General features: G+C 61.0%; 104 protein-coding genes (2 of these 104 running past the window's edge). 48 read left to right on the top strand and 56 right to left on the bottom strand.

The genetic code is table 11. The annotated features are described in order from the left end of the window. On the top strand, positions 1–365 hold the 3' portion of the coding sequence (gene bkdR, locus J3P75_RS16905; protein ID WP_016985245.1) for a Bkd operon transcriptional regulator BkdR. 124 nt of this gene lie to the left of the window's left edge; 365 of the gene's 489 nt are visible here — the last part of the coding sequence; the start codon falls outside the window, past its left edge; its stop codon occupies positions 363–365. A gap of 13 nt (positions 366–378) precedes the next feature. Here the strand turns inward: bkdR and J3P75_RS16900 are convergent, their stop codons facing one another. Next, positions 379–1,236: a tyrosinase family protein gene (locus J3P75_RS16900; protein ID WP_434707525.1), complete on the bottom strand. Its 858-nt coding sequence runs from the start codon at positions 1,234–1,236 to the stop codon at positions 379–381. A 125-nt stretch (positions 1,237–1,361) separates the two neighbouring features. After that, positions 1,362–2,225, bottom strand: coding sequence for an MBL fold metallo-hydrolase (locus J3P75_RS16895; protein WP_434707524.1), 864 nt, complete (start codon positions 2,223–2,225; stop codon positions 1,362–1,364). A gap of 91 nt (positions 2,226–2,316) precedes the next feature. On the opposite strand from J3P75_RS16895, the gene J3P75_RS16890 reads away from it, so the two are divergent. The 3 genes from J3P75_RS16890 (at position 2,317) to J3P75_RS16880 (ending at position 4,877) form a co-directional block, all read left to right on the top strand. Next, positions 2,317–2,658, top strand: a complete 342-nt coding sequence (locus tag J3P75_RS16890; protein ID WP_093102455.1) for an ArsR/SmtB family transcription factor — start codon at positions 2,317–2,319, stop codon at positions 2,656–2,658. A 164-nt stretch (positions 2,659–2,822) separates the two neighbouring features. After that, positions 2,823–4,067, top strand: a complete 1,245-nt coding sequence (locus J3P75_RS16885; RefSeq protein WP_434707523.1) for an FAD-dependent oxidoreductase — start codon at positions 2,823–2,825, stop codon at positions 4,065–4,067. A 9-nt stretch (positions 4,068–4,076) separates the two neighbouring features. Beyond that, complete coding sequence (locus tag J3P75_RS16880; RefSeq protein ID WP_434707522.1) at positions 4,077–4,877, top strand: sulfite exporter TauE/SafE family protein; 801 nt, start codon at positions 4,077–4,079, stop codon at positions 4,875–4,877. A 45-nt stretch (positions 4,878–4,922) separates the two neighbouring features. Here the strand turns inward: J3P75_RS16880 and J3P75_RS16875 are convergent, their stop codons facing one another. The 6 genes from J3P75_RS16875 to J3P75_RS16850 form a co-directional block, all read right to left on the bottom strand. Continuing rightward, complete coding sequence (locus tag J3P75_RS16875) at positions 4,923–6,203, bottom strand: TRAP transporter large permease (RefSeq protein ID WP_434589710.1); 1,281 nt, start codon at positions 6,201–6,203, stop codon at positions 4,923–4,925. Further along, positions 6,203–6,730, bottom strand: coding sequence for a TRAP transporter small permease (locus tag J3P75_RS16870; protein ID WP_203421659.1), 528 nt, complete (start codon positions 6,728–6,730; stop codon positions 6,203–6,205). Before J3P75_RS16870 ends, J3P75_RS16875 begins: the two co-directional genes overlap by 1 nt. Before the next feature lie 76 nt (positions 6,731–6,806). Beyond that, positions 6,807–7,781, bottom strand: coding sequence for a TRAP transporter substrate-binding protein (locus J3P75_RS16865; RefSeq protein ID WP_203421660.1), 975 nt, complete (start codon positions 7,779–7,781; stop codon positions 6,807–6,809). A gap of 60 nt (positions 7,782–7,841) precedes the next feature. Then, a complete protein-coding gene (locus J3P75_RS16860; protein WP_434707521.1) occupies positions 7,842–8,735 on the bottom strand; it encodes an SMP-30/gluconolactonase/LRE family protein in 894 nt (297 codons plus the stop codon). 30 nt (positions 8,736–8,765) lie between these two features. Then, on the bottom strand, positions 8,766–9,590 hold the full coding sequence (locus J3P75_RS16855; RefSeq protein WP_434707520.1) for an NAD-dependent epimerase/dehydratase family protein: 825 nt from the start codon (positions 9,588–9,590) through the stop codon (positions 8,766–8,768). Positions 9,591–10,001: 411 nt separating this feature from the next. Beyond that, positions 10,002–11,297 carry an OprD family porin gene (locus J3P75_RS16850; protein WP_434707519.1) on the bottom strand — a complete coding sequence of 432 codons (1,296 nt, stop codon included), beginning with the start codon at positions 11,295–11,297 and terminating at the stop codon, positions 10,002–10,004. A gap of 308 nt (positions 11,298–11,605) precedes the next feature. Between J3P75_RS16850 and J3P75_RS16845 the strand changes: the two genes are divergently transcribed. From J3P75_RS16845 to J3P75_RS16835, 3 genes are all read left to right on the top strand, one after another. Continuing rightward, positions 11,606–13,261: an MFS transporter gene (locus tag J3P75_RS16845; protein WP_434707518.1), complete on the top strand. Its 1,656-nt coding sequence runs from the start codon at positions 11,606–11,608 to the stop codon at positions 13,259–13,261. Beyond that, a complete protein-coding gene (locus J3P75_RS16840; RefSeq protein WP_434707517.1) occupies positions 13,258–14,400 on the top strand; it encodes an HlyD family secretion protein in 1,143 nt (380 codons plus the stop codon). The genes J3P75_RS16845 and J3P75_RS16840 overlap by 4 nt, the downstream gene beginning before the upstream one ends. Before the next feature lie 172 nt (positions 14,401–14,572). Then, a complete protein-coding gene (locus tag J3P75_RS16835) occupies positions 14,573–15,193 on the top strand; it encodes a TetR/AcrR family transcriptional regulator (protein ID WP_090282838.1) in 621 nt (206 codons plus the stop codon). Positions 15,194–15,425: 232 nt separating this feature from the next. Here the strand turns inward: J3P75_RS16835 and preA are convergent, their stop codons facing one another. The 3 genes from preA to hydA all read right to left on the bottom strand — a co-directional run bounded on the left by preA (position 15,426) and on the right by hydA (position 19,694). After that, positions 15,426–16,700, bottom strand: coding sequence for an NAD-dependent dihydropyrimidine dehydrogenase subunit PreA (gene preA, locus J3P75_RS16830; protein ID WP_434707516.1), 1,275 nt, complete (start codon positions 16,698–16,700; stop codon positions 15,426–15,428). Then, on the bottom strand, positions 16,701–18,068 hold the full coding sequence (locus J3P75_RS16825) for an NAD(P)-dependent oxidoreductase (RefSeq protein WP_434707515.1): 1,368 nt from the start codon (positions 18,066–18,068) through the stop codon (positions 16,701–16,703). 186 nt (positions 18,069–18,254) lie between these two features. Next, positions 18,255–19,694 (bottom strand): dihydropyrimidinase, encoded by a 1,440-nt coding sequence (hydA, locus tag J3P75_RS16820; protein ID WP_434707514.1) that lies wholly within the window; start codon positions 19,692–19,694, stop codon positions 18,255–18,257. A 623-nt stretch (positions 19,695–20,317) separates the two neighbouring features. Between hydA and J3P75_RS16815 the strand changes: the two genes are divergently transcribed. Both J3P75_RS16815 and J3P75_RS16810 read left to right on the top strand, forming a co-directional pair. Next, positions 20,318–21,802: an NCS1 family nucleobase:cation symporter-1 gene (locus tag J3P75_RS16815; protein ID WP_434707513.1), complete on the top strand. Its 1,485-nt coding sequence runs from the start codon at positions 20,318–20,320 to the stop codon at positions 21,800–21,802. A 207-nt stretch (positions 21,803–22,009) separates the two neighbouring features. Next, on the top strand, positions 22,010–23,293 hold the full coding sequence (locus tag J3P75_RS16810; protein WP_434707512.1) for a Zn-dependent hydrolase: 1,284 nt from the start codon (positions 22,010–22,012) through the stop codon (positions 23,291–23,293). 1,278 nt (positions 23,294–24,571) lie between these two features. Here the strand turns inward: J3P75_RS16810 and J3P75_RS16805 are convergent. Together J3P75_RS16805 and J3P75_RS16800 are read right to left on the bottom strand one after the other, a co-directional pair. Then, positions 24,572–25,438, bottom strand: a complete 867-nt coding sequence (locus J3P75_RS16805) for a CAP domain-containing protein (protein WP_434707511.1) — start codon at positions 25,436–25,438, stop codon at positions 24,572–24,574. Between the two features lie 259 nt (positions 25,439–25,697). After that, positions 25,698–26,468: an alpha/beta hydrolase gene (locus J3P75_RS16800; protein WP_434707510.1), complete on the bottom strand. Its 771-nt coding sequence runs from the start codon at positions 26,466–26,468 to the stop codon at positions 25,698–25,700. A 110-nt stretch (positions 26,469–26,578) separates the two neighbouring features. Between J3P75_RS16800 and J3P75_RS16795 the strand changes: the two genes are divergently transcribed. Beyond that, a complete protein-coding gene (locus J3P75_RS16795; RefSeq protein WP_434707509.1) occupies positions 26,579–27,523 on the top strand; it encodes an aldo/keto reductase in 945 nt (314 codons plus the stop codon). Between the two features lie 221 nt (positions 27,524–27,744). On the opposite strand, the gene paoC is transcribed toward J3P75_RS16795, so the two are convergent. From paoC to J3P75_RS16775, 4 genes are all read right to left on the bottom strand, one after another. Continuing rightward, on the bottom strand, positions 27,745–29,943 hold the full coding sequence (gene paoC, locus J3P75_RS16790) for an aldehyde oxidoreductase molybdenum-binding subunit PaoC (RefSeq protein WP_434707508.1): 2,199 nt from the start codon (positions 29,941–29,943) through the stop codon (positions 27,745–27,747). Next, positions 29,940–30,896 (bottom strand): FAD binding domain-containing protein, encoded by a 957-nt coding sequence (locus J3P75_RS16785; protein ID WP_434707507.1) that lies wholly within the window; start codon positions 30,894–30,896, stop codon positions 29,940–29,942. Before J3P75_RS16785 ends, paoC begins: the two co-directional genes overlap by 4 nt. After that, positions 30,893–31,516 carry an aldehyde dehydrogenase iron-sulfur subunit PaoA gene (paoA, locus tag J3P75_RS16780; RefSeq protein ID WP_434707506.1) on the bottom strand — a complete coding sequence of 208 codons (624 nt, stop codon included), beginning with the start codon at positions 31,514–31,516 and terminating at the stop codon, positions 30,893–30,895. Before paoA ends, J3P75_RS16785 begins: the two co-directional genes overlap by 4 nt. 288 nt (positions 31,517–31,804) lie before the next feature. Then, positions 31,805–33,559, bottom strand: a complete 1,755-nt coding sequence (locus tag J3P75_RS16775) for an L-lactate permease (RefSeq protein WP_434707505.1) — start codon at positions 33,557–33,559, stop codon at positions 31,805–31,807. Positions 33,560–33,802: 243 nt separating this feature from the next. On the opposite strand from J3P75_RS16775, the gene J3P75_RS16770 reads away from it, so the two are divergent. Beyond that, positions 33,803–34,009 carry a hypothetical protein gene (locus J3P75_RS16770; protein WP_093102387.1) on the top strand — a complete coding sequence of 69 codons (207 nt, stop codon included), beginning with the start codon at positions 33,803–33,805 and terminating at the stop codon, positions 34,007–34,009. A gap of 107 nt (positions 34,010–34,116) precedes the next feature. Further along, positions 34,117–35,181, top strand: a complete 1,065-nt coding sequence (locus tag J3P75_RS16765; RefSeq protein ID WP_434707504.1) for a hypothetical protein — start codon at positions 34,117–34,119, stop codon at positions 35,179–35,181. 96 nt (positions 35,182–35,277) lie between these two features. On the opposite strand, the gene J3P75_RS16760 is transcribed toward J3P75_RS16765, so the two are convergent. Beyond that, positions 35,278–35,553: a hypothetical protein gene (locus J3P75_RS16760; RefSeq protein ID WP_434707503.1), complete on the bottom strand. Its 276-nt coding sequence runs from the start codon at positions 35,551–35,553 to the stop codon at positions 35,278–35,280. Positions 35,554–35,925: 372 nt separating this feature from the next. Here J3P75_RS16760 and J3P75_RS16755 point away from each other — a divergent pair, with 372 nt between their 5' ends. Continuing rightward, a complete protein-coding gene (locus J3P75_RS16755; protein WP_434707502.1) occupies positions 35,926–37,008 on the top strand; it encodes a hypothetical protein in 1,083 nt (360 codons plus the stop codon). A gap of 2 nt (positions 37,009–37,010) precedes the next feature. Beyond that, on the top strand, positions 37,011–37,364 hold the full coding sequence (locus tag J3P75_RS16750; RefSeq protein WP_434707501.1) for a DUF1428 domain-containing protein: 354 nt from the start codon (positions 37,011–37,013) through the stop codon (positions 37,362–37,364). 250 nt (positions 37,365–37,614) lie between these two features. Here J3P75_RS16750 and J3P75_RS16745 read toward each other — a convergent pair whose 3' ends face one another. Next, positions 37,615–37,809 (bottom strand): hypothetical protein, encoded by a 195-nt coding sequence (locus J3P75_RS16745; RefSeq protein WP_434707500.1) that lies wholly within the window; start codon positions 37,807–37,809, stop codon positions 37,615–37,617. Positions 37,810–37,914: 105 nt separating this feature from the next. On the opposite strand from J3P75_RS16745, the gene thpR reads away from it, so the two are divergent. After that, entirely contained in the window at positions 37,915–38,454 is a 540-nt protein-coding gene (gene thpR, locus J3P75_RS16740) for an RNA 2',3'-cyclic phosphodiesterase (protein WP_434707498.1), read from the top strand. Positions 38,455–38,729: 275 nt separating this feature from the next. On the opposite strand, the gene J3P75_RS16735 is transcribed toward thpR, so the two are convergent. From J3P75_RS16735 to J3P75_RS16715, 5 genes are all read right to left on the bottom strand, one after another. Continuing rightward, positions 38,730–39,827, bottom strand: a complete 1,098-nt coding sequence (locus J3P75_RS16735) for a polyamine ABC transporter substrate-binding protein (protein WP_434707497.1) — start codon at positions 39,825–39,827, stop codon at positions 38,730–38,732. Between the two features lie 123 nt (positions 39,828–39,950). Further along, the gene (locus tag J3P75_RS16730) at positions 39,951–40,823 is read right to left on the bottom strand and encodes an ABC transporter permease subunit (protein ID WP_434707496.1); all 873 of its coding nucleotides are present in this window, start codon (positions 40,821–40,823) and stop codon (positions 39,951–39,953) included. Further along, a complete protein-coding gene (locus J3P75_RS16725) occupies positions 40,820–41,701 on the bottom strand; it encodes an ABC transporter permease subunit (protein ID WP_425516445.1) in 882 nt (293 codons plus the stop codon). Before J3P75_RS16725 ends, J3P75_RS16730 begins: the two co-directional genes overlap by 4 nt. A gap of 29 nt (positions 41,702–41,730) precedes the next feature. Beyond that, positions 41,731–42,873 carry a polyamine ABC transporter ATP-binding protein gene (gene potA, locus J3P75_RS16720; RefSeq protein ID WP_434707495.1) on the bottom strand — a complete coding sequence of 381 codons (1,143 nt, stop codon included), beginning with the start codon at positions 42,871–42,873 and terminating at the stop codon, positions 41,731–41,733. Between the two features lie 368 nt (positions 42,874–43,241). Further along, positions 43,242–44,003 carry a gamma-glutamyl-gamma-aminobutyrate hydrolase family protein gene (locus J3P75_RS16715; protein WP_434707494.1) on the bottom strand — a complete coding sequence of 254 codons (762 nt, stop codon included), beginning with the start codon at positions 44,001–44,003 and terminating at the stop codon, positions 43,242–43,244. 282 nt (positions 44,004–44,285) lie between these two features. On the opposite strand from J3P75_RS16715, the gene J3P75_RS16710 reads away from it, so the two are divergent. The 6 genes from J3P75_RS16710 to J3P75_RS16685 all read left to right on the top strand — a co-directional run bounded on the left by J3P75_RS16710 (position 44,286) and on the right by J3P75_RS16685 (position 50,488). Then, positions 44,286–45,662 carry a glutamine synthetase family protein gene (locus tag J3P75_RS16710; protein ID WP_039763287.1) on the top strand — a complete coding sequence of 459 codons (1,377 nt, stop codon included), beginning with the start codon at positions 44,286–44,288 and terminating at the stop codon, positions 45,660–45,662. 252 nt (positions 45,663–45,914) lie between these two features. Then, entirely contained in the window at positions 45,915–47,405 is a 1,491-nt protein-coding gene (locus J3P75_RS16705) for an aldehyde dehydrogenase (RefSeq protein ID WP_434707493.1), read from the top strand. 49 nt (positions 47,406–47,454) lie between these two features. Continuing rightward, positions 47,455–48,738, top strand: coding sequence for an NAD(P)/FAD-dependent oxidoreductase (locus J3P75_RS16700; protein ID WP_434707492.1), 1,284 nt, complete (start codon positions 47,455–47,457; stop codon positions 48,736–48,738). A 350-nt stretch (positions 48,739–49,088) separates the two neighbouring features. Continuing rightward, positions 49,089–49,637: a cupin domain-containing protein gene (locus J3P75_RS16695; RefSeq protein ID WP_093102357.1), complete on the top strand. Its 549-nt coding sequence runs from the start codon at positions 49,089–49,091 to the stop codon at positions 49,635–49,637. A gap of 109 nt (positions 49,638–49,746) precedes the next feature. Continuing rightward, entirely contained in the window at positions 49,747–50,031 is a 285-nt protein-coding gene (locus tag J3P75_RS16690; RefSeq protein ID WP_434707490.1) for a hypothetical protein, read from the top strand. A gap of 172 nt (positions 50,032–50,203) precedes the next feature. Beyond that, positions 50,204–50,488, top strand: a complete 285-nt coding sequence (locus J3P75_RS16685; RefSeq protein WP_206415979.1) for a hypothetical protein — start codon at positions 50,204–50,206, stop codon at positions 50,486–50,488. Between the two features lie 71 nt (positions 50,489–50,559). Here the strand turns inward: J3P75_RS16685 and J3P75_RS16680 are convergent, their stop codons facing one another. Then, on the bottom strand, positions 50,560–50,991 hold the full coding sequence (locus J3P75_RS16680; protein WP_434707489.1) for a hypothetical protein: 432 nt from the start codon (positions 50,989–50,991) through the stop codon (positions 50,560–50,562). 165 nt (positions 50,992–51,156) lie between these two features. Here J3P75_RS16680 and J3P75_RS16675 point away from each other — a divergent pair, with 165 nt between their 5' ends. From J3P75_RS16675 to J3P75_RS16665, 3 genes are all read left to right on the top strand, one after another. Next, a complete protein-coding gene (locus tag J3P75_RS16675) occupies positions 51,157–51,546 on the top strand; it encodes a hypothetical protein (protein ID WP_434707488.1) in 390 nt (129 codons plus the stop codon). A gap of 15 nt (positions 51,547–51,561) precedes the next feature. Then, positions 51,562–51,984, top strand: coding sequence for an HD domain-containing protein (locus tag J3P75_RS16670; RefSeq protein ID WP_434707487.1), 423 nt, complete (start codon positions 51,562–51,564; stop codon positions 51,982–51,984). Between the two features lie 145 nt (positions 51,985–52,129). Further along, positions 52,130–53,149, top strand: coding sequence for an AbrB family transcriptional regulator (locus J3P75_RS16665; RefSeq protein WP_434707486.1), 1,020 nt, complete (start codon positions 52,130–52,132; stop codon positions 53,147–53,149). A 328-nt stretch (positions 53,150–53,477) separates the two neighbouring features. Here the strand turns inward: J3P75_RS16665 and J3P75_RS16660 are convergent, their stop codons facing one another. After that, positions 53,478–54,254 carry an NAD(P)H-dependent oxidoreductase gene (locus tag J3P75_RS16660; RefSeq protein WP_434707485.1) on the bottom strand — a complete coding sequence of 259 codons (777 nt, stop codon included), beginning with the start codon at positions 54,252–54,254 and terminating at the stop codon, positions 53,478–53,480. A gap of 87 nt (positions 54,255–54,341) precedes the next feature. Between J3P75_RS16660 and J3P75_RS16655 the strand changes: the two genes are divergently transcribed. Both J3P75_RS16655 and J3P75_RS16650 read left to right on the top strand, forming a co-directional pair. After that, positions 54,342–55,235 carry a LysR family transcriptional regulator gene (locus tag J3P75_RS16655; RefSeq protein WP_434707484.1) on the top strand — a complete coding sequence of 298 codons (894 nt, stop codon included), beginning with the start codon at positions 54,342–54,344 and terminating at the stop codon, positions 55,233–55,235. 256 nt (positions 55,236–55,491) lie between these two features. Then, the gene (locus J3P75_RS16650; RefSeq protein ID WP_434707483.1) at positions 55,492–56,277 is read left to right on the top strand and encodes a DeoR/GlpR family DNA-binding transcription regulator; all 786 of its coding nucleotides are present in this window, start codon (positions 55,492–55,494) and stop codon (positions 56,275–56,277) included. 104 nt (positions 56,278–56,381) lie between these two features. On the opposite strand, the gene J3P75_RS16645 is transcribed toward J3P75_RS16650, so the two are convergent. The 5 genes from J3P75_RS16645 to J3P75_RS16625 all read right to left on the bottom strand — a co-directional run bounded on the left by J3P75_RS16645 (position 56,382) and on the right by J3P75_RS16625 (position 63,304). Next, a complete protein-coding gene (locus J3P75_RS16645; protein WP_434707482.1) occupies positions 56,382–57,665 on the bottom strand; it encodes an NAD(P)/FAD-dependent oxidoreductase in 1,284 nt (427 codons plus the stop codon). Between the two features lie 148 nt (positions 57,666–57,813). Next, positions 57,814–59,178 (bottom strand): glutamine synthetase family protein, encoded by a 1,365-nt coding sequence (locus tag J3P75_RS16640; RefSeq protein ID WP_434707480.1) that lies wholly within the window; start codon positions 59,176–59,178, stop codon positions 57,814–57,816. 403 nt (positions 59,179–59,581) lie between these two features. After that, on the bottom strand, positions 59,582–60,925 hold the full coding sequence (gene chrA / locus J3P75_RS16635) for a chromate efflux transporter (protein WP_434707479.1): 1,344 nt from the start codon (positions 60,923–60,925) through the stop codon (positions 59,582–59,584). 409 nt (positions 60,926–61,334) lie between these two features. Continuing rightward, the gene (gene moaA, locus J3P75_RS16630; protein WP_434707478.1) at positions 61,335–62,333 is read right to left on the bottom strand and encodes a GTP 3',8-cyclase MoaA; all 999 of its coding nucleotides are present in this window, start codon (positions 62,331–62,333) and stop codon (positions 61,335–61,337) included. Positions 62,334–62,452: 119 nt separating this feature from the next. Further along, positions 62,453–63,304: a CAP domain-containing protein gene (locus J3P75_RS16625; RefSeq protein ID WP_434707477.1), complete on the bottom strand. Its 852-nt coding sequence runs from the start codon at positions 63,302–63,304 to the stop codon at positions 62,453–62,455. A gap of 201 nt (positions 63,305–63,505) precedes the next feature. On the opposite strand from J3P75_RS16625, the gene J3P75_RS16620 reads away from it, so the two are divergent. Beyond that, positions 63,506–64,126, top strand: a complete 621-nt coding sequence (locus tag J3P75_RS16620) for a cell wall hydrolase (RefSeq protein WP_332768568.1) — start codon at positions 63,506–63,508, stop codon at positions 64,124–64,126. 140 nt (positions 64,127–64,266) lie between these two features. Here the strand turns inward: J3P75_RS16620 and J3P75_RS16615 are convergent, their stop codons facing one another. From J3P75_RS16615 to J3P75_RS16600, 4 genes are all read right to left on the bottom strand, one after another. After that, positions 64,267–65,673 (bottom strand): heavy metal sensor histidine kinase, encoded by a 1,407-nt coding sequence (locus J3P75_RS16615; RefSeq protein ID WP_434707476.1) that lies wholly within the window; start codon positions 65,671–65,673, stop codon positions 64,267–64,269. Further along, entirely contained in the window at positions 65,670–66,341 is a 672-nt protein-coding gene (locus J3P75_RS16610) for a heavy metal response regulator transcription factor (protein ID WP_434707475.1), read from the bottom strand. The genes J3P75_RS16615 and J3P75_RS16610 overlap by 4 nt, the downstream gene beginning before the upstream one ends. Positions 66,342–66,350: 9 nt before the next feature. Next, entirely contained in the window at positions 66,351–66,608 is a 258-nt protein-coding gene (locus J3P75_RS16605; protein WP_090282880.1) for a DUF2790 domain-containing protein, read from the bottom strand. Positions 66,609–66,853: 245 nt separating this feature from the next. Next, on the bottom strand, positions 66,854–67,567 hold the full coding sequence (locus J3P75_RS16600; RefSeq protein WP_203421707.1) for a murein L,D-transpeptidase catalytic domain family protein: 714 nt from the start codon (positions 67,565–67,567) through the stop codon (positions 66,854–66,856). 150 nt (positions 67,568–67,717) lie between these two features. On the opposite strand from J3P75_RS16600, the gene J3P75_RS16595 reads away from it, so the two are divergent. Next, positions 67,718–69,334 carry a L,D-transpeptidase family protein gene (locus J3P75_RS16595; RefSeq protein ID WP_434707474.1) on the top strand — a complete coding sequence of 539 codons (1,617 nt, stop codon included), beginning with the start codon at positions 67,718–67,720 and terminating at the stop codon, positions 69,332–69,334. A 3-nt stretch (positions 69,335–69,337) separates the two neighbouring features. Here J3P75_RS16595 and J3P75_RS16590 read toward each other — a convergent pair whose 3' ends face one another. The 3 genes from J3P75_RS16590 to J3P75_RS16580 all read right to left on the bottom strand — a co-directional run bounded on the left by J3P75_RS16590 (position 69,338) and on the right by J3P75_RS16580 (position 72,021). Beyond that, complete coding sequence (locus J3P75_RS16590; protein WP_434707473.1) at positions 69,338–69,853, bottom strand: HvfX family Cu-binding RiPP maturation protein; 516 nt, start codon at positions 69,851–69,853, stop codon at positions 69,338–69,340. 382 nt (positions 69,854–70,235) lie between these two features. Then, positions 70,236–70,865 (bottom strand): DNA-3-methyladenine glycosylase family protein, encoded by a 630-nt coding sequence (locus J3P75_RS16585; protein ID WP_434707472.1) that lies wholly within the window; start codon positions 70,863–70,865, stop codon positions 70,236–70,238. Between the two features lie 73 nt (positions 70,866–70,938). Further along, on the bottom strand, positions 70,939–72,021 hold the full coding sequence (locus tag J3P75_RS16580; RefSeq protein WP_434707471.1) for a bifunctional transcriptional activator/DNA repair enzyme AdaA: 1,083 nt from the start codon (positions 72,019–72,021) through the stop codon (positions 70,939–70,941). 109 nt (positions 72,022–72,130) lie between these two features. On the opposite strand from J3P75_RS16580, the gene J3P75_RS16575 reads away from it, so the two are divergent. The 6 genes from J3P75_RS16575 (at position 72,131) to J3P75_RS16550 (ending at position 79,379) form a co-directional block, all read left to right on the top strand. Then, a complete protein-coding gene (locus J3P75_RS16575) occupies positions 72,131–72,544 on the top strand; it encodes a VOC family protein (RefSeq protein WP_434589556.1) in 414 nt (137 codons plus the stop codon). Positions 72,545–72,648: 104 nt separating this feature from the next. Continuing rightward, positions 72,649–72,927 carry a hypothetical protein gene (locus J3P75_RS16570; protein ID WP_336354572.1) on the top strand — a complete coding sequence of 93 codons (279 nt, stop codon included), beginning with the start codon at positions 72,649–72,651 and terminating at the stop codon, positions 72,925–72,927. 47 nt (positions 72,928–72,974) lie between these two features. Continuing rightward, on the top strand, positions 72,975–74,612 hold the full coding sequence (mqo, locus tag J3P75_RS16565; protein ID WP_434711323.1) for a malate dehydrogenase (quinone): 1,638 nt from the start codon (positions 72,975–72,977) through the stop codon (positions 74,610–74,612). Positions 74,613–74,795: 183 nt separating this feature from the next. Continuing rightward, positions 74,796–75,410, top strand: coding sequence for a biliverdin-producing heme oxygenase (locus J3P75_RS16560; protein WP_206415988.1), 615 nt, complete (start codon positions 74,796–74,798; stop codon positions 75,408–75,410). Further along, positions 75,407–77,644, top strand: coding sequence for an ATP-binding protein (locus tag J3P75_RS16555; RefSeq protein WP_434707469.1), 2,238 nt, complete (start codon positions 75,407–75,409; stop codon positions 77,642–77,644). Before J3P75_RS16560 ends, J3P75_RS16555 begins: the two co-directional genes overlap by 4 nt. Positions 77,645–78,791: 1,147 nt before the next feature. Further along, on the top strand, positions 78,792–79,379 hold the full coding sequence (locus tag J3P75_RS16550) for a LysE family translocator (protein WP_434707468.1): 588 nt from the start codon (positions 78,792–78,794) through the stop codon (positions 79,377–79,379). 110 nt (positions 79,380–79,489) lie between these two features. Here the strand turns inward: J3P75_RS16550 and J3P75_RS16545 are convergent, their stop codons facing one another. The 4 genes from J3P75_RS16545 to J3P75_RS16530 all read right to left on the bottom strand — a co-directional run bounded on the left by J3P75_RS16545 (position 79,490) and on the right by J3P75_RS16530 (position 82,062). Then, entirely contained in the window at positions 79,490–79,798 is a 309-nt protein-coding gene (locus J3P75_RS16545) for an antibiotic biosynthesis monooxygenase family protein (RefSeq protein ID WP_434707467.1), read from the bottom strand. Positions 79,799–79,808: 10 nt separating this feature from the next. Next, positions 79,809–80,813, bottom strand: coding sequence for a zinc-dependent alcohol dehydrogenase family protein (locus tag J3P75_RS16540; protein WP_434707466.1), 1,005 nt, complete (start codon positions 80,811–80,813; stop codon positions 79,809–79,811). 61 nt (positions 80,814–80,874) lie between these two features. Continuing rightward, positions 80,875–81,177, bottom strand: a complete 303-nt coding sequence (locus J3P75_RS16535) for an ArsR/SmtB family transcription factor (RefSeq protein WP_090282894.1) — start codon at positions 81,175–81,177, stop codon at positions 80,875–80,877. 54 nt (positions 81,178–81,231) lie between these two features. Next, positions 81,232–82,062 carry a helix-turn-helix domain-containing protein gene (locus J3P75_RS16530; RefSeq protein WP_434707465.1) on the bottom strand — a complete coding sequence of 277 codons (831 nt, stop codon included), beginning with the start codon at positions 82,060–82,062 and terminating at the stop codon, positions 81,232–81,234. 238 nt (positions 82,063–82,300) lie between these two features. Here J3P75_RS16530 and J3P75_RS16525 point away from each other — a divergent pair, with 238 nt between their 5' ends. The 4 genes from J3P75_RS16525 to J3P75_RS16510 all read left to right on the top strand — a co-directional run bounded on the left by J3P75_RS16525 (position 82,301) and on the right by J3P75_RS16510 (position 84,962). After that, the gene (locus J3P75_RS16525; protein WP_434707464.1) at positions 82,301–82,951 is read left to right on the top strand and encodes a hypothetical protein; all 651 of its coding nucleotides are present in this window, start codon (positions 82,301–82,303) and stop codon (positions 82,949–82,951) included. Beyond that, on the top strand, positions 82,948–83,376 hold the full coding sequence (locus J3P75_RS16520; protein WP_093102271.1) for a phage holin family protein: 429 nt from the start codon (positions 82,948–82,950) through the stop codon (positions 83,374–83,376). Before J3P75_RS16525 ends, J3P75_RS16520 begins: the two co-directional genes overlap by 4 nt. Continuing rightward, positions 83,373–84,194, top strand: a complete 822-nt coding sequence (locus tag J3P75_RS16515) for a DUF3618 domain-containing protein (RefSeq protein ID WP_434707463.1) — start codon at positions 83,373–83,375, stop codon at positions 84,192–84,194. The genes J3P75_RS16520 and J3P75_RS16515 overlap by 4 nt, the downstream gene beginning before the upstream one ends. Before the next feature lie 375 nt (positions 84,195–84,569). Further along, positions 84,570–84,962: a GFA family protein gene (locus J3P75_RS16510; protein ID WP_434707462.1), complete on the top strand. Its 393-nt coding sequence runs from the start codon at positions 84,570–84,572 to the stop codon at positions 84,960–84,962. A gap of 27 nt (positions 84,963–84,989) precedes the next feature. Here the strand turns inward: J3P75_RS16510 and J3P75_RS16505 are convergent, their stop codons facing one another. Further along, on the bottom strand, positions 84,990–85,820 hold the full coding sequence (locus J3P75_RS16505; RefSeq protein ID WP_434707461.1) for an alpha/beta fold hydrolase: 831 nt from the start codon (positions 85,818–85,820) through the stop codon (positions 84,990–84,992). Between the two features lie 335 nt (positions 85,821–86,155). Here J3P75_RS16505 and J3P75_RS16500 point away from each other — a divergent pair, with 335 nt between their 5' ends. After that, positions 86,156–87,121, top strand: a complete 966-nt coding sequence (locus J3P75_RS16500; protein ID WP_434707460.1) for a GGDEF domain-containing protein — start codon at positions 86,156–86,158, stop codon at positions 87,119–87,121. Positions 87,122–87,415: 294 nt separating this feature from the next. On the opposite strand, the gene J3P75_RS16495 is transcribed toward J3P75_RS16500, so the two are convergent. Continuing rightward, entirely contained in the window at positions 87,416–90,538 is a 3,123-nt protein-coding gene (locus J3P75_RS16495; RefSeq protein WP_434707459.1) for a hypothetical protein, read from the bottom strand. Positions 90,539–90,669: 131 nt separating this feature from the next. After that, positions 90,670–91,611 (bottom strand): hypothetical protein, encoded by a 942-nt coding sequence (locus J3P75_RS16490; protein ID WP_434707458.1) that lies wholly within the window; start codon positions 91,609–91,611, stop codon positions 90,670–90,672. 429 nt (positions 91,612–92,040) lie between these two features. Here J3P75_RS16490 and J3P75_RS16485 point away from each other — a divergent pair, with 429 nt between their 5' ends. Further along, complete coding sequence (locus J3P75_RS16485; RefSeq protein WP_434707456.1) at positions 92,041–93,189, top strand: hypothetical protein; 1,149 nt, start codon at positions 92,041–92,043, stop codon at positions 93,187–93,189. Positions 93,190–93,244: 55 nt separating this feature from the next. Here the strand turns inward: J3P75_RS16485 and fabI are convergent, their stop codons facing one another. The 8 genes from fabI to gloB form a co-directional block, all read right to left on the bottom strand. Then, positions 93,245–94,039, bottom strand: coding sequence for an enoyl-ACP reductase FabI (fabI, locus tag J3P75_RS16480; protein ID WP_007906751.1), 795 nt, complete (start codon positions 94,037–94,039; stop codon positions 93,245–93,247). A 19-nt stretch (positions 94,040–94,058) separates the two neighbouring features. Further along, positions 94,059–95,669 carry an ABC transporter ATP-binding protein gene (locus tag J3P75_RS16475; protein ID WP_434707455.1) on the bottom strand — a complete coding sequence of 537 codons (1,611 nt, stop codon included), beginning with the start codon at positions 95,667–95,669 and terminating at the stop codon, positions 94,059–94,061. A gap of 1 nt (position 95,670) precedes the next feature. Continuing rightward, complete coding sequence (locus tag J3P75_RS16470; RefSeq protein ID WP_064587187.1) at positions 95,671–96,690, bottom strand: ABC transporter permease; 1,020 nt, start codon at positions 96,688–96,690, stop codon at positions 95,671–95,673. Position 96,691: 1 nt separating this feature from the next. After that, positions 96,692–97,765 (bottom strand): microcin C ABC transporter permease YejB, encoded by a 1,074-nt coding sequence (locus J3P75_RS16465; RefSeq protein WP_203421728.1) that lies wholly within the window; start codon positions 97,763–97,765, stop codon positions 96,692–96,694. A gap of 4 nt (positions 97,766–97,769) precedes the next feature. Next, on the bottom strand, positions 97,770–99,611 hold the full coding sequence (locus J3P75_RS16460; protein ID WP_434707454.1) for an extracellular solute-binding protein: 1,842 nt from the start codon (positions 99,609–99,611) through the stop codon (positions 97,770–97,772). Beyond that, a complete protein-coding gene (locus J3P75_RS16455; protein ID WP_434707453.1) occupies positions 99,608–101,440 on the bottom strand; it encodes an extracellular solute-binding protein in 1,833 nt (610 codons plus the stop codon). Before J3P75_RS16455 ends, J3P75_RS16460 begins: the two co-directional genes overlap by 4 nt. 430 nt (positions 101,441–101,870) lie before the next feature. Continuing rightward, positions 101,871–103,334 (bottom strand): transglycosylase SLT domain-containing protein, encoded by a 1,464-nt coding sequence (locus J3P75_RS16450; protein WP_434707452.1) that lies wholly within the window; start codon positions 103,332–103,334, stop codon positions 101,871–101,873. A 99-nt stretch (positions 103,335–103,433) separates the two neighbouring features. Next, entirely contained in the window at positions 103,434–104,201 is a 768-nt protein-coding gene (gloB, locus tag J3P75_RS16445; protein ID WP_434707451.1) for a hydroxyacylglutathione hydrolase, read from the bottom strand. Between the two features lie 65 nt (positions 104,202–104,266). Between gloB and J3P75_RS16440 the strand changes: the two genes are divergently transcribed. The 4 genes from J3P75_RS16440 to J3P75_RS16425 all read left to right on the top strand — a co-directional run bounded on the left by J3P75_RS16440 (position 104,267) and on the right by J3P75_RS16425 (position 107,258). Then, positions 104,267–105,025 (top strand): class I SAM-dependent methyltransferase, encoded by a 759-nt coding sequence (locus J3P75_RS16440; protein WP_434707450.1) that lies wholly within the window; start codon positions 104,267–104,269, stop codon positions 105,023–105,025. Between the two features lie 92 nt (positions 105,026–105,117). Then, entirely contained in the window at positions 105,118–105,588 is a 471-nt protein-coding gene (rnhA, locus tag J3P75_RS16435) for a ribonuclease HI (RefSeq protein ID WP_093102256.1), read from the top strand. A gap of 191 nt (positions 105,589–105,779) precedes the next feature. Further along, on the top strand, positions 105,780–106,538 hold the full coding sequence (dnaQ, locus tag J3P75_RS16430) for a DNA polymerase III subunit epsilon (protein WP_336354586.1): 759 nt from the start codon (positions 105,780–105,782) through the stop codon (positions 106,536–106,538). A 105-nt stretch (positions 106,539–106,643) separates the two neighbouring features. Then, the gene (locus J3P75_RS16425; protein WP_434707449.1) at positions 106,644–107,258 is read left to right on the top strand and encodes a GNAT family N-acetyltransferase; all 615 of its coding nucleotides are present in this window, start codon (positions 106,644–106,646) and stop codon (positions 107,256–107,258) included. On the opposite strand, the gene J3P75_RS16420 is transcribed toward J3P75_RS16425, so the two are convergent. Continuing rightward, on the bottom strand, positions 107,224–108,117 hold the full coding sequence (locus J3P75_RS16420) for a LysR substrate-binding domain-containing protein (protein ID WP_434707448.1): 894 nt from the start codon (positions 108,115–108,117) through the stop codon (positions 107,224–107,226). The two genes, J3P75_RS16425 and J3P75_RS16420, sit on opposite strands and share 35 nt — an antisense overlap. A gap of 83 nt (positions 108,118–108,200) precedes the next feature. Next, positions 108,201–108,437: a hypothetical protein gene (locus tag J3P75_RS16415; RefSeq protein ID WP_203421736.1), complete on the bottom strand. Its 237-nt coding sequence runs from the start codon at positions 108,435–108,437 to the stop codon at positions 108,201–108,203. Between the two features lie 183 nt (positions 108,438–108,620). Here J3P75_RS16415 and J3P75_RS16410 point away from each other — a divergent pair, with 183 nt between their 5' ends. Both J3P75_RS16410 and J3P75_RS16405 read left to right on the top strand, forming a co-directional pair. Further along, a complete protein-coding gene (locus J3P75_RS16410) occupies positions 108,621–109,178 on the top strand; it encodes an NADPH-dependent FMN reductase (protein ID WP_434707447.1) in 558 nt (185 codons plus the stop codon). A 145-nt stretch (positions 109,179–109,323) separates the two neighbouring features. Then, positions 109,324–110,607 (top strand): arsenic transporter, encoded by a 1,284-nt coding sequence (locus J3P75_RS16405; RefSeq protein ID WP_434707446.1) that lies wholly within the window; start codon positions 109,324–109,326, stop codon positions 110,605–110,607. A gap of 112 nt (positions 110,608–110,719) precedes the next feature. Here the strand turns inward: J3P75_RS16405 and J3P75_RS16400 are convergent, their stop codons facing one another. Continuing rightward, positions 110,720–111,670: a DUF1853 family protein gene (locus tag J3P75_RS16400; protein ID WP_434707444.1), complete on the bottom strand. Its 951-nt coding sequence runs from the start codon at positions 111,668–111,670 to the stop codon at positions 110,720–110,722. Between the two features lie 112 nt (positions 111,671–111,782). On the opposite strand from J3P75_RS16400, the gene J3P75_RS16395 reads away from it, so the two are divergent. Further along, the gene (locus tag J3P75_RS16395) at positions 111,783–112,673 is read left to right on the top strand and encodes an NAD(+) kinase (RefSeq protein WP_047528343.1); all 891 of its coding nucleotides are present in this window, start codon (positions 111,783–111,785) and stop codon (positions 112,671–112,673) included. Continuing rightward, positions 112,670–112,905, top strand: partial view of a metallophosphoesterase gene (locus J3P75_RS16390; protein WP_203422064.1) — the 5' end (the start) only. Its footprint extends 739 nt past the window's final position; the window shows 236 of its 975 coding nt (coding positions 1–236); it begins with the start codon at positions 112,670–112,672; its stop codon lies beyond the right edge, outside the window. Before J3P75_RS16395 ends, J3P75_RS16390 begins: the two co-directional genes overlap by 4 nt.

Genomic DNA, 112,905 nt, shown 5'->3' with positions numbered 1-112,905 from the left:
AGGCCATGGAAGAGCTGGGGCTGATACGCGAGCAGGTGACGCTGCTGGATGCCGACCTGCTGGGGCTGCACGTGAACGTGTTCATTCACGTCAGCCTGGAAAAGCAGGTCGAAGAAGCGCTACAGCATTTCGAGGAGGCCATCTCCGACCGACCCGAAGTCATGGAGTGCTATCTGATGGCCGGCGACCCGGACTATCTGATCCGGGTGCTGGTGCCGACGATCCAGTCGCTGGAGCGCTTCATGATGGATTTTCTGACCAAGGTGCCGGGGGTGGCGAACATCCGCTCGAGTTTCGCGCTCAAGCAGGTGCGCTACAAGACGGCGCTGCCGTTACCCGCTAACGGCCTGACCCTGGGCAGTTGATGCTCAGAAAACGTCAGATGTATTCATATCGATAGTCGAGGTCTTCGGTATCGAGGGTTTGCTGGACGGTGAAGGTTTGCGACCAGGGAGCCGGTTCATTGGCAGGATGGAAAACCAGAACGGTATCGTTCATCTCCGCCGAGCCTGCCTCGTTGGTATAAGCCGGAATATCGCGATGCTGGTGTTTCCAGCGCTCCCACAGCAAGTCGAGATGACAATGGTGCAGAAAGAATATCGGATCATTGGGAGAGGTGGCCTGGCCCATGCTGCCCCCTATCCAGGTATGTACTGCGTTATGCAGTTCGACCTCCGAAACATTTTCCCAGCCGCTTTGCTCCGTCCAGTAGGGCGTTCGATTCAGCGCCGAGATAACCATTTCGGCCGTTGGCAGTGTGCCGTTTGCACCGAGATTACGGCGAATGCCTGGGTTGTCGGGCGCATCATCCCAGACCTTTACCTCAAATCGGGTCTGCTCCATGGAAAAGAATCCGCTGGTCACCCGTTGCGCTCGTAGATTGTCGCCGTTTGCACCCATGAAGTCCGACGTGAACGGGTTGTCCGCGCCATTCAGTTGCCAGTTCCAGTACGGCAGGGTGATGGTCGAGTCGTTTGCAGCGGCCTGCAGGGCCAGTTCGAATTGCCGTATCAGGATCCGATGCCAGGGATAAAACAAGGGGCTACGATGCGGATTGGGCGTTAGCGGATTACCCCGTCCCATCGAATTCTTGTGAATCTGCACAAAGTCATCGTAGCGGCCTTGCTCTCCGGGCCGGAGTACGCTGTCGACATTGCTTTTAAGTAGCAGGATGGCATCGATCAATGCCGATTTTTGTTGCGCGGTCATGTCACGGTGATTACGACGAATATCCATATTGCGAAAACTCCAATGAATGTTTGCCCAATGGAGTTTGCTCGCTTAGCGGATTTTCACCAGTTCATGGGCATCGACAGCGTTCGTAGGAAAAATAATCCGGTAAGAAATCGAACACATTTTTCCTATAGGGAATTGAGCGGAATCTTCAGGTACACCACGCCATTGTCTTCCGCTGCCGGCAAATCCCCCGCCCGCACATTCACCTGAATCGCCGGCAGCAACAACGTCGGCATGCCCAGCCCGGCATCGCGGCGGGTGCGCATGTCGACGAACGCTGCCTCATCAATCCCGTCATGAACATGAATATTGTTTTTGCGTTGCTCGCCGACTGTGGTCTGGCACTGCGAGGCGCGGCCTTCGGGCGGGTAGTCGTGGCAAACATAGAGTTTCACGCTGGCGGGGAAGGCCAGCAGTTTCTGGATCGAAGCGAACAGCTGATGGGCATTGCCGCCGGGGAAGTCGCAGCGCGCCGTGCCGACATCCGGCATGAACAGTGTGTCGCCGACCAGAATCTGCTCGCCGTCGATCAGATAGGCCATGTCGGCCGGGGTGTGGCCGGGCACGTGCAGGGCGGTGGCTTTGAGATCGCCGATGCGAAATGACTCGTTCGGCGCGAACAGATGATCGAACTGCGAACCGTCGACCGAGAACTCCGGCTCCAGATTGAACAACGTTTTGAACACGTTCTGCACTTGGCTGATCGCGGCGCCGATAGCGATCTTCCCACCCAGCTTCTGCCGTAGATACGGCGCGGCGGAGAGGTGATCGGCGTGGGCGTGGGTTTCCAGCAGCCATTGCACTTGCAATCGACGCGCCTCGACAAAGGCAATGATCCTGTCTGCCTGCACGGTGCCGGTGCGTCCGGCGGCGCCGTCATAATCGAGCACCGGGTCGACGATCGCGCATTCGCCGCCGTCCGTTTCGTAGACCACATAGCTGTAGGTCGAGGAGGCGGGGTCGAGGAAAGCTTCAATCTGCGCGGGCATGGTCATCAACCTGAATCGGGGAAATGGGTTGCAACACTTTATCTAAAAACATAATGTTCGCAGCTTAAGTGACCTTGAAGGCCTCGTGCAAATGCAATCCAGTCTGACCGAATGTGAAGTCGCCCAACTGCGCGCCTCGGCCTCCAAGGCCTGCGCGCTGCTCAAGGCCCTCGCCAATGAGGATCGCCTGCTGATCCTGTGTCAACTCACCCAGGGCGAACGCAACGTCGGCGAACTGGAAACCATGACCGGCGTGCGCCAGCCGACGCTGTCCCAGCAATTGGGCATCCTGCGTGACGAAGGGCTCGTCGCGACCCGCCGTGAAGGCAAGTACATTTTTTACGGCCTCGCCAGCCACGAAGTGATTCAGGTGATGAAGACCCTGTCCGGGCTTTATTGCGGGGCGGTGCTCAAAACTCTGGGCCATCAATAAATGCCTGCCATGACACGCCCCCTGTAGGAGTGAGCCTGCTCGCGATAGCGGTGTATCAGTCAATGAATGTGTTGGCTGACCAACCGCTATCGCGAGCAGGCTCACTCCTACAAGGGATTTGTGTGAAAGCCAGAAATCCTTGCGTGCAGCAAAAGGAACAAGCAATGAACGATCAACACTGGGGCCCATCCATCAGTGCCGATATCGTGGTCATCGGCGGCGGTTCGGCCGGTATTGCGGTTGTCGCCAGCCTGCTCAAGCGCGATCCGGCGCTGAACATCACCGTGATCGAGCCGAGCACCCATCACTATTACCAGCCGGCGTGGACGCTGGTCGGCGGCGGCGCCTTTGATGTCAAGGACAGCGCCCGGCCGATGTCCAAAGTCATGCCCCGGCAAGCCCATTGGGTGCAGGCGGCAGTCACAGCAATCGATCCGGCGCAACGTCAACTCACGCTCAACGATCAGCGCACCGTCAGCTATCAGAACCTGATCGTTTGCCCCGGCCTGCGTCTGGCCTGGGAGAAAATCGAAGGCTTGCAGGACAGCCTCGGCCAGCACGGCGTGACGTCCAACTACAGCTATCAGCACGCGCAATATACTTGGGATCAGGTGCAAAAACTGCGTGGCGGCAAGGCGCTGTTCACCCAGCCGGCGATGCCGATCAAGTGCGCCGGCGCGCCGCAAAAGGCCTTGTACCTGTCCTGCGATCACTGGCGCAAACACGCGGTCCTGAACAACATCGAGGTGGAATTCAACCTCGCCGGCGCGGCGCTGTTCGGTGTGGCGACGTTCGTCCCGCCGTTGATGAAATACATCGAAAAGTACAACGCGCAACTGGCCTTCAACTCCAATCTGGTGAAAGTCGACGGCCCGGCGCAGACCGCCTGGTTCGAAATCAAGGATGCCGAGGGCAACGTCAGCCGCGTGGCGAAAACCTTCGATTTGCTGCACGTCGTGCCGCCGCAGGTTTCGCCGGATTTCATCGCGCACAGTGCGTTGGCCGACGCGGCTGGCTGGTGCGAAGTCGACCCGCATAGCCTGCAACACCCGCGCTTTGCCGAGGTGTTCGCCTTGGGTGACATTTGCGGCACCAGCAACGCGAAAACCGCCGCGGCGGTGCGCAAGCAAGTCGTGGTGGTCGCGCAGAATCTGTTGGCCGCACGCCAGCAGCAACCGCTACCGCTGAAATACGACGGCTACGGTTCCTGCCCGCTTACGGTGGAGAAGGGCAAGGTGATTCTGGCCGAGTTCGGCTATGGCGGAAAACTGCTGCCGACCTTTGCCCTGGACCCGACCGTTGCGCGCCGTTCGGCGTGGTTGCTGAAGGCGACGCTGCTGCCGTGGTTCTACTGGAACGGCATGCTCAAGGGCCGCGAATGGCTGACCAGCCTGTCCAGGGTCGACTGAGAAATCCTTATGTGGCTGGCAAGTGTGTTTGGCGTGGTAATGGGCCTGGTGCTCGGTTTGACTGGCGCTGGCGGCGGGATCCTCGCGGTGCCGGCGCTGGTTTTGGGACTTGGCTGGAGCATGACGCAAGCGGCGCCGGTGGCGTTGTTTGCGGTGGGCAGCGCGGCGGCGGTCGGCGCTGTCGACGGTTTGCGCCATGGCCTGGTGCGCTATCGCGCAGCGTTGCTGATCGCGGCATTGGGCGCGGTGTTTTCGCCGCTGGGGATCTACTTCGCGCATCAGTTGCCGGAAAAGGTGCTGATGATCCTGTTCAGCCTGCTGATGGTCATGGTCGCCTGGCGCATGTTCAGAAAAGACCGTCAGCAAGCCGGGCCGAGTGATCACGGTCACGCCAGTTGGGGCCAGAAAAGCTGCATGCTCAACGAGCAGACCGGGCGCTTCGACTGGACCGCCAGATGCACTGCGACGCTGGCAGCGTTGGGCGCCGTCACGGGGGTGGTTTCGGGCTTGCTCGGGGTCGGTGGCGGCTTTCTGATCGTGCCGGCGTTCAAGCAACTGACCGATGTGCAGATGCGCGGCATCGTTGCTACGTCGTTGATGGTGATCAGCCTGATTTCGGCGATCGGTGTGATCGGCGCGTTCCACGCCGGTGTGCGTATCGACAGCCAGGGCGCAGCGTTCATTGTCGCCAGCGTGGTCGGCATGATCATTGGCCGCAAACTTTGTGCGCGGGTGCCGGCGCGGGCCTTGCAGGTCGGGTTTGCGAGTGTTTGCGTGGTGGTGGCGGGGTACATGTTGCTGCGGGCCTGAGGTGAAACCATCGCAGCCCGGCCCGGGCTGCGATGACTCAGCGGTTTACAACACCAGATGCGGCAGCCACAGGGAGATGGCCGGCACGTAGGTCACCAGCAGCAGGACAAGGAACAGCACGCCGTAGAACGGCAGCAGCGCTTTCACGGTGCTTTCGATGCTGACTTTGCCGATCGCCGAACCGACGAACAGCACGGCTCCCACCGGCGGTGTTATCAGTCCGATCCCCAGGTTGACCAGCATGATCATGCCGAACTGCACCGGGTCGACCCCGATCCCGAGAATCACCGGCATCAGGATCGGCGTGAGGATCAGGATCAGCGGCGCCATGTCCATCACCGTGCCGAGCAACAGCAGCATGACGTTGATGCACATCAGGATCACGTAGCGGTTGTCCGACAGGGTCAGGAACATCGTGGTGATCTTCGCCGGGATCTGCATCAGGGTCATGATGTAGCCGAAGCTGGCGGCGAAACCGATCAGGATCATCACGATCGAAATCGTCCGCACGGTGCGGTGCATTAGTTTCGGCAGCTCGCTCCATTTGTAGTCGCGGTAGATGAACATGGTCACGAAGAACGACCACAGCACGGCGATGGCCGCCGATTCGGTGGCGGTGAAAATGCCCGAGAGGATGCCGCCAAGGATGATCACCATGGCCATCATGCCCCACATTGCTTCGCCGACGATTTTCAACGCCTGGCGCATCGGGATCACTTCACCCTTGGGGTAGTTGCGCTTTTTCGCGAAGATCAGGCACAGCACCATCAGGCACGCGCTCATCATCAGACCCGGGACGATGCCGGCCATGAACAGCGAGGCAATCGACACCGTACCGCCGGCGGCCAGCGAGTAGAGCACCGAGTTATGGCTTGGCGGGGTCAGCAGGGCTTGCACCGAACCGCTGACGGTTACAGCGGTGGAGAAGTCGCGCGGATAGCCCTTGCGTTCCATTTCCGGAATCAGCACCGAACCCACCGAGGCGGTATCCGCTACCGAGGAGCCGGAGATCGCGCCGAAGAACGTCGAAGCGACGATGTTGACCAGCGACAGGCCTCCGCGCACGAAACCCACCAGCACCCCGGCACACGCCACCAGGCGCCGCGACATGCCGCCCTCGGCCATGATCGCCCCGGCCAGGACGAAGAACGGAATCGCCAGCAGGGAGAATTTGTTCACCCCCGAGGCGACCTGGATCATCACCGCCTGGAAGGGGATGTCGATCCACCATGCACCGATCAGCGCCGCAGCGCCCAACGCATAGGCGACCGGCATGCCGATCAGGATCAATACGATAAAACTGCCCAGCAGAATCAGAGCGTCCATTAAGCGGTACCTTCACTTTCTTCAACCAGGTCGAACTGCACGACCCGACGTTTGCTCTGGTCACCGAGCAAGAGTTTTTCCAGCACGAAAATCAGCGTCAGCAAGCCGCCCACGGGAATCGGCAGGTAGGTCACGCCAACCCGCAGATCAGGCAGGGCGGCCATGAACTGGTTCCAGGTGGACATGCACAGCTTGGCGCCCCAAATGGTCATGAAGATGCAGATCGCTGCCATCAGCAGTTGGGAGAAAATCGCCGCTGCGGATTTCATCTGCGGCGGCATGCGGTCGGTGAGCATGGCCACGGCCATGTGCGCACCGGCGCGGTAACTGGCGGCGGCGCCGATGAAGGTGAACACCATCATCAGCAGAATCGCCGTGGGCTCCGGCCAGCTCGAGCCGGTACCGAGCACATAGCGGGCGAACACGCCCCAAGGGATCATCAGGGAGATTGCCAGGACAGACAGGCCGGCGACCCAGATGCACGTCATGTAGATCTTGTCGTTGATACGCAGCAGCAGATTCTTCATCGGGTTCCACCGTAACCGGGCGCGCCTTGAACAGCAGGCGCGCCGGGCCTTTTTTCAGGAGTACATAGCGGGGGCGTTACTGAACGGCTTCGATTTTCTTGATCAGGTCAGCGTATTTCGCGCCGTACTTCTCGCGTACCGGAGCGGTGGCGTCGTAGAAGGGTTTCTTGTCGACGGTGATGAACTCGACGCCGGCGGCCTTGAGTTTTTCTTCGCTGGCAGCGGACTTCTTGTCCCACAACACGCGTTCTTCAGCCTGGGCAGCCTTGGCGGCTTTCTTGACCAGGGTCTGCTGATCCGGGGTGAGTTTCTCCCAGGTGATTTTCGACATCACGATCGGCTCTGGCAGGATCAGGTGACCGGTCAGGCTGTAGAACTTGGCGTTCTGGAAGTGGTTGTGTTCGAGCAGGGTCGGCGGGTTGTTTTCCGCGCCGTCGATCACGCCGGTCTGCAGGGCGCTGAAGATTTCGCCGGTGTCCATGGCAATGCCGTTGCCACCCATGGCGTTCATCATGTCGATGAACATCGGGTTGCCCTGTACGCGGATTTTCATGCCCTTGAGGTCTTCGAGCTTGCGCACCGGTTTTTTCGTGTAGATGTTGCGCGTGCCGCCGTCCATCCAGGCCAGAGCCACCAGGCCGAATTCGGAGTTGGTGATCTTGTCGAGGATCTCGTCGCCCACCGGACCGTCGATGACGTTACGCATGTGTTGATGGTCGCGGAAGATGAACGGCATGTTGAACACGTTCACGTCCGGCACCACCGGGCCGACGATCCCCAGGCTGACGCGCGACAGCTGGACCGCGCCGACCTGCATCTGCTCGATGACTTCCTTTTCCGAACCCAGCACACCGCCCGGGAAGTACTGGAAGGTCAGCTCGCCGTTGGTTTCCTTTTCAAGTGTTTTGCCCATGCTCTTTTCGGCCGCCACGGTTGGGTAGCCGTCGGGGTGGATGTCAGCGAATTTCAGTTTCATGTCCGCCTGAGCGGCACCGGCGAAGGTGAACATCAGCGGGAGTGCAGCGGCGAGCAAGGTGCGTTTGAAGTTCATGGGGGTGAGTCTCCAGTCTTGTTATTTTTGTGTTCAAGGCGCAGCGGTGCAGCAGAGGGTTTAAAGCAAATCGTTGAACAGCGGTTCGGCGAGGCCTTTGACGCCGGGCTTCAGGGCGAACACGCCACCGGCCAGGGATTGCGGATCGTGGTCGTCGCCAGGGCGAATCGAAGCGACAAACAGGGTGCTCATGTCGCTGCCGCCGAAGGCACACATGGTCGGTTTCTTCACTGGCACTTGCAGCGAAAAATCCAGACGACCGTCTGGGGCGAAGCGGTGAATCAGTCCGGCGTCGTTGGCGCAAATCCAGTAGCACCCTTCGGCATCCACGGCGGCGCCATCGGGGCGGCCGGGGAAGTGGTTCATGTCCACGAATATCCGCCGGTTCGACGGTGTGCCGGTCTCGATGTCGTAATCGAACGCCCAGATCAGTTGCACGTCGGGATGCGAATCCGACAGGTACATGATCTTGCCGTCCGGGCTGAAGCCGAGGCCGTTGGGCACAATGAAGCCGTCGAGTTGCGCTTCGATCACACCGGACTGCCCGGCGCCGTAGCGATAGAGCCGGCCTTCAGGCGCGTTGAGGCCCATGTTCAGCACCATGCTGCCGGCCCAGAAACGCCCCTGACGGTCGCAGCGACCATCGTTGAGGCGCATGTCCGCGCGGCTGTGCTCGACGCTGGCGAGCAATTCGCTGTCGAGGCTGCCGTCGCTGTGCGGGTGCAGGCGAAAGAAACCGCTTTCCATGCCGGCCACCCAGCCACCACTGCGGTGGCGGCTGATGCAGGCGAGCATTTCTGGCGCTTTCCACGACGCTACGTGACCGCTGTCAGCGCTCCAGCGTTGCAGCCCGCCATTGGGAATGTCCACCCAGTACAGGGCGTTTTCCTCCGCGACCCAGACCGGGCTTTCGCCCACCGCGTTGCGCGCATCGACGATCAATTCGGCTTGCATACTGATTACCTCGTGTCGTGGTCGCAGGGATCAGTCGCCGAACGGGCCGGCCGCCACAAAGGCGCCGCCCTGATAGATTCGCGCCGGGTCATCGGCGGCCGGCATCGGCTGTGCTTCGACCTTGTCGCGGAACACTTCCGAGCTGTCCTTGGCCTCAAAGCCGAGGTGGCTGGCGTAGCGGTTGTCCCACCACACGTCCTTGTTGGCGGACATGCCGTAGACCACGGTGTGGCCAACGTTCGGCGTATACAGCGAACGTTCGAGCAGTTGCGTGAGGTCGTCGAAGCTCAGCCAGGTGTGCATCATCCGGCGGTTCTGCGGTTCCGGGAACGAAGAACCGATGCGGATGCTGACGGTTTCGATGCCGTAGCGATCGAAGTAGAAACTGGCCATGTCTTCGCCGTAGGACTTGGACAGACCGTAGTAGCCATCAGGGCGGCGCGGGGAGCTGGCGTCGAGCTTTTCGTCCTGCTTGTAGAAGCCGATGACATGGTTGGAGCTGGCGAAGATCACCCGCTTCACACCATGCTTGCGGGCGGCCTCGTAGATATGAAACACGCCGCTGATGTTGGCGCCGAGGATTTCTTCGAACGGGCGCTCGACCGAGACACCGCCGAAATGCAGGATCGCGTCGACCCCATCGACCAGTTGATGCACGGCCTGTTTGTCGGCCAGATCGCAGAGTATGACTTCTTCGTGATCATCGACTGCCGGGGCGAGGGCGGCGATATCGGACAAACGCAGCACATTGGCGTAAGGACGCAGGCGTTCGCGCAGGACTTTGCCCAGGCCACCGGCAGCGCCGGTGAGCAGCAGGCGATTGAATGGAGCGCGCGGAGTAGAGGTAGACGTCATGGCAATCCCTGAACACATTGTTATTAGGTTTGTTGTAGGTTGTCGTATGACTGCGCTGAAGTATCGGTAGGGTTCCGGGAACTTGTCAACGCGACTTTTGGTGTAGATGACGGAAGGGCCGAATCATTTTTCTGAACCCCTCACACTCGCCTTGCAATGCAATCCCGTTGTGGGAGCGAGCCTGCTCGCGAAGGCGGTGTGTCAGAGTTCATTTCTGCCGAATCTGCCGTCGCCATCGCTGGCAAGCCAGCTCCCACAATAATCCGAGCCGGCTCCAACCTTTCTATTCGCCACAAGACCCTGTGGGAGCTGGCTTGCCAGCGATGGGGCCTGCTCGAGCAATAAAAATCGCTCCCGCTTACCTCATGCTTTCGCGAGCAGGCTCGCTCCCACAGGGCTAACCGCCAACCGTTACAACAACGAAATCGGATAGCTGATGAAAATCCGGTTCTCGTCAAATTCGTTGGTGCTGAAGTCGCGGCGGATGGTCGAGTTGCGCCATTTCACGTTGAGGCTTTTCAGCGGGCCGCTCTGCACGGTGTAGGCCAGTTCCGATTCGCGGCCCCATTCCTTGCCGTCATTGGTGCTGGCGGTGTGCACGTTGTCACCGCTGATGTAGCGGTTCATCAGGGTCAGACCGGGGATGCCGAGGGCGACGAAGTTGTAGTCATGACGCAGCTGCCAGGAGCGTTCCTTGGCGTTGTCATAACTGGCGTTGTAACTGTCGTTGGCCAGGGTCCCGCCGCTGGTGCCGTTGACCCGCATCCAGGCGTCGTCACCGGTGAGTTTCTGCAGGCCGACGTAGAAGGTGTTGCCGCCGTATTTGGCCGAGAGCATGGCAAACGCGGTCTTGTTGTCGAGGTCGCCGGCCTGAGCGCTGCCGTCTTCCTTGCCGGTGAAGAAACCGAGGTTGGCGCCCAGGGTCCAGTCGCCGAGCGGCTGGCTGTGGCTGAGGTTGAAATACTGTTGTTGGTAGATGTCGGTCAGCTCGGCGTACCACACGCCGACCATGGTGCGCTTGTCGTTGAATGTGTACTCGCCGCCGCCGAAGTTGAAGCGATCGGAAGTGAACGCGCCGCGGCCGTTCATCGACATGTCTTCCATGCTGGCATCGTTGCGCGGGCTGTTGCCGCGGAACTGGCCGCCGTAGACGGTCAGACCGTTGATCTCGGTGGAGGTGATCTGGCCGCCGCGGAAGGTTTGCGGCAGCGAACGACCATCGTCGGAACGCAGGATCGGCAGTACCGGCATCCATTCGCCGACTTTCAATTCAGTCTTGGATACTTTGGCTTTCAGCGCCACGCCGAGGCGGCCGAAGTTGTCCGCCGGGCGCCCGTCATCGTGGATCGGCAACAGTTGCGTGCCGCCGGTGCCTTTGCCGCCATCGAGCTTTTGCGAATACAGCCCGAGCACATCGAGACCGAAGCCGACGGTGCCCTGGGTGAAACCGGATTTGGCATCGAGGATGAAGCTCTGCGTCCACTCTTCAGCCTTGCCCTGCGGGTTGGCCGGGTTGACGAAGTTGCGGTTGAAGTAGGCATTGCGCAGGTTCAGCGTGGCTTTGCTGTCCTCGAGAAAGCCTTCGGCATCGGCGCTCATCGGCAGGGCGAGGGCCAGACTGCTGCAGCCAATCAGGCTCAGGGTCGAACGCGGTTTGAAATTGGAAACAGGTGAAGGGCGGACGGAATTGCGGGCGAGTGTGCTCACTGTGACGCTCCCAGATTCGCTTGTTGTTTTTATTATTTGTCATACGTCGTCGTACAACATCGATGCGGATATTTCCCATATTTTCGGGGATTGTCAACAGCAAGTTATACGATGACTTCTCTTGGTACGCATTGGCCCTTGTAGGAGTGAGCCTGCTCGCGATAGCGGTTTGTCAGTGAGGAAATCGATGACTGACACGCCGCCATCGCGAGCAGGCTCACTCCTACAGGGCTTTGTGTTGTCCATCGAAAGTGTTTTGCCGAGCGAATTGCGGCAAACTTGCCCCATCCTCCGCACAAGGCCCTTCGATGGATAAATACGCCCCGCGCCAATGGCAGCCGCACGAGAAACCCAGTCTGCCCGGTTCACCCTCGACGCCATTGCATTCCAACCGCAAGCGCCTGGCCTATGCGCTGGTCGGTGTGCTGGTGGCGGTGACCGGCGGTTTGGGTAATTCGCTGGTGGTGGCCAACCTGATTTATCTGCAAGGCTCGCTTGGCGCGACCACGGCGGAAATGGCCTGGTTGCCAGCCGCCTTCGTGATGACCAACGTGTCGATGAACTTGCTGTTGGTGAAGTTTCGTCAGCAGTTCGGCTTGCGTGCGTTCACTGAGGTGTTTCTGGTGCTGTATGCACTGGTGACCTTTGGGCATCTGTTCGTCAACGACCTGAATTCGGCGATAGCGGTGCGGGCGGCACACGGCATGGTCGGCGCGGCGCTGAGTTCGCTGGGCCTGTATTACATGGTTCAGGCGTTCCCGGCGAAGTGGCGGCTGAAGGCGCTGGTGCTCGGCCTCGGCACCTCGCAACTGGCGCTGCCACTGGCGCGGCTGTTCTCCGAAGACCTGTTGCAGATTGCCGAGTGGCGCGGTTTGTACCTGTTCGAATTGGGCATGGCGCTGCTGTCGCTGGGCTGTGTATTGCTGCTCAAGTTGCCGCCGGGCGACCGCTTCAAGACCTTCGAAAAACTCGACTTCCTGACCTTCGCCATTCTCGCCACGGGCGTCGGTCTGCTCTGTGCGGTGCTGTCGCTGGGGCGCATCGACTGGTGGCTGGAAGCCGACTGGATCGGCATCGCCCTGGCGGCGTCGATCGCGCTGATCATCATGGGCCTGGCCATCGAGCACAACCGCAGCAACCCGCTGCTGATGACGCGCTGGCTGGGCAGCGGAACGATGATCCGGCTGGCGCTGGCGGTGACCCTGATTCGCATGGTCACCTCGGAACAATCCACCGGCGCAGTCGGGTTCATGCAGAACCTCAACATGGGTTATGAGCAACTGCACAGTCTGTACGTGGTGATGCTGATCGGCAGTATTGCCGGGCTGGCGACCAGCGCATTGACCATCGACCCGAAGCACTTGCTCATGCCGCTGATCATTTCGCTGGCGCTGATGGCGACAGGCTCGGTGATGGACAGTTTTTCCAGCAACATCACGCGCCCGCAAAACATGTATTTCAGCCAGTTCCTGCTGGCATTCGGCAGTACGTTCTTTCTCGGCCCGACCATGGTCTTCGGCACGCGCAACGTGTTGACCAACCCGCGCAATCTGGTGAGTTTTTCCGTGCTGTTCGGGATCTGCAACAACCTTGGCGGGCTTCTCGGCGCGGCGTTGCTGGGGACCTTTCAGATCGTGCGCGAGAAGTACCATTCCAGCCACATTGTTGAGCAACTGGTGATGTCCGATCCGCTGGTGGCGGCGCGCGTGCAGAGCGGCGGTGCGGCCTACGGCGGGTTTTTCGCCGACCCCGGCCTGCGCAATCTGGTCGGCATCCGCAGCCTCGCCAATGCGGCAACACGCGAAGCGAACGTGCTGGCCTATAACGATGTCTTCATGCTGATCGCGGTCATTGCGGTATTGACCATGATCTGGCTTTCGATTCGCGCGTTGTGGCTGATGAGCACCACCAAAGCCATCGAACCGACGCCTTCCGTACCAACAAGCGGTGCCACTTCTTCATGACCGAACCGACCACCACAACTACCAACGCCATTGCCGCCACGCCTGAAGGGCAGACGCCGCCGTCATCGCCAAACACCGCGCCGCGCTCGCTGCGCGTACGCATCATTTCGTCACTGGGCTTTGCCGCGATTGCCATCGTCGGCGTGCTGATCGTGCTGTACGCCTGGCAATTGCCGCCGTTCAGCAGCGCCGTCGAAACTACCGAGAACGCCTTGATTCGCGGGCAGGTGACGATCATCGGGCCACAGCTCAGCGGCTATGTGTTTGAAGTGCCGGTGCAGGATTTTCAATACGTGAAGGCCGGCGACCTGCTGGTGCGTCTGGATGACCGGATCTACCAGCAGCGCCTCGATCAGGCGCTGGCGCAACTGGCGGTGCAGCGCGCGGCACTGGCCAACGTGGTGCAGCAACGCAACAGCGCCGAGGCGACGATCAAGCTGCGCCAGGCGGTGCTCGCCGACAGTGAAGCGCAACTGCGCAAAAGCGAGGCGGATCTGCGTCGCAACAAGGATCTGGTCAGCGACGGCTCGGTGTCCAAACGCGAGTTCGACGTGACCCTCGCCGCCAATGCGCAAAGCACCGCCGCCGTGGCGCAAGCCAAAGCGAATCTGGAAATTGCCCGCCAGGACCTGCAAACCGTGATCGTCAATCGCGGCTCACTGGAGGCCGCCGTTGCCAGCGCGGAAGCAGCAGTGCAACTGGCGCGGATCGACCTGTCGAACACGCGCATCGTCGCCCCGCGCGACGGCCAGCTCGGGCAGATCGGCGTGCGCCTCGGCGCTTACGTCAACTCCGGGGCACAGTTGATGGCGCTGGTGCCGGAGCAGAAATGGGTGATCGCCAACATGAAGGAAACCCAGATGGACAACGTTCGCGTCGGGCAACCGGTGCGCTTCACTGTCGATGCGTTGAACCACCGTAAATTCACCGGGCATGTGCAGCATATTTCGCCGGGCACCGGTTCCGAATTCGCCTTGCTGCAGGCCGACAACGCCACCGGCAACTTCGTCAAGATCGCCCAGCGCGTGCCGGTGCGGATCACCATCGATCCGGATCAGCAGGAAGAGGAGCGGTTGCGGCCGGGGATGTCGGTGGTGGTCAGCATTGATACCGCGGCGGGCGACACCCAACCGCACTGACCCTGTGGGAGCCAGCCTGCTGGCGATTGCGGTCTGACATTCATCTGGTTGGTGTCTGACCCACCGCTATCGCCAGCAGGGCTGGCTCCCACAGGGATGGTGTCGGGCTCGGGTTTTCCATCCGTTGCACGCGAATGCTAGTCTTGGCCAACGCTGTCGTCAGGGAGCCCACATGGGCAATCACAAGATCGAGATTCGCCGCAGCAACGTCGAGAAAATCCTGCTGGCGGCGGAAAAAGTCTTCGCCGAAAAAGGCTTCGGCAGCACCGCCATGGCTGACATCGCCGCCGAGGTGCAACTGCCGCGTTCCAATCTGCATTACTACTTTTCGACCAAAAGCGAGCTGTACAGCGCGGTGCTGTTCGACCTGCTCGAAGTGTGGAAGCAGGACGCGCTGTGCTTCGAAATGTTCGATGATCCGCGCGTTGTGCTCAGCAGTTACATCCGCGCCAAGATGAACCACTCGCGCAGCCGCCCGTACGGCTCGAAAGTCTGGGCCAACGAAATCATCCATGGCGCGCCGACGCTGGGCGAGGCGCTGGATGCCAGCCTGTATGACTGGGCGAAAATGAAGGAAGCGAAGATTCGCCAGTGGGTCGAAGACAAGCGGATTCTGCCGGTGGAACCGTCGAGCCTGCTGTACATGATCTGGGCCTCGACCCAGCACTATGCCGACTTCGATCATCAGGTGAATATCCTGAACGAGCATCAGCCGCTGTCGGACATGCAGTTCGAGCGGGCGGTGCAGACGGTGACGAGTGTGATCTTGCGCGGGATCGGGCTGGAGCCTTGAGGCCTTCGGTGAAGCCACCGACGTCATCGCTAGCAGGCTAGCTCCCACAGGGGATCGTATTTCAACTGTGGGAGCTAGCCCTGCTAGCGATTGCGGTGGTTGCGTGATCGTTCCCACGCAGAGCGTGGGAACGATCGGTAACAGGTCGGCGCAATTTTGCAGCTTCCCCCAATCAGTCCCCTCTCCCTCTGGGAGAGGGCTAGGGTGAGGGGCTTTGAGGATCAGCCCCGATTCAGACAGCCACACAATAGGGATTCCTCGGATCATGATTCCAGTCGAGAAAGGGCTTGCCCGTTTCCATCGGCACCATCTCGATGCAGTCCGTCACCGGGCAGGTGATCTGGCACAGGTTGCAGCCGACACATTCGTCGTCGATCACCTCATATTTATGCGTGCCGTCCGCCTGCTTCAAGCTGCCGATCGCCTGGTGTGAGGTGTCTTCGCAAGCGATATGACACCGCCCGCAACCGATGCACGCCTCCTGATCAATCTTCGCAATCACCTGGTAGTTGATATCGAGGTATTTCCAGTCGGTGGTATTGCCCACCGCGCGCCCGGAAAACTCACTGATGTTGGCGTAACCCTGACTGTCCATCCAGCGCGACAAGCCGTCCTTCATCTCCTCGACAATGCGGAAACCGTGAAGCATCGCCGCCGTGCACACCTGCACCGCGCCACTGCCCAGCGCCATGAATTCTGCGGCATCGCGCCAGCTGCCGATGCCGCCAATGCCGCAGATCGGCAAGCCTTGAGTCTGCGGATCGCGGGCGATTTCGGCGACCATGTTCAGTGCAATGGGTTTGACCGCCGAGCCGCAATAGCCGCCGTGGGTGCTTTTGCTGCCAACCGTGGGCAGGGCGACCATGTGTTCGAGGTCGACGCTGGTGATCGAGTTGATCGTGTTGATCAACGACACCGCATCGGCGCCACCGCGATGTGCGGCGCGGGCGGCGACGCGGATATCGGTGATGTTCGGCGTCAGTTTGACGATCACTGGCAGCGAGCAATAGGTTTTACACCAGCGCGTCACTTGCTCGACGTACTCCGGCACCTGACCGACCGCCGCGCCCATGCCACGCTCGGGCATGCCATGCGGACAGCCGAAGTTCAGCTCGATGCCGTCAGCGCCGGTGGCCTCGACCAGCGGCAAGATGTGTTTCCATGATTCCTCCACGCACGGCACCATCAGCGAGACGATCAGCGCACGGTCGGGCCAGTCCTTTTTCACCTGGGTGATTTCGCGCAGGTTGATCTCCAGCGAGCGGTCGGTGATCAGCTCGATGTTGTTGATACCCAGCACTTCCCGGTTATTGCCGTAATGCGCGGAATAACGTGAGGAGACGTTGACCGCCGCCGGGTCTTCACCAAGGGTTTTCCAGACCACGCCACCCCAGCCGGCTTCGAAGGCGCGGACCACGTTGTAAGCCTTGTCGGTGGGCGGCGCGGAGGCCAGCCAGAACGGATTGGGGGCTTTGATGCCGGCGAAGACTATCGAGAGATCGGCCATTTACGCAGCCTCCACGTTGAGCATCAGTTGCGCGTTGATTGCCTCGGCGGCAAGTTTGCCGTGTTGTACGGCTTGCACGGTGAGGTCCTGATCGAGGCTGGTGCAGTCACCGCCGGCATACACACCGGGGATGCTGGTGCGCAGGTTTTCATCCACTTGAATACGCTCGCCCTGGCGTTTGAGCTCGCGCGCCAGCGGGTCGGCGAGGGCGCTGGTGTCGAAGCTCTGACCGATGGCTTTGAAGATCGCGTCAGCGGCCAGCTCGAAGGTTTCGCCGGTGCTTTGCAGGCGTCCGTCGACCAGGTCGGTGCGGGCGAAACGCATGCCGCGCACATGGCCCTGAGCGTCGAGCAGCACTTCTTCTGGTTGCGCCCAGGTCAGCAAACGCACCTGATTGGCCTTGGCGATGTCCTGTTCGTGCAGGGTCGCGCCCATGTCTGCGGCGCCACGCCGATACACCAGATTCACATCCCGCGCACCGAGGCGGGCCATTTGCACGGCCATGTCGATTGCCGTGTTGCCGGCACCGAGGACGATGCAGCGCTCGGCCAGCGGCAGTTGCGTGAGGTCATCGGTTTGGCGCAGTTCGCGAATGTAATCGGTGGCGGCGAGCAGGCCGGGCGCGTCTTCGTGGGCCAGACCGAGTTGCTTGCTGGCGTTGAGGCCGAGGCCGAGGAACACCGCGTCGAATTGTTGATGCAGTTCGCTGAGGGTCAGGTTGTCGCCGAGTTTCTGCCCGTGGCGGATTTCGATGCCGCCGATCTGCAGGAGGAAATCCAGTTCCTTCTGCGCGTAATCGTCGACCAGTTTGTATTTGGCGATGCCGTATTCGTTGAGGCCGCCAGCCTTGTCCCGCGCCTCAAAAATCACCACGTCATGCCCGTGCATGGCACTGCGATGCGCACAGGACAAACCGGCCGGCCCGGCACCGACCACGGCGATGCGTTTGCCGCTGGCGGCGGCGCGCTGGAACGGGTGCTCGGTGAAGTGTGCGTTGTCGACGGCGTAGCGTTGCAGCAGGCCGATCAGCACTGGCGCGCATTCCTGGGCGTTGTTGCGCACGCAGGCTTGCTGGCAAAGAATCTCGGTCGGACAGACCCGCGCGCAACTGCCGCCAAGAATGTTCGCCGAAAGGATTTTCTGCGCCGCGCCGGGCACGTTGTCCTGATGGATATTGCGGATGAACGAGGGAATATCGATCTCGCTCGGGCACGCATTGACGCACGGCGCGTCGTAGCAATAAAGGCAGCGCGAAGCTTCCAGATGCGCCTGCCGGGCATTGAGCGGCGGCGCCAGATCGGTGAAATGCCCGGCGAGGGCGGCCGCGCTTTCGTGCGGGTGGGGGAGGTGGTTCAGGGAGTCGATCACGGTGGTGTGCCTCACGGTTATTTGAGGTTCTCTGCCTCTGTCGGGCAGTGGGTTTCATGTCGTCTGGACTGGCCTCATCGCCAGCAGGCTGGCTCCCACATTGGAGCGCATTCATCCTGAGCACCTGTGTTGGAATGCATTCCTGTGGGAGCTAGCCCTGCTAGCGATGAGGCCGAAGGCCTCGCTTCAGCGCTTGACCGCAGTCGGGCGCTGTTGCTCAGCCCGCTTGCTCAACAAATCAAACACCGCCGGATACGCCGGCCGTTCGATATAGCGCCCGGCGCCGCGTTCGGCGCGCAGGTCGCCGTCGGCCCAGACCAGCCGGCCCTGGCTGACGGTATGGCTGGGCACGCCGCGCACGGTCTTGCCTTCGAAGATGTTGAAGTCCACCTGCTGATGGTGGGTCTTGGCGGAAATCGTCCGCGTACCGTGCGGGTCCCAAAGCACCAGATCGGCATCGGCGCCGACACGGATTGCGCCTTTGCGCGGGTAGAGGTTGAAGATCTTCGCGGTGTTGGTGGAGGTGAGGGCGACGAAATCCTGCATCGACAAGCGCCCACTGTTCACGCCTTCCTCCCAGAGCACCGCCATGCGGTCTTCGATGCCAGCCGTGCCGTTGGGAATCTTGCTGAAGTCATCGCGCCCGGCAGCTTTTTGCTCAGCGCAGAAACAGCAGTGATCGGTGGCGGTGGTGTGCAGGTTGCCGGCCTGCAAGCCATGCCACAGCGCCTCTTGATGCCCGCGCGGGCGGAACGGCGGACTCATCACGTAGCCGGCAGCGGTCTGCCAGTCGGGGTGTTGGTAAACGCTGTCATCGAGCAGCAGATGTCCGGCCAGCACTTCACCGTAAACCGGTTGGCCCTTGCTGCGCGCATAGGTGATTTCGTCGAGGGCTTCCTTGGTCGAGACGTGCACCAGGTACAGCGGCGTACCGAGGGTTTCTGCGATACGAATCGCCCGGCTCGCCGCTTCGCCTTCGACTTGCGACGGCCGCGACAACGGATGCGCTTCCGGCCCGGTGATGCCCTGGGCCATCAACTTGCGTTGCAGGTGATAGACCAGTTCGCCGTTTTCCGCATGCACGGTCGGCACCGCGCCGAGTTCCAGGCAGCGCTCGAAACTCGCCACCAGTGTGTCGTCGGCGGCCATGATTGCGTTCTTGTAGGCCATGAAATGCTTGAAGCTGTTGATCCCGTGGTGGCTGACCAGCTCGGCCATTTCTTCGCGGACCTGCTCGCTCCACCAGGTGATCGCCACATGAAAGCCGTAGTCGGAGGCGGACTTCTGCGCCCAGCCGCGCCACTGATGAAACGCCTCCATCAATGACTGCTGCGGGTTGGGAATCACGAAGTCGATGATCGACGTGGTGCCGCCGGCCAGACCCGCCGCCGTGCCGCTGTAGAAGTCTTCACTGGCCACGGTGCCCATGAACGGTAGTTGCATGTGCGTGTGCGGATCGATGCCGCCGGGCATCAGGTATTGGCCGCTGCCGTCGAGCACTTCAGCGCCGGCCGGAATATCCAGGTTGGCACCGATGGCTTTGATCACGCCGTCAGCGCAATAGACGTCGGCGCGATAACTTTCATCATGGGTAACAACGGTGGCGCCACGGATCAACAGAGACATTCCGAGTTCCTCGCAGGCATGACCGACTGGTGTCGGCTCTAGATGTTTTATAGGTCTTCAGCACAGCAGGGTTTGTTCCTGTCACGGCTGTCAGGAATAGAAACTAGTCGCGATTTTATAATTGAGCAAGATTATTTTTTATAAGCTTAGAGTTGTTTTAAGTTACTGAAAACTAACGATAAAAAACGTAATTCACCAAAATGGTGAGGCCGTTCACCATTTTGACGCACTTGACAGGATGGAAATATGAGCAAGATTTCCTATGTGAAATCAGCCGCTTGAAGTTGAGCTGCAGCGCTTCGCTCACAAGGAAAAAAAGTGCAGTGCACCAGATTGAGTCCTGACAGTTCGAGCAACTTGCCAAGCGTTTAGCCTGAGCGTTCAGACAAGTTTCCGCGGGCCGTCTGGATAAATAATTAAAACTGATGAATATCAGAAAGTTGCAAAGCGTTTAAAGCTCGGCCCTGTCGCCAAGCGGGATACCCGGCACGTTTATTGATGCCGCCGCTGACACCGTGGCCGGTGCACGAAAGTTGTCAGTTCCTCCGGCCATCGACCGGCTCGCACCTGCGTGTGCCAGCCGCCTGATGAGCAAAAATAATCAGAAGAACAGTGGAGCGGCCATGCAACAGATCAGATCGCAAGTGAGCGAGCGCGACGGCTTGTTCGAGCTCGAAGCCGGCAGCGACGTCCTCGACAGTCCCCGTTATAACCACGACATGGCACCGACCAAGGTGCACGAACGCAGCTGGAACAAATGGCACATCACCGCGCTGTGGGTCGGCATGTCGATCTGCGTGCCGACCTATACGCTGGGCGGCGTGCTCACTGCCTATTTCGGGCTGACCGTGGGTGAAGCGCTGCTGGCGATTCTGTTCGCCAACATCATCGTGCTGATTCCGTTGACGCTGAACGCCTTCCCCGGCACCAAGTACGGCATCCCGTTTCCGGTGTTGCTGCGCTCGTCGTTCGGCATTCTCGGCTCCAACGTGCCGTGCCTGATTCGCGCGCTGGTCGCGTGTGGCTGGTTCGGCATTCAGACCATGTTCGGTGGCCTGGCGATTCACCTGTTTCTCGGCTCGGTGTTCGAGGGCTGGAAATCCCTCGGCGGCACCGGCGAAGTGATCGGCTTCATGGTGTTCTGGGCGCTGAACCTGTGGGTGGTGATTCGCGGCGCCGAGTCGATCAAATGGCTGGAAACCCTGTCTGCGCCGCTGCTGGTGGCGGTCGGCATCGGTCTGTTGGTGTGGGCGATGCCCAATGTGTCGATGAGCGAGCTGATGGCGATCCCGGCCAAGCGTCCGGAAGGCGCCAGCGTGGTCGGTTACTTCGCCGCCGGGCTGACGGCGATGGTCGGTTTCTGGGCCACGCTGTCGCTGAACATTCCTGATTTCAGTCGCTACGCCAAGAGTCAGAAAGACCAGATCCTTGGGCAGATCATCGGCCTGCCATTGACCATGTTTCTGTTCGCCGCGCTCGGCGTGGTGATGACCGCTGCGTCGGTGAAACTGGTCGGCGTGACTGTGTCGGACCCGGTCACCCTGATCGGTCACATCCAGAGCCCGGTATGGGTGGCGGTGGCGATGGCGCTGATCATCATCGCCACGCTGTCGACCAACACCGCGGCCAATATCGTCTCGCCCACCAACGATTTTCAGAACATCGCGCCCAAGGTGATCAACCGCACCAAAGCGGTGTTGCTGACCGGGCTGGTGGGGCTTGCGCTGATGGCCCATGAGCTGCTGAAAAAACTCGGTCTGATCGTGTCCGATGTCAGCCTGGAAAGCGTGTATTCCAACTGGCTGCTGGGCTATTCGAGCCTGCTCGGGCCGATCGCCGGGATCATGGTGGTGGACTATTTCCTGATCAAGAAACAGCAACTGGACCTTGCCGGCCTGTATCGCGACGATGTCTATCCGGCCTGGAATGGCGCCGGTTTCATCGCCTTCGGCGTGCCGGTGCTGCTGACTTTGCTGTCGCTGGGCAGCGATGTGTTCAGCTGGTTCTACAGCTACGGCTGGTTCACCGGCTCGGCGCTGGGCGGTTTGATTTATTACGGGTTGTGCGTGTTGCGCGCGCAGCCTTCGGTCGTTAAATCAGCGGTGTAAGTGAGGGCCCCATCGCTGGCAAGCCAGCTCCCACAAGGATTGAGTCGTACACAGATTGTGTGTTCAACCACAAAACCTGTGGGAGCTGGCTTGCCAGCGATGGCGGCCTGAAAGACACCAAAGAAATAGATCGTTCCCACGCTCTGCGTGGGAATGCAGCCCGGGACGCTCTGCGTTCCTATCGGTATCAACACTGAGGAGATCCCCATGAACGCAGCCGTCGACGTTCTGCAATCGACCCATCAGCACATCAACCGCGATCGCCTGTGGGCCTCGCTCATGGAGCTGGCCAGACTCGGCGCCACGGTCAAGGGCGGCGTCTGTCGGCTGGCCCTGACCGACCTCGATCGCCAGGCCCGCGACCTGTTCGTGCAATGGTGCAAGGAGGCCGGATGCAGCGTCACGGTGGATGCTGTTGGCAACATTTTCGCTCGCCGTCCGGGCCGTAATCCCGAGCTGCCACCGGTAATGACCGGCAGCCACATCGACACGCAACCCACCGGCGGCAAGTTCGACGGCTGCTTTGGCGTGCTCGCAGGCGTCGAAGTCCTGCGCACCTTGAACGACCTCAAAGTGGAGACCGAAGCGCCGCTGGAAGTGGTGGTCTGGACCAACGAAGAAGGCTCGCGCTTTGCCCCGTGCATGATGGGCTCGGGGGTGTTCGCGGAAAAATTCACCCTCGCCGAAACCCTGGCCAAAGTCGACGCCGACGGTGTCACGGTCGGTGAAGCGCTCAACGCCATCGGCTACGCCGGTTCGCGCAAAGTCAGCGGACACCCGGTCGGCGCGTATTTCGAAGCGCACATCGAGCAAGGCCCGATTCTCGAGGACGAAAAGAAAACCATCGGCGTGGTCCTCGGCGCGCTCGGGCAGAAATGGTTCGACCTCAAACTGCGCGGCGTCGAGGCGCACGCCGGCCCGACACCCATGCACCTGCGCAAAGACGCCCTGGTCGGCGCCGCAGTGATCGTCGGCGCCGTCAACCGCGCCGCCCTCGGCCACCAGCCGCACGCCTGTGGCACGGTCGGTTGCCTGCAAGCCTATCCCGGCTCACGCAACGTGATTCCCGGCGAAGTGCGCATGACCCTGGATTTCCGTCATCTCGAGCCGGCGCGCCTGGATTCGATGATCGCTGAGGTAAAACAAATCATCGAATCCACCTGCCAGGCCCACGGCCTCACTTATGAGCTCACACCAACCGCGGACTTCCCGCCGCTGTACTTCGAAAAGGGCTGCGTCGAAGCGGTACGTGGCGCGGCACAAGGGCTGGGCCTGTCACACATGGACATTGTCAGCGGCGCCGGCCACGACGCGATTTTCCTCGCCGAACTCGGCCCGGCCGGGATGATCTTCGTCCCGTGCGAAGGCGGCATCAGCCACAACGAAATCGAAAACGCCGCCCCGGATGATCTGGCGGCCGGATGTGCGGTGCTGCTGCGGGCAATGCTGGCGGCTTCGGCGATGGTTGCCGCCGGACAGCGCGCGGCCTGACAAGATTCGATGGCACACACTAACCCCTGTAGGAGTGAGCCTGCTCGCGATAGCGGTGTGTCAGCCACAGATGATCTGGCTGACCTGACGCCATCGCCAGCAGGCTGGCTCCCACAGGGATCTTTGGCGTGCCTGAGCCAGGTGGCCCCCCACAAATCCTGTAGGAGTGAGCCTGCTCGCGATAGCGGTGTGTCAGCCACAGATGATCTGGCTGACCTGACGCCATCGCCAGCAGGCTGGCTCCCACAGGGATCTTTGGCGTGCCTGAGCCAGGTGGCCCCCCACAAATCCTGTAGGAGTGAGCCTGCTCGCGATAGCGGTGTGTCAGCCACAGATGATCTGGCTGACCTGACGCCATCGCCAGCAGGCTGGCTCACCACAGGGATCTTTGGCGTGCCTGAGCCAGGTGGCCCCCACAAATCCTGTAGGAGTGAGCCTGCTCGCGATAGCGGAGTGTCAGCCACAGATGATTTGGCTGATCTGACGCCATCGCCAGCAGGCTGGCTCCCACAGGGATCTTTGGCGTGCCTGAGTCAGGTGGCCCCCCACAAATCCTGTAGGAGTGAGCCTGCTCGCGATAGCGGTGTGTCAGCCACAGATGATCTGGCTGACCTGACGCCATCGCCAGCAGGCTGGCTCACCACAGGGATCTTTGGCGTGCCTGAGCCAGGTGGCCCCCCACAAATCCTGTAGGAGTGAGCCTGCTCGCGATAGCGGTGTGTCAGCCACAGATGATTTGGCTGACCTGACGCCATCGCCAGCAGGCTGGCTCCCACAGGGATCTTTGGCGTGCCTGAGCCAGGTGGCCCCCCACAAATCCTGTAGGAGTGAGCCTGCTCGCGATAGCGGTGTGTCAGCCACAGATGATCTGGCTGACCTGACGCCATCGCCAGCAGGCTGGCTCCCACAGGGATCTTTGGCGTGCCTGAGCCAGGTGGCCCCCCACAAATCCTGTAGGAGTGAGCCTGCTCGCGATAGCGGAGTGTCAGCCACAGATGATTTGGCTGACCTGACGCCATCGCCAGCAGGCTGGCTCCCACAGGGATCTTTGGCGTGCCTGAGTAGGTGGCCCACCACAAATCCTGTAGGAGTGAGCCTGCTCGCGATAGCGGAGTGTCAGCCACAGATGATTTGGCTGATCTGACGCCATCGCCAGCAGGCTGGCTCCCACAGGGATCTTTGGCGTGCCTGAGCCAGGTGGCCCCCCACAAATCCTGTGGGAGCGAGCCTGCTCGCGATGAGGCCAGTCAGTTCAGCGCGAACTCTCAACCGCAGCCATCAAGGCGCACCAAACATCATCGTCCAGTACACCCCTTCAGCGCTGCGTGCTTCGCTGGCGAAGCCGGCGCCGACCTGGGTGAACATCGGGTTCATCAGGTTGGCGCAATGCCCGGGGCTGGCCAGCCAGCCGGCCATGGCCTTGCCCGGTGAACTCTGGCCGGCGGCGATGTTTTCGCCGATTTGCCGGCCGCGATAACCGGCGGCGCGGGCACGGTCGGCGGGTTGGTCGCCGTCTGGGTCGCGGTGGGCGAAATAGTTGCCGTAGGCCATGGCTTTGCTGTGGCCCTGCGCGGCGGCGCCCAATGCCGCGTTCCAGCTCAGGGGCCGTGCGGCGGCGAAGCGCTGGCGGCCACACATCCGTGGACGGGCGCGGGCGGCGTTGACTTCAGCAAGCAAGGCCTTGCCGACGCTGCGGTTGTCACCGACGCGGCTGTCGAGCACCGGTCGCGCCAGCACCACTTGCCATTGATTGCGCGAGCGGCTGACGCCGATGTCGGCATATGTCGCATCGAGCAGCGCGGCGCAGTGCTCGTCGAGCAACTGGTCGAAAGCTTCTTCGGCGTCCTCGGCACCAACCACGCGAATACTGCGCACCGCCGTGGCGGCGTAGCCCGAGGATTTCAGCGCCTCGCGCATGCCGCCGGCGTAGCCATAGCCGATCGGCAGGGCCAGGTTCGCGTTCAGTCGCAACGGTGCCAGACGTTGCGCCGGGCGCCGCTCGCAGCGTTGCGGATGGGCACGATAGTCATTGATCGCGGCCACCAGTTGCCGTTCCGCGCCGGCCTGGGCGGATTGGACAAACAGCGGAGAAAGGATCAGCAGGCACAGCGAAACGAAGCGAGACGAACGAACGGCGTGGCGCATGGGGCGGGCGGCTCTGAAGGGGGGACGGCGCAAAAAGTCGAGTGAACCGCGGAATGCGGCGCGGGTAGGACTGGTGATTCGGACTTGGTTCAAGCGATGGGTGGCGGTTTTGGAGCGGGGCGATAAAGGGCGTGATCAGACAAGATGCGATGTTGCGCTGGATGACGCCATCGCGAGCAGGCTCACTCCTACATTTGAAATGCATTCCCCTGTAGGAGTGAGCCTGCTCGCGAAGGGGCCTTTGAGAACGACTCGACGATCACTGATTCAACACTTCCTGCATCCACTGCAAATACTCGTCCCGCGCGGAAATCGAGTTATGCCCCGACTCCGGCACCACCCGAAGCACCGCCACGCCGGCAGGAAAATTATCCAGCAGACGCTGAGTGCTGGCGCGCGGAATCACCTCATCGTCACTGGCCGCGAGCAGCAACGTCGGCACGCGGATATGTGCGGCATATTTGCCCGACTCGAAGCGATCCTTCAGCAACCACTTCACCGGCACCCACGGGTACTGGCGCACGGCGATTTCTTCGAGGCTGTTGTAAGGCGTCACCAGAATCAGCTGCTGCACCGGCCGCTGGCTGGCCAGGCGCACGGCGACACCCGAGCCGAGACTGCGTCCGACCACGACGATCTGCGGATGATTGGCGTAAACCTGATCGAACAGCGCCAGCGCATCCTCAGCAATCGCCGCTTCTGACGGCGAGCCGTCGCTGTCACCGAAGCCACGGTAATTGAGCAGGTACAACGCATAGTCAGGAAAAGCCTCGGCAAACTCCGGCAGACTGCGCGAGACGTCCTCGGCATTGCCGCCAAAATACAGCAGCGCTCGCGGGCCGTTATGGGCGCGGGTGAGCACCGAAACCTTTGCGTCGGGCATCGACAAGGTCATCCGCGAGTCAGCGCTGGCGACGGCATTGGGCTGCGGGAAGTAGATCAGCGAGCGCTGAAACACGAACAGCGCCGCGCACAACACCAGGTACACAGCGACGAGCAATGCGACGAGTGACATCAAGATTCGGGACATTCGGCTATTTTTAACCGTAAGTGAAGGTAGGCCGTCGCAGTGTAGTCGAGCACGGCACCTGGCCGCTCGCCACACAACCGGCAACAGATCCATGCAGCAGGGGAGCCAGCATGAGCCACACTGAGGGGTATTCCCGCCGCCGCCTGCTCACGCTGGCGGCCGGAGTTTCGGCGGTCTTCAGCCTTGATCGGGCCTTGGCCAGCCGCACGACATCCGCGACGACCGGAGGCCAGACCATGCAGACCCGCGCCATCCCATCCAGCTCCGAGGCGCTGCCGATTGTCGGCCTGGGCACCTATCGCGGTTTCGACGTGGGCCCCGGCGATGCGGTTTACCGGCAGTTGCCGGCGGTGCTCGATGAACTGTTCGGCAAGGGCGGCACGTTGATCGACAGCTCACCGATGTATGGCCGCGCCGAACAGACCACCGGTGAACTGCTGTCGATCCACCAGCCACGTTCGCCAGCGTTTCTCGCCACCAAAGTGTGGACGCGAGGGCGTGAGGAAGGCATCGCGCAGATGGAGCAGTCGTTCAGCCTGCTGCAAACCAAACGCATCGACCTGATGCAGATCCACAACCTGCTCGACTGGCAGACCCACCTGCCGACCTTGCGTGAATGGAAGGAGCAGGGGCGCATCCGCTACATCGGCATCACCCATTACACGCCGTCGGCCTACGATGAAGTTGAAGCGGTGCTGAAGACCGAATCTCTGGATTTTCTACAAATCAACTACGCCCTCGACGATCGCGGCGTCGAGAAACGCATCCTGCCGCTGTGCCGCGAACGTGGCGTTGCGGTGATCTGCAATCGGCCCTTCGGTGGTGGTGGCTTGCTTACGCGGCTCAAAGGCAAGCCGCTGCCGGGCTGGGTTTCCGATGTGCAGGTCAATAGCTGGCCGCAACTGGCGCTGAAGTTTCTGCTCTCACACTCAGCGGTAACCTGTGTGATCCCGGGAACCAGTAACCCGCGCTACATGGCGGACAACGTCAAGGCTGGATTCGGGCCGATGTTGACCGATGCGCAGCGGCATCAGTTGATGGCGTTAATTGATTAGCGCAGCTTTTGCGCAGACCTGGTGGCCCCAAGCCCTCACCCCAGCCCTCTCCCGGAGGGAGAGGGGGCCGACCGAGGTGTCAAACGTCTTGCATCGACGTGAAAAACCGAATCGATCATTGATTCACCGCAGGACATTCAAGTCTGCGCAACCCTCGAACATCCCCCAATCAGTTCCCTCTCCCTTCGGGAGAGGGCTAGGGTGAGGGGCTTTTGAAGGCCTCAGATCATTTCCGGCAACGACGACAACAGCTTGTCCAGCGTAATCGGATACTCCCGCACCCGCGCGCCGGTGGCGTTGTAGATCGCATTGGCCACCGCCGCACTCACCCCGCAAATCCCCAGTTCCGCCACGCCTTTGGCCTTCATCGGCGAGGAAATCGGGTCGGCCTCGTCGAGGAAGATCACCTCTTGATGAGGAATGTCGGCATGCACCGGCACTTCATAGCCGGCCAGATCGTGATTGACGAAAAAGCCCAGGCGGGTGTCCACCGACAGTTCTTCCAACAACGCCGCGCCGACGCCCATGGTCATCGCACCGATCACCTGACTGCGCGCGGCGGTAGGGTTGAGAATCCGCCCGGCCGCGCACACCGCGAGCATGCGCCTCACGCGGACTTCGCCGGTGGCGGCATCCACGGCAACTTCGGCGAAGTGCGCGCCGAAGGTCGACTGCTGATATTTCTCGGCCAGATCGCCGAACTCAATGCTGTCCTCAGCAACCAGCGCGCCGCCTTCGGCGGCATTGCGCAATGGCAGGGTTTTACCGCCAGCGCGTACCTGGCCGTCGACGAATTCGGCCTGGTCTGCCTCCATGCCGAGTTTGCCGGCCACCGCTTCGCGCAGTTTCACGCACGCGGCATATACGCCGGCGGTCGAGCAATTACCGCCGAACTGGCCACCGGAGCCGGACGATACCGGGAAGTTCGAATCGCCCAGACGCACGGTCACATCGTTGAGGCCGACGCCGAGCATTTCCGCAGCAGTCTGCGCGATGATCGTGTAACTGCCGGTGCCAATGTCGGTCATGTCGGTTTCCACCGTGACCTTGCCGTCGCGCTCCAGCCGCACTCGCGCGCCGGACTTGACCAGCAGGTTGTTGCGAAACGCCGCCGCCACGCCCATGCCGATCAGCCAGCGGCCTTCGCGACGCGTGCCGGGCCTGGCTTGACGCTGATCCCAGCCGAACTTCTGTGCGCCAAGCTCCAGGCACTTGACCAGTTGACGCTGGGAAAACGGCCGCTCGGTTTTGACCGGGTCGACCTGGGTGTCGTTGGCAATGCGGAACTGGATGGGGTCCATGTTCAACCGCTCGGCCATTTCGTCCATGGCGATTTCCAGCACCATCAAGCCTGGCGCTTCACCCGGTGCGCGCATGGAATTGCCTTCGGGCAGATCCAGCGGCGCGAGGCGCATGCTGACTCGGCGGTTGGCTGCGGCATAGAGCAACTGACTCGGCTGCGCGGCGAGTTCGACCTTGCCGTCGGCGAGGTTGCCGGACCAGCCTTCGTGGGCAATGGCGGTGAGCTTGCCATCCGCCGTCGCGCCCATGCGAATGCGCTGGATGGTCGCCGGGCGATGGGTGGTGTTGTTGGCCATTTGCGGGCGGGCGAGGGCGACCTTCACTGGCCGCCCGGCCATGCGTGCGCCGAGGGCGGCGAGGATCGCGTCGGCGCGTACGAACAACTTGCCGCCGAATCCGCCGCCGACGTAAGGCGAAACCACGCGCACGTTTTCTTCTGGCAGGCCGAGGGTCTTGGCCACGTCGCCGACCGTCCAGGCGACCATCTGGTTGGAGGTCCACAAGGTCAGGTGATCACCGTTCCACGCCGCCAGGGTCGAGTGCGGTTCCATCATCGCGTGGGTTTGATCGGGCGTGGTGTAGGTGCGGTCGAACTGCACCGGGGCGGCGGCGAAGGCCTTGTCGAAATCACCGTGATCGACATCGGGCAATTCGTCTTTCGGCTCGACGCCCAGGTCGCGGACGCTGGCCAGGTCGAACTTGCCGTCGCTGGTTTCGTAGTCGACCTTGACCAATTGCGCCGCCGCGCGGGCCTGCTCGAAGGTCTCGGCCACCACCAGCGCGACTGCCTGCTGATAATGCTGCACTTCGGGATGGGCGAGCAGGTGCGCGGCGTTGTATTGGCCTTTGTCGAGCTTGCCGGCATTGGCGCCGGTGACGATCGCCAGCACACCGGGCGCGGCTTTTGCCTGGTCGAGGTGAATGGCTTTGATCCGGCCCTTGGCAATGCCGGCATCGACCATGAAACCGTAGGCCTGATTGGCCACCGCTTCGTGTTGCTCGTAGGCGTAGGTCGCCTGACCGCTGGTTTTCAGCGGGCCTTCGATACGCGCGGTGGGTTGGCCGACCACTTTCAATCGGTCGATCGGGTTAGTGGTGGCGGGCGTGTCGAATTTCATGCGGTTTCCCTCGCTTGCGCCAACACCGCGCCGAGCGTGCGCTCGACCAGGGTCAGTTTGAATTGATTGTCGTCGGTCGGTGTCGCGCCTTCGAGCAGGCGCTGGCTGACGGCTTTGGCACCTTGCGGCAGCAACGCGTCGGCGGCTTCGACGCGCCACGGTTTCGGTGCGATGCCACCGACCGCCACGCGGCCGCTGCCGTCCTTTTGCAAGATCAAGCCGACCGAGACCAGCGCAAACGCGTAGGAGGAGCGATCGCGCACCTTGTGATAAATGTGCGTGCCGCCCACCGGTGGCGGCAGGGTCACGGCAGTGATGAACTCGCCGGGCGTGAGGCTGGTTTCGATGTGCGGCGTGTCACCGGGCAACTGATGAAAATCGGCCATGGCGATGATGCGTGTGCTGCCGTCGGGTTTCACCGTTTCAATCTGCGCATCAAGGGCGCGCATGGCAATCGCCATGTCACTGGGATGGGTGGCGATGCACGCGTCGCTGACGCCGATGATGCCCAGTTGCCGCGTGACCCCGCCGATGGCCGAACAGCCGCTGCCGGGGTTGCGTTTGTTGCAGGCCTGATGGGTGTCGTAGAAGTACGGGCAGCGGGTGCGTTGCAGCAGGTTGCCGGCGGTGCTGGCCATGTTGCGCAATTGTCCCGAGGCGCCCGCGAGCAGGGCGCGGGAGAGCAGCGCGTAGTCCTTGCGCACGCGCGCATCGGCGGCCAGATCGGTGTTGCGCACCAGTGCACCGATGCGCAAACCGCCCTCGGGCGTGGCTTCGATCTGATCCAGGCCCAAATGATTGATATCGATCAGATGTGGCGGTGTTTCGATGTCGAGCTTCATCAGATCGAGCAGATTGGTGCCGCCGGCAATGAACCGTGCGCCTTCGACCTGAGCGGCTTGCGCGGCGGCTGCGGCGGGCGAGTCGGCGCGGCTGTAATTGAACGCTCTCATGCCGATTCCTCCGCGACTTCAGTGATGGCTTCGATGATGTTCGAGTAAGCGCCGCAACGGCAGATATTGCCGCTCATGCGCTCCTGCAATTCGGCGGCGATCAGTTGCGGCGGCTCGGTCAGGCTCGGGCTGACGTGGCTGGGGATGCCGTCGCGGATTTCCTTGAGCACCGCCACCGCTGAGCAGATCTGCCCCGGCGTGCAATAGCCGCACTGATAGCCGTCGTGCTTGATGAACGCTGCCTGCATCGGGTGCAGCGTGTCGGGCATGCCGAGGCCTTCGATGGTGGTGACCTCGCTGCCTTCGTGCATCACCGCCAGGCTCAGGCAGGAATTGATCCGCCGGCCATCGACGATCACCGTGCAGGCGCCGCACTGGCCGTGGTCGCAGCCTTTCTTGCTGCCGGTCAAGTGCAGGTGCTCGCGCAGCGCGTCGAGCAGGGTGGTGCGGTTGTCGACGTTCAACTCGCGCGGTTGGCCGTTGACGTTTAGGCTCACTTTGCTCATGGCGGGTTGCTCCAGATTGGCCGCATAGGCCTTGAGGCTGATAAACGGAGGCATCGCATACGCGGTTGCAGTCACAGCGCCGAGGATCAAAAAGCTGCGTCGGGAAATCGTCATGGTTCGATTCCTTGTCTCTCATCAGGCGGCAGGGATCACAGATGGCCCTGTCGGGCGCGCCGGCATGCATGCCAGTCTCGTAAAAAGAGTGACCGCAGGGGAGGGGAAAAGGTTTTGTCGGATTTCGCGCCAAGCGTTATGTGCGCAGTTCACCAATCATCAGGCCAACACAAATCCCTGTGGGAGCGAGCCTGCTCGCGAAGGGGCCGGCAGAGCCAACATTTTCATTGGCTGACCGGACGCTTTCGCGAGCAGGCTCGCTCCCACATTGGAATGTGTTGCGCCGGGTTAATGTGCGCCCACCACCATCGAGGTAAACGGCGCCACATAGGCCTGCAACGTCACCAGCCCACCGACCAGAATCGCCAGCACGATCGAGTGGAAGAACACGTAGCGCAGAATCTCGCCCTCATGCCCGTACCAGCGGGTGGCGGTGGAGGCGACCACGATCGATTGCGCATCGACCATTTTGCCCATCACCCCACCCGAGCTGTTCGCCGCCGCCATCAGCACCGGGCTGATGCCCAGCTGTTCCGAGGTGACCCGCTGCAAGCCGCCGAACAGCACGTTCGACGCCGTGTCCGAGCCGGTCAGCGCCACGCCGAGCCAGCCGAGCAGCGTGCCGAACATCGGATAGAAAATCCCCGTCGCCGCAAACGCCAGGCCCATGGTCGCGTCGAGCCCCGAGTAGCGCGTGAGGAACCCCAGCGCCAGCATCGCCGCAATGGTGATCAGCGAAAACCGCACCACCCACAGCGTGCGCAGGTATTGCTTGATCAACTGCGGGATCGAATAGCCCATCAACAGCCCGCCGACAATCGCCGCCAGCAGAATCCCGCTGCCGGTCGCGGTGAGCCAGGTGAATTTGTACACCGCTTCTTCGGCTTTCGGCGCGGCCACCACGGGCGGTACTTTCTCGATCTGCAAATGCAGGCTGGTAAAGGTGACCGCCGGGGCGAAAATCGGGTTGGCCTCGCGCAGCGGTTTGCCTTGCGCATCGAGCCTGGCCGACTGCGTCACCGGATCAATCGCCGGGCGCGTGTCGAACATGTTTTTGAAACCCTGGGTGCCCCAGGCAAACACGAACACCGTGAGGATGATCCACGGCATCCACGCGCGCATCACTGCCGGCCGCGCCTGATCGCTGAATGCAGCGCTGGCGGTGACTTTTTCCTCGTCGGCCCTGGAGTTGTCGACGCGCCCGGAGAGTGCCGCGGAGGTGTGAATGGTCGCCGGTTTCCACACCTTCAAAAACAGCGTCAGGCACGCCATGGAAATCAGTGCGGCGATGACGTCCACCAGCATCGGCCCGTGAAAGTTCGACACCAGAAATTGCGGAATGGCGAAGCTGACGCCGGCCACCAGAATCGCTGGCCATACTTCAAGCATCTTGCGCCAACCGGCAAACGCCCAGATCAGCCAGAACGGCACCAGCACCGAGAAGAACGGCAACTGCCGACCGACCATCATCGACAGCTCCATTTCATCCAGCCCGGTGACTTTCGCCAAGGTGATGATCGGCGTGCCCAGTGCGCCGAACGCCACCGGCGCGGTGTTGGCGATCAGCGCCAGCCCCGACGCGGCCAATGGCGAAAACCCCAGGCCGATCAGGATCGCCCCAGTCACCGCCACCGGTGTGCCGAAACCGGCCGCGCCTTCGAAAAAGGCACCGAAGCAAAAGGCGATCAGCAGCAACTGCAAACGGCGGTCGTCGGTAATCCGCGCCAGCGAGTCCTGCAGCACTTTGAACGAGCCGTTCTCGGTGGTCAGGCGATGCAGAAAGATGATGTTGAGCACGATCCAGCCGATCGGCAGCAAGCCATTCGCCGCGCCGAACAGCGCCGCCGAACCGGCCATGCCCGCCGGCATGTCGAAGGCGAAAATCGATATCAGCAAGGCCGAGGCCAGCGCCAGCAGCGCGGCCAGATGCGCCTTGACGTGGAAAAACGCCAGCGCGGCGAGCATCACCACCACCGGCACGGCGGCCATCAGCGTGGAAATCACTGGATTGCCAAACGGGTCATACACTTGCTGCCAGACCATGGTCCACCTCTGCTTGTTGTTATTGAGGGTGCAGATCCATTGCGTGGGGGTTGGTTGCAAGCAGTATAGGTGGCGTTTCGCCGTCGTTTGGCGATGACGAACGAGGCGACCAACGGTCGATGCTGGCCACTGAATCAACCGCGTTTTGCCCGGTCGTATCTGCGGCTGCGCGCACTACGTCCCGAAGGCGTGGGCAGCGTGGTCGATTCCGTCGTCAAGACCTTGGTTTTAGGGAAGTTTTGAATGAAGCAAGCGACAACGATCCTGCTGACTGTGACCGCCGCCGTTTTGCTCGGTGGCTGTGTGGCAGATTTTGATGATGACCATCGCCATGGCCGGCACTACGACCGCGATCACGGTCGCTATTACGACCACGACCGGCGCTGGGATGACCGCGATGACGACCGTCGCGACGGGCGTCGCTACTACCGTGACAGGGACGACGACTGATTGACCCAAAGTCCCAGGGATGGGCTTTGGTGATCTGCAGGAGAAGGATGGACGCAGTGATGGCATTTCAGTAGCATTCGCGTTTTTTTACTCTGCCAAGGAAGATCATGTCCATTGTTTCTCCGCTGCGCCTGGCCTTATCCGTGGCTGGCACAGTGCTGTCCTGCGCGCTGCTGGTCGGTTGCAACATTAACGGCACTTATCAGGATGCGACTGATCCTGACGCTGCCAAGGTAAGGTTCGTGGCCAATACCGACAATGCCACGATCGACTATTTCGATGCCGGGCACTGCGACGGCTTGACCACCGGCATGCTCAACAACGTGCTCATTGGCGACAGCAAGCGCCGCGCTGGAATGCTGGTGGCGCCGCCGGAAAAAGCGCGCGATTACCTTGAATTCAAGATCAAACCCGAGCAGCCGGCTTACCTGCGGGTCAACACGCAGGTCGGTTACGCCACCTGTGGCTCGGGGTTTTCCTTTACGCCCAAGCATGGCAACGAATACGAAGTGACGCTCAATGTCACCAAGACGCAGTGCATCACTTCGTTGCGTCATCTGCAGCGGGTCGATGGTAAAGACGTGCGCACCGTGATGCCAATGGATAGCTCGGCACTGGCTGCGTGCGCAGGGCGCAATCCGATCTTTCCAAAACCGCCGGAGCTGCTGCCCGATACGCCACAACGCACAGTTCTGATCGACCGCATCATCGAAGGCAGTCTTTTCGTATTCATGAAGCCGGACGCGAACAAAGCGCCGCAAGCCAGCTTTTCAACGGAAAAACTCGATTCGCTGATCAACGACCGCAAGGCCAAACTGGGCTTTACCTTGCCGGACGATTACTGGGCACTGTATCGCCAGAATCTGATCGAATTCGACAAGGAAAGCGCGACCAACAAAGACCAGGCGATGCAACGCACCAAGGACGAATATCGCCAGCGTCTGCGCAGCATCGATGACAAGCGTCTGACCGAGTGGGCCAACGTGGATGAAAAGGGTGGCAAACGCGGCAACGCGGCGCCGGTCGGCGAGGAAAAATCCATGCTGATGTTCTATTTCCAGGCGTCGAACCGCGTGATGGCCGAAGCCATCGATCATCACCTTGATCGAATGGCCGCCATGGACGCGAAATACGAGGTCTGCTCGCGCTTCGCCGAATGCTGGAAGCGCTGACCGTCTGAACGGGCGATGGCAAAAAAGCCCACTGAGCCGAAGCGGCCAGTGGGCTTTTTCATGGGTCTCTGTCACGCAGACAGGTTATTTCACGGATTAAAAACGAGCGCTCGCCCGGACGCTGGATCGCGCAGGCACGGCGGCCTCGATGTCCAGCAAATGGGTGGCGAGAATGTCGCTCAGAAAACGGAACTGATCGTTGAAGCCGACCACTTCATTGCTGAAGTGATTGCTGGCGGCGGGCATCAGCAGATCTTCGAAGGCTTCGTTGAACACCAGCGCGCGGGCCTTGTGCGACACCACCTGCTGGGAGTAATAGTTGCTGCCGAACACCGGGAAACTCACGGAGAGGGTGACTTGGGTGTGAATCATGCTGTGAACTCCTCGTTGTGTTTCGGATGGCTTAATCGTGCCTTTCATGGGCGGTTGGCGGAAGGCAATCGTGGCGATGGTGAATATCGATGGCGGTGATGGTTGGGGTTGGCGATGTTGCTGATGGCCTCATCGCTGGCAAGCCAGCTCCCACAGAGGTTTCAGCGACCGCATGTTTTGTATGCAGACCACAAACCTGTGGGAGCTGGCAAGCCAGCTCCCACAGAGGTTTTCAGTGATCGCAGCTTTTGTATCCAGACCAGAAACCTGTGGGAGCTGGCTTGCCAGCGATGAGGCCGGTGCAGCCACCCTCAATATTCACTGACCCACCTATACTCAAATCCGCCCCCGTTCATCCAAGGAGCCAGCACCGTGAACCCGCGTGCGCTGCTGATCGCCGCACTGCTTGTCCTGACCGGCTGCACCACTTCGGCGCGGGCGCCGGTGATCGCGCCGCGCGCCGTGCTGGTGTCGCCGGCCACCTGGCAACAGATCGACCGGGAAATCGTCAGCGCCTCGCAGCAGGCCACCGCGCAGGTCAAGCTGTTCGCCCGTGGCTCGATGGAACATTGGCGCACTCGCGTCTATCAGCAAACTGAAGAAAATTTCATCCCGTGGTTCAGCAGCTACTGGACTCAGGAATGGCTGTCGATGAAAGTCAGCTGGTACACGATCAATGCCGGCGGCGAGCAGGACGCGTCAGCCAAGCGCCTGGCGGCGTATCTGCTTGAGCAATATCAGGAAAGGGTGCTGGCGCCGGTGGCGGTGGAGATCGATCCGGATGCGATTCTCGCCCAGGCCACCGCGTTCTATGCGCAGTTGATGGCGCAGCAGATGCCGTTGATCGCCCAGCGCCACGGGGTGCCGGTCGCGCAGCTCAACGGGCGCTTGCAGAAAGTTCCGGCCATCGCCCTCGGCCCACCGCCGGCGCGCGATGCTTCTTTGTTTCAGGTCATCAGCACTGAGCCGCTGAATACCTTGCCGGCGTATGCCGCGCTGATCGACAAGATCCACACCGATGGCGGCGCCAAAGGCATTGCCTCGACCGATGCGGCGATGGCGCCAGTGGCCAAACGCGCGAGCCAGCGCATGGAAGCGGAAATGGCCCCGCGCGGCGCCGCCAGCGCCGTTGCTGCCGCGGCCGGGAAGCTTGCCGGTGGTTTGATCTCGGTGGGCGTGGCAGGGATTCGCGCGATCATCCAGGCCAACGACCGTCCCGACAGCGAAGCGCTGATCCGCAGCAGTCTGGGCGGGACCTTCGACAAGGCCTGGCTGAAACTGGTGCAAAGCCCGACCACCGGGGTGATGGCCGGCACGCTGCACGTCGCCGGGCAGGTCGAGCGCTATCTGGGTGGCGCTGATGAGCCGCCGGTCGGGTTGGGCGTCAATCTTGTCGAATGGCAGCCGCCGCAATCGACCAGTCATCAGCTCGAACCCAACGTGCAAGGAGAATGATCATGGCTTATGTCGATATTTTTGTGGCGCCGGTGCCGAACGCCAATCACGAGCAGTACAAAAAACACTGTGAAATTGCCGCGCGGTTGTTCAAGGAATATGGCGCGACGCAGGTCATGCAGTGCTGGGGCGATGACGTCCCGGAAGGCAAGCTCACCTCGTTTCCATTGGCGGTAAAACTCAAGGACGACGAAACCGTGTCGTCCGGCTGGCTGATCTGGCCAGACAAGGCCACCCGCGATGCCGGCATGGCGAAAATGATGGAAGACCCGCGCATGCAACCGGACGTCAACCCGATGGGTTTCGATGGCCAGCGGATGATCTTTGGCGGGTTCAAGAACCTCCTCGATTCCTGAATCCACCGTAGATCCCTTGTAGGAGTGAGCCTGCTCGCGATAGCGGTGTGTCATTCAGCACGAGTTCGCCTGACACACCGCTATCGCGAGCAGGCTCACTCCTAAGGGGATCTTTGGTGAGCTGGGGATTTGTGTACACCCAAAATGTCCTGTGGGGGCCAGCCTGCTGGCGATTGGGCCGGCACAGTCACCACAGGCATTGACTGTCCGACCGCTATCGCGAGCAGGCTCACTCCTACAGGTATTGCGTTCACTCGGGGGTGGGGGTGGTGCGGCAACTTTTGCGCTGGCGGATCTGCTCGTCCGTCGGGCGTTCACGGACGAACTCGAAACGCGGTTCGCCCTCGCTGTAATGCACCAGCCAGCCCCATTCCAGCTGGCTTTCATCTTGCCCCGGTTGCGGTGGCCGGGCCCACCACGGTTCTTTGCTGAGGATGTCGCGCATGGCTGCCTCCGGTTGATAGCGATCCTTGAACTATAGCCGCCTGTCACCGGTCGTCAGAACAGGCTGTGTAAAATCGACGGCTGACAGTGAGAAGGAGACCGGGCCATGATCGATGAAGTGCGCAGGGATGAGCCGTTCAAGCGGCTGTTTTTTGCCCTGGACTGCCCGCCGGCGCAGCGCAAGGCGATCGCTCAGTGGCGCAGTGAGTTACGCCTGCGCACTGGCAAACCGGTGCCGGCGGACAATTTTCATCTGACCCTGCTGTTCCTCGGCGCCGTGCCGTTGGCGCAGATCCAGCCTGTTTGCGAAGCCGCCGCCCAGGTGCGCACGCCGGGAGCTGCGTTGAGAGTTGCCTTGGATCGCTTGCAGGTGTGGCACCGCGCTGGGGTCCTGTCGCTGGCGCCGGAACAGGCGCCGCCGGCATTGTTGCGTCTGGTCTACGCACTGGAACAAGCCATGTTGCCGTTCGGCTTTGAAGAGACGCCGCGCGAATTCCGTCCGCACCTGACCCTGGCCCGAGAATTTCGCGCGCCGGAGCCTGAAGCTGCCACACCGCCGGAATTCTTCCTGCGCGCCGAACGCTTCGCCCTGTTCGAATCGCACAAGGGCCGCTATCGGATCATTCAGGACTGGCCGCTGATCTGACGGCACAAAAAAAGGCGCCCAAGGGCGCCTGAAATTCACCTGAACCGAGGAAGCCAGGTGAGGCCGTTCAGAGCAGGGGCAGCGGTGGTAAGGCGCTGCGTGAACGGTAAGGGTTGCGCAGATCGTTCCCGCGCGGAGCGGGGGAACGATCGAATCACCATTCATACCTGTGGGAGCTAGCCTGCTAGCGATAGTATTTTTCAGTCGACACATCAGTTGACTGACACTCCGCTATCGCTAGCAGGGCTAGCTCCCACAGGGAAGTGGGGAGGCAGTTATTTACCGAGTTTTACTCGGGTCCAGCCGCGCGTCATGATCCGCTGGGTGGCGATCGGTTGATCCGGTACGGCATACAGCGTGGCCATCACCGCTTGCGACGGATACGAGCCGGGGTCGTTGCGGATCGCTTCGTCCACCAGTGGCGTCGCCGCGGCGTTGGCGTTGCTGTAGCCGTTGCTGTTGGTGATCTCGGCGATGATCTCCGGGCGCATCAGGAAGTCCATGAACAGGTAAGCATTGTCGACGTTCGCCGCATCGCGCGGGATGGCGACCATGTCGTAGAAGCTGCCGGCGCCTTCCTTGGGAATGCTGTAGTCGATCACCACGTTGTTGCCTGATTCCACCGCGCGGGCCTTGGCCTGCAGGACGTCACCGGAGTAACCGACCGCTACGCAGATGTTGCCGTTGGCCAGATCGGAGATGTATTTCGAGGAATGGAAATACGCCACGTTCGGGCGGATTTTCATGAACAGCGCCTCGGCTTCCTTGATGTGCGCGGCGTCCTTATCGTTCACCGGATAGCCCAGGTAGTGCAGGGCGGCCGGGATCATTTCCGTCGGCGAATCGAGGAAGCTGATGCCGCAGGCCTTGAGTTTTTCAGCATTCTCGGGTTTGAACAGCAAGTCCCAGGAGTTGGTCGGGGCGTTGGCGCCGAGCACTTCCTTGACCTTGGCCGGGTTGAAGCCGATGCCGATCGAGCCCCACATGTACGGGAACGCATGGGCGTTGTCCGGATCACTGGCGGAGGCGTTTTTCAGCAGCACCGGGTTGAGATTATTCCAGTTCGGCAGCTTCGATTTGTCCAGCGGCTGATAGACGCCGGCCTTGATCTGCTTGGCCAGAAAACTGTTCGACGGCACCACCAGGTCGTAACCGGATTTACCCGCGAGCAAACGTGCCTCAAGGGTTTCGTTGCTGTCGAAGACGTCGTAGGTCACGCGGATGCCGGTTTCGTCCTCGAACTTCTTCACGGTGTCCGGGGCGATGTAATCGGACCAGTTGTAAACCCGCAGCACCTTATCGTTGGCCTGGGCGCCCATGACCATTGCGCCCATCAAGGACAGTGTCAGCAGAGTCCTGCCAAACATTTTCATCGGTACAACTCCATTCTTTTTATTCACTTCAAGCAAAGGCCCCTCACCCTGACCCTCTCCCGGCGGGAGAGGGAACTGACCGAGGGGCTGACAACATTTGCGCAAACTGGCGAGTGATGCGGATCAGGCAGTCGCCGCACGTTGCGGCTGCCATGCTTCGTTGGCCGTCTGATCCATCGCTTCCTGGATCGCCCGTTTGCGATTGGCTTCCGCCTTGCGACCGAAATACCAGACCAGGAACGTCACCAGCGACACCGCCAGCAGAATCAGGCTCGCCACGGCGTTGATCTCGGGTTTCACGCCCAGACGCACTGCCGAAAACACTTCCATCGGCAAGGTCGTGGAGCCAGGCCCGGACACGAAGCTCGCCAATACCAGGTCATCCAGCGACAAGGCGAACGACATCATCCCGCCCGCCGCCAGCGACGGCGCAATCATCGGAATGGTGATCAGGAAAAACACCTTGAACGGCTTCGCACCGAGATCCATCGCCGCTTCTTCGATCGACAGGTCCAGCTCGCGAAGGCGCGCGGAGACTACCACCGCCACATAGGCGGCACAGAACGTGGTGTGGGCGATCCAGATCGTGACGATGCCACGCTCCTGCGGCCAGCCGATCAGTTGCGCCATCGCCACGAACAGCAGCAACAGCGACAGACCGGTGATCACTTCCGGCATCACCAGCGGCGCGGTGACCAGGCCGCCAAACAACGTGCGGCCCTTGAAGCGCGTCACCCGCGTCAGAACGAAGGCGGCGAGGGTGCCCAGCGCGACCGCAGCAATCGCGGTGTAGCAGGCGATTTCCAGCGAGCGCACTACCGAACCCATCAGTTGCGTGTTGTCGAGCAGACCGACATACCACTTCACCGACCAGCCGCCCCACACCGTCACCAGTTTCGAGGCGTTGAACGAGTAGATCACCAGAATCAGCATCGGCAGATAAATGAACATCAGACCGAAGATCAGCATGAACTTCGAAAAATTGAAGCGTTTCATCCCCGTGCCTCCATCTCTTTGGCCTGGCTGCGGTTGAACAGCAGAATCGGCACTATCAGGATCAACAGCATCACCACCGCCAGCGCAGACGCCACCGGCCAGTCGCGGTTATTGAAGAACTCTTGCCACAGCACGCGCCCGATCATCAGGGTCTCCGGGCCACCCAGCAGCTCCGGAATCACGAACTCACCGACCACCGGAATGAACACCAGCATGCAGCCGGCTATGATCCCGTTCTTGGCCAGCGGCACGGTGATTTTCCAGAAGTTGTTGAAGTTGCTCGAACCCAGATCCTGCGCGGCTTCGAGCAGGCTGTTGTCGTGCTTGACCAGGTTGGCGTACAGCGGCAGCACCATGAACGGCAGATACGCGTAGACGACACCGATATACACCGCGGTGTTGGTGTTGAGGATCTCGATCGGCTGATCGGTCAGCCCGGTCCACATCAGAAAGGCGTTGAGCAAACCGTTGTTGCTGAGGATGCCCATCCACGCATAAACGCGGATCAGGATCGCCGTCCAGGTCGGCATCATGATCAACAGCAGCAGGACGTTTTGCGTTTCCTTGCCGGTCTTGGTGATCGCATAGGCCATCGGGAAACCGATCAGCAGACACATCACGGTGCTCAGCGCCGCCACCTTCAGTGAGCCGAGGTAGGCCGACAGGTACAAGTCGTCTTCGCCGAGCAGGGTGTAGTTGCCGATGTTCAGCAGCAGCTGGAATTTCTGTTCGGCGTAGGTGTAGATCTCCGAGTACGGCGGGATCGCCAGCGCGGCTTCGGAAAAACTGATCTTCATCACCAGAAAGAACGGCAGCATGAAGAACAGGAACAGCCAGATGAACGGAATGCCGATCACCAGTTTTCGCCCGCTGGGCACCAGGCGCAGGAATTGCTGATTGAAGGTTCTCATGAGCGCAGCACCACGCCGCTGTCGTCTTCCCACCACACGTAGACCTTGTCGTCCCAGGTCGGCCGCGCGCCACGGCGTTCGGCGTTGGCCATGAATGACTGGACGATCTTGCCGCCGGGCAGTTCGACGTAGAACACCGAGTGGCCGCCGAGGTAGGCGATGTCATGCACCTTGCCTTCGGACCAGTTGTAGCGGCCCTCCGGTTGGGTGCTGCTGACGAGCATTTTTTCCGGGCGAATCGCGTAGGTGATCGACTTGTCCTGCACCGACGTGCTGACGCCGTGACCGACGTAGATCTTCTGTTGCAGATCCGGGCTGTGAATGATCGCGTGGCCTTCGAGGTCTTCCACCACCGTGCCGTCGAACGCGTTCACGTTGCCGATGAATTCGCAGACCATGCGGCTGACCGGCGCTTCGTAGATGTCGACCGGGCTGCCAATCTGGGCGATCCAGCCCAGGTGCATGATCGCGATGCGCTCGGCCATGGTCATGGCTTCTTCCTGATCGTGGGTGACCATGACGCAGGTCACGCCGACGCGCTCGATGATCTCGACCAGTTCCAGCTGCATCTGCGAACGCAGCTTCTTATCCAGCGCACCCATCGGCTCGTCGAGCAGCAACAGCTTCGGCCGCTTGGCCAGCGAGCGGGCAAGGGCGACGCGCTGGCGCTGGCCGCCGGACAACTGGTGCGGGCGGCGCTTGGCGTATTGGGTCATGTGCACCAGGCGCAGCATTTCTTCGACGCGGGCATCGATTTCGCTGGCGGGCAAACGGTCCTGCTTGAGGCCGAAGGCGATGTTCTGTGCGACGGTCATGTGCGGGAACAGCGCGTAGGACTGGAACATCATGTTGATCGGCCGCTCGTACGGCGGCATGTCGGTGATGTCCACGCCGTCGAGCAGAATCCGCCCCTCGGTCGGGCGCTCGAAACCGGCGAGCATGCGCAACAGGGTCGATTTGCCCGAACCCGAGCCACCCAGCAGCCCGAAGATCTCGCCCTGATGGATCTCCAGGGACACATCGTCCACGGCCACGGTTTCATCGAACTTCTTGGTGACACGATCGACTTTCACCAACACCTTTTTCGGTTGCTGATGACCTTCAAGTGCCTTCCTGTAAGTGCTGGAGGCGTTTGCCATGTGAAACTCCCAACAGGTTTCGTTTGCCTGGCCAATGTGGCCGGGCTTAAGTGGATTGCGGAGCTGCATGAGCATCACCTGTCGAATCACATTCCCCTGTGGGAGCTGGCTTGCCAGCGATGGCGGTGGGTCAGTCACCACTGATGTTGCAGGTGACGGCCTCATCGCTGGCAAGCCAGCTCCCACAAGGTTTCGCGTTGATCTGACGGGTGTTGCTCAAACCGATCCGGCTTGTTCGGCGCCGCCGTCCTGGCTGCCTGGGTCGTACTTGTTGTTATCACGGGTGTTGCTGTACACGGCTGCCGGATGCGCGCAGGCGCGCCCGACCGCCGTGGGGGCAGTAAATCGTCTGGTGTTTGCGGGTGGTGTCAGCGCTGGTTGCGTCGCGCCGCCCGTTGTCGACAGGCCGCGCCGAACGCCTGGAAAATCTTCAGGTAATTCGGGTTGTCCAGCACTTGCCATTCCGGGTGCCATTGCACGCCGAGGGCGAAGGTCGGGCTGTGCTCGACCGAAATCGCTTCGATCAAGCCATCCGGCGCCACGGCTTCGGCGCGCAGGCCGGGAGCGAGGCGATCGATGCCCTGGCTGTGAATCGAGTTGACCTGAAACTCACCCGGCAGCCCGAGCGCTTCGAACACGCCGCCCGCAAGCACCGTCACCGCGTGGGCCGGTGCGTATTGCACGGCCACGTCGGGGCTGTCGGCTTCGCGGTGATCGAGCATGCCCGGCAACTCATGCACCTTCTGATGCAGGCTGCCGCCGAACGCCACGTTCATTTCCTGAAAACCACGGCAGATGCCGAGCACCGGAACGCCCGCGGCGATGGCTGCACGTAATAAAGGAAGGGTGGTGGCGTCCCGCGCCGGATCGTGATCCGTACCGGGGGCGCTGGCCGGACCTTGATAGTGGAACGGTTCCACGTTCGAAGGCGAGCCGGTCAGCAGCAGACCGTCGAGCTGACCGAGCAGGTCGTCGATTTCCGTCAGGCGACCAAGGGAAGGAATGACCACCGGTAACCCTTCAGCGCCCACGCTGACCGCGCGAACATATTTGTCGCCGCTGATGTGATAGGGGTGCAGGCCAATCTGTTTGACGCACGCAGTAACGCCGATCAATGGCTTGAATGCCATTTTTATTCACCTCGAAGTCTGACACTTGAACGAGCTTTTCCGGAGCTTAGCGTCGTTGATTTTAATTAACAACTACCATGTAAAAAATTCTAAACGCCGTTCATCCAATCGGTAACGTTTGCGCCGCTCTGGGGCCTGCTTTGCCACGATACTGTTAAAAATAGCCCGAAAAATAAAGGCTGTAGGGCGCTATGTTCGCTATTGACTTCACTTTGCCTTTCGGATTGACTGGCTGCGTGACAGGGTAGTGAACATAATAATTAACAGCTAAATAGGTGCATCATGTCGGTCCCTCTGCGTACCGTTCAACTCAACGAAGCCAACGCATTCCTTAAGAAATATCCTGAGGTTTTGTACGTCGATCTTCTGATTGCGGATATGAACGGTGTGGTGCGCGGCAAGCGCATCGAACGCACCAGTCTTCATAAGGTGTACGAAAAAGGCATCAACCTGCCGGCCTCGCTCTTCGCGCTGGACATCAACGGCTCCACGGTGGAAAGCACCGGTCTGGGTCTGGACATCGGTGATGCTGACCGCATCTGCTACCCGATTCCCGGCACCCTGAGCATCGAGCCGTGGCAGAAGCGCCCGACTGCACAATTGCTGATGACCATGCATGAGATCGAAGGCCAGCCGTTTTTCGCCGACCCGCGTGAAGTGCTCGCCAACGTTGTGCGCAAGTTCGACGACATGGGCCTGACCATTTGCGCAGCGTTTGAACTGGAGTTCTATCTGATCGACCAGGACAACGTGAACGGCCGTCCGCAGTCGCCACGTTCACCGGTGTCCGGCAAGCGCCCGGTGTCGACTCAGGTGTATCTGATCGACGACCTCGACGAATACGTCGATTGCCTGCAAGACATCCTCGAAGGCGCGAAAGAGCAGGGCATCCCGGCTGACGCCATCGTCAAGGAAAGCGCCCCGGCGCAGTTCGAAGTCAACCTGCATCACGTCTCCGATCCGATCAAGGCCTGCGATTACGCGGTGCTGCTCAAGCGTCTGGTGAAGAACATCGCCTACGACCATGAGATGGACACCACCTTCATGGCCAAGCCGTACCCAGGCCAGGCGGGCAACGGTCTGCATGTGCACATTTCGATTCTGGATAAAGAAGGCAACAACATCTTCGCCAGCGAGGATCCCGAGCAGAACGCCGCGCTGCGTCACGCGATCGGCGGTGTGCTCGAGACCCTGCCGGCGCAGATGGCTTTCCTCTGCCCGAACGTCAACTCGTACCGCCGCTTCGGCGCGCAGTTCTACGTCCCGAACTCGCCGAGCTGGGGCATCGACAACCGCACCGTGGCCGTACGCGTGCCGACCGGTTCAGCCGACGCCGTGCGCATCGAGCACCGCGTCGCCGGCGCCGATGCCAACCCGTACCTGCTGATGGCTTCGGTACTGGCCGGTATCCACCACGGTCTGACCAACCAGATCGAACCGGGCGCCCCGGTCGAAGGCAACAGCTACGAGCAGAACGAGCAGAGCCTGCCGAACAACCTGCGCGATGCCCTGCGCGAGCTGGACGACAGCGAAGTCATGGCGCGCTACATCGACCCGATGTACATCGACGTGTTTGTCGCGTGCAAGGAAAGCGAACTGGCCGAGTTCGAGAACTCGATTTCTGACCTTGAGTACAACTGGTATCTGCATACCGTCTGAAGATCAAAAGCCCCTCACCCTAACCCTCTCCCAGGGGGAGAGGGGACTGAGCCGGGGACGCTCGGGAAATGCTGCGATCTGAACCTGCTGTACCGAATCCATAATCGACTCGGTCGGTCAGGTCGGCGCACTTTTCGAGACAACTCGGTCGGTTCCCTCTCCCCCCGGGAGAGGGCTAGGGTGAGGGCAGCCCTCTCAAGCCAGACACAGCAACCAGACCACCCCCTATCCCCCCTCGTCGAGCTCAAAACAATGACCAAAACCCGCAACGACTGGGAACAACGCTTCCAGTCCCTGACCCTCGAAGCCCGCGCCTTCATCAACGGTGAATACCGCCCGGCGATCAGCGGCGATACCTTCGAATGCCTGAGCCCGGTTGACGGGCGTTTTCTCGCCGCCGTCGCCAGCACCGATGAAGCCGACGCCAATCTCGCCGTCGAATCCGCGCGCCAGTCTTTCAATTCCGGCATCTGGGCGAAAAAAGCCCCGGCCGAACGCAAGCGCATCCTGATCCGCTTCGCCGATCTGATCCTGCAACATCAGGAAGAACTGGCGCTGCTGGAAACCCTCGACATGGGCAAACCGATCAGCGACTCGATGAGCATCGACATCCCGGCGGCCGCCAACGCGATCCGCTGGAGCGCCGAAGCGATCGACAAGATCTACGACGAAGTCGCCGCCACCCCGCACGACCAGCTCGGCCTCGTCACTCGCGAGCCTTCCGGTGTGGTCGCGGCCATCGTGCCGTGGAATTTCCCGCTGATCATGGCCAGCTGGAAGTTCGCCCCGGCGCTGGCGGCGGGCAACTCGTTCATTCTCAAACCGTCGGAAAAATCCCCACTGACGGCGATTCGCATCGCCCAGTTGGCGCTGGATGCCGGCATTCCCAAAGGCGTGTTCAACGTGCTGCCGGGCTTCGGCCATACCGTCGGCAAGGCACTGGCGCTGCACATGGACGTCGACGTTCTGGCCTTCACCGGCTCCACGGCAATCGCCAAGCAACTGATGATTTATGCCGGGCAAAGCAACATGAAACGCGTCTGGCTCGAAGCTGGCGGCAAGAGCCCGAACGTGGTGTTTGCCGATGCGCCAGACCTGCGCGCGGCAGCCCAGGCAGCGGCCAGCGCCATCGCCTTCAACCAGGGCGAAGTCTGCACCGCCGGTTCGCGCCTGCTGGTCGAGCGATCCATTCGCGAGCAGTTCATCCCGTTGCTGGCGGAAGCGTTGCAAGCGTGGAAACCGGGGCATGCACTGGATCCGGCGACCACCGTCGGCGCCGTGGTCGATCAGCGTCAACTCGACAACGTGCTGCGCTACATCAGCATCGGTCGCGAGCAGGGCGCCGAACTGATCGCCGGAGGGCAGCGCACCCTCGAAGAAACCGGCGGCCTCTATGTGCAGCCGGCGATCTTCGACGGCGTGACCAACGCGATGACCATCGCCCAGGAAGAAATCTTCGGCCCGGTGCTGTCGCTGATCACCTTCGATACCGCCGAAGAAGCGCTGCAGATCGCCAACGACAGCATCTTCGGCCTCGCTGCCGGCGTCTGGACCAGCAACCTGAGCAAGGCGCACACCTTCGCCCGTGGCTTGCGTGCCGGCAGCGTCTGGGTCAACCAGTACGACGGCGGCGACATGACCGCACCGTTCGGTGGCTTCAAGCAATCGGGCAACGGTCGCGACAAATCGCTGCACGCGTTCGACAAGTACACCGAGCTGAAAGCAACCTGGATCAAGCTCTAATTCTTTTACAGCGGCGGTCGCCAGCGTCTGGCGGCCATCGGAGAAATTTATGAAACAGCAACACGTCAACAGCTACTACGCCGCCACCCGCAACGAAGTCATCGACTTCCCGATCCTCGAAGAGTCGGTCGAGTGCGACGTCTGCATCATCGGCGCCGGTTATACCGGCCTGTCTTCGGCACTGTTCCTGACTGAAGCGGGCTACAAAGTGACCGTGCTCGAAGCGGCGAAAGTCGGCTACGGCGCCAGCGGCCGCAACGGCGGGCAACTGGTCAACTCCTACAGCCGCGACGTCGATGTGATCGAAGCGCGCTACGGTGACAAGACTGCGGAAATCCTCGGCAGCATGATCTTCGAAGGCGCGGATATCATCCGTTCGCGCATCAAGGATTACGACATCCAGTGCGACTACCGCCCGGGCGGTATTTTCGCGGCGCTGAACAAGAAACAACTCAGTGGCCTGGCCGAGCAAAAGCGCAGTTGGGAACGTTACGGCAATCGCCATCTGAAGATGCTCGACGCCGCTGACATTCGTCGCGAAGTGGGCTCCGACGCCTATGTCGGCGGTCTGCTGGACATGCAGGGCGGGCACATCCACCCGCTCAACCTGGCGCTCGGTGAAGCGGCAGCGATCGTGCGCTTGGGCGGCAAGATCTACGAGCAGTCGGCTGCGGTGGAAATCAAGTACGGCGAGCCAAACATCGTGCGCACCGCCAAAGGTCAGGTCCGTGCCAAATACCTGCTGATCGCCGGCAACGCCTACCTGCCACAAGGCCTCGACAACCGCGTGACCGCGAAAAGCATGCCGTGCGGCTCGCAGATCGTCGTCACCGAACCGTTGACCGAGCAGCAGGCGCGCAGCCTGATCACCAACAACTACTGCGTCGAAGACTGCAATTATCTGCTTGATTACTATCGCCTCACTGCCGACAACCGCCTGCTTTACGGCGGCGGTGTGGTCTACGGCGCGCGCGAGCCGGACGACATCGAGCAACTGATCCGCCCGAAGATCCTCAAGACCTTCCCGCAGCTCAAGGACGTGAAGATCGACTACCGCTGGACCGGCAACTTCCTGCTGACCATGTCACGCATGCCGCAATTCGGTCGCATCGAGAAAAACGCCTACTACATGCAAGGCTACAGCGGCCACGGCGTCACCTGCTCGCACCTGGCCGGCAAACTGATCTCGGAAATGATCCGCGGCGACGCCGAACGCTTCGACGCCTTCGCCTCCCTGCCACACATGCCGATGCTCGGCGGCCGCACCTTCTCCGCACCGCTGACCGCCCTCGGCGCCGTCTACTACTCGCTGCGTGACCGCTTCGGCGTCTGACTTACCTCCCCGGCGGCTCAAAACCCCGCCGGTTTTTCACTTGCGCAAAAGCATTGTTGTCCCCTGTGGGAGCTGGCTTGCCAGCGATAGCGGTGTTTCAGCAAAAGGGATGTTGAATATGCCATCCAATCGCTGGCAAGCCAGCTCCCACAGGGTTTCTGTTTACCCGGGATAATCACCGGCAGGCTCATTTCAGCCACCATCCATCGAACCTGCTGAGCATCACCGGCAAACGTGATTTAATAGCCGCCTTTCACGGTTCCGGGACACGGGAGCAACGTGATCCGCGCGACCTGCGCGTCACCCGCCACCCACCCCCATCGTCCTTGTCGTTCTCACATAAGGCTGTCATGGATACGGGTTCTCGACTCAAACTAGTACGCGAAAGCTACAAACTCTCCCAGCGCGAGCTGGCCCGGCGTAGCGGCGTGACCAATGCCACCATCTCGCTGATCGAACAGAATCGTGTCAGTCCTTCCGTCAGCTCACTGAAAAAGCTGCTCGAAGGCATACCGATGTCCCTGGCCGACTTCTTCACCTTCGACCAGCCGCCGCGCGAACACCAATACGTCTTCCGCGCCAACGAACAACCCGACCTCGGCCGCCACGGCCTGCGCCTGCTCCTCATCGGCGCCTCCGTCCCCAGCCGCCAGATGCGCCTGCTGCGCGAGCAATACGCACCGGGCGCCAGCTCCGGCGACGAGCCGATCGTGCATGCCGAAGGCGAGGAGTGCGGTCTTGTGACCCGTGGTACCGTGGAATTGACGGTGGACGGGCAGGTGAGTGTGTTGAGTGCGGGGGATGGGTATTACTTTCCGACCACGTTGCCGCACAAGTTTCGCAATATTGGGGCGGATGAGGCTGAGATCATTAGTGCGAATACGCCGGCGAATTTCTGAGTTTCGATAAAATTTATCTGCCGGGCGATAACCACTCGTCCGGCGCATCGCACGTTCGCCGCGCAGCTTCTTCCAATGCTGTAACTCCCCACGCAACGGAAGAGCCACCATGCACAATCATAAAATTGCGGTGATTGCCCTCGCGGCGTTGCTGTTCGGCAGTTCGCCGTACGCGCTCGCCGCTGGTGAAACGTCGACCCCGAAGGCGAGCGACGGCACCAGCCAGACGCGTGAACCGGCGTCTCCAGCCACAAACGCCGACCCGGATGCCGATTCGCTGCCCAAAGGTGGTGATGGTGGCAAGACCGACAATGGGCCGGTGCCATCTGCCTCCAAACCCACCCCTGCGGGTCAGCCATCCGGTAGCAGCAGCGGGGGGAGCGGCGGCGGTTGATAGGTGCCCTGCATTAGAATGCCTTTTAAGCCGTGCTTTAAGACATTGTTTTGATGACCCGATATCTCTTGCGAGGTGTTGGGTTTATTTTTGCCATTCGTCAGCCGCACCGCATTTTCACCGCGCACCTGCTTCCAATGCGTAACTCACCCCCGCAAAGGAAACAGCCAACATGCGCCCAGTCAACTTCGCAGCACTGACCCTCGCCACTCTGTTATCCGCCACCTCCCTCTACGCAACGGCCGCCAACGATACCCCGGCGCCGACCGCCAACGACGGCAACAGCCAGACCAACCCGAGCGCGCCGGAAGACATTCATTCCAACGGCGCCACCGTGCCGAAGGGCACGCAGGGCAATACCACCAACAACGATGGCTCGACACCCTCGGGCGGCAAGCCCAGTGGTTCGAAACAATCGAACGACAGCGGCACCAGCAGCGGTGCCGGCGAAGGTTAAGCATGTTTCGAATGCAGCAAGCCCGGCATGTAGCCGGGCTTTTTTATGGGCGAATCCTGGATGACTGAACGCTATTTCGCCTTCCAGCTGCCGCCACTGTTTTCACAATCGATCTTCGCCTGTTCCAGATGCTCGCCGCCGTAGTAATAGGTGGTGACTTGCGCGTTGTCCGGCAGATTGAGCGGTTGGGCGCTTTTGTCTTTGCTGGTGGAATGCGGGTTGGCCAGGGATTCCTGGGTGAGGCGGGCGGTGCAGGTGGCCTGGTAGTGGTCCTCGCAGCGTTGGACTTTTTTCTTGGTGGCGTTGAGGGTGTCTTTGCTTTCGTTGCTGCATGACCAGTTGATCGAATCCACCGGCACGCCTTCGTACTCATAGCAGCTGTGGGTTTCGACGGCGGGCACTGCGGCGCTGGAGGAGCGGGTCTGCACGTCGCAGCCCTCGGCCATGACGCAGGTGGGGATGATGGCGAATGTGGCGATCAGCAACAGCAGTCGGGTTTTCATCGGCAGTTCCTCTCCAATGGCGCCGCGTCTGATCGGTGATTGGGCGCTTGTCTGCTTTCGAGGTGGCGATGACGTGCGGGGTTCCATCGGCTTCGCGACGGGTGATCTTCGCGTACACTGTGCAACAATCAGAAACATTCAGCGCCCAAGGATTGGACCGTCGCCATGATCGAAATCGGCCACCGCAACATTGCCCCCGCTTCTCAGCATCCGTTTCACGATATCTATCTTTTCCACGTCGACCCCGCAAAACCCGAGACGCCGTTCTGCTTCGAGCAGTCGATGGGCGGCGGGCATATGGAACATGGCGGGGCGCGGTTTCTTGCGCTGGATGAACTCGACGCGTGGTGCGGCGACTGGCGCGAACACTTGAGCAAAGCCGATTGCGCCTGGGTGGCCGAGTTGATCGATACCAACCCACACGCCGATCAAGCGACGCTGGTGGCGTTGATTCTTCAGCGTCACGCAGCGTCCGCGCAGCCAGTCGGGCGCTGGAAAGCCTTCTGCGACTGGCTCAAACGCAATATCCACGTCGGCGGCCGTTACGGCATCTGACCTTCGGAGATTCTTATGACCCAAACCCTCGAACGCGCTATCGCCATCGCCGCAACGGCCCACGCCGGGCAAGTCGACAAGGGCGGCGCGCCGTACATTCTGCATCCGCTGAAAGTCATGTTGCGCATGACCACGCTGGAAGAACGCATCGTCGCTGTGCTGCACGATGTGGTCGAGGACTGCGGGGTCAGCCTGGATGATTTGCGCGAGGAAGGCTTCAGCAACGACGTATTAAGCGCTATCGAATCCGTGACTAAAGTGCCCGGCGAATCCTATGAGGATTTCGTCAACCGCGCGGCGCAGAACCCGATCGGCCGAGCGGTGAAACTGGCGGATCTGGAGGAAAACAGCGATATCTCGCGGATCGCCTCACCGGGTTGGGAGGATCTGGAACGGATCGAAAAGTATCGGCGGGCGATTGCGCGGTTGCGCATGTGAAAGCGATTACATCCCCTGTGGGAGCGAGCCTGCTCGCGAAGGCGCCAGACTGGTTATTCATCAGTGACTGGCACAGCGCTTTCGCGAGCAGGCTCGCTCCCACAGGGGAGGGTGGTGTGTCAGTTGAATAGCCAGGAAGGCGACTATGAAATCCATCATTTGCTTGTTGATTGCTGCCGGTTTCGGCGCGTTGTTGCAGTTCGAAGGCGTGCCCCATGGCTTGCTGTTGGGCTCGATTGTCGTTACCGCAGTGTTTGCCAGTAAAACCGGCATCGCGCCGGTGACGCCTTATGGACTGGGCTACATCCAGGTCACGCTTGGGATTGCCACAGGGTTGATGTTCGAGGCTTGGGACAGCGCGACGGCCTCGGCGTTGTTGCCCAGCCTCGGTGTATTGCTGATCTGCCTGACTGTGCAGATCGCACTGGCCGGCTGGTGGCTGACCCGCGGCGCCGGCTGGAATCGCACCGATGCGCTGCTGGCGGTTTATCCCGGTGCACTCGCGGCGGTGTTCGATCTGCTCGAGTCGGAAAAGGCCTCGAGCAAGGTCATCATCGTTCACTTGATGCGCTTGCTGCTGATCACTGTGCTGGTGAGTTTGTTGATACCCGCCCAGTCCGCCATCGCGGTTGCCGATGGCGATCCGTTGACGACCGGCATGGCGCTGACCGCGTGTGCTGTGATTGCGCTCAGCGTGCTGCTCGGCCGCCTGCTGCTGGTGATCGGCGTCCCGGCGCCGTTCATGCTCACGGCGATCATCATCACGGCGGTGTTTGTGAAATCGGGATGGCTGCGCGGTTTTCACATGCCGGACTGGAGCCTGAACCTGGCCGCGCTGATTCTCGGCGCGCGCATCGGCTCACGGTTCCAGGGCCTCGGCTTCGCCGAACTGGCCCGGCACGGGCGCACAGCGCTGGTCTCGGTTGGCGTGATGATTGTGGTCGCGGCGGTGTTTGCCGAAGTAGCGGCGGGCTGGCTGGGCAACGATCCGCTTTCGCTATGGCTCGCTTACATGCCGGGTGCGATTGAGACGATTGCGATTGTCGCGTTTGGTGGCGGGCTGAATGTGGTGTTTATCCTGACGCATCATTTGAGCCGGATGGTGCTGCTGCATTTTGCGCCGGCGTTGTGGGTGCAATTAAGGCGGGTTCGTCAGGAAACTTGAACCAAGCCAGTGATGCCAGGCTATTGCGGCGTGTCAGTTAGAGCCATCCCCCTCACCCCAGCCCTCTCCCCCAAGGGGGCGAGGGGGAAGGGAGCCGATCTCGGTGCTGTTCGAAATTGGAGTTCGGCTCGAGATATCAGGTCTGTGTAACTCGAACATCCAACGCGGTCGGTCCCTCTCCCTTCGGGAGCGAGGGGGAAGAGGGCCGATCTCGGTGCTGTTCGAAATTGGAGTTCGGCTCGATATCTCAGGTCGGTGTAACTCGAACATCCAACGCGGTCAGCTCCCTCTCCCTCCGGGAGAGGGCTGGGGTAAGGGCAATGCGGCGCTAGCGGATGTGGGCGGCGAAGCCTTCGCTATCCGGCGCGATGCCTTCCTTCAACGTTAACGCCGGAATCTCATACTCACCCGAATTCTGCTGCCGAAACCCAATCGGCCGGGCACTCCACAACTCATCCAGCCGCCGCCCCAGTTCATCAGTGGTCTCGGCATACCGCGCTTCATCCATCCGACTAGTCCGATACACCACAAATGGCGGCACTACTTCAAACCCGGGGTAGTACAAGATCCCGTGCTGGATCGGAAACAGCAGATCATCCATCGGCCCGTTGATCCCGCGTGGGCAGTAGTGGGATTCCCAGCCGCCGGTGGTGACCATCAGCATCGCGCGTTTGCCTTTCATTTTGCCTTCGCCGTAACGCTCGCCCCAGCGGCTGTCGGAGTGTTCGCCGACGCCGTAGGCAAAGCCGTAGGCGTAGACACGGTCGACCCAGCCTTTGAGGATTGCCGGCATGCTGAACCACCACAGCGGGAATTGCAGGATCAGCGCGTCGGCCCATTGCAGTTTTTCTTGTTCGCGGGCGATGTCGGCGGCCTGGGTGCCGTCGGCGTAGGCGCGTTTTGAATCGAGGGAGGCGTGGAACGGTTGCGACGGGTCACGCTGCGGTGCGTCGTCGGCGTCGAGGGTGGTTTTCCAGTTCATCGCGTAGAGGTCGGAGACTTGCACGCTGTGGCCGGCGGCTTGCAGGCGCTGGACGGTGAAGTCCTTGAGCGAACCGTTGAGGGAAGTCGATTCGGGGTGGGCGTAAACCAGTAAAACATTCATGGTGAAAAGCTCCGTTGGCTGAATGACAGCAGGATCGGCGTTCGCCCGGTATATTGGAAATGAATGTCTGATATGTCTGGTATAGCCATGAATAATTTAAGACGGCTGGATATCAATCTGCTGTTGACCCTGGATGTGCTGCTCGTCGAGCACAACGTCACGCGCGCGGCGCATCGGCTGAACCTGTCGCAGCCGTCGGTGAGCGTGCATCTGGCCAAGTTGCGCGACATTTTCGGTGACCCGTTGTTACTGCCCGGCCCGCGAGGTATGCGCCCGACTGCGCGGGCCGACGAGTTGCGCGAGCCATTACGTGAAGCGCTGGAGGCGTTGGAGCGGGCGGTAGCGCCGGCCAGTGCCTTCGACCCGGCGCAGGCGACGCACAGCTGGAAAATTGCCGCGACCGATTACGGCGAATCGACCGTGGTGCTGCCAGCGCTCAGCGGCTTGCGCGAACAGGCGCCGGGCACGCGGCTGGCGGTGATCGATCTGCACCCCCAGCAATTGGTCAAAGAGGCTGAGCAGGGCGTGTTCGATCTGGCGCTGCACATCAGCGAGGACGCGCCGCCGGAATTGCATCGGCGACCGCTGTTTCAGGAGCACTACTTGCTGGCCGGGCGCCTCGGCCATCCGCAACTGCAAACAGCGCCCACGCGCGAACGCTTTTGCACGCTGGAGCACGTATTGGTTTCGAGGGAGGGTGGGGGCTTTTTCGGGGTGACGGATCGGGCGTTGGCCGATGTCGGTTTGAGGCGCAACGTGGTGTTGTCGGTGCCGCACTTTCTGATGGCGATGTCGGTGCTGGTCAGCACCGACCTGGTGGCGATGCTCCCGTCACGGCTGGTGCGCGGCAATCCGGCCTTGCAGGTGGTCGACGCGCCGCTGGAAGTGCCGGGTTATGAAATGGCGATGTTCTGGGGTGAACGCGCGCACCGCGATCCGGCGCACAAGTGGTTGCGCGAGCATCTGCTGGCGTCGGTCTGAGACCCGGTCAGGCGTGGACCAACGCCACTGTAAACGACACGACGATCATGCACGCGAAGGCGAAATTGAGATTCATGGGGTGTTCATCCTGAGCCGTTTTAGAGTGGGGCCATTGTGAACAGGCGCACGGCAAAGAAAAAATTCGCCTTGTTGATTCCAATGATCGAAACAATTGATAGCCGCTGCGTTTGTATTTGTCCGGGGCTTTCGCTAGCCTTGGTTAAACCTGCAATTACAAGCACAAACAGGCACAACCATGCACGATCACTCCATCGCCGAATTGCCCTCGCTGCGCCGGCAGAAAATCCTCTTGCTGCTCGAGCGCGACGGCAAGGTCATGGCGTCCGAGTTGAGCCAGCACTTCGCAGTGTCTGAGGACACCATCCGCCGCGACCTCGCCGAACTGGACAATGCCGGGCTGGTGCAGCGCGTGCACGGCGGGGCGTTACCGCGGCCGAAAGACTCGGGCAAGGATTACTTCACCCGGCTCGATGAAACCGATGAGGTCAAAGTTCGCCTGGCGCAACTGGCGGCGCAGCAGATCGAGGACGGGCAGATCGTGCTGTTCGATTCTGGCTCGACCACGTTGCAGGTGGCGCGCTCGCTGCGTGCCGATATCAGCATTACGGCGGTGACTGCTTCGCCGATGACGGCGATTGCCTTGTCGGAGTACAGCGGCGTGAGAGTGATTCTCGCCGGTGGGCAGTTGAACCCGCGGACCATGGCGGCGGGTGGGCATGAGGCGCTGCGTCTGCTGGCCGGGATCAAGGCTGATCTGGCGATTACCGGCGTGTGCGCGATTCATCCGGAAGTGGGGATTACCTCGCTGCATTTCGATGAAGTACCGGTCAAGCAAGCGATGCTCGACAGCGCGGCGCGGGTGATTGCCGTGACCTCGGCGGACAAGCTCGGCGCGGTGGAACCGTTTGTGGTCGCGCCGTGTACGCGCTTGCACATGTTGATCACCGAGCGGCATGTGGCGTCGGGGAGTGTTGAGGATTATCGGCGGTTGGGGATTGTGGTGGAGCAGCTTCCGGATTGAAGTTTTGTGGTGGGGCTGATGGCCTCATCGCGAGCAGGCTCACTCCTACAATTGGAATGCGTTCCCCTGTAGGAGCGAGCCTGCTCGCGATAGGGCCGGTGCAGTCAGCGCAACTTTTCGAGCATCTGGTAATACCACATCCCCGCCGCCAGCAACGGGTTGCCGAGCAAGTCGCCCATCGGCACGCGGATGTGCTGGCAGGCGGCGAAGGTATCGAACTGCTCCAGTTGCCCGGTGATCGCCCGGCTTATGATTTCGCCCATGATGTGCGTGGTGGCGATGCCGTGGCCGGAGTAGCCCTGGCAGTACCAGACGTTGTCCGAGAGCTTGCCCAGTTGCGGGATGCGGTTGATGACGATGCCCATCGCGCAGCTCCACTGATAGTCGATCTGCACGCCTTTGAGCGCCGGGAATGTCTGCTCGATGCACGGGCGCAATTCCGCGGCAATGTCCCGTGAATCCTTGCCGCTGTAGTTGGCGCCGCCGCCGAACAGCAAGCGACCGTCAGCCGTCAGGCGGTAGTAGTCGAGGACAAAACGGCAGTCATACACGGCGAGGTCTTGCGGGTTGATCTGCCGCGCCAGTTCGCCCAGCGGCGCGGTGGTGACGATGCCGCCCATGGCCGGGAAAATCTTGCCCTTGAGCTGGCCCGGTTCGAGCTTGTGATAAACGTCGCCGGCGAGCATCACCTGATTGGCGTCGATCTGCCCGTGAGCGGTGCGCACGCCCGGCTTGTCACCGTGAATGATCTCCAGCACTTCGCTGTTTTCGAAGATCAGCGCACCGAGACTTTCTGCCGCCCGCGCTTCGCCGATGCACAGGTTGAGCGGGTGCAGGTGCATGTTGCGGGTGTTCTTGATTGCGCCGTGATAAAGGTCGCTTTGCAGCAGATCGCCGACCTGACTGCGGTCGAGAAGGGCGACCTCATCACCCAGTCCGCGACGCACGGCTTCTTCATAGTCGCTGCGTAGACCGGTCATGTGGCCGGGCTTGTACGCCGCGTGCAAATGGCCATGTTTGAGGTCGCATTGAATGGCATATTTTTCGACGCGCTGTTGGATGATTTCGTGGCCGCGCCAGCGCAGATGCCAGATGAAATCGTCGACGTCATCACCGAGTTTTGCGCGCATCTGTTTGCGCATCGCACCGTCGCCGGACAAGCTGCCGGTGACCTGACCGCCGTTGCGCCCGGTGGCGCCCCAGCCGATCTTGTGGCTTTCGACGATGGCGACTTTCAGGCCTTTTTCCGCGAGTTCGACCGCGGTGGCGACGCCGGTGAAACCGCCGCCGATGATCACCACGTCCACCGAATGCCGGCCTTGCAGGGTCGGGTAGTCGGTGTCGCGGTTGAGGGTGGCGGTGTAGTAGGAATTGCAGCGTTGAGTCATGGCAGTGTCCACACAAATTGGGGAGTCGGAGTGCAATCCCCTGTGGGAGCTAGCCTGCTAGCGATGAGGCTGCATCAGTCACATTGGTGGTGAATGACACACCGCAATCGCTAGCAGGCTAGCTCCCACAGGGTTGAGTGGTGGGGTTTCAGGCCTCGGTCAGGTACCAGCGCCAATCCTGCTCACCCACCTCAGCCATGAACTGCCGGTACTCGGCCCGTTTGACCGCCAGATACACACCTAAAAATTCCTGCCCCAAGGCATCCCGCGCCCACACTGAATTCTCCAGCGCCTGCAACGAAGTCAGCCAGTCGGTCGGCAGTAACTCCTTGGCCTGCGCATAGCCATTGCCCTCGACCGGCGCGCCCGGATCGAGGTTTTCACGAATACCGCGATGAATCCCGGCAAGGATCGCCGCCGCTGCCAGATACGGATTGGCGTCGGCGCCGCAAATGCGGTGTTCGATGTGCCGGGTGTTGGCCGGGCCACCGGGCACGCGCAGGCTGACGGTGCGGTTGTCGACGCCCCAGGTCGGCGCCAGCGGGGCGTAGCTGTTGGCCTGAAAACGCCGATAGGAATTGGCGTTCGGGCAGAACAGCAACAGCGAATCGAGCAACGAGGCGAGCATGCCGCCAATCGCCGTGCGCAGCAGCGGCGTGCCGGCCGGATCTTCCGAGGCGAACAGGTTGTGCCCGGCGCCATCGGCGAGGCTGACGTGCATGTGCATGCCGGTGCCGGCCAGGTTATCGAACGGCTTGGCCATGAATGTCGCCTGCATGCCGTGCTTGTGCGCCACCGCTTTGACCAGACGTTTGTAACGCACGGCCTGATCCATCGCCGCCAGTGCATCGCCGTGTTCGAGGGTGATTTCTACCTGGCCCGGCGCGTATTCGGAGATCGCCGTGCGCGCCGGAATGCCGTGCAGTTTGCAGGCGCTGTAGAGGTCGGCGAGGAACGGTTCGATCTGTTCCAGTTCGCGCAGACCGTAGACCTGAGTGTGTCGCGGTCGACCACCGTCAGCGTCCAGCGCCGGTTGCGGTCGGCCGTTGTGATCGCGTTTGGCATCGAGCAGATAGAACTCCAGCTCGCAGGCCATGATCGGGTGGTAGCCCTCGGCTTTGAGGGCGTCGATGACCTTGATCAGCAAGTGCCGTGGGTCGGCAATGCTCGCTGGCAGGCCTTCGCTCGGGTGCATGCTCACTTGCACCGCAGCGGTCGGGATCTGCCGCCACGGCAGACGCACCAGACTGCCTTCCAGCGGATAGGCGCGGCAGTCGATGTCGCCGACGTCCCAGACCAGACCGGAGTTTTCCACGTCTTCACCCTGCACGGTCAGGCCGAGGATAGTGCTCGGCAACGGCCGGCCGCTTTCGTACACGGCGAGCAGTTCTTCGCGGTGCAACAGCTTGCCGCGCGGCACGCCGTTGGCGTCGAGGATGAACAGCTCGATCATGTCGATATCGGGGTTTTGCGCAAGGAACAGACGTGCGTCTTCAAGGGCTGCGAATTTCATGGCAATCACTCACGGGGGCGCCGCACAGGCGCGCAGAATCGGGCCGGACACGACGCGGCAAAAGGCGTGGGCGTCCTGGCAGAGATATCAGGGAACAGAAGGCTGTCGCGGTTTTTACCGACGCGATCAGACGGGCAGGGCGATATCCGGCGGGCGTGCGGAGTGACGCAGCTTGGAGCGGAGCAGGGCCATGGGCAGATTGACGATACGGTTCATACGCCGCTCCTGACGAGGGCGCGCGAGGGTGAGACGTACAACCAATGTGGTTGTTGAGGTGACGTACTCATAACGCGTGTTTCCGTTGGCGGAAAACGTCGGTGGCGGGGCTGACCCGCCGGCCGGTGTGCCCGGATAGTAAGGGGGAATCCGCGGGCGTGTAAACGGAAGATTATCGCGCCGCGCCTCAGCGCATCAGATGAAAGCCCAGCCCGACGAGGGCGCAAACGATCAGCACGCTGATCACCCCGCGCTTGAACACGAACAGCGCTACGGCCGCCGCAATCGCCAGAACGATCGAAAACACATCGACGGCGCCGGCAAAACCGTTCGGCCAGAACACGTGGTAGGCGAAGAAACACGCCAGATTGACGATCACCCCGACCACGGCGGCGGTGATGGCAGTCAGCGGCGCGGTGAACTTCAGTTCGTTGTGCGTCGATTCCACCAACGGCCCGCCGGCGAGGATGAACAGGAACGAGGGCAGGAAGGTGAACCACGTCACCAATGTCGCCGCCAGGGCACCAGCGGCAAAAGCGTGCTCGGGGCCGAAGGTCGGTTGCACGTAAGCACCGACGAAACCGACAAACGCCACCACCATGATCAGCGGCCCGGGCGTGGTTTCACCGAGGGCGAGGCCGTCGATCATCTGCGTCGGCGTCAGCCAGCCGTAATGGCCGACCGCGCCCTGATAAACGTACGGCAACACCGCGTACGCGCCGCCGAAGGTCAGCAGGGCAGCTTTGGTAAAGAACCAGCCCATCTGCGTGAACGTGCCGTCCCAGCCGAACAATGTCGTCAGCAGTGCCATCGGCAAACACCACAGTGCCGCGCCGATCAGCGCCAGTTTCCACAGTTTCGCCGGTTTGAAACGTGCGTGTTCCGGTGTCGGCGTGTCGTCATCGATCAGCGCCGGGCCAAAGGATTTGCCGCTGTTGCGCGGACTGGCAGCGTTGAACCGCTGCGGGGCGAAGCGCCCGCCGAGATAGCCGATCAGTGCCGCGCCGAGCACGATCAGCGGGAAGGGGGCATTGAAGGCAAAAATCGCCACGAACGACGCCCCGGCAATCGCCCACAGCCAGGCGTTCTTCAGCGCACGCGAGCCGATGCGATGAGCCGCATGCAGGACGATTGCCGTCACCGCCGGTTTGATCCCATAAAACACCCCGGCCACGGCGGGCATGTCGCCGAAGGCGATGTAGACCCACGACAGTGCAATCAGAATGAACAGCGACGGCAGCACAAACAGCACACCCGCGACCACTCCGCCCCAGGAGCGATGCAGCAGCCAGCCAATGTAGGTCGCCAGTTGCTGGGCCTCGGGGCCGGGCAGCAACATGCAGTAGTTGAGCGCGTGGAGAAAACGCTTTTCGGAAATCCAGCGGCGTCGCTCGACCAGCTCCTGATGCATGATCGCGATCTGCCCGGCCGGACCGCCGAAACCGATGCAGCCGAGCTTGAGCCAGAAGCGCCAGGCGTGTTGCAGGGTGATGGGGGCGGGGCGTGGGAGATCTTTTTGTTCTTGATCCAATGGCGTCGCTCCTGGGGTGAGTCCTGGCGGAGCGGGTATATAAGCAGGTTTTGCTTGCGATGTGGTGTCAACCTAAAACCCTCATCGGAGCGCCGCCCGCCCAGCCCTCTCCCAGAGGGAGAGGGAGCCGACCGAGGTGTCTGGCGTCATGTATCGACCTGAATGACCGCGTCGATTATTAGAATAAGCATCCCGGGCCGGTGCCGAAACGTGTCGATTATGGATTCACTACAGCACCATCACGTCGGCGGAGCTCGCAAGCATCCCCCGATCAGTTCCCTCTCCCTCGGGAGAGGGCTAGGGTGAGGGGCTACGATGTCTGGCCCACCCAAAACCTCAGCCCCGAACTGATCGGGTTTCGGCCCGACGATCATTGAACGGTCCCGTTTGCGCGCTGAAGGTGGCCGGGTCAGCCCCCGGTCATGTTCATGAACCGCACCACCTGCACATCATCGTTGACTTCGAAATTGTGCCGATACGGTTTCAGTTTCATCGCCTCGATGATGGCTTTTTCCAGGCGTTGCGGTTGCCCGGGATGCGCGCGTAGCACCGCTTTCAGATCCATCGAATGCTCGTTACCCAAACACAACAACAGCCGGCCTTCGACGGTCAGCCGCACGCGGTTGCAGGTGGCGCAGAAGTTGTGGCTGTGCGGGGAGATGAAGCCCAGGCGAATCTCCGGTGCTTCGGCCAGACGCCAGTAGCGCGACGGGCCTTGGGTCGATTCGGCGGAGTCGATCAGGGTGTAGCGTTCGGCGATTTTCTCGCGCACCTGGGCGCTGGAGAAAAACGACTCGGCACGGCTGTGTTCGCTGATGGTGCCCAGCGGCATTTCTTCGATGAAGGAAATGTCGAGCTGACGATCGATGGCGAAGCTCACCAGATCGTTGATCTCGTGATCGTTGCGCCCTTGCATCACCACGCAATTGAGTTTGGTGCGGGTAAAACCGGCCTTGCGAGCGGCATCGATGCCGTCGATCACCTGGGCCAGATCACCGGTGCGGGTCAATTCCTTGAAGCGCTGCGGGTCGAGGCTGTCGAGGCTGATGTTCAGGCGCTTGACCCCGGCGTCGAACAGCGGCGTGGCGAGTTTGCCCAGTTGCGAGCCGTTGGTGGTCAGGCACAGTTCGCGCAGGCCGGGCAGGGCGGCGATCTGTTCGCAGAGCTTGACCACACCGGGGCGGATCAGTGGTTCGCCACCGGTGAGGCGGATCTTGCGCGTGCCGAGGGCGACGAAGCTTTGCGCGACCTGAAACAGCTCTTCGAGCGTCAGGATCTGCTGGCGCGGCAGGAACTGCATGTCTTCGGCCATGCAATAGACGCAGCGGAAGTCGCAGCGATCAGTCACCGACAGGCGCAAATAATCCACGCGGCGGTTGTGACCATCGATCAATTCACGCTCTGTCATGGGTTCGCCTCGTGGGTGTCAGGTGCGGCCAATTGGCGCAGTTGCGCAGGGTAAAGTCCGCACCCGTTGCCGTCCAATCACTCTGGCTGACCGGCTGATTGATTCGGTCGATGATCAAATCATTGCGCACCGAACATTGCCGTCCAGTAAATGCCGGCGTTGCTTTTCGGATCGGCCGCGTAAGCCGCACCGAGTTCCTTGTATTGCGGGTTCATCAGGTTGGCGCAATGGCCGGGACTGGCGAGCCAGCCGTCGACGACTTTGCCGACTGTGTCTTGCCCGGCGGCAATGTTTTCGCCGACCAGTTGCCCGCTGTAACCGGCAAGTTCGGCGCGGTCGCCGGGGGTACGGCCATCGCGGTCCTTGTGATCGAGGTAATTGTTATTGGCCATGTCGCGGCTGTGATCCTGGGCCACCGTGCCCAGCGTTGCATTCCATGCCAGCGGTGCGGCAGCGGCGAAAGCCTGGCCGCCGCATTGGCGCGGCTGGCTGCGGGCGGCGTTGAGCTGGGCGAGCAGTTTCTGCCCTTCGCTTTGCCCGTCGCCGAGCTTGGCCGAGAGCAGCGGCCGCGCCAGGACGATGCGCCAATCACGATCGACGCGGTTCACGCCGATATCGACGAACTGCGGATCGAGCACCACCTGACAGAAACTTTCCTGGATCGCTTGCATCGCCGACGCTGCGTCGCGCGGGCCGTTGAGGGTGATCGCCTGGACGTTGACCATCGGATAGCGGGCACTGGCCATGGCTTGTTGCAGATCGACCGCGCCGCTGGCCGGCAGGCGCAGGCGTGGATCGGCGGACAGTGGCGGCAATTCGTTTGAGGCCTGCGTCCCGCAACGCTGCGGCTGGCTGCGGTAGCTGTTGATCGACTCGATCAGTTGCAACTCATCGGCAGCGACTGCCGAGGCGGCGAAGACAACGCCCAGCGATAACCCGACAAGACGCAAAACAGATGGCATGAAGCGCATGGAGATCTCCCTTGAGCTGAATGCGCCCATGATGCGCGAAAGGCCCCCGGTGGGTGCAATGTCTTTTTTCGGCATCCGGCGGTTTTTTTATCCGGGATGTTTCTGCCATTTTTGCCGGCTACACTCTGCGCAGACCCCGAAAACCGGGCGTCTCACCGACGAAACATCCAGCCCGTAACGGGCGCTGCCGGAAGAACTGACATGGGATTGAAACGCTTGGCGGGTTGTCTGGTATTCACTTTGCTGGCAGGCGTGGCATCGGCCACCGAGCAGGCGCCGATCGAGGCCAAGGCCGAAGAGAAAGCGCAGGTGCTGGAGGAGAAAGCGGCGGACAAGGTCAGCAGCGCCCCGGCGCCGAAATCCGAAGCGATCACCCCGACCGAGGCACAAGCGGTTGACCCGGCCGGCGCGGCGCCGCTGGACGATCCGCTGACCTGCCTGGCGCGCAGCATCTATTGGGAAGCCAAGGGTAAGGACACCCCGGAAATGGAAGCCGTGGCCAGCGTGGTGATGAATCGTCTCGGCCACGACGGCTTTCCCGACACGGTCTGCGCAGTGGTCAAACAGGGCTCGGAAAGCAAAAGCTGCCAGTTTTCCTGGTGGTGCGACGGCAAGCCCGATCAGGTCAAGGAAGACGCCGAATATGCGCTGGCCAAGGAAATCGCCGGCAAGGCGCTGAACCGCCAACTCAAGGATCGCACCCACGGCGCAATGTATTTCCACGACCGCAGGGTGCATCCGGGCTGGGCCAACGAATACCGCCGCACGGCCGCGATCGGCAAGTTTCAGTTTTATAAGCCCGCGGGCGGGGATGCGCGATAGGCCCACCGCCATTTGTCGTCGCATGAAGATCCCTTGTAGGAGTGAGCCTGCTCGCGATAGCGGTGTGTCAGTAAACGAATATGTGCCTGACACACCGCTATCGCGAGCAGGCTCACTCCTACAGGGGATTGGGGGTGGCTTTATTGCGTCGGTTGGCGAGCGGGAAAAAACAGCTCGAAACAGGTCACGCCATTCTCGCTGATGACGCTGTAGCGCCCTTGATGCAACTGCATGATCGTCGCGACAATCGACAGGCCCAAGCCGTTGGATTGCGCCGAACGCTCGCGTGACTGGTCAATCCGATAGAAACGCTCGAACAGCCGCGCCAGATGCTCCGGCGCAATGCTCGCGCCCTGATTGCGCACGCGCAGATAACTGCCATTCGCCTCGGCACTGGCTTCGACCTGCAGCGTCGAATCCGCTGCGCCGTACTTGATCGCATTGGCGCAGAGGTTGGCCAGGGCGCGGCGCAACAGCATCGGTTCGGCCCAGATCACGCCGTCGCCGTGGGCCTCGATGGTCATGCCGACATCCGCCGCCAGGCCCTCGAAGTAATCGGCGATGCGCTGCATTTCCTCCGCCGCGTCCAGTTCCAGACGCTGGCTCAAGGCACTGGCCGGATCGGTGCGGGCCAGAAACAGCATGTTGTCGAGCATGCGCGTCAGGCGTTCCAGCTCCTCGACGTTGGAGGCGAGCAATTGCTGATAGGCCTCGACACTGCGGTGTTGCTGCAGGGCGACCTGGGTTTCGCCGAGCAGATTGTTGATCGGCGTGCGCAGCTCATGGGCCATGTCGGTGGACACCTGGCTCAACTGCGCAAAGCCAGTGGCGAGCCGGTCGAGCATGGTATTGAAGGCTTCGATCATCGGCTGCAATTCGCGCGGTGCACCTTGGTTGTCGAGGCGCTGGTCGAGGTTGCCGACGCCAATGCCGTGCGCATGTCGGGCCAGACGTCGCACAGGCAGCAGGCCCCGATACACCAGCAGGCAACCCACCAACGCCAACAGCAACGCCGCCAGCGAGGCCAGCCCGTAAACGCTCAAGCGGTAGCTTTCGAGCATGGCCGTGCGCTCGCTCATCAGGCGCCCGGTAGTGACTTGCAGATTGCCCAGATCGCCGGAATCGATGGTCGCCGCCACTGCCGAAAACGGCACGCCGTTGACGCTCGGCAGATGCTGCACATCGCGCAGGGTCATTGGGTGGTCGATCGGCACGGCGGGCAAATCCGGTGCGGTGAGGTTGCCCGGGTTGACCACCAGCAGCGGCGGCTCGCCGGGCGCGCCGATGGTCAGCAGCGCTTCGCGATTGCCGAGCATGTTCTGGAACAGCGCCGGTTTGTGCTTGATCAATTCCAGCGTGTTGCTGTCGTTGAGGAAACTGCGCAATTGATCGATACGACTGACCAGCGCCGTGTCATCGCGCCGGGTCAGTTGCTGTTCCAGCTCGTTGTACAGCGCAGCCCCGAGGCCGGCCAGCGAAGCGAAGGCGAGCAGGGCGAACAACAGCGCCAGGCGCAGCGTTAGCGAATACGGGCGAGGGCGGCTCATGGCTGGGTATCGAAGCGATAGCCGATCCCGCGCACGCTGTGAATCAGCTTGAGCTGGTACGGGTCATCGATTTTCGCCCGCAAGCGCCGCACGGCGACGTCGACGACATTGGTGTCGCTGTCGAAATTCATGTCCCAGACCCGCGAAGCAATCAGCGAACGCGCGAGCACTTGCCCGGTGTGGCTGGCGAACAATTGCAGCAGGGCGAACTCCTTGTTGGTCAGGGTGATGCGCACACCGGCACGGGTCACCCGGCGCTTGAGCACGTCGATCTGCAGGTCGGCGACTTGCAATTGTTCATCTTCATGAATCGGCCCACGCCGGGTCAGGGTGCGCAGGCGCGCCACCAGTTCGGCGAAGGAAAACGGCTTGATCAGGTAATCGTCGGCGCCGAGCTCAAGGCCTTTGACGCGGTCGGCGATGTCATCGCGAGCCGTGAGGAACAACACCGGCGTGTCGGCTTCCCTGCGCAGCCGGCGCAGTACTTCCCAGCCATCCATTTTCGGCATCATCACGTCCAGCACGATCACGTCGAAGCTGTGCTCCAGCGCCAGGTGCAGGCCGTCGGCACCGTCGCGGGCCAGGCTGACGCTGTAGCCCAGTTCCTGCAAACCGTTGAGCAGGTAATTGCCGGCCTTGGGTTCGTCTTCGACAACCAGAATATTCATCGGTCGGTCTCAATGGTCGTTGGTGCAGCCGCTGCCTTGAACCTGATAGTCCAGCACATGTTCGCGGCCCTGGTGGTCGAGGTAATTCAAGCGCGCCGGGATCACCCCGCACGCCTGTGAAATATCGGTGCTGGACAGCACTTTGTCGATATCCAGATGCACATAGAAACCGGTTTTGTCATGGATCACACCGGTGTCGGGGGTGGTGGCGGCAAACACGCTGCCGGTGGCGAGGAGGGCGGTGAAGGCGATCAGGAGGGTTTTCATGGTCAGTCACTCAGTGGGTGAAGTGGATCGGCAATGGCGCCGGAACAACTTCAGGCTACCGAGCGATCCGCACGGCAAACCGACAACTGAATGACAAAGTTGTAATGAAACGGGGAGGCAAGGCAGACGAAGATCCTTTGTAGGAGTGAGCCTGCTCGCGATAGCGGTGTGTCGTTCAAATCAGATGTCGACTGATGTACCGCTATCGCGAGCAGGCTCACTCCTACAGAGGGATTCGGTGTGCTTCAGCTCGCGTGGGTACTGAGAATACTCGCGATCTGCTGCGGCTGGCAGTTGAGGTACGGCGAGGATTTCAGCCAGCGCTGATCGGGGTACCAGGAAAACATGAACTGGCCGTTCTTCAGGCGATCGATTACCTGTCTGGCAATTTGCGGGCGCACTGCCGGGCAACCCTGGCTGCGGCCGATGCGGCCCTGACGCTTGCTCCACAGCGGATTCACGTAATCGGCGGCATGAATGACGATCGCCCGATCCCGCGCCATGTCATTGAAGCCCGGCTCGAGACCGTCCATGCGCAACGAGTAGCCGTGGGTGCCGCTGTAGCTTTCCTGGGTGCGGAACAGGCCGAGGCTGGACTGGAAGCTGCCTTCACGATTGGAAAACTGCGTGGCGAAGTTTTCCCCGGAGTTGGAGCCATGGGCGACCAGATCGCGCAGCACCAGCTTCTTCTTGCTCAGGTCGAAGATCCACAGGCGGCGCTCGGTGGACGGTTGCGAATAGTCGATGATCGCCAGATGACGCGACGGTTTCGCGCCGTTGCTGACCGCACACTGCATGGCGCTCAGCGCACCTTTCAGCGCGTGGGGATTGAGTTCTGGCGCGGCGTGCGCGAGGCTGGTGTAAAGAACCGGCGAGAGCTGGCCGGCGGCAAACGCGGGGCTGGTCACAGCGACAAGGGTCGCAGTGCTCAGCAAAAGTCGGCGCAGAAACGTCAACATTGATGAAGTGTCCTCACTTGCTACTTATCGGGCACTTTGGTTCCTGACGTCCAGTCGATACCTGCAAGCTCGATGATCGAGCCTGACTGTTCAGCGCACCTGATGTAAGGTTGACCGTCATCGAGACGGCCATGGATTGGAGTAAAGCAGTTGTTCAAAAAGTACGCATGCTACTTGAGCATTTGTTTGCTCGCTGCGCCGTTTGTCGCTTGTGCCGAGGAGGCGCTGCCGCCGTTGCCGACCCTGCCGACGCCGGCGGCCGAAATACCGGTCGAACCACAAAGCCCGCTACAGGCAGTATTGATCAATCTGCGCCAGTCCTGCCCAGCGATTGCGACGCGGCTTGACGGCGCGGCGCTGAGCCAGTTGCAAGCGTTCTATCAGCAGCAGGACTGGCTGCCGGTGTGGGCCAGCGAATCCGCGCGTTTGCCGGCATTGCAAGGGCAATTGCGCTTGTTGGCCGACGATGGTCTCAATCCGGCGCGCTACCCGGTCGCCGCCACAGCACCGCAGGACGGCGAACTGTGCGCCGATATCGAGATCAGTCGCTATTACCTGCAAGCGCTGCAAGACCTGCATTTCGGCCGCCTGCTGCAGTCACATTTCGAACCGCTGTGGCGTGCCGACGACACCTTGCGCGACCGTCAGGCGGAATTATTGGCGATTGCCGTTTCCGGCCTGCACGACATCCCCGTAGCGTTCGATCTGGCACGGCCGCGTCTGGCGCAATATCAGGAGCTGCGGCAGCTCTACGCCGCGCAACGCTCGCAGGCCTTGCCACATTGGCAACCGGTTGGCAGCGGGCCGTTGCTGCGTCCAGCGATGGAAGACAAGCGCGTACCGGAACTGGCTCAGCGGCTGTACAGCGAAGGCTATCTGAGCGACGCCGGCGGCACGTCGGGTAACGCTTATGAAGGCGCACTGGTTGATGCGGTGAAGAGTTTTCAGGTCAACCATTCGTTACAGGCCGACGGGGTGGTCGGGCCGGGGACGATTGCCGAACTGAACATCAGCCCATTGACGCGCCGCGAACAGTTGCGGGTCAATCTCGAGCGCTTCCGCTGGATGTCTCAGGACATGGAGCCCGATACGCTACTGATCAACGTCGCCGCCGCCGAACTGACGCTGTATCAGGGCGGCGCGCCCGTGTGGCAGACGCGCACTCAGGTCGGCCGCGCCGACCGGCAGACGCCGTTGCTGAAATCGCGGGTAACCCGCCTGACCCTGAACCCGACCTGGACCGTGCCGCCGACGATCTGGAAGGAAGACAAACTGCCGGAAATTCGCAAGGACCAGACCTTCCTCAGCCGCCACAACCTGCAAGTGCTCGACGCCAACGGTCTGCCGTTGGCGGCAGCGGACATCGACTGGGAAAACCCCGGCAACATCCTCCTGCGCCAGGACGCCGGGCCGCGCAATCCGTTGGGGCAAATGGTCATCCGTTTCCCCAACCCGTTTTCGGTGTACCTGCACGACACACCGAGCAAGGCGCTGTTCGACAAGGGCCCGCGCGCGTTCAGCTCAGGTTGCGTGCGTGTCGAGCATCCGATGCAACTGCGCGATCTGCTGCTCACCCCGGCGGAGAAGGCTCGCACCGAAACCCTGCTCGCGACCGGCACCACACACGAATTTCGCTTGTCGGCGCCGGTGCCGATCCTGATGACCTACTGGACCGCGCAAGTCGACGGCAACGGCCAGGTGCGCTACGCGCCGGACATCTACAGCCGCGACAGCGCGTTACTGGCCGGGCTTGACCGCTCGCATTGAGGCTCAGCGCTGGCCGCGCCTCCCCAACAGGCGCGCCAGCCAGGCATCGACACTCAACTTGCCGGCGCCAGCGAACAGCAGCGGCGCCAACGCGGCCAGGTAGATCGCCGGCAGCTTGAAGTTGCCGAAGCCTTTGTTGGTGATCGCATACCCCTGCGCCAGTTCGCTCAGCGACGACCAGTCGGCGGGCCAGTGCACGGCGGCCGTGGCAACCACCGTCACCACCATCAAGACCAGCGCTGAAAAGCGCGTGCCGAAGCCGATCAGGATCGCTACAGCGCAGATCAGCTCGGCCCACATCGACAGTTCCCAGTTCAGCGTGGCCGGCAGTCGGTCGAAGGGGAAGGGGAAGCGCTCTTGGATGTCCTCGAACCAGTTCTGCCCGTTGAATTTCTCCAGCCCGGATTCGAAGAATTCCCAGGCGATGAACAGGCGCAAGGTCAACGGCGCCAGCCAAGCGCCGGCACGGTCGAGGTTCAGGTGCAGGTGCTGGACAGTGTTGGAGAGGATTTTGCTCATGAGGGGCTCCGGTGGTTTTTCAGAGTGGAATCGACCGGTGCATTTGAAGGGGGGGGTGTATCGGTGGTGTGTCGTTGGGGTGGGGAATTGTTGGGTGGGTGTGTCTGGGGTGGGGCGGGATACAGTGGGGTACAAGCAGTGAAACCGCGTTGGGCCTGTAACCCTCATCGGAACGCCGCCCGCCCAGCCCTCTCCCAGAGGGAGAGGGGGCCGACCGTGGGGTATTTAGCTAGACGTCGACCTGTAAGCCCGAGTCGACTATGGCGATGATGGAGTCAACTTCCCCCAAATGGCTTGGCGATTATGGATTCAGCGCTAACCATTCAGGTCGGCGCATTACGCCAATATCCCCCATTCAGTCCCCTCTCCCTCCGGGAGAGGGTTAGGGTGAGGGCAACAGTTTCGGCACCCGCCACAAATACCAGGCCGCCACCGTCCGATAAGGCCGCCACGCCAGCCCAATCTCAACCATCTGCCTGCGCGTCGGCTGCACCTCCAGGCCCTTCAATCGTCGATAACCCTCGCGCACCCCGAAATCATCCGCCGGCAGAATGTCCATACGCTCCAGGCTGTAGATCAACGACATCTCCACCGTCCAGCGCCCGACCCCACGCAAACTGATCAGCCGTTCGATCAACGCTTCATCGTCCATCGCCAGCGCCGTTGCGTAATCCGGCACTACGCCATCCAGCGTCGCCTGGGCGATGCCCTGAATCGTGGCGATTTTGCTCGCGGAAAACCCGCAGCCGCGCAGGCGCTCGACGTCGGTGGCGACCAGCTGCTCCGGCCGCGGAAACGTCTGTGCGGCGAACAGCCCCAGCAAACGCCCCAGAATCGCGTCCCCGGCCTTGGCGTGCAGTTGCTGATAAGCGATCGCCCGCACCAGCGATTCATACGGATCGCGCGCCGGATGCGGGCGATGCAGGCACGGGCCTATAGCGGCGATATGGCGCTGCCAGTCAGCATCGAGTGCGGCGAGAAAATCGCTCGCCGCTTGATAAGTGCCTGCCACGTTATTTCAGCAGGCCTTGAAACTGTGTATCGAGCATGCTCATCGAAATCCCTTTGTGATTAATTTCAGCCAGTCAGAACGCGAGTTGTTGCGTGAGCTGCGTGGCGGCGTTTTCCAGGCGCAACAGAAACGCCTTGCGCGGCTGGCCTCCACCATAGCCGGTCAACGCGCCATCTGCGCCGATCACCCGGTGACACGGCACCACGATCGACAGGCGATTGTGCCCGTTGGCCAGACCGACGGCGCGGCTGGCGCCGGGTTTGCCCAGCGCGATGGCGATGGCGCCGTAAGTGCTGGTGTGGCCGTAGGGGATTTGCAGCAGCGCCGCCCAGACCTGGCGGTCGAACGCGCTGCCGGGTAAATGCAGGGCGACGCTGAACTCGTTCAGTCTGCCGACAAAATACTCCGCCAGTTGCGTTTCGATCTGCTGCAAATGCGCGTTGTGTCCCGGTGCGACCGCGTAACCGTAGCGCGCCTGCAATTGTTCGACTTCGCGGGTCAGCGCCGGCCGGTCGAGAAATTCCAGCAGCACCAGGCCGCGGCGCTCGGCCATGGCGATCATCGGTCCCAGCGGCGTGGTCAGCCGGGTGAACAGCAGCGGCTCGCTCTGGGCGACGCGGCCGGGGGTGATGTTGAAGGACTTCTGAAACGCATCACGGAAACCGCTGAGCGATTCATAGCCGGAGTCGAAGGCCGCATGGTCGATCGATGCGCCTTGCTTGATTCCGCCCAGCGCCATGCCCAGCCGTCGTGTGCGCAGCCAGGCATGGAAGGTCATGCCGAAGTGCTGCTTGAACCAGCGGCGCAGTTTCAGCGGTTCGATGCCTTCAGCGAGCAACTGCGCATCGCTCCAGCGCACCTCGGGGTCGGCATCCACAGCGCTGAGCAGGCGCTGCACCCAGTCCGGGGCGATGGCCGCTGCATCCAGCGGTTTGCAGCGCAGGCAGGCGCGGTAGCCGGCCGACAGGCAATCGTCGGCATGCGCGAAAAACTCGACATTCTCCGGTTTCGGTTTGCGCGCCGTGCAACTGGGGCGGCAAAAGATTCCGGTGGTTTTCACCGCCGTGAAGAACACGCCCTCATAGGCAGTGTCGCGTTCAAGCATGGCGCGAACCATTTCGGCATGGGGCGGCAGGGCAGAGGTCTGTATGTTCATGGGCTGAGAGTAAAACTGCTTCGTCGATGACTCCACCGAAAAATCGACAGTGAATTTTTTTCGATCTGCACCACAATGAGTCGACCGCCGCTTTCGAGGAGTCAACGCCATGCCACCGTTCACCATCCAGCGCATCGACCACATCGTGCTGCGCGTCGCTGATCTGCAACGCAGCATCGACTTTTACGCCCGGGTATTCGGCGCCGAAGTCGTCCGTCACAACCAGCCGCTGGGCTTGGTACACCTGCGCGCCGGTACGTCGATGATCGATCTGGTCGACCTGCAAGGCGAGCTGGGCCGCAAGGGTGGCGGCGCAGCAGGGGCGGAGCGGCGCAATGTCGATCATTTCTGCCTGCGCATCGAACCGTTCGACGAAGCGGCGCTCACCGTTCACTTGCAGGCCTGTGGCCTGACCGTGGAGAAAGCCGCCAGACGCTTCGGCGCCGAAGGTTACGGCCTCTCGCTGTATTGCTTTGACCCGGACGGCAACCAGGTCGAACTCAAAGGGCCGAGCGAAGCCTGATTCGGCTCAGGTCACTAGAGCAGGCACCGTTGGTCTTTTCCATCGCACTCCACAAGCCTTGGGCATTCCAAACAAGTCCGATCACGACTTTTCTGGAGGCAGCCATGACCCATCCATCCAGCACTGACAAGCCGCTCGAAGAAACCCTCAGCCCGAACGACGATGGTTTTGTTATCGGCACCGCCGGGCGCGACGAAGACCCTAACGCCACGACCGACTGGGACCATGCGCGCGACACCGACGAGGTGATGACGCCCGCCGATACCCGCGGTTTGCCCGGCTATCCGGGCGCAGAGAAGGCCGGCAAGGACACGCAAAGTGTCGACAGCACCATCCCGGCGAACGGCGACCCGGCCCTGCAAACCAACGACAGCGCCGATTGAACCGTAGTACGACAGCAGATCGCGGGAGGCTTGCGATGAATAAACCGATGCTCAAATGTGCGCTGGTCGCGCTGACTTTCTCTCTCGGCATGGCACAGGCCTATGCCGCGCAAACCAAGCGCGTCGATGTGCTGCTGGTGGGCGGCGGGATCATGAGTTCGACCCTGGCGGTGTGGCTCAGCGAGCTGGAACCGGGCTGGTCGATGGAAATGGTCGAGCGCCTGGACAAGGTCGCCGAGGAAAGCTCCAACGGCTGGAACAACGCCGGCACCGGCCACTCGGCGCTTGCCGAACTGAACTACACGCCGGAGAAGGACGGCAAGATCGACATCACCAAAGCCGTCGAAATCAACGAAGCGTTCCAGATCACCCGGCAGTTTCTCGCCTGGCAGGTGAAAGCCGGCGTGTTGAAAAATCCGCGTTCGTTCATCAATTCCACGCCGCACATGAGCTTCGTCTGGGGCGATGACAACATCCGCTTCCTGAAAAAGCGCTACGAGGCGTTGCAGGCCAGCCCGTTGTTCCGGCCGATGCAATATTCCGAAGACCCGGCGCAGATCAAGCAATGGGTGCCGCTGATGATGGAGGGGCGCGACCCGGCGCAGAAAATCGCCGCGACCTGGACGCCGATCGGCACCGACGTCAATTTTGGCGAGATCACCCGGCAGTTCGTCAGCCATCTGCAATCGCGCGATAACTTCTCGCTGCAGCTGTCCTCGGAGGTACGTGACATCACCCGTAACGATGACGGCTCCTGGCACGTCGAATACAAAAATCTGAAGGACGGCACGACCACCGCCACCGACGCCAAATTTCTGTTTATCGGTGCCGGTGGTGCAGCGTTGCCGCTGTTGCAGAAGTCCGGCATCGAGGAGGCCAAGGACTACGCCGGGTTCCCGGTCGGCGGCTCGTTTCTGGTCACCGAGAATACCGAAATAGCCCAGCGGCACATGGCCAAGGCCTATGGCATCGCCTCCACCGGCGCGCCGCCGATGTCGGTGCCGCACCTCGACACGCGCGTGCTCGACGGCAAACGGGTGATTCTGTTCGGGCCGTTTGCGACGTTCTCGACCAAGTTCCTCAAGGAGGGCTCGTACTTCGACCTGCCGGCCAGTACCACGTTGCATAATCTGTGGCCGATGGTCCGGGTCGGCGTGCGTGAATTCGACCTGGTGCAATACCTCGCCGGCCAGTTGATGCAGTCAGACGATGACCGTTTCGAGGCGCTCAAAGCGTATTTCCCACAGGCGCAAAAGCAGGACTGGCGCTTGTGGCAAGCTGGCCAGCGTGTGCAGATCATCAAGAAGGACGAGCAGCAGGGCGGGGTGCTCAAGCTTGGTACCGAGGTGGTCGCGTCCAGGGACGGCAGCATTGCCGCGTTGCTCGGTGCCTCACCGGGTGCCTCGACGGCGGCGCCGATCATGCTTGATCTGATGCAGAAGGTGTTCAAGGACAAACTGGCGTCGGCGCCGTGGCAGGACAAGCTGCGCCAGATCGTGCCCAGCTACGGCACGCGCCTGAATGAACACCCGGACAAGGTCATGGAGGAGTGGCGCTACACCAGCGACGTGCTGCAACTGACGCCGCCACCGGGCATCGATCAGGCGCAGCCGAGCAATCCGCCGACGCACATCGACGCGGTGCAACAGCCACATCTGGACAGCGATCCCGATCTCAAGCCTTGAACAGTGGGGGTGGTGGCGCCGGGCGAACTTTTCCCGTTCGGCGCCACTCTGAACCAGTCAGAGGGTGACCGGGCGGCAGAAAAAACTGGCCCGGCAGGCAGTTTTGGCGCGCGCCGTGATAAATTCGTCGCACGTTACGCCGACCCCGAATGGCCCCAGGCGGCCCCACCAAGAGCGATCTACATGCAAGCAAAGGCCCGTGAGGTTTATGTGCCACCGGTGCTGCAGGATCTGCGGGCCGGCACAGCCGAACTGCACATCGCACTGGAAAAACGCCTTCCTTTTTTCTCCGACACCCTTGATACCCAGGCTTTCGAGCGCCTGATGCAGGCCTATTACGGCTTTTACCGGCCACTGGAACAGGCCCTGCAAGCCAGCAACGCGATTCCGGACGACTTCGATCTGACCCCACGGCTCAAGACCGCAACCTTGCGCGCTGACCTGCAAGCGCTGGGCGCCAGTGCCGAAGCGCTGGCCAGCCTGCCGCAATGCGATGAGTTGCCGCGTATCGATTCCAGCGCGGCCTGCCTCGGCGTGTTGTATGTACTGGAAGGTGCGACCCTCGGCGGGCAGATTCTGCGCCGGGAAATCGCTGCCCGGTTGGGCCTGGAAGCCGACAACGGCGCGGCTTTTCTCGATGTCTACGGCGCGGCCACCGGGCGCCGCTGGCGCGATTTCATCGAATACCTCGGCAGCCGGCCCATGGACGCTGCCGAACGGGCAGCCGTCGTCCGCGCTGCGCAAACTACATTCAGCTGTTTCGAGCAGTGGCTCGAGCGCCGGGAGGTGCTGGCATGACCCCGCAAGATAAACAAGCCTTCGAAGAGCTGCTCGCCAACTGCGCCGACGAACCGATCCGGTTTCCCGGTGCGATTCAGCCGCACGGTCTGCTGTTGACCCTGAGCGAGCCTGCACTGCAGATCATTCAGGTCAGCGCCAACGTCGAAACATTGCTCGGCCGCGCGCCAGAGCCGCTGATCGGCCAGCCGCTGCACGAACTGATTGGCCTGGAGCACTGCGCGCAGGTGCTTGAGGCGCTGCAACGCGATGCGCAAGCCGATGCGCCACCGCTGTACTTTCGCCTGAATGGCACCGCCTTCGAGGGTTTGCTGCACCGCCATCAAGGCGTGCTGATCCTGGAACTGGAAATCCACGTCGAGAACTTCCAGCCGCGCAACGTCGCCGGGGTCAAGACTCATCTGGGGCGCATGCTGCAACGTCTGCAAGCGGCGACATCGCTGCAGGCGCTGTACGACATCAGCGTCAAGGAAATCCAGGCGATGACCGGTTACGACCGGGTGCTGATCTATCGGTTCGAGGAGGAGGGCCACGGTCAGGTCATCGCCGAAGCCTCCGATCCATCGATGGAAATGTTCAACGGCCTGTTTTTCCCGGCCTCGGACATTCCCGAACAGGCCCGCGAGCTGTACCGCACCAACTGGCTGCGGATCATCCCCAATGCCGATTATCAGCCGGTGCCGCTGGTGCCGAAGTTGCGCCCGGACACCCAGCAGCCGCTGGACCTGAGCTTCGCTACGCTGCGCAGCGTCTCGCCGATCCATTGCCAGTACATGAAGAACATGGGCGTGCTGTCGTCGATGAGCATTTCCCTGCTCAAGGGCGACAAACTCTGGGGTTTGATCAGTTGTGGCAATCGCGAACCCTTGCATGTGCCTCATGAATTGCGCATGGCCTGCCAGACCATCGGCCAGGTGCTGTCGCTGCAGATCAGCGCGATGGAAGCGCTGGAACTCAGCCGTCAGCGCGACGAAAAGCTCGAAGCGCTGGCGCAGCTCAATCAGGCGATGATCGATTCGCCGCAGAACGTCTTCGACGGTCTGGCGCAACAACCCGAGACGTTGATGGCCCTGACCGGCGCCGGCGGCATCGCGATTATCGAAGACAAGCAATTGCACCGTTACGGCAACTGCCCGGAACCGGAAGACATCCGCGCGCTGCACAAATGGCTGCAGGAGCGCGGCGAGCCGGTGTTCGCCAGCCACCATTTGTCCAGCGTCTACCCACCCGCAGCGCAGTATCAGCAGGTGGCCAGCGGGGTGCTGGCGTTGAGCTTGCCCAAACCGGTAGAGAATGGCGTGCTGTGGTTCCGCCCGGAGGTCAAAGAAAACATCAATTGGAGCGGCGACCCGCGCAAACCGCTGGACCTGGAAAACTCCGACGCGGGCCTGCGCCTGCGGCCGCGCACCTCGTTCGAGATCTGGAAGGTCGAGATGGCCGGCATTTCAGTCAAATGGAGCCACGGCGACCTGTTCGCCGCCAACGACTTGCGCCGCTCGGCACTGGAAAACGACCTGGCACGCCAGGTGCGCCGCGAGCAGGAAGCGGTGCGCGCGCGTGAGGAGCTGGTGGCGGTGGTCTCCCACGACCTGCGCAACCCGATGACGGTGATCTCGATGCTTTGCGGGATGATGCAGAAAGCCTTCAGCTCGGACGGCGCGCATACTTCGCGGCGCATCTCCACGGCCATCGACACGATGCAGCAGGCCACGGCGCGGATGAATACCCTGCTGGAAGATTTGCTCGATACCTCGAAAATCGATGCCGGGCGCTACACCATTACCCCGCAGCCGCTGGAAGTCGGGCATATCTTCGAAGAGGCGCAGTCGCTGCTGACGCCGCTGGCGCAGGACAAGGACATCAGCATTTCCTTTGAAGCTGATCCGGATCTGCGGATCCACGCCGACCCTGAGCGGTTGTTTCAGGTGCTGTCGAATCTGGTCGGCAATGCGATCAAGTTCACTCCGCGTCTGGGCACTGTGGGTGTGCATGCGACCACAGTGGGTGACGAAATTGTGTTTACTGTGCGTGATAGCGGTGAGGGGATTCCGAAGGAGCATTTGCCGCATGTGTTCGATCGGTACTGGACGGTGAAAGAGGGTAATCCGACGGGGACGGGGCTGGGGTTGTATATCACTCAGGGGATCGTTGAGGCGCATGGCGGGCGGATCGTTGCCGAGAGTGAGCCGGGGCGGGGGAGTGAGTTTCGGTTTACGGTGCCGCGGGTCGCTTGATCTTTGATCTTTGATCTTTGATCTTTGATCTTTGAGTTTTGGGTACATATCCGTTGCTGCGGTAACGGCTGCTTAGGGTTCCGCCCTTACGGCGGGTCACCTTTTTCAAACGCCAAAAAGGTAACCCAAAACGCTTGCTCCTACGTACGGCCCTCGCAGGCTCGGGTCCCTTCGCTCCGGGATCGATCCGGGCGCAGCGGCTACGGTTTGCTGCGCTGCACCTCCTTCCGCTGTGTCTGGCTGCGCCAGACGGTCGCTGCGCTCCCACGCCCGGATCAATCCCTCCACTCAGCCTTCCGACGTCGCCGGTGACGCAAGATCAAGAGCACTCGAGCTTGCGCTCATTGTTGAGTGGTGAGAAGCGTCGCATGGCGTTGGATCTGCGGTGTGGCTGCCCCTCACCCCAGCCCTCTCCCCCTGGAGAGGGAGCCGATCTATGGGCTGTTCAAGTCCTGAGTTCGACTCGATATCGCATGTCGGCGTACCTTTCACATCCACCTCGGTCAGTCCCCTCTCCCTCCGGGAGAGGGATAGGCGGGCGGCGTTCCGATGAGGGGCTTTTGATCTTCAGCGTCGCCATCAAGATCAAAAGCAGGCGAGCTGACACTCGGCCTCATGGTTGTACTCGGCCCCTGTGGGAGCTTGCCTGCAAGCGATTGGGCCCGCACAGCCAACACATCATTGCCAGACCCGCCGCCATCGCCAGCAGGCTGGCTCCCACAGGTCGACCGCGTTCCAGCTGCAAGAATGCAATCAAATGGTGGGAGCTTGCCTGCAAGCGATTGGGCCCGCACAGCCAACACATCATTGCCAGACCCGCCGCCATCGCCAGCAGGCTGGCTCCCACAGGTCGACTGCGTTCCAGCTGCAAGAATGCAATCAAATGGTGGGAGCTTGCCTGCAAGCGATTGGGCCCGCACAGCCAACACATCATTGCCAGACCCACCGCCATCGCCAGCAGGCTGGCTCCCACAGGTCGACCGCGTTCCAGCTGCAAGAATGCAATCAAATGGTGGGAGCTTGCCTGCAAGCGATTGGGCCCGCACAGCCAACGCGCTAGTTGGCCAAAAGGTAATTTTCTTCAATACCCGCCCATCGGCGCTGACTAAGGTGAGCCCCTTGTTCCTCGTTTTGAAGCAGGTGTGCGATGAGTCTGATTGTTTCGATGGCGGCGTTTGCGTTGGCGGCTTCCATCACGCCGGGGCCGGTGAATATCGTGGCGTTGAGTTCGGGGGCGCAGTATGGGTTTCGGGCCAGTCAGCGGCATGTCGCCGGGGCGACGTTGGGGTTTGTGTTGTTGCTGGTGTTGATGGGGCTGGGTCTGCATGAGGTTCAGCAGCGCTGGCCGTACATGACCCGTTTGGTGCAATGGGCCGGTGTTGCGTTTGTGCTGTTCATGGCGTGGAAACTGGCCAGTGATGACGGACGGCTCAACGCCGCCGATACAGGGCGGGCGCCGTCGATGCTCTATGGTGCGGTCATGCAATGGCTCAACCCCAAAGCCTGGCTGGCGTGTGTGGCGGGTATGGGGGCGTTTGTTGCCGATGGCGAGACGCGGTTGGTCTGGCAGTTTGCGGCGGTGTATCTGGTGATCTGTTATCTGTCGGTCGGCTGCTGGGCGTATGCGGGGACGTTTTTGCGCGGGTATCTGAACAATGCCAAGGGGATGCGCTGGTTCAATCGGGTGATGGCCGGGTTGTTGGCGTTAAGCGCAATCTATTTGCTGCTCCCGTGACCCATGTAGGAGTGAGCCTGCTCGCGATGGCGGTTACTCAGACAACAAATACGTCGACTGAATAACCGCTATCGCGAGCAGGCTCACTCCTACAGGGATTTTGGTCAATCTCACATGAACGGCAACTCAAACGCCGCCCCTTCCATGTGATACACCGTCGGCTCTTCGGAAAAATATTCTTCCAGCCCCAGCATGAACAATCGATGATCCTCACTCGCCTCAAAACCCGGTGTGTGATCCTCAAGCGACTGCCAGCGCACGATCAAATTGTAGTGCTCGGGCGTTTCGATCCCTTGCGCGAGCATGTGCCCGCCATAACCCTTGGCGCGGCGGAGCAAGGGTGCGACCTCGGCGAAGGCCTGTTTGAACCGCTCAACGTGTTGTTGATGCACGGGTAGCACAGCGATCTCGTAAACCATGACGTTCCCCTTAAATTGAGTGCTGCGTGGTGGATGGCGCATCGCTGAGTGCGGATGGATCGACGGCAATCGCGATCTTGCCCAGCAGTCCGTTGTTACGGCTTTCCAGTCGGGCGTGGGCGAGTCCGAGGTCGGCCAGTGCATAAACCGCGCCGACATGCGGGCGCAATTGACCGCGTTCGACCAGTGCGCTCAATTCATCGAGCTTGCCGCGATTCTGGCGGGTGAACACGAAGTGGAAACTGGCATTTTTGCCCCAGGCCTGGATCACGTTCTGTGGCTGGGCGATATCGACGATGGTCACCACCCGGCCCAGTTGCGCGAGTGCGTCGGGGCTGCGTGCCAGGGTGTCGCCGCCAATGGTGTCGAACACCACATCAACGCCATGCCCGCCGGTTTCGCGCAGGATGGCGTCGATGTAGTCCTCTTTCTCGTAATCGATCAGGACATCGGCACCCATGCGCCGCGCGAACTCGAAGTTGGCTTCGCGCACGGTGGTGAAGACCTTCGCACCCATGGCTTTGGCCAGTTGGATCGCAACGTGCCCGACGCCACCCGCGCCGCCATGAATCAGCACACTTTCACCGACCCTGAGCGACGCTCGCACCACCAGCGCTTCCCACGCCGTGCCGCCGACCAGGCTGAGGCTGGCCGCTTCGAGATGGCTCAGCGCTTTCGGCTTCTTGGCCACGATAGTCTGCGCGGCAACGTGGTACTCGGCGTAACTGCCAGACCCGGCAAAGATCTGCGGGGTGTACCAGACCTCGTCGCCCGGCACGAAAGCCGTCACGCCCGGCCCGACTGCCTCGACCACGCCGGAGACGTCGTGACCGCTGATGGCCGGCAGCGGCACAAGGTCGGGGTAGTCGCCGCGGCGAACCTGATAATCCAACGGGTTGATGGAAGTAGCGTGTACTCGCACCAGTACTTCGCCAGCGTTGGGGATGGGCGTGGGAACGTCGCGCAGTTCGAACGATTCCGGGCCGCCAAATGATTCAAGCATCATCGCTTTCATTGCATTTCCTCGTTTCGGTAAAAAGGGATATCGGGAATTCTCGATATCATGGGGCAAAAAATTACAGCTCGCTGCCGATGATCTCGGCCAGCTCACGGATTGCCGCTTCATTGCGCTTGTAGTACGTCCATTGGCCGATGCGTCTGACTTCGACCAGACCCGCCCGTTGCAGCGTCGCCAGATAATCGGACACCGTCGACTGCGACAGCCCGACGCCTTCCTGAATACTGCTGACGCAAACACCCACCGTATGCACGTCGCCTTCATCCTGAGGAGGAAAGCTGTTGGCCGGGTCCTTCAAGCCTTTGAGAATCTCGAGGCGAGTACGGTTGGAGAGTGCTTTGAAGATGTCGAGTAGGTCCATGCCGCGAAGATATCGGATTTTCCCGATATGTCAACGACTGATTTCGATGGGTCATCAACCCCGATACTGCCCCGGCGTCGCCGCCAGATGCTGTTTGAACGCACGCTGGAAATGCGCCTGATCGGCAAACCCGGCCGCGAGCGCGACGTCGGCGATCAACTGGCCGCGGCGCAGGCGCTCGCGGGCGAACTGGATGCGCTGGTTGACCACGAACGCATGGGGCGTCATGCCGTAATGCTGTTTGAACGCGCGGATCAGGTACGACGGCGATAGCTGCGCCGCGGTGCAGATCTCGTCGAGGCTCAGCGCATCGGTGCAATGCTCGCGAATGAAATCGGCGGCGCGTTCGAGCTTGTCGCTCGCCTCGCGCAACGGCGCGCTGGCGGGGTTCAGGCGCAGGTGCAGATCGCTGAAAAACTCCACCGCTGCGCTGTGTTTGCGCAGCAGGTCGTGTTGATCGTCGACGAGGATTTCGTACAGCGCGTGCAAATCGTGAAACAGCGCCGCGTCATCGAGATGGGTCACAGCAAAGCGACAAAACCCCTGTGCACCGAACCCCAGCTGTTGCTGCAAATCGCGCAGCCACGGCGTCTCGACGTACAGCATCACATACGACCACGGCTGATCGTCGATCGGATTGCACGCGTGCACATCGCCGGGGTTCATCAGCACCACCGTGCCTGCGGCCACTTCGAACGCTGATTGCTCATGCACATACGTGCTGCGCCCGGCGGTGATCGCGCCGATGGAGAAGTGCGCGTGGGAGTGCCGCGCATAACAGACCTCACGGCCATCGGCGATGGCCCGCGCCTCGATGAAGGGCAGGGCATCGTCGCGCCAGAAGCGCGGGGCTTTTTCTGGGTTTTTGGCGGCAGCGTGTTTCATGGTGGTTATCCCGGCAGGCCAGTGCGCCAGTGTAGGGGCTGCGGACGCCAAAGGCTCGTCCAAGTTCGACAGGATTGGCTTTTTCAGGCCCAACGGCGCATGCAAATCGGTAAATGGTGCGCTCATCAAAACGGTTGAACTCCGCGCCAGACTCTTCCGTCACTTCTTATGAGGGGACTCAGGGCAATGTTGTCAGGTCGCCCCACTTAACGTTTTCACTCAGAAGGCGAGGGACCACATGAACACTTCAGATAACAGGGCAGGAACCACCGCAGACGAACCGTCCAAGGGCCAGGCCGGGCAGGCCTTCGAGCATTTGAAAGACGACGTCAGCGAAACGCTCGGCGGTGCTCGACAGCAAGCCGATGCGCAATTCGGTCAGTATCGTGACACGGCCGCCGAGCAGATTGAAGCGCTGGCGCAAGGCGCGAAAAGCTTCGTCTCGGAGCTGGAGGACAAGGACACGCTGGGCATGTCCGATTACCTCTCCGACATGGCCGAGTCGATGACCGGCCTGGCGCAGAATCTGCGTGGCAAGAGTGCCGAACAACTGTTGCACGACGCCGCCGAGCTGGCGCGCAGCAACCCCGCGTTGTTCATTGCCGGCAGTGTGGCGATCGGTTTCGGCCTGTCGCGGTTTCTCAAGGCAGGCACTTCTGCGGCGGCCGAAGTGACTGCCGATCATCAGCCGACAGCCGGCAGCTCGACGCCTCCCGCCGGCGGTTTCGGCGCCCAGCGACCCTATGAAACCTCCACTGCAACCCGCACTGATCCCAGTCCTGGCCTGGCGACCGGTATCACCCCGACGTCGGCCGATGAGCACGATCACCCGAGTGATTTTGCCGGAACCGCCATCCCCACCTCGCCAACCAAAGGAGACCTGTCATGAACCGAGACGATGCAGATCTGCAAGGCGCCCGACCCACAGCCAACCATGACGACGCGTCGGTGACGGGATTACTGCGCCAGCTGTCGCGCGAAGTGCCCGCGCTGTTCACCAAGGAACTGGCGCTGGCCAAGGCCGAGTTTCAGTCCAGCCTCAACACGCTCAAGGCCGGTATCGGTGCGGTTGCCGGCGGGGCGATTGTGCTGCTGGCGGGGCTGATCATTTTGCTGATGTCGGCGGTGTACGGCCTGAGTATGTTCATGGCGCCATGGCTGGCGGCGCTGATCGTCGGCGTGGTGGTGATGATCATCGGTTTTGTCATGGTGCAGTCGGGCAAAAAGCAGTTCGAACCGTCCCACTTCAAACCTGACCGGACGCTGGACGCCTTGAACAAAGACCAGGAAGCGCTGCGGAGGAAAGCCTCATGAAGACTGAATTGGATATCGAATCGCAAAAAAGCCCTGAGCAGATCGAGCGCGAGATCGATGCGCAACGCGCCAGCATCGGCAACATCGTCGACCAACTGGAAAGCAAGTTCACCCCCGGCCAGATGATCGATCAGGCGTGGGGCATGCTGCAGAACAACGGCTCGCAGTTCGTCACCAACCTGGGCACCAGCGTGCGCAACAACCCGGTGCCGGCGGTGTTGACCTCGGTCGGCCTGCTCTGGCTGATGATGGGCCAGAACCGCCCGCCAATGCCGCAGCCGACGTACCGCAGCGGCCCGGATCAGGACCGCGCTGGCGAGTGGGCTGATGGCTTGGCCGATAGCCTTGGCAGCGCGCGCGAGCATATGCATCAGACCAGCGATTCGCTCAAGCACGGCTATCAATCGCTCAAGGGCAAGGCTGCGCACATGGGCGAAAACGTCGGTGCTGCCAAGGAAAATCTGCGTCACTCGATGCACGATGCCAGCGACCGACTGACCCAGAGCAGCCAGGCCATGGGGCAGCAATTCAGTCAGTTGCTCAAGGAGCAGCCGCTGATGGTCGCGGCGGCCGGTATCGCGCTCGGCGCCATGCTCGGTGCCGCGTTGCCCAAGACTTCAGCCGAGCAACGCTATCTGGGGCGGACCAGTGCGGGCATGGTCGATAAAGTGAAAAAACAGGCGCGGGAGAGCTATGAAACGGTCCGCGATACGGTGACCAAGACGACCGAGCAGGCGACGGGTCAGGGGTCTCAGCCTGGGCACGCGACGACGCCTGATGAATCGGCGGATCTGTCCAAGGGATTGGGGACGTCTTGACGATGCGGGTAAAGGAGGCCTTGGAATGGCCTCCTTTTTTATTGCCGATTGTTTATGTCTGTTTGGAAGGGCGGCGTTTGGGCTATTGGGGTGTGTCATTTTCCCTCACCCCAGCCCTCTCCCAAAGGGAGAGGGGGCCGACCGAGGTGTCTTGCGGGATGCGTCGACCTGAGTGATTGAGTCGATTGTGGATTCAGCGCACACCGGAATCGGCAAAGCCGAAAAGCTCTATCCGATCATGGATTCACCGCTGCACGTTCAGGTCGGCATATTTCCTCAATATCCCCGAATCAGTCCCCTCTCCCTCTGGGAGAGGGCTAGGGTGAGGGCTGTCCCTGAAGAAACCGTCCATCACGATCAAAAAAGGACCCCACCATGCAAACCCTGACCGGCGGCTGCCTCTGCGGCAATGTCCGCCTCGAAGCCAAAGGCCAACCCTACCGCGTCGGCCTCTGCCACTGCCTCGACTGCCGCAAAGTCCACGGCGCGCTGTTCCACGCTTCGGCCATTTTCCCCGCCAGCGCCGTCACCCTTAGCGGTGAAACCCGCGAATATGCCGGGCGACATTTCTGCCCGCGCTGCGGATCCTCGGTATTCAACCGCAGCGACGACGAAATCGAGGTCAACCTCGGCGCCCTCGATGCTCCCGATCAATTGCAACCGACCTACGAAAGCTGGACCCTGCGCCGTGAGTCCTGGCTGCCGGCGTTTGCGCTGGCGCACCATTACCCGCGTGATCGCGAGGGCCCAGGCCGCTCGGAAGATTAGCCGGAGCCCAGCCTTGCGGCGGCTCGATCAACCGCGAATAAACGCCAGCAGATCGGCGTTGATCGTCTCGGCTTCGGTCGTCGGCATGCCGTGCGGGAACCCCGGATAAGACTTCAGCGTACCGTTGGGCAGCAACTTCGCCGACAGCGGTCCCGAGTTGGCATACGGCACGATCTGATCGTCCTCGCCATGCATCACCAGCACCGGCACGCTGACTTTTTTCAGGTCCTCGGTGAAGTCGGTCTGCGAAAACGCGACGATGCCGTCGTAATGTGCCTTGGCCGAGCCCATCATGCCCTGGCGCCACCAGTTGGCGATCACGCCTTCCGAAGCCTCGGCGCCGGTGCGGTTGTATCCATAAAACGGCCCGCTCGGCACGTCCCGATAGAACTGCGCGCGATTGGCCGCCACCTGCGCCTGAAAGCCATCGAACACCGATTTCGGCAAGCCGCCGGGATTGCTCGCGGTCTGCACCATCAACGGCGGTACGGCGGCAATCAACGCCGCTTTGGCGACGTTGTCCTGGCCGTGGCGGGCGATGTAGTGGATCACTTCGCCGCCTCCGGTGGAGTGGCCGACGTGCACCACATTCTTTAAGCCTAAATGCTTGACCACTGCCAGGGCATCGTCGGCGTAGTGGTCCATGTCGTGGCCGTCCCAGACCTGACTGGAGCGCCCATGCCCGCGCCGATCGTGGGCAATTACGCGAAAGCCCTGGCCAAGGAAGAACAGCATCTGCGCATCCCAGTCGTCCGAACTGAGCGGCCAGCCATGGTGGAAGTGGATCACCGGCGCATCGCGCGGGCCCCAGTCCTTGTAGAAGATTTCGACGCCGTCTGTGGTGGTGACAAATCCCATGTTCGCGACTCCTGACCGATGTGGAGGGCAGCCCGCGCGACACGCGCCGGCCGATTTGGCTGATACAGGTGATGCGCTGGCTCGGTGCGAGCCGTTATCAACTGTAGGAGCAATGTCGATGTGTGCATGACCGGTGGTCGCAACGTCTCGCTTGAACGTGCAAGTCAGGCTTCGCTGAAAGGGAAACCGAGGCGCGGCGGTGCCTGCGATATTTTTGTCGAGCAGTTCAAACTGTGGGCCGATGCGGCTGGGCCGGACCCGGTGGCGGGAATATGATGTGAGCCCTTGTCAATTCAGGGCTAAGCTGAAGAGCATTACAGCCTGTGGAGTGTGTGATGCTGGTGCCCGGAAAACCCGAGAATGAAGCGGCGCGCGTGCAAGCGCTGCAGGGTCTCAACCTGCTCGACTCGGCCCCCGAAGAGCGCTTCGATCGTCTGACGCGGCTGGCCAAGCGCCTGTTCAACGTGCCGATTGCACTGGTGACGCTGGTGGACAAGGACCGCCAGTGGTTCAAGTCCTGCGTCGGCCTCGACGCCACCGAAACGCCGCGAGACGTGTCGTTCTGCGGTCACGCGATCCTGCAGAACGAGCTGCTGCTGGTGCCGGACGCCCGCGAAGACCTGCGTTTTCATGACAACCCGCTGGTGACCGGGGCGCCAAACATTCGCTTCTATGCCGGTTATCCGCTGACCGTTCCCCATGGCAACAAGTTGGGCACGCTGTGCCTGATCGACACCAGGCCCCGCGAACTCGACGATGAAGAACGCGCACTGTTGCGCGATCTGGCAGAAATGGCCGAGCAGGAGCTGACCGCGGTGCAGATGGCGAGCATGGATGAACTGACCTTGCTGTCCAACCGCCGCGGCTTCAAGCAACTGGCCCAGCATGCACTGGACGCCTGTTCGCGGCTGAATCGCCCGGCGACCTTGCTGTTTTTCGACCTCAACGACTTCAAGCAGATCAACGATCTCTACGGGCATGCCGAGGGCGACAGTGCGCTGAAAACCTTTGCCGATGTGCTGCGCATCGCCTTTCGCGAAAGCGACGTGGTCGGGCGCCTGGGTGGCGATGAGTTCGTCGCGCTGCTGACCGGCTCCAGCCATGTCGAAACCACGGCGATCATGGCGCGCATGAATGAAATCCTCGAGGAACGCAACGCCACGCTGCACCGCGGCTACGCCATTCGGTTCAGCGTCGGCCAGATCGAATACGACCCCAAGCGCCACGACAGCGTCGACCGCTTGCTGGCCGATGCGGACGGCGCGATGTATGCACACAAGCAGGCCTTGAAACGCTGCTGATCCAGGCCCCATCGCCAGCAGGCTGGCTCCCACAGTGGTTATCGGGTGTACACAAAGCCCATTTCCACACCGAACCCTGTGGCAGCCAGCCTGCTGGCGATAGCGCCGGTCCAGTCAACATTTTCATCATCTGACCCGCCGCCATCGCCAGCAGGCTGGCTCCCACAATGGTTATCTGGTGAACACAACACCCATTCCCACCACAAAACCCTGTGGGAGCGAGCCTGCTCGCGATGGCGCCGGTCCAGTCAACATCCCCATCAACTGACCCACCGCATCCTCGACAGGCAGGCTTCAGCTTTGCGGTGGACTCAAGGCCTGATAAAAGGCCAGCCACTTCTCCTGATTGGCTTGTAATTCCTCAAGCGCAGGCGCGATCAGCGCTTCTTGCAACGCTTTGCTTTCATACGCCTCAAACAGGTGTCGCACAGCCGTACTGGCGATGGCGTTGACCTTGTTGGAGGCAAACGTATCGGGAACGTCGCTGCGTGACTGTACCTCCAGCGGCGCGCCCTCAATGTCGAGGCGGGTGAGCAGTGCTTCGCACCTGGCATTGGCGATTGGCAGGGTGCCGTGCCGGTATGCCTCGGCGTCGAAGGGCAGCGATTGCGCCGTTGCATCCGCGGCAGACGGCGTCAGCAGCGCAAGATCGATATCGCGGCGCAAGAAAACAGCAGATCGGTGAGTAAAGATTTCGTACACCCTCGTCGTCGACCCGCGCAGCAAGGCAATGATGGCAAACGGCGTGGCCTCCGCGTTTGGCTTCGCGGTCTTGGCGGGGCTTGCTGGCGCTGGCAGTTGCAGGGCAAACAATTCCAGGGCGTTGTCTTCGATATCCTGCCGTTGCGCCAATGGCAACCGGCAAAAAGCATCCTTGATGAAAGCGACATGTGCGTCCTTCATCTGTCGCAGGCGCGCGCTCAGTGCCGCACGAAACAAACTCGACACCTTGCCGAGCCGGGCCAGCGGTGCTTTGATCGACGGCAGTTGCAGTTCGGTATTGTTCGATTGCCAGCCCTGCAAATCGCCGGTCAACTTGCCGGCCACATGCAACTCGCTCAGCGAGAAATGTTTGCCACCCGACCCAGAGTTGAACAGTGCCTGTTCCTCCAGGTGCGGATTATCGATAAACACCTTGCGCAGATCAGCCAGTGCAACGGTCGCTGGTGTGGGACATTTCGCCAGAAAAGCCCGCTGCGAGAAACTGCGCATCCTCCGACAGTGGTCGCGGAAGATACTCTCGGCACGCTTCAGCGTGGCGGGGTGGTTGGCAGGATTTTCCTCGTCTCGCTGGACCACGCCTCTGGCAACCGCCCAATCGAGAACGACCGCAGCACAGACGTCGCTGCGCAGGAAACGGTAGAAGTCCGAAGGCGCCGGACCGTTGGTCAAGGTGATCAGTTGCGCGTAGGTCATCAGGCGTGCCACGCCTGGCAAGCGATCTTCGATATACAGCACCACCTGCTTGAACCGTACCCAGCGCACGCAACTCATGTATTGAAATGAAGCGGGAATATCGCGAATCAAGAATTCAGGGGCGATGCCGGACAGCAAAAGATGGGTCGCCAGTGACTTGTTTTTTATCAGCGCGAGACCGAATTGGCGGTCGAGGAAACGTCTGACTTCGTCATACCTTTCACCCCAGTAAAAACTGTCATTGACCGCTTGGCCGATGATCTGTTGCGACTGTTCGCCTGCCTTCGGATCAAGGCTGAGCAGCAGCGCTGCCAGCAGCAAGCGCTGGCGATTGGTCGCCAGCAGCTCCTTGGGCTGGGCGGGGCGCGCGATTTTCTCCAGTAGCTGGTTGCCCAAAGCCTGAGCGCGTGGGGTGATGAGGATGCGGCCGATCAGGTAGTCGGCCTTGGCGTTGAGGCTGGCCAAAGGCAGATCGGTATCGACGCCTTCGCTCAGGTAATCAATCAGCGGCGCAGCATCCTTGGGTAGAAATATCTGAGTGGTGTCGATGACCTGCTGGCGTTGTTCAGCGGTAAAACGTTCGGTCTGTTTACCGGGCTGGCCGAGCAGGTACCAATGATTCATGTAGCCGGGGCGCACGTGCAGGTTGATCTGGTCCCATTTCACAAAGTTGAGCGCCTGCTCGACGGTCTTTGGCAAAGGCAGCTCATAGAATCGCAGCATTTGTCCGAGCGTGACCTTGCCGCTGGCGCGAAAGGTACCGCCGGCTTTACGGGCCTTGGCCTTGAGGCGGTCGCGATAGACTTTCAGGTCGGCGTGTTTTTCCACCTCCGCGGTCAAGGTTATCCAGCCTCGGTCGCTGGCCGTACCGACGTGACCGGTTGCGCTGAGCAACAACGGGCTGTCAGCGGGCAGACCGTGTTTTTTCAGAATGGCCTGAAAGGCCGGACGGGCGCCGAATGTGCGCAGCTCTCGCTGACCTGATGCCATCCACTCTGCCAGTGCCGAATCCGGATGGGGCTCGCTGAACTCCTCAAGGTCGATTTTCGCCAAGGGTGACTTGTTCCAGCTCAGCGCTTGCAGTCGGCGCAGGATATACCGACCGTCTTCGACATTGGCAAAACCATGCCGATAGCTAAGGATCGGGCTGTCAGTCTGCACGTATTCGCTGACATACGGCAGTGTCGGCCAGCGGTGGTCGCGCAGGCGTTGTACCAGCGCTTTGGCTTGTTCGGCGTCCTCCGGGATCGGCAAGGCGTAGCGTTCAAGCAACGGGCCAAGCTTGAAACGCGGACCGCCTCGACTGGCCGAAACCGACGCGGAGGTCAGTGACACCGGTGTGGCCTCCATGCCGCGTTGTTCGAAGGGGTCGTGGGTCTTCAACACTGTTTCGAGGGTGTCGGCGATGGCCTGGAAGTCCGCCAGTTGCGCATCGCGCTCCTTGACCACGGCCGAGGTGGTATGACCGTTTTCATCAATCGCAGCGAGGCCGTCGGCCTTTAATTCAGCGACGATTACTTTCGTCTGGGCTTCGTTCTGCGGCTCGGGATAACCATAGAAAGCCAACGCGATCCGACGTGGAAAGCGGAACAGCGGATTGGCCGATTTGCCACCGATATACGGCAGGCCCATTTCGCCGGGGTCAATACGCTGGGCAATCCACAACAACGCCGGTGCGACCTGCCACCAGCCGGAATCATCGTCCAGAGCGAAGGTGCGTACGCTCGCGGTGCCATTCGTCTGGGTTCGCGCCTCCAGGGTGGCGCCCTTGATACGCAACGTATCCAGATCAATGTGAAAGCGACTGGCCCAGTCGAGAAACTCCGGGCGCTCCAGAGCCGCCCAGTACAGCTCCATCCATTCGCGCAGCAGGCAACCGCGCGGAATCTCCAGCGTACGCTCAGGCTCCTGAGGTTTGGCGACCGGGACGGCGGTCAACTCATCGATCAGGTTTTGAAGGAAAGTCTGTTGCGGTGACGCGGGTTGCACTGTGTCGTTCATTTGCGCTCTCCATGGCGGCTGACAGGCATCAAGCGCCGATTGTCGAGCGGTAGAGGGCGGGGCGGGTGGTAGTTATGTAATGCGGGAGTGCTTTAAGCTGATTATTTTTGGGTCGATGTTTCCAGGCGCGTTCATGCGCCCTGATCGGACTGATGTATTGGGTTGACTAGCACCAAAGGGCTGAGAAAGTCGATGTGATAGCCGGAGGCACCGTCACCAATAGCCAAATGAACGCCACTAATACCTTCGTTCATTTGAGAATTTACGGCGTAGTCAATGTTCGAAGCGATATTTTCATTCACGCCGATTGCGAACTCTGTAAGTTTCAAGCCGCGGCTTCCAGCCGCGAGGTCAAGGAGTTTTAGCTGTTCTTCTTCATTTATTTTGAAAGAGGTAACAATGTTGTCCGTTATTGACAGTGTTGCGCCTTCTTTGGCGACTCGACTCAGCAACCATTCAAGCGATGTTTTCAAACCTGAAGGTAACGTTGGATTAGGCTTCCGAAGTACGGTGAGTATTCCGGATATTTTAACCGTGCCGTTAACGTTGAATGGGCAGGGCTCGTGCGGGTGCATAGGTGCGTAATGAACTTCAAAGAGCTCCGCTACAGATTGAACGAAATTTTCTTCAATATCTTCGGAAAGAAGCGCATAAGGTTGTGCATGTGAATGAATTACCACTACAGCATTTGCGCAGTTGCCAGACAATCGAAACTCCCGATGGGAATTGAGCATATTCAGTACGGATCGTTGCGTTTGCAGACATTGCCCAAGATTGCTGGCGAGAAGAAGTTCAAGGCTGTAGAGCGCGGCACGGGCGGTGGGGTCGAAAACCTGAGTAGCGCAGAAGATGCTTCTCTTGGTCGCCGAATTTTTCGATATTTCGAACATCGATTTAGCAGCATCGTTACTGAAAGAAAAAACGATGCTGTTCTTGGGAAGCTCGGTCAGTTTCGAAAGATGCAAGGTGTTGAAACCCTGGTTTGCGCATGCATTTAGAAATTCATCCGAGTCGGCAATAATTGAGAGCTCTTCATTGTCGAAGAGTGCCGAAATCAGCGCTGAGGTCAACATTTCATGTTCCCCTTCAGGTGAGTGCGCGGCAAATGCTTTGCCGCGCTTGAGACTTTCAGTCTTCAGTGTATGCCCAAGCCAGCGGTGCCCAACCGAAGTTCTCGGGGCCGGAGGCGATTCGTTTCAGATTTTCTGTTGTAATTATTTTCATGCCTATCTCCTTTTTTATTTGCTCCCTATGGCTGGGAGTTAAAGATTAATGCATGGCTTTCGCAGGAAAATAAAGTTTTTTTTGGTTTTGTGAGACCGGTTTTTTATAGTTATGTTGGTTGTCTGCGCAAGCGGGTTATTAGTGTAGGGGATGTGTGTAGTCCCGTTCCGATAATCTATTCGACTTGACCTTGCCTGTTGTAATTGGCAGATATTTTGTAGTTAGGTTGTCTACATGAATTCGGCTTTGAATTTTTGTCATATAGTGAGGAGCAAATAGTGCACGTTTCGAAGAAATACCTGACGGACGAATCTGTACATCAGGCTCTGCTGCTGACTGATTTAACGGAAGAGAGCGATCCCGAACATTCTGTACGAATAATGGTTAGGGAAATTCTGCAGGGATTAGCCGCAGCGGGATGGCCTCAAGCTCAAATACAGGTCGGGCCAAGAATCGTATCCGCTGAGGAGAATTACGGTCTGCTCGGGTACGACCCTACAGAGATCACGCTCGGCAGTGAGCATACTCGATGGGTCGACGAATATTCGCTGCTGCGCACGCAGACGACCAGTCAGATTCCAGCAGCCTTGCAACAGGCCGCAAAACTTCGTCAGCCGGGACAATGCGTCTTGTTGGCTGCACCGGGAATCACCTTCAGACGAGACAGTCGAGATCGCTGGCATTGCGCTGAGCCCCATCAGATGGATATCTGGGTGCTGGGTGATCCGGACTTGGCTTCTCATGAGCATTTGCTGCGTCTGGTCAGCGATATTTTGCGCTTGGCGGTTCCTGATAAGCCTTGGAATTATAGCGACAGCCCGCATCACTACACTGAAGGCGGTATCGAAGTGAATGTGATCAATGATGGCGCCCCTGTCGAGGTGCTGGAGTGCGGCCGTATCGCAAACTCTCTTTTGCAACGTCTACAGATAGATCCTCTGCGGCATGGAGGGCTAGCCCTTGGTATGGGCTTGGATCGGCTGACGATGTTGCGTAAAGGTATTCCTGACATTCGACTGTTGCGCGATCAGAACCCCCGCGTGCAGGCGCAAATGCACGATCTCGAGCCTTGGACTGCGGTCTCACGCTTGCCTTCGATTTCCCGTGATATTTCGCTGGCCGTGATGCCGGGGTTGAGTGAAGAAATACTCACCGAACGGATGTTGCAAGCAGCGGGGGATTGCGCGGGTTGGATCGAAGAGATGCAAATCAAGGGGCGATGGCCGTATTCGGAACTGCCGGTCAAAGCCATTGAACGACTCGGCTTGTTGCCGGGGCAGGAGAACGTGCTTTTGCAGGTGGTGCTGCGCGACAGCTCGCGTTCAATTACCACGGCTGAGGCAAATTCCGTGTACGCAGACATACAGGCGGCGATGCATGAAGGCGCGCCGGGCGCGGGATATAGAATGGAATCGGCAAAATTCTGAACACCCGAGCACAAAAAAACCCGTCATTCGACGGGTTTTTTCTGGCCAGCGAAGATTACTCTTCGATGTTGCCCATGGCGGTGGTGTTGAAGCCGCCGTCCACGTACATGATTTCACCGCTGATGCCCGACGCCAGGTCGGAGCACAGGAACGCGCCGGCGTTGCCGACTTCGTCGATGGTGACGTTGCGACGCAGTGGGGTTTGCGCTTCGTTGGCGGCCAGCATCTTGCGGAAGTTCTTGATGCCCGAGGCTGCCAGGGTGCGGATCGGGCCGGCCGATACGCAGTTGACGCGGGTGCCGTCCGGGCCCAGGGAACCGGCCAGGTAACGTACGCCAGCTTCCAGCGAAGCCTTGGCCATGCCCATGACGTTGTAGTTCGGCATGGTGCGCTCGGCGCCCAGGTACGACAGGGTCAGGAGGCTGCCGTTGCGGCCTTTCATCATTTCGCGGCCGGCTTTGGCCAGGGCCACGAAGCTGTAGGCGCTGATGTCGTGAGCGATGCGGAAACCTTCACGGGTGGTGGCTTCGGTGAAGTCGCCGTCCAGTTGGTCGCCCGGGGCGAAGCCGACGGAGTGAACGATGCAGTCCAGGCCGTCCCACTTCTTGCTCAGCGCTTCGAAGACCTTGGCGATTTCTTCATCGCTGGCCACGTCGCACGGGAAGCACAGCTCAGGGCTCGAGCCCCAGCCTTGTGCGAACTCTTCGACGCGACCCTTGAGTTTGTCGTTCTGATAAGTGAAGGCAAGCTCAGCGCCCTCGCGATGCATGGCGGCAGCGATGCCGGATGCGATGGACAGCTTGCTGGCGACACCGACGATCAGTACGCGCTTACCGGCGAGAAAACCCATGTGTTGCTCCTCTTTCAGGTTATTGCGCAGTGGCTGGTGCCAGAAAAGCGGCTTCCAGCAACTGCTGTGTATACGGATGTTGGGGGGCGGCAAAGATACTTTGCGCGTCTCCCTGTTCGACCACTTGGCCATGCTTGACCACCATCAGCTGGTGGCTCAGCGCTTTGACGACAGCCAGGTCATGGCTGATGAACAAATACGTCAGGTTGTACTTGGCTTGCAGTGAACGCAACAGCTCCACCACTTGCCGCTGTACCGTCCGGTCGAGCGCCGAAGTCGGCTCGTCCAGCAGGATCAGCGCCGGTTTGAGCACCAAAGCCCGGGCAATGGCGATTCGCTGCCGTTGCCCACCGGAAAATTCGTGGGGGTAGCGGTGCCGGGTTTCCGGATCCAGACCTACCTCCTTCAATGCCGCGATGATCGCCGCTTCCTGCTCGGCCGCGGTGCCCATCCTGTGAATCCGCAGGCCTTCGCCGACGATGTCATTGACGCACATGCGCGGGCTCAGGCTGCCGAACGGGTCCTGAAACACCACCTGCATCTCCCGCCGCAACGGGCGAACCTCGTTCTGCGTCAGGCAGTCTAGCTGCTTGCCTTCAAAACGGATGCCGCCCTGGCTGCCGATCAGGCGCAAAATCGCCAGACCCAGGGTGGATTTGCCGGAACCGCTTTCCCCCACGATCCCCAGAGTCTGACCCTGAGGCAGGCTGAAATTGATGCCGTCCACTGCCTTGACGTGATCCACCGTGCGCTTGAGCAGGCCTTTCTTGATCGGGAACCAGACTTTCAGGTCCTCGACTTCGAGCAGCGGCGCGCCGATTTTGTTGCTTGCCGGGCCGCCGCTGGGCTCCGCGCCGAGCAATTCCCGAGTGTACGGATGCTGCGGCGAACGGAACAGCTCTGCGCACGATGCCTGTTCGACGATGCAACCTCGCTGCATGACACATACGCGATGCGCAATTCTTCGCACCAGGTTCAAATCGTGACTGATCAGTAACAGCGACATGCCCAACCGCGCCTGAAGTTCCTTGAGCAAATCGAGGATTTTCAGCTGAACGGTCACGTCGAGCGCGGTGGTCGGCTCGTCGGCAATCAGCAGTTCCGGCTCGTTGGCCAGGGCCATGGCGATCATCACGCGCTGGCGCTGACCACCGGAGAGTTCGTGGGGCAGGGCCTTGAGGCGCTTGTGCGGCTCGGGAATGCCGACCATCTCCAGCAGCTCCAGGGTGCGCCTGGTCGCGACTTTACCGGACAGGCCCTTGTGGATGCCGAGCACTTCGTTGATCTGCTTCTCGATCGAGTGCAGCGGATTGAGCGAGGTCATCGGCTCCTGAAAGATCATCGCGATGCGGTTGCCACGAATGTGGCGGATGGTTTTTTCGCTCAGGCCCAGCAGGTTTTGCCCGGCGTAATTGATGCTGCCGGCCGGGTGGCGCGCCACGGGGTAGGGCAGCAAGCGCAGGATCGAGTGGGCAGTCACCGATTTGCCCGAGCCCGATTCGCCGACCAGCGCCAGGGTTTCGCCGCGCTTGATGTCGAAACTCACGCCCTCGACCACGCGATGGATGCGCTCGCCGAAACCGAACTCGACGGCGAGGTCGCGCACTTCGATCAGATTGTCCTGATTCATTTCACTTCCTCGGGTCGAAGGCATCGCGAGCGGACTCGCCGATAAACACCAGCAGGCTCAACATCAACGCCAGCACGGCAAACGCGCTCATGCCCAGCCACGGCGCCTGCAGGTTGGATTTGCCCTGCGCGACCAGCTCACCCAGCGACGGACTGCCGGCCGGCAAGCCGAAGCCGAGGAAATCCAGCGCGGTAAGGGTGCCGATGGCGCCGGTGAGGATGAACGGCATGAAGGTCATGGTCGAAACCATAGCGTTGGGCAGGATATGGCGGAACATGATCGCGCCGTTCTGCATGCCCAGCGCTCGGGCAGCGCGCACGTATTCAAGGTTGCGCCCGCGCAGGAACTCGGCGCGCACCACATCGACCAGGCTCATCCACGAAAACAGCAGCATGATCCCCAGCAGCCACCAGAAATTCGGCTGGACGAAACTGGCGAGGATGATCAGCAGATACAGCACCGGCAGCCCCGACCAGATCTCCAGAAAGCGCTGCCCGGCCAGATCGACCCAGCCGCCATAAAAACCCTGAAGGGCACCGGCAATCACGCCGATGATCGAACTCAGCACGGTCAAGGTCAGCGCAAACAACACGGAAATACGGAAGCCGTAGATCACCCGCGCCAGCACATCGCGACCTTGGTCGTCGGTACCCAGCAGGTTGTCCGCCGAGGGCGGTGCCGGGGCCGGGACTTTCAGGTCGTAGTTGATGCTCTGGTAGCTGTAGGGAATCGGCGCCCACAACACCCAGGCGTCCTTGGCCTTGAGCAGTTCGCGGATGTACGGGCTCTTGTAGTTGGCTTCCAGCGGGAATTCGCCGCCGAAGGTGGTTTCCGGGTAGCGCTTGATCGCCGGGAAGTACCAGTTGTTGTCGTAATGCACCACCAGCGGCTTGTCGTTGGCGATCAACTCGGCACCCAGGCTCAGGCCGAACAGGATCAGAAACAGCCACAGCGACCACCAGCCACGCTTGTTGGCTTTGAACAGTTCGAAGCGGCGGCGGTTGAGAGGGGACAGGTTCATCTCAATGCTCCCGGCTTTCGAAGTCGATGCGCGGATCGACAAAGGTGTAGGTGAGGTCGCCGATCAGTTTCACCACCAGCCCGAGCAGGGTGAAGATGAACAGCGTGCCGAACACTACCGGGTAATCGCGGTTGATCGCCGCTTCAAAACTCATCAGGCCGAGGCCGTCGAGAGAGAAGATCACTTCCACCAGCAACGAGCCGGTGAAGAAAATCCCGATGAATGCCGACGGGAAACCGGCAATCACCAGCAGCATCGCGTTGCGGAACACGTGCCCGTACAACACACGATTGCGCGTCAAGCCTTTGGCTTTGGCGGTGACCACGTACTGTTTGTTGATCTCATCGAGGAAGCTGTTTTTGGTCAGCAGGGTCATGGTCGCGAAGTTGCCGATCACCAACGCCGTGACCGGTAGCGCCAGGTGCCAGAAGTAATCGAGGATCTTGCCGCCCAGGCTCAGCTCATCGAAGTTGTTCGAGGTCAGCCCACGCAGCGGAAACCAGTCCAGATAACTGCCGCCGGCGAACACCACGATCAGCAGGATCGCGAACAGGAACGCCGGGATCGCATAACCGACGATAATTGCCGAACTGGTCCAGACGTCGAAATGGCTGCCATGCCTCGTGGCTTTGGCGATCCCCAGCGGAATCGACACCAGGTACATGATCAGCGTGCTCCACAGCCCCAGCGAAATCGACACGGGCATCTTTTCCTTGATCAGGTCAATGACCTTGGCGTCGCGAAAGAAGCTGTCGCCGAAATCCAGTTGGGCGTAGTTCTTGACCATGATCCACAGGCGTTCCGGGGCCGACTTGTCGAACCCGTACATGTGCTCGATTTCCTTGATCAGCGCCGGGTCCAGACCTTGCGCGCCGCGATACGAAGAACCGGCCACCGCCACTTCAGCACCGCCGCCGGCAATCCGGCTGGTGGCGCCTTCGAAGCCTTCGAGCTTGGCGATCATCTGTTCCACCGGGCCGCCGGGCGCGGCCTGGATGATCACGAAGTTGATCAGCAGAATGCCGAACAGGGTCGGGATGATCAGCAACAGTCGCCGAAAGATATACGCCAGCATCTGATTACTCCGTGCCCGCAGGGTCGGCTTGCAGTTGGGTTTGCACTTCTACCGCAGGTTTGGCGTCAGGCTTGACCCACCAGGTATTGATGCCGATGTCGTACTTGGGCGAGGTTTTCGGATGGCCGATGTGGTTCCAGTACGCCACGCGCCAGCTCTTGATGTGCCAGTTCGGCACCACGTAATAGCCCCATTGCAGCACCCGGTCGAGGGCCCGTGCGTGGGCCACCAGGCTACTGCGCGAATCGGCGTTGATCAGGCTTTCCACCAGTTGATCGACGATCGGATCCTTCAGGCCCATGCTGTTGCGGCTGCTGGACTTGTCGGCGGCGGCGCTCATCCAGTATTCGCGCTGCTCGTTACCCGGCGAGTTGGATTGCGGGAAGCTGCCGACCATCATGTCGAAATCCCGCGAACGCACGCGGTTGATGTACTGCGAAACGTCGACGCGGCGGATCACCAGATCGATGCCCAGATCGCTGAGGTTGCGCTTGAACGGCAGCAGCACGCGTTCGAATTCGGTCTGCGCGAGCAGGAACTCGATCACCACCGGTTTGCCCGTGGCATCGACCATTTTGTCATCGACGATTTTCCAGCCGGCCTCTTGCAGCAGTTGATAAGCCTCGCGCTGCTGGCTGCGGATCATGCCGCTGGCGTCGGTCTTGGGGTTCTCATAGGCTTCGCTGAACACCTGCGCCGGCAGCTTGCTGCGGAACGGCTCAAGGATCGCCCGTTGCTCGGCGTCGGGCAGGCCGGTGGCGGCCATTTCCGAGTTTTCGAAATAGCTGCGGGTGCGCACGTAGGCGCCGTTGAACAATTGTTTGTTGGTCCATTCGAAATCGAACAGCAGACCAAGCGCCTGACGCACCCGCACATCCTGAAACACCGGGCGGCGCAGGTTGAAGACGAAACCCTGCATGCCGGTCGGGTTGCTGTTGGCGATCAGTTCCTTGATCAGACGCCCCTCCGTGACCGCCGGAACGTTGTAGGCGTTGGCCCAGTTCTTTGCGGTCATCTCCAGCCAGTAATCGAACTGCCCGGCCTTCAGCGCTTCAAGGGCGACGGTGTTGTCGCGGTAGTAATCGGTGGTCATCGTGTCGAAGTTGTAGAAACCCCGGTTGACCGGCAGGTCCTTGCCCCAGTAATCCTTGACCCGCTCGTAACGCACCGAGCGACCGGCCTTTACTTCGGTGACCTTGTAGGGTCCGCTGCCCAACGGAATCTCCAGATTGCCTTTGTTGAAGTCGCGATCGGCCCACCAGTGTTTCGGCAGCACCGGCAACTGGCCGAGGATCAGCGGCAGTTCGCGGTTGTTGCTGTGCTTGAACTTGAACAGCACTTTCAGCGGGTCTTCGGCGACGACTTCGGCGACGTCGCTGTAATAGCCGCGAAACATCGGCGAGCCTTCCTTGGTCAGGGTGTTGAAGCTGAACACCACATCTTCGGCACGCACCGGATGACCGTCATGAAAACGCGCTTCCGGGCGCAGGTAGAAGCGCACCCAGCTGTTGTCGTCGGCTTTTTCGATCTTGCCAGCGATCAGGCCGTACTCGGTGAACGGCTCGTCGAGGCTGTGTCGGGTCAGGGTGTCGTAGATCTGCCCGATGTCATCGGCCGGCACGCCTTTGCTGATGAACGGGTTGAGGCTGTCGAAGCCGCCGAAGCCGGCCTGGCGGAACACGCCGCCCTTGGGTGCGTCGGGGTTCACGTAATCGAAATGCTTGAAATCGGCCGGGTATTTCGGCGGCTCGTTGTACAGGGTCACGGCGTGTTGCGGGGCAGCAAAGGCCAGCCCGGCGAACAGCAAGCCGCTGGCCTGCACGAGCAGGGCGCGAACAGGGTTCATCGATCTTTCTCCGAAGACTTCAGCCACCACGCACTCAGGCCCAGGGTGTAGGGCGGCGTGGTGACGAAGGCCAACCGCTTGCGGTAGGCCAGACGGTGATAATTGAGGTACCAGTTGGGAATGCTGTAGTGCTGCCACAGCAGCACACGGTCGAGCGCCTTGCCGGCGGCGACCTGCTCGTCGCGGGTGCGCGCGGCGAGCAATTGTTCGAGCAGGTGATCGACCACTGGGTTGGCGATACCCGCGTAATTCTTGCTGCCCTTGACGTTCACCTGGCTGGAGTGGAAGTACTGCCACTGCTCAAGGCCGGGGCTCAGAGTCTGACCCAGCGTCATCGAGATCATGTCGAAATCGAACTGGTCGAGGCGCTGTTTGTACTGGGCGCGATCGACGGTGCGCAAGTGTGCGTCGATGCCGATGCTGTTGAGATTGACGATGTACGGCTGGTAAAGACGCTCAAGATTCGGATTGACCAGCAGCAGTTCGAATCGCAGCGGCTGGCCGTCGGCGTTTTGCAGGCGTTGGCCGTGGAGTTTCCAGCCAGCCTCGGCGAGCAGCGCCAGGGCTTTGCGCATGGTTTCTCGCGGAATGCCGCGACCATCGGTGGTCGGCAGGGTGAACGGCTCGGTAAACAGCCTGGCCGGCAACTGATCCTTGTACGGCTTGAGCATCAGCCATTCATGCCCGACCGGCAGGCCGCTGGCGGTGAATTCGCTGTTGGGGTAGTAACTGTTGGTGCGCTGATAGGCGTCGCTGAACAGCGTGCGATTGGTCCACTCGAAGTCGAACATCAGGCCCAGCGCTTCACGGGTCTTCACATCGGCAAAGGTCGCGCGCCGGGTGTTCATGAACAGGCCCTGACTCTGGGTCGGGATCTGATGCGGGATCTGCGCCTTGATCACCTCGCCACGGCGAATCGCCGGGAAGTTGTAGCCGTTGGCCCAGTTCTTCGCCTGGTGCTCGATGTAGATGTCGAATTCACCGGCCTTGAACGCTTCGAACGCCACATCGCTGTCGCGGTAGAACTCGACTTCCATGCGATCGAAGTTGTACTTGCCGCGATTGACCGCCAGGTCCTTGCCCCAGTAGTCCTTGACCCGCTCGAACATCAACTGCCGCCCCGGCATTACCGAGGTGATGCGATACGGGCCGCTGCCCAGCGGCGGTTCGAAAGTGGTGGCCTTGAAGTCGCGGTCTTTCCAGTAATGCTGTGGCAGCACCGGCAACTCGCCGAGGCGCAGGATCAACAGCGGATTGCCCGAACGCTTGAGCACGAAACGGATGCGCTGCTTGTTCAGAATGTCGACGCGCAGCACCTCTTGCAGGGCCGTGCGGTACAGCGGATGGCCTTCCTTCAATAACAGGCGATAGGAGAACGCCACGTCATAGGCGGTGATCGGCGCGCCATCGTGAAACCGCGCCTCGGGCCGCAGATTGAACACCACCCAGCTGCGATCTTCGCTGTACTCCACCGATTGCGCGATCAAGCCATAGCTCGACGCCGGCTCGTCACCGGACGGCGAATACTGTCCGGTGCCGACCATCAACGGCTCGTTCAGCTCGTTGATGCCGTACTGGAGGAAATTCGCGGTAGTAACCGGGCTGGTGCCCTTGAAGGTGTACGGATTGACCGTGTCGAACGTGCCGAACGCCATCACCCGCAACGTACCGCCCTTGGGCGCTTGCGGGTTGACCCAATCGAAATGGGTAAATCTGGCCGGGTACTTGAGCGTGCCGAACTGCGCATAACCGTGACTTTCGGTAATCGTCGCGCTTGCGGTTGAGCTCAAGGCCAGGCTGATCAGGAGCAGGGGGAGGGCACGCTTCAAGTCAGATCCGATCCAGCGGCTTGGGCTTTGTGGGCGGTACAGTAACAGCTTGTCTGGACAGGAAAAAGATCATGGGTTAATGCGCGGTTAATCGCTGGGGCGAAGAGCCCTCACCTTGGCCTTTGGAGTGGCTGGGCCCCGGGAAAATCAAAAGCCCCTCACCCTAACCCTCTCCCAGAGGGAGAGGGGACTGACTGTGGTGTTTGTTTGATTCGCATCGACGTGAAATGTCGAGTTGAACTCAGGATCTGAAAGCATGGAGATCAGTTTGCGATATCGAGTCGAACGCAGGTTCTGAAAAGCACGAAAATCGGCTCCCTTTCCCCCTCTCCCCCCTGGGGGAGAGGGCTGGGGTGAGGGGGGGGATTTTTCCTGCGCCACAAAAATCCGATGCAAAAAAAAGCCCCCGAAAAATCGGGGGCTCTTGCAATCAATGCGGCTGATACACCGTAAGCATCTGCCCCGGCTTCAAGGCCTTCCCGGCCCCTGGATTCCAGCGCTTGAGATGCTGCATCTGCACGTTGAAACGCTTGGCCACCACATACAAGGTGTCGCCGCGCTTGACCTTGTACTGGGTCTGTTGCTGGCTGTCGTCCTTGCCTTTGGTCTTGCTGTTGGCCGCCACCACCGTGTTGACCCGGCCAGACTTGCGAGCCGGTGCGCGTTTGCTGGTGTCCTGCATCACCAGCGTCTGACCAACCTTGAGATTCTTGCCGGTCAGCTTGTTCCAGCGCTGCAGATCCTTCACCTCGACCTTGTTGGCCTTGGCAATGGAACCGAGATTGTCGCCACGTTTGACCCGGTAAGCGCGCTTGAGCTGCGCGACTTCGGACGGGTCGGCGCCTTCGAATACCGGTTTCAGCGAACGCGGGCTGATCAGCTCGTCGGGGCGCATGGTCTGCAGACTGGCCGTGAGCAATTGCGCCTTGGACGTCGGCACCAGCAGATGCTGTGGACCGTCGATGGTGGTGCGCTGCTTGAAGGCCGGGTTGAGCTGGAACAGCTCGTCTTCGTCGATATTGGCCACCGCGGCGACCTTGGACAGGTCCATGCGCTGGTTGATTTCGACAACCTGGAAATACGGTTCGTTGGCGATCGGGTTGAGGTTGACGCCATAGGCTTCCGGCGCCAGCACCACTTGCGACAGCGCCAGCAGCTTTGGCACGTAGGCCTGGGTTTCCGCTGGCAGCGGCAGGTTCCAGTAATCGGTCGGCAGGCCGAGCTTTTCGTTGCGCTCGATGGCGCGGCTGACCGTGCCTTCACCGGCGTTATAGGCCGCCAGAGCCAGCAGCCAGTCACCGTTGAACATGTCGTGCAGGCGGGTCAGGTAATCCATCGCTGCGGTGGTCGAGGCAGTGATGTCGCGGCGGCCATCATAGAAGCGGGTCTGCCGCAGGTTGAAGTAACGCCCGGTCGATGGAATGAACTGCCACAGGCCCACCGCATCGGCGCGGGAGTAGGCCATCGGGTTGTACGCGCTCTCGATCACTGGCAGCAGGGCCAGTTCCAGCGGCATGTTGCGCTCTTCGAGGCGTTCGACAATGTAGTGAATATAGAGACTGCCGCGTTCGCCGGCGTTCTCGAGGAAAGAGGGGTTGCTGGCGAACCACAGGCGCTGTTGCTCGATGCGCGGATTGACGCCCAGGCCTTCCTGCAACTGGAAGCCTGCGCGCATGCGCTCCCAGATGTCCTGAGGCACCTGCGGGCTGGGCTTTTCGGTCAGCCAGATCGGCTTCTGCTTGGCTCGCGCAGCAATGTTCGGCGTATGGGTCGCTTCAGTCTGCGGAGCATGGCTGGAACAGCCCGCCAGCGTGGCGGACACAGCCACCGCGATGGCTTGCGCCAAGCGGGTCAATGCGTCTGAATTGACGGACTTACGTATGGATGACGACATTGGCTGGAAGTAAGTTCCGGGCAAAAATGTCGGGCGATTCTAGAAAGCGCACCCCCCGCGGTCAACCATTCAGAATATTTGTGCCAATCGGCAGGCGACTTAGAACGTATCTTTCCAGGCCCGCAAAGCCGCAAATACCTCACTCGGCGCCCGGTTTTGAGCGCCTGCCCGTTCGTCCACTTTTTGTGTAACCAATGTTTCAGAAGTGCGCAGAAACGGGTTGGTGAGCTTTTCCAGAGCCAGGGTCGAGGGCAGGGTCATGACGCCGTTTTGCCGTTGCTCGGTGACTTTTTCCAGACGGGCGGCAATGTCCGCGTTGCCCGGTTCCACGGCGGCAGCAAACTTGAGGTTGCTCAGGGTGTATTCATGGGTGCAATAAACCAGCGTATCTTCAGGCAAGGCAGCGAGACGGCTGAGCGAGTGGTGCATTTGCGCCGGCGTGCCTTCGAACAGGCGCCCGCATCCGGCGGCGAACAAGGTGTCGCCACAGAACAGCAGGCCGTGGTGGTAATAGGCAATGTGTCCCAAGGTGTGACCGGGCACCGCGTAGACGGCGAAGTCCCAGCCGAGCACGTTGACGCTGTCATTGTCCTTGAGCGCCACGTCGCGCCCCGGAATGGTTTCGCTGGCCGGACCGTAGACTTTCGCGCCGGTCGCGGCTTTGAGGCGCTCGACGCCGCCGACGTGGTCGTGGTGGTGGTGAGTGATCAGAATGTCGCTCAGCACCCAGCCCGGGTGGCCGTCGAGCCACGACTGCACGGGGGCGGCATCGCCCGGATCGACGACCGCGCAACGCTGGGAGCGGTGATCCTGTAACAACCAGATGTAGTTGTCGGTGAACGCGGGCAGGGCACTGATCTGTATCATCGTCGGAATCGCCAAGCGGAAAACATTGGCGCATCTTAGTAGTTCCTGGCGCTTTGGAGAATGCGATGAGTGATAAAGCGTTCGCACAGGCTGATCCTGACTGGCTGGCCCTGATCGGCGCAGCCCGTGAATGGCTGTCCGGCCCCCTCGGGCAATTGTTGCTCGACGAAGAGCGGCGCATGCTCGAAGACGAACTGGGGCGGTTCTTCGGCGGTTATCTGGTGCATTACGGGCCATCGGCCGAGACCCCGCCGGCGGCGCCGCAAGTGCAGCGCAATGTGCGCCTGGGCGCGCCGCTGCCCGGCGTCGAGATTGTCTGCGAAGAACAGGCCTGGCCGTTGAGCGAGCATGCCGCCGACGTCGTGGTGATGCAGCACGGTCTGGATTTCTGCCTGTCGCCCCACGGTTTGCTGCGCGAAGCGGCGAGCGCCGTGCGGCCCGGCGGACACTTGCTGATCATCGGCATCAACCCGTGGAGCACCTGGGGGCTGCGTCATGCGTTCGCCCACGATGCCCTGCGCCAGGCGCGCTGCATCTCGCCGTCACGGCTCGGCGACTGGCTCAACCTGCTCGGCTTTGCGCTGGAGAAACGCCGCTTCGGATGCTATCGTCCGCCGCTCGCGTCGCCCAAGTGGCAGGCCCGTCTGGCCGGCTGGGAACGCAAGGCCGGCGACTGGCAACTGTCTGGCGGTGGCTTCTATCTACTGGTCGCCCGCAAGATCGTGGTCGGCCTCCGGCCATTGCGTCAGGAACGCCGCGAGCCGATGGGCAAGCTGATTCCGCTGCCGATGGCCAAGGTCAACAGGCGCCGCATCGAACCGTAAACCTTCTTATTCTATCTGTGGTCGGGTGTTCCCGGCCGCGGTCATTGTCGATCCTTGATTGGCAAGACAGGCATTTTTCTGGAAAGACTGGCATGAGCGAAAGCGTTGAAAGCGTCGACACCGTAGAACTGTTCACCGACGGCGCCTGCAAAGGCAACCCCGGTCCGGGCGGCTGGGGCGCGTTGCTGGTGTGCAAGGGCGTGGAAAAGGAACTGTGGGGCGGCGAAGCCAACACCACCAACAACCGCATGGAACTGCTCGGCGCGATCCGTGGCCTCGAAGCGCTCAAGCGCCCGTGCGACGTGCTGCTGGTGACCGACTCGCAATACGTGATGAAGGGCATCAACGAGTGGATGGCCAACTGGAAAAAGCGCGGCTGGAAAACCGCGGCCAAGGAGCCGGTGAAGAATGCCGATCTATGGAAGGAGCTGGACGAGCAGGTCAACCGCCACAACGTCAAATGGAAATGGGTGCGCGGGCATATCGGCCATCACGGTAACGAGCGGGCCGACCAACTGGCCAACCGTGGGGTGGATGAGGTGCGCGGTTACAAGCAGAGCTGATGTTTTGCTGATGGACCGAGGTGGGTTCAATCGCCAGCAGGCTGGCTCCCACAGGGATTTGTGAACGCTCCAGATCCAGTGTGGGAGCCAGCCTGCTGGCGATTGGGTCGACACGGTCCACCTGAAACACCCCGCCGAGCGTGGTAACATCCGCGCTTTTGCACGATTGACCCGTTGAGAGCTGAGCACTGATGGCCACCAGATCCGTTGTACTCGATACCGAAACCACCGGCATGCCGGTGACCGATGGTCACCGGATCATCGAAATCGGCTGTGTCGAACTGATCGGTCGGCGTCTGACGGGCCGGCATTTTCACGTTTACCTGCAACCGGATCGCGAAAGTGACGAGGGCGCTATCGGCGTTCACGGCATCACCAACGAATTCCTGGTCGGCAAGCCACGCTTTGCCGAAGTCGCCGACGAGTTCTTCGAGTTCATCAAAGGCGCGCAGCTGATCATCCATAACGCGGCGTTCGACGTTGGCTTCATCAACAACGAATTCGCCCTGATGGGTCAGCACGACCGCGCCGACATCACCCAGCACTGCTCGATCCTCGACACCCTGATGATGGCCCGGGAACGTCACCCGGGGCAGCGCAACAGTCTCGATGCGTTGTGCAAACGTTACGGTGTCGACAACTCCGGCCGTGAATTGCACGGCGCTTTGCTCGACTCGGAAATTCTCGCCGACGTCTACCTGACCATGACCGGTGGCCAGACCAGCCTGTCGCTGGCCGGCAACGCCTCTGACGGCAATGGCACCGGTGAGGGCGCCGACAACTCCGCCACGGAAATCCGTCGTTTGCCGGCCGATCGCCAGCCGGCGCGGATCATTCGCGCGACCGAAGAAGAGCTGGCGGCGCATCTGGTGCGGCTGGAGATCATCGCCAAGTCGGCCGGCGCCCCGGCGCTGTGGACGCAGATCGCCGAAGCCGACGCGCAGGCATAAGGCGCTGTCAGTACTGACAAGTGGCCACCGTCGCCACATCCGCTGCAACCCTCTACCCTGAGTGCATTGGCAGATGAAAATCAAGGAATGAGGACTTTTCCCAGTATGCGTCCGGTCATGAATCCGAAATACCCAGGGCTGTCGGTGCGTGTCGCCGACGACGGCTTTGCGCCGTATATCTGGGGCAGCGATTTCAGTTTCGAAGTCGCGGCGTATGGCGCTGCGGTGATCGGCAAGCCTGTCGAGCAATGGCAAGTCACGCCAATCGTGCCGTATCGCAAGTGCTACGGCATCGATCCCGAGGAATTCAGCGCTTTTCACAACGCACCCGACAGCGCGATTTTCATGGCTCATCTCGATGACGAGCCGGTCGGCCATCTGGTGATCAGCACCAACTGGAACGGTTTTGCCCACATCGATGAGCTGGCAGTGCATGCCCCGGCCCGGCGTCATGGCGTGGCCAAGGCCTTGCTCGATGTGGCGCAGTTCTGGAGCCGCAAGAAAAAGCTTCCGGGGATCATGCTCGAAACCCAGAACAACAACCTCGGCGCCTGTCGGCTGTATGAGCGTTGCGGATACGTGATTGGCGGTATCGATCAGTTGCGCTATCGCGGCATCGACCCGAACACCGCTGAAGTGGCGCTGTTCTGGTATCGACTGTTCGATAACCCGCTGGAAAACCCGCTCAGCTCGACAGCATCGCCTCGGCTTGTTCCGTGATGATCGTCAGTAAGGTTTGAATCGCCGAGGACGGCGCGGCGTGCTTGAACGTCAGCGCATACAGGCTGATCGGCACCGCCGGTGACAGCGGGCAAACGTCCAGCCCACCTGCGCGAGCGCCCAGTGCGGTGAACGGGTCGACGATGGCCAGACCTTCGCCGGCCTCGACCATGCAACGCATCATCTGCTGGGTTTGTACGCGGGTCTGAATGCTCGGCGCCGGGCGTAGCGCTTGCAGCTTGTTTTCCAGTGCCGGGCTGAGCGGGTCCTGACCTTCGAGGCCGATCATCGCCTGACCGGCCAGATCCTGTAGAGAAATGTATTTCTGCTTCGGTTGCAGCCAGCCGTGCGGGGCAAGCAACTGCAATTTGCCCTGGGCCAGTGGCTGGCAGTCGATGTCGGCATGTTCGGGATTGTGCAGGCTCAGGCCGAGATCGCTTTCACGCAGCAACAGGCTGCGGACGATATCGCGAGTGCAGGCGCTGAGCAGGCTGCAAGGTGCATCCGGCAGGCGTCGACGCAGGGCGGCGAGGCTTGGTGGCAATAACTGTTGCGCCAGCGGCGGTGTGCCGATGATGCGCAAGGGCGGGGCGAGGTATTGCTTGAGGCTGCCGGCCAGGCGTTGCACCGGTTCCAGCGCGGCATAGACGTGGGCGATTTCGACCTGCAACGCCCGTGCTTCGGCGGTCGGTTGCAGACGCCCGCGAACACTGGCGAAGAGCATGAACCCCAGCTGACTTTCGGCTTCGCGCAAACGCTCTTCGACCTCGGTCACCGGCAACTGCAGCCATTCGGCGGCGGTGCCCAGGTGACCGGTCTGCAAGAGCGCCTGAATCACTTCGATGTGGCGTAAACGCATGCGTGAAGTCCATGTTCAGCAGGTGAGGGCGGTGCTGAATCCTACCCCAACTCTGCGCACATGACTCTGCTCATCACGCTGGCTTATTGCGCAGCGATCGGCTCAGGCTCACGAATCAGTGTAATACCCGATTGCACCAGCAGGTATTCGTTGTCGCTGACCTTGTTGATGCGGTCACCAATGGCCAATTTGTAGGTGGTGACGGGCTCCGAGCCGGTGAAGCCGTCTGCAGACGGGTTCGATTCCTGGAATTCATGCACGGAATAAACGCGGCCTTCCGCATCTCTTGCATGAAACTGACCGACGAGTACTGCTGCCATCTGCTTAAAACCTCTGGAGATAAAACGCTTGATTTGCGGCTTGGTAGACCGTCATCAAGCTTGGTAAGTTTTCCTACAGCGAAAAAATATTCCTCGCTCAGGAAAAACCAATGATCGCTGGTGAAATCGCCAACAGATCATCTATAACTAGCGACTCTTCCCACAGACCATCGAGAGTCTTCCATGAGCAATGTCTACAACGTCGCCGTAATGGTTGGTAGCCTGCGCAAAGCTTCGATCAATCGCAAGATCGCCCTGGCACTGGCTGAGCTGGCCCCGGCGAACCTGAAACTGGAAATTGTCGAAATCGGCGATCTGCCTCTCTACAACGAAGACATCGATGGCGATTCACCGCCCGCAGCCTACAGCACTTTCCGTCAGAAAGTGGCGTCATCCGACGCGGTGCTGTTTGTCACCCCCGAGTACAACCGTTCGATCCCGGCACCGCTGAAGAACGCCATCGACGTCGGTTCGCGGCCTTATGGCAAGAGCTGCTGGAGCGGCAAGCCGGGTGCGGTCATAAGTGTATCGCCGGGCGCCATCGGCGGTTTCGGCGCCAATCAACACCTGCGCCAAACCTTTGTGTTCCTCGATATTCACTGCCTGCAACAGCCGGAAGCCTATCTGGGCGGCGCGGGCAACGCCTTTGACGAAGCGGGCAAGCTGAGCGAAACGGTCAAACCGTTCCTGCAGAAATTCATCGATGCTTACGGGCTGTTCGTAGAGCAACACAAAAAATAAACCCGCAAGTGGTCCCTTGTAGGAGTGAGCCTGCTCGCGATAGCGGTGTATCAGTCAGCATTATTGTTAACTGACAGACCGCTATCGCGAGCAGGCTCACTCCTACAGTTTTTATCTGTCTGACTTTCCATTAAGGCTTCTGCGAATGCTCGCTGCGTCACTGATTTTCCTGCTGACCATCACCCTCGTGATCTGGCAACCCAAAGGCCTCGGCGTCGGCTGGAGTGCAACCCTCGGTGCGGTGCTGGCCTTGATTTTCGGTGTGGTCCAACTGAGCGACATTCCGCTGGTCTGGCAAATCATCTGGAACGCCACCGGCACCTTCGTGGCGTTGATCATCATCAGTCTGCTGCTCGACGAGGCCGGGTTCTTCGCCTGGGCCGCGCTGCACGTGGCGCGTTGGGGACGGGGCAGTGGGCGCAAGCTGTTTGCCTTTATGGTGCTGCTCGGCGCGCTGGTTTCGGCGTTGTTCGCCAATGACGGCGCGGCGCTGATCCTCACGCCGATTGTGATTTCAATGCTGCTGGCGTTGCGCTTCTCGCCGGCGGCAACGCTGGCCTTCGTGATGGGCGCCGGGTTTATCGCCGACACCGCGAGCCTGCCGCTGGTGGTGTCGAACCTGGTCAACATCGTCTCGGCAGATTTCTTTCACATCAGCTTCAACCGCTATGCGGCGGTGATGGTGCCGGTCAACTTCGTCAGCGTGGCAGCGACGCTGGGCATGTTGCTGTGGTTTTTCCGTCGGGACATCCCGGCCGCGTACGACCCGGCGCAGCTCGAAGACCCGACCACCGCTATCCACGATAAAGCCACGTTCTACGCGGGCTGGGTGGTATTGGCGATTCTGCTGATTGGCTGCTTTGCCCTGGAGCCGCTGGGTATTCCGATCAGCGCGATTTCGGCGGTGTGCGCCGCGCTGTTGCTCGGCATTGCGGCGCGCGGGCACAAAATTTCCACGCGCAAGGTGATGAAAGAAGCGCCGTGGCAGATCGTGATTTTCTCGCTGGGCATGTATCTGGTGGTGTACGGCCTGCGCAACGCCGGGCTGACCGGTTATCTGGCCGGCTGGCTCGACGCCTTCGCCGGCCATGGCGTGTGGGGCGCGGCGCTCGGTACCGGCGTGCTGACGGCGCTGCTGTCGTCGATCATGAATAACCTGCCGACCGTGTTGATCGGTTTGCTGTCGATCGATGCCAGCCAGGCCAGCGGGGTGATCAAGGAAGCGATGATCTACGCCAACGTGATCGGCAGCGACCTGGGGCCGAAGATTACCCCGATCGGCAGCCTGGCGACCCTGTTGTGGCTGCATGTGCTGGAGCGCAAGGGCATCCACATCGGCTGGGGCTATTACTTCCGGGTCGGGATCGTGTTGACGGTGCCGGTGTTGCTGGTGACGTTGGCGGCTTTGGCGGTGCGGCTTTCGCTGTAGACCGAGGTGACCCCAATCGCTAGCAGGGCTAGCTCCCACAGGTTTTATGTACACCGCGCAACCTGTGGGAGCTAGCCTGCTAGCGATGGGGCCCGCGCGGGCACCACAAATCTCAGGCTTGCCCCGGCACATTCGGCCAAAGGTCCGACACCAGAAACAACCGCTCCGCCTCTTCCCATTCGCCCTGGGCGTTTTCACTCAGGCGCACCATCAATTGCGCCGGCGCCAGCGGCGGCAGTTCCAACAGCCACAGGCGCAACGCTTCTTCGGTCCAGACCTGATCTGCCGGGTAATGCGCCGGCGCCAGCCAGGCATGCCGGGGCAGGGGTTGCCAGCGGCCCGGCGGGCGTTGCGCGACGAACGCCGGCCAATCCTTCTGATGCAGCCAGGTGCCGCGCAAGTGCTGCGGATGCGCGCCGTGCGGCGATGCAGCCGCACCGGGCCACGGGTAGAGCAGGTAGCCGCCCAGCCATAGATGCGCGTCGAACTTTTCGATATCCAGCGCCGCCAGCACTTCGCGGCTTTCCGCGCGCGCCGAGATCGGCAATTGATGTTCGGCCAGGTGCGCCAGTTTGCGGTCCAGTCGATCATGGCAGCCGGGGCCCAGCCACTGCGCCGGATCGTCGCCGTCGCCATTCTGCGGCCCGAGGTAAAGTTTGACCGCCAGTTCCAGGTGATGCACGCCATCGCGATCGCGCAACAGCATGTCCAGCTCGCCAAGGGTGTGGCCTTCGCGGCGGATCGGCAGGTTGGCGGCGATCAAGTCGATGCCCGGCGCATGCTCCACCGCAAACTGCCACAGTCTCTCGTAATACAGGCCCAGACGCCGTGTGCGTGCCTGCGACAGCCATTGCAGCAAGCCGTAACTGTCACGGTCGAGCTGGCGCAGCCAGTGTTCGAGGCGCTGCGGGTCGCGCACCCAGTCACTGCCCGCCAGTGGATGACGCTGCGGCCATGGCGTGACGGCGAGCATCGGCGGGGCGAGGATCACCCACGCCAGATCCCGCACTTCGGGATGGCGCAACTGATGAGGTAACTGGAGCAAATCGGGAAACAGGATCATCCTGCGAGCATAGCCTGAATCATGAGCGCCCTTGAGGCTGAAAGGATTTTGTCTATCGCGGGCTTTCGCCCATAATCGGGTTTTCGCGTTTTCGATTGTCCGCAGAGGTCCCATGGAGCAATTTCGTAATATCGGCATCATCGGTCGCCTGGGCAGTTCCCAGGTGCTGGATACCGTCCGCCGACTGAAACGCTTTCTGCTCGATCGGCACCTGCATGTGATCCTCGAAGACACCATCGCCGAAGTCCTGCCCGGCCATGGCCTGCAAACGTCGTCGCGCAAGATGCTCGGCGAAGTCTGTGACATGGTCATCGTCGTCGGCGGCGACGGCAGCCTGCTCGGCGCCGCACGGGCGCTGGCCAGGCACAATATTCCGGTGCTGGGCATCAACCGCGGCAGCCTCGGTTTTCTCACCGATATTCGCCCGGACGAGCTGGAAATCAAGGTCGCCGAAGTGCTCGACGGCCATTATCTGGTGGAAAACCGCTTCCTGCTGCAAGCCGAAGTCCGCCGTCACGCCGAGGCCATCGGCCAGGGCGATGCGCTCAACGACGTGGTGCTGCACCCGGGCAAATCGACGCGGATGATCGAATTCGAGCTGTACATCGACGGCCAGTTTGTGTGCAGCCAGAAGGCCGACGGCCTGATCGTCGCCACGCCCACCGGCTCCACCGCCTACGCCTTGTCCGCCGGCGGGCCGATCATGCATCCCAAGCTCGACGCTATTGTGATTGTGCCGATGTACCCCCATACCTTGTCGGGACGGCCCATCGTGGTCGATGGCAACAGTGAGCTGAAAATCGTCGTGTCCAAAGATATGCAGATCTACCCGCAAGTTTCCTGCGACGGCCAGAACCATTTCACCTGCGCGCCGGGCGACACCATTACTGTGAGCAAGAAAGCGCAGAAGCTGCGACTGATCCACCCCCTCGATCACAACTACTACGAAGTCTGCCGCACCAAGCTCGGCTGGGGCAGCAAGCTGGGCGGTGGAGGCGACTGATGCTCGATCCCGCGCGCAGTTACGACCTGATCGGTGACGTGCACGGATGCGCCTTGACCCTCGAACACTTGCTTGACCGTCTCGGTTATCACAAGCAGGGCGGGGTCTGGCGGCATCCGTCGCGCATGGCGGTGTTCGTCGGTGACATCATCGACCGTGGCCCGCGGATTCGCGAAGCGCTGCACATCGTGCATGACATGGTCGAAGCCGGTCAGGCCTTGTGCATCATGGG

Source organism: Pseudomonas sp. R1-1 (assembly GCF_051132135.1).
Lineage (GTDB): Bacteria > Pseudomonadota > Gammaproteobacteria > Pseudomonadales > Pseudomonadaceae > Aquipseudomonas.
Note: the sequence above shows the minus strand (reverse complement) of the source record. Positions and strands in the feature narration are given on the sequence as shown.

What these genes read in the sequence shown, in the direction of transcription:
- J3P75_RS16400 (WP_434707444.1), bottom strand. Translation starts at nt 111,670, where the DNA reads ATGATCCTGTTTCCCGATTTGCTCCAGTTACCTCATCAGTTGCGCCAT.
- J3P75_RS16475 (WP_434707455.1), bottom strand. Translation starts at nt 95,669, where the DNA reads ATGAATCAGGACAATCTGATCGAAGTGCGCGACCTCGCCGTCGAGTTC.
- J3P75_RS16675 (WP_434707488.1), top strand. Translation starts at nt 51,157, where the DNA reads ATGATCGAAATCGGCCACCGCAACATTGCCCCCGCTTCTCAGCATCCG.
- J3P75_RS16515 (WP_434707463.1), top strand. Translation starts at nt 83,373, where the DNA reads ATGAAGACTGAATTGGATATCGAATCGCAAAAAAGCCCTGAGCAGATC.
- J3P75_RS16805 (WP_434707511.1), bottom strand. Translation starts at nt 25,438, where the DNA reads ATGCGCCACGCCGTTCGTTCGTCTCGCTTCGTTTCGCTGTGCCTGCTG.
- J3P75_RS16580 (WP_434707471.1), bottom strand. Translation starts at nt 72,021, where the DNA reads ATGAACATACAGACCTCTGCCCTGCCGCCCCATGCCGAAATGGTTCGC.
- J3P75_RS16690 (WP_434707490.1), top strand. Translation starts at nt 49,747, where the DNA reads ATGCACAATCATAAAATTGCGGTGATTGCCCTCGCGGCGTTGCTGTTC.
- J3P75_RS16605 (WP_090282880.1), bottom strand. Translation starts at nt 66,608, where the DNA reads ATGAAAACCCTCCTGATCGCCTTCACCGCCCTCCTCGCCACCGGCAGC.
- J3P75_RS16730 (WP_434707496.1), bottom strand. Translation starts at nt 40,823, where the DNA reads ATGAAACGCTTCAATTTTTCGAAGTTCATGCTGATCTTCGGTCTGATG.
- J3P75_RS16520 (WP_093102271.1), top strand. Translation starts at nt 82,948, where the DNA reads ATGAACCGAGACGATGCAGATCTGCAAGGCGCCCGACCCACAGCCAAC.
- J3P75_RS16535 (WP_090282894.1), bottom strand. Translation starts at nt 81,177, where the DNA reads ATGGACCTACTCGACATCTTCAAAGCACTCTCCAACCGTACTCGCCTC.
- J3P75_RS16775 (WP_434707505.1), bottom strand. Translation starts at nt 33,559, where the DNA reads ATGGTCTGGCAGCAAGTGTATGACCCGTTTGGCAATCCAGTGATTTCC.
- J3P75_RS16410 (WP_434707447.1), top strand. Translation starts at nt 108,621, where the DNA reads ATGAGCAATGTCTACAACGTCGCCGTAATGGTTGGTAGCCTGCGCAAA.
- J3P75_RS16885 (WP_434707523.1), top strand. Translation starts at nt 2,823, where the DNA reads ATGAACGATCAACACTGGGGCCCATCCATCAGTGCCGATATCGTGGTC.
- J3P75_RS16760 (WP_434707503.1), bottom strand. Translation starts at nt 35,553, where the DNA reads ATGATTCACACCCAAGTCACCCTCTCCGTGAGTTTCCCGGTGTTCGGC.
- J3P75_RS16525 (WP_434707464.1), top strand. Translation starts at nt 82,301, where the DNA reads ATGAACACTTCAGATAACAGGGCAGGAACCACCGCAGACGAACCGTCC.
- J3P75_RS16890 (WP_093102455.1), top strand. Translation starts at nt 2,317, where the DNA reads ATGCAATCCAGTCTGACCGAATGTGAAGTCGCCCAACTGCGCGCCTCG.
- J3P75_RS16840 (WP_434707517.1), top strand. Translation starts at nt 13,258, where the DNA reads ATGACCGAACCGACCACCACAACTACCAACGCCATTGCCGCCACGCCT.
- J3P75_RS16625 (WP_434707477.1), bottom strand. Translation starts at nt 63,304, where the DNA reads ATGCGCTTCATGCCATCTGTTTTGCGTCTTGTCGGGTTATCGCTGGGC.
- J3P75_RS16460 (WP_434707454.1), bottom strand. Translation starts at nt 99,611, where the DNA reads ATGAACCCTGTTCGCGCCCTGCTCGTGCAGGCCAGCGGCTTGCTGTTC.
- J3P75_RS16685 (WP_206415979.1), top strand. Translation starts at nt 50,204, where the DNA reads ATGCGCCCAGTCAACTTCGCAGCACTGACCCTCGCCACTCTGTTATCC.
- J3P75_RS16570 (WP_336354572.1), top strand. Translation starts at nt 72,649, where the DNA reads ATGACCCATCCATCCAGCACTGACAAGCCGCTCGAAGAAACCCTCAGC.
- J3P75_RS16695 (WP_093102357.1), top strand. Translation starts at nt 49,089, where the DNA reads ATGGATACGGGTTCTCGACTCAAACTAGTACGCGAAAGCTACAAACTC.
- J3P75_RS16395 (WP_047528343.1), top strand. Translation starts at nt 111,783, where the DNA reads ATGGAGCAATTTCGTAATATCGGCATCATCGGTCGCCTGGGCAGTTCC.
- J3P75_RS16845 (WP_434707518.1), top strand. Translation starts at nt 11,606, where the DNA reads ATGGATAAATACGCCCCGCGCCAATGGCAGCCGCACGAGAAACCCAGT.
- J3P75_RS16705 (WP_434707493.1), top strand. Translation starts at nt 45,915, where the DNA reads ATGACCAAAACCCGCAACGACTGGGAACAACGCTTCCAGTCCCTGACC.
- J3P75_RS16450 (WP_434707452.1), bottom strand. Translation starts at nt 103,334, where the DNA reads ATGTCGTCATCCATACGTAAGTCCGTCAATTCAGACGCATTGACCCGC.
- J3P75_RS16590 (WP_434707473.1), bottom strand. Translation starts at nt 69,853, where the DNA reads ATGAGCAAAATCCTCTCCAACACTGTCCAGCACCTGCACCTGAACCTC.
- moaA (WP_434707478.1), bottom strand. Translation starts at nt 62,333, where the DNA reads ATGACAGAGCGTGAATTGATCGATGGTCACAACCGCCGCGTGGATTAT.
- J3P75_RS16405 (WP_434707446.1), top strand. Translation starts at nt 109,324, where the DNA reads ATGCTCGCTGCGTCACTGATTTTCCTGCTGACCATCACCCTCGTGATC.
- potA (WP_434707495.1), bottom strand. Translation starts at nt 42,873, where the DNA reads ATGGCAAACGCCTCCAGCACTTACAGGAAGGCACTTGAAGGTCATCAG.
- J3P75_RS16715 (WP_434707494.1), bottom strand. Translation starts at nt 44,003, where the DNA reads ATGGCATTCAAGCCATTGATCGGCGTTACTGCGTGCGTCAAACAGATT.
- J3P75_RS16540 (WP_434707466.1), bottom strand. Translation starts at nt 80,813, where the DNA reads ATGAAAGCGATGATGCTTGAATCATTTGGCGGCCCGGAATCGTTCGAA.
- J3P75_RS16440 (WP_434707450.1), top strand. Translation starts at nt 104,267, where the DNA reads ATGAGTGATAAAGCGTTCGCACAGGCTGATCCTGACTGGCTGGCCCTG.
- J3P75_RS16620 (WP_332768568.1), top strand. Translation starts at nt 63,506, where the DNA reads ATGGGATTGAAACGCTTGGCGGGTTGTCTGGTATTCACTTTGCTGGCA.
- J3P75_RS16425 (WP_434707449.1), top strand. Translation starts at nt 106,644, where the DNA reads ATGCGTCCGGTCATGAATCCGAAATACCCAGGGCTGTCGGTGCGTGTC.
- paoA (WP_434707506.1), bottom strand. Translation starts at nt 31,516, where the DNA reads ATGACGATTTCCCGACGCAGCTTTTTGATCCTCGGCGCTGTGACTGCA.
- J3P75_RS16615 (WP_434707476.1), bottom strand. Translation starts at nt 65,673, where the DNA reads ATGAGCCGCCCTCGCCCGTATTCGCTAACGCTGCGCCTGGCGCTGTTG.
- J3P75_RS16680 (WP_434707489.1), bottom strand. Translation starts at nt 50,991, where the DNA reads ATGAAAACCCGACTGCTGTTGCTGATCGCCACATTCGCCATCATCCCC.
- J3P75_RS16875 (WP_434589710.1), bottom strand. Translation starts at nt 6,203, where the DNA reads ATGGACGCTCTGATTCTGCTGGGCAGTTTTATCGTATTGATCCTGATC.
- fabI (WP_007906751.1), bottom strand. Translation starts at nt 94,039, where the DNA reads ATGGGTTTTCTCGCCGGTAAGCGCGTACTGATCGTCGGTGTCGCCAGC.
- mqo (WP_434711323.1), top strand. Translation starts at nt 72,975, where the DNA reads ATGCTCAAATGTGCGCTGGTCGCGCTGACTTTCTCTCTCGGCATGGCA.
- J3P75_RS16855 (WP_434707520.1), bottom strand. Translation starts at nt 9,590, where the DNA reads ATGACGTCTACCTCTACTCCGCGCGCTCCATTCAATCGCCTGCTGCTC.
- J3P75_RS16785 (WP_434707507.1), bottom strand. Translation starts at nt 30,896, where the DNA reads ATGAGAGCGTTCAATTACAGCCGCGCCGACTCGCCCGCCGCAGCCGCC.
- J3P75_RS16500 (WP_434707460.1), top strand. Translation starts at nt 86,156, where the DNA reads ATGCTGGTGCCCGGAAAACCCGAGAATGAAGCGGCGCGCGTGCAAGCG.
- J3P75_RS16865 (WP_203421660.1), bottom strand. Translation starts at nt 7,781, where the DNA reads ATGAACTTCAAACGCACCTTGCTCGCCGCTGCACTCCCGCTGATGTTC.
- J3P75_RS16600 (WP_203421707.1), bottom strand. Translation starts at nt 67,567, where the DNA reads ATGTTGACGTTTCTGCGCCGACTTTTGCTGAGCACTGCGACCCTTGTC.
- J3P75_RS16665 (WP_434707486.1), top strand. Translation starts at nt 52,130, where the DNA reads ATGAAATCCATCATTTGCTTGTTGATTGCTGCCGGTTTCGGCGCGTTG.
- J3P75_RS16810 (WP_434707512.1), top strand. Translation starts at nt 22,010, where the DNA reads ATGAACGCAGCCGTCGACGTTCTGCAATCGACCCATCAGCACATCAAC.
- J3P75_RS16495 (WP_434707459.1), bottom strand. Translation starts at nt 90,538, where the DNA reads ATGAACGACACAGTGCAACCCGCGTCACCGCAACAGACTTTCCTTCAA.
- thpR (WP_434707498.1), top strand. Translation starts at nt 37,915, where the DNA reads ATGATCGATGAAGTGCGCAGGGATGAGCCGTTCAAGCGGCTGTTTTTT.
- J3P75_RS16530 (WP_434707465.1), bottom strand. Translation starts at nt 82,062, where the DNA reads ATGAAACACGCTGCCGCCAAAAACCCAGAAAAAGCCCCGCGCTTCTGG.
- J3P75_RS16770 (WP_093102387.1), top strand. Translation starts at nt 33,803, where the DNA reads ATGAAGCAAGCGACAACGATCCTGCTGACTGTGACCGCCGCCGTTTTG.
- rnhA (WP_093102256.1), top strand. Translation starts at nt 105,118, where the DNA reads ATGAGCGAAAGCGTTGAAAGCGTCGACACCGTAGAACTGTTCACCGAC.
- J3P75_RS16880 (WP_434707522.1), top strand. Translation starts at nt 4,077, where the DNA reads ATGTGGCTGGCAAGTGTGTTTGGCGTGGTAATGGGCCTGGTGCTCGGT.
- J3P75_RS16835 (WP_090282838.1), top strand. Translation starts at nt 14,573, where the DNA reads ATGGGCAATCACAAGATCGAGATTCGCCGCAGCAACGTCGAGAAAATC.
- J3P75_RS16745 (WP_434707500.1), bottom strand. Translation starts at nt 37,809, where the DNA reads ATGCGCGACATCCTCAGCAAAGAACCGTGGTGGGCCCGGCCACCGCAA.
- J3P75_RS16870 (WP_203421659.1), bottom strand. Translation starts at nt 6,730, where the DNA reads ATGAAGAATCTGCTGCTGCGTATCAACGACAAGATCTACATGACGTGC.
- J3P75_RS16750 (WP_434707501.1), top strand. Translation starts at nt 37,011, where the DNA reads ATGGCTTATGTCGATATTTTTGTGGCGCCGGTGCCGAACGCCAATCAC.
- J3P75_RS16420 (WP_434707448.1), bottom strand. Translation starts at nt 108,117, where the DNA reads ATGCGTTTACGCCACATCGAAGTGATTCAGGCGCTCTTGCAGACCGGT.
- J3P75_RS16660 (WP_434707485.1), bottom strand. Translation starts at nt 54,254, where the DNA reads ATGAATGTTTTACTGGTTTACGCCCACCCCGAATCGACTTCCCTCAAC.
- J3P75_RS16900 (WP_434707525.1), bottom strand. Translation starts at nt 1,236, where the DNA reads ATGGATATTCGTCGTAATCACCGTGACATGACCGCGCAACAAAAATCG.
- paoC (WP_434707508.1), bottom strand. Translation starts at nt 29,943, where the DNA reads ATGAAATTCGACACGCCCGCCACCACTAACCCGATCGACCGATTGAAA.
- J3P75_RS16555 (WP_434707469.1), top strand. Translation starts at nt 75,407, where the DNA reads ATGACCCCGCAAGATAAACAAGCCTTCGAAGAGCTGCTCGCCAACTGC.
- J3P75_RS16490 (WP_434707458.1), bottom strand. Translation starts at nt 91,611, where the DNA reads ATGTTGACCTCAGCGCTGATTTCGGCACTCTTCGACAATGAAGAGCTC.
- J3P75_RS16415 (WP_203421736.1), bottom strand. Translation starts at nt 108,437, where the DNA reads ATGGCAGCAGTACTCGTCGGTCAGTTTCATGCAAGAGATGCGGAAGGC.
- J3P75_RS16545 (WP_434707467.1), bottom strand. Translation starts at nt 79,798, where the DNA reads ATGGTTTACGAGATCGCTGTGCTACCCGTGCATCAACAACACGTTGAG.
- J3P75_RS16560 (WP_206415988.1), top strand. Translation starts at nt 74,796, where the DNA reads ATGCAAGCAAAGGCCCGTGAGGTTTATGTGCCACCGGTGCTGCAGGAT.
- J3P75_RS16670 (WP_434707487.1), top strand. Translation starts at nt 51,562, where the DNA reads ATGACCCAAACCCTCGAACGCGCTATCGCCATCGCCGCAACGGCCCAC.
- J3P75_RS16655 (WP_434707484.1), top strand. Translation starts at nt 54,342, where the DNA reads ATGAATAATTTAAGACGGCTGGATATCAATCTGCTGTTGACCCTGGAT.
- J3P75_RS16550 (WP_434707468.1), top strand. Translation starts at nt 78,792, where the DNA reads ATGAGTCTGATTGTTTCGATGGCGGCGTTTGCGTTGGCGGCTTCCATC.
- J3P75_RS16465 (WP_203421728.1), bottom strand. Translation starts at nt 97,765, where the DNA reads ATGCTGGCGTATATCTTTCGGCGACTGTTGCTGATCATCCCGACCCTG.
- J3P75_RS16650 (WP_434707483.1), top strand. Translation starts at nt 55,492, where the DNA reads ATGCACGATCACTCCATCGCCGAATTGCCCTCGCTGCGCCGGCAGAAA.
- J3P75_RS16895 (WP_434707524.1), bottom strand. Translation starts at nt 2,225, where the DNA reads ATGCCCGCGCAGATTGAAGCTTTCCTCGACCCCGCCTCCTCGACCTAC.
- J3P75_RS16610 (WP_434707475.1), bottom strand. Translation starts at nt 66,341, where the DNA reads ATGAATATTCTGGTTGTCGAAGACGAACCCAAGGCCGGCAATTACCTG.
- J3P75_RS16640 (WP_434707480.1), bottom strand. Translation starts at nt 59,178, where the DNA reads ATGAAATTCGCAGCCCTTGAAGACGCACGTCTGTTCCTTGCGCAAAAC.
- J3P75_RS16710 (WP_039763287.1), top strand. Translation starts at nt 44,286, where the DNA reads ATGTCGGTCCCTCTGCGTACCGTTCAACTCAACGAAGCCAACGCATTC.
- J3P75_RS16735 (WP_434707497.1), bottom strand. Translation starts at nt 39,827, where the DNA reads ATGAAAATGTTTGGCAGGACTCTGCTGACACTGTCCTTGATGGGCGCA.
- J3P75_RS16860 (WP_434707521.1), bottom strand. Translation starts at nt 8,735, where the DNA reads ATGCAAGCCGAATTGATCGTCGATGCGCGCAACGCGGTGGGCGAAAGC.
- J3P75_RS16800 (WP_434707510.1), bottom strand. Translation starts at nt 26,468, where the DNA reads ATGTCCCGAATCTTGATGTCACTCGTCGCATTGCTCGTCGCTGTGTAC.
- J3P75_RS16815 (WP_434707513.1), top strand. Translation starts at nt 20,318, where the DNA reads ATGCAACAGATCAGATCGCAAGTGAGCGAGCGCGACGGCTTGTTCGAG.
- J3P75_RS16505 (WP_434707461.1), bottom strand. Translation starts at nt 85,820, where the DNA reads ATGGGATTTGTCACCACCACAGACGGCGTCGAAATCTTCTACAAGGAC.
- J3P75_RS16765 (WP_434707504.1), top strand. Translation starts at nt 34,117, where the DNA reads ATGTCCATTGTTTCTCCGCTGCGCCTGGCCTTATCCGTGGCTGGCACA.
- J3P75_RS16700 (WP_434707492.1), top strand. Translation starts at nt 47,455, where the DNA reads ATGAAACAGCAACACGTCAACAGCTACTACGCCGCCACCCGCAACGAA.
- J3P75_RS16645 (WP_434707482.1), bottom strand. Translation starts at nt 57,665, where the DNA reads ATGACTCAACGCTGCAATTCCTACTACACCGCCACCCTCAACCGCGAC.
- J3P75_RS16470 (WP_064587187.1), bottom strand. Translation starts at nt 96,690, where the DNA reads ATGAACCTGTCCCCTCTCAACCGCCGCCGCTTCGAACTGTTCAAAGCC.
- J3P75_RS16510 (WP_434707462.1), top strand. Translation starts at nt 84,570, where the DNA reads ATGCAAACCCTGACCGGCGGCTGCCTCTGCGGCAATGTCCGCCTCGAA.
- gloB (WP_434707451.1), bottom strand. Translation starts at nt 104,201, where the DNA reads ATGATACAGATCAGTGCCCTGCCCGCGTTCACCGACAACTACATCTGG.
- dnaQ (WP_336354586.1), top strand. Translation starts at nt 105,780, where the DNA reads ATGGCCACCAGATCCGTTGTACTCGATACCGAAACCACCGGCATGCCG.
- J3P75_RS16795 (WP_434707509.1), top strand. Translation starts at nt 26,579, where the DNA reads ATGAGCCACACTGAGGGGTATTCCCGCCGCCGCCTGCTCACGCTGGCG.
- hydA (WP_434707514.1), bottom strand. Translation starts at nt 19,694, where the DNA reads ATGTCTCTGTTGATCCGTGGCGCCACCGTTGTTACCCATGATGAAAGT.
- preA (WP_434707516.1), bottom strand. Translation starts at nt 16,700, where the DNA reads ATGGCCGATCTCTCGATAGTCTTCGCCGGCATCAAAGCCCCCAATCCG.
- J3P75_RS16575 (WP_434589556.1), top strand. Translation starts at nt 72,131, where the DNA reads ATGCCACCGTTCACCATCCAGCGCATCGACCACATCGTGCTGCGCGTC.